The sequence below is a fragment of the Pseudoscardovia radai genome (assembly GCF_002259605.1).
Classification (GTDB): Bacteria; Actinomycetota; Actinomycetes; order Actinomycetales; family Bifidobacteriaceae; genus Pseudoscardovia; species Pseudoscardovia radai.
Window position 1 is genome coordinate 1 of sequence record NZ_MWWR01000018.1, and the last position, 104752, is coordinate 104752.

Genomic DNA, 104752 nt, shown 5'->3' on the forward strand with positions numbered 1-104752 from the left:
CTTTCCCGCCGCCTTCCCCGCGGCCTTGGCGGCGGGCCCTCCGGCCCCTCCCGTCCGCGCGGCGTCGGCCGCGCCGGCGCGCACGGCGCGCCCCGTCACGTCATCCATGGTCGGCTCCTCCAGTCCGCCGGGGTCCCGGCCCTCCAATCCTCTCACGGACCCCGCCGCCGGCGCCACCGGCACGCCGCCCGCCGCGGGAACCCGCCGCGACGGATCCGCACGGTCCACCCACTTGCGCAGCGTCCCGGGAGACGGATACCCCAGGCACCGGCACGTGCGCTGCACGCACCGGCCATGCGTCAGGAAATGCTCCACCGCCGCGCGCCTGAGCCCCTCGGGATACCCGCCCGCCGGCGCCGGCACCCTCGCGGGCGCGACCCTGCCCGGCACGCCCCCGTACCTCTCCGACGCGTACCGGCGGTACCACGCGCGCACCGAATGCCGGCTCGCCGGATACCCCAGCTCCCGCACCACGGCCGTCGCGCTCCGGTCCAGCCGCTCATACAACTCACACGCCCTGAGCCTCTGCTCCCGCGTATAACTAGCCATGACGCCCTCCAGTCAAAAGTCCAAGAAAACGTCACCACCTCGGTATCAAGGACACGATGAGTATCTCCAATGGGGAGGGGTCGGACATCATGACGACCCGAGAGACTATCGGCAATTCGGAAATCTGCGATTCGCTGGACTCTTTCAACCACGCCCTGAGCGACAAAAAGAACAAATACGAATACCAGACGGGCAAATACATCGAGTTTCTCAGAACCGTGAAATCAAGCAGTGATGAGCTGGATTCCGAACTGCGAGATGGAATAGAGCAGGCTCTGAACCCCTAGCCTCCCTCCACCTCCTTCTTGTGTTTCTGGATAGATTGCGTCGATTGGCCGGAGAACGGTCGAGATTGGAGTCCTGACGCCGCGTTCTCGGGACGTCTGCGCCGGTTTTGCCGGAGTCGAATCCCAGAGTGCCGTGGATCCGGGATTCGCAGAGTCTATAATTCTCCTTGCCCCGTGTGCTCGATGATGGAGATCCGCCGCGGTGGCGAAGAATATGAATCCGTTCTCGTGAGGTGGCAGGCGAAGATGATCTACACATTCAGGGACTGGGCTTCTTGCAAGTACGTGGGGAATCTGAAGAGGACGGTGCCTGTGTTCTGGGATCCCCGGCGTGGGATGTACGTCAAGGCGGTTCCTTATCCGCCGGGCACCGTCGATGCCGAGGGGAAGGTGGTGCCCCTCGCCACCGTGGATGACGAGAGGCACGGACGGATTTCGTCCCTGACGGCCTATCACAATGCGGAGCACAGGGAACAGCGCAGGAGTGTGCGCGCCCTTCGTGGCGCGCTCCTTTATTGTCTCCTGCTTTTTATCATAGTGGTGAGCTTCAAGGGGTCGCTGTTGCTGGTAGAGGTGATTGCTGGCATCGTCATAGGCATTGCCCTTGGTGTGTATTGCGGCTGGTGGTGGACCCGCGGATATCTCATCAAAGACAGCTATGTTTTCCCGGCCAGTGACAGGGAGGTTACGCTTGCCCTGATCGGCAGCAGGGATAAGTACCGTTTCGGTTCGTCGGCCCTGTACTGGTGCGGTCCGGTCATGTTGTTGTGTTGGCTCCTGCTCCTTGGCTTCGTTTTCTTTAACGGCAATAGTTCTTCTTTTAGCCCCGGGTTGGGGAAAATCTTGGCTGCCATCGGCATCACTATCTTTGTGTTGACGGTAATCTATCTGGTCTACGCCCTCACCTACCAAGCGCACGCCTGATAGGAGCGGATCATGGGATGTCTGTTCATTACCCTTGTATTTTTCCTGTTCTCTTTCCCTTGGTCGGTGATGACGTTCTTCCAGAATCATTATCTTTATCACCGGCGCGTGGATAGGCAGGTCATGCCGTATCTCGATACTCTTGTGAGTCATGACCCGCTTTTGCGAAGGGGTGACGTCGGTCTTGATTCGCTTGACGGCTACAATCCCTATGATCCGGACTATGCCTATCTGAAGACGGATCCCTCCGGGACGGATTCCTCCGTGCCGACGCCGCCGGCATCGGTGCCTGCGGCGGGACCGGTCGCACTGCCCGGGGGCGGAGACGGGCGGGATGTGCCGGGTGGCACGTCCGCGGACGGTGCCGCATGATTTTCGACCTAATCCAGACGTCGAAGTTTCTTTACGGGGGCGCGTTCGCCATCGTCGGCAAGGAGGGCGTGGTCGGTGACGCGAAGATGAAGTCGCCGATCACCGGTCTGCGGGCGGGCGATTCGGTGGATCTGCCGGAATGGTCGATCGGCTTCCGGCGCCACGCCATACGCATGGCCCCCACGCACGCCCATGACTACGAGCGCAACGACGCGGAGATGCCGACGGATGTCTGCGCGGTGCAGGTGGACGGCGCCGCGAAGGGCGAGGTTTATCTCGCGCGCGTCCGCGAGCACCAGAAGAAGGCATTGCTGAATCTCATTCCGACCAGGTACCGGATTGCGCGCATGCGTTGCGCCGGGGTCACGTACAGTGTGTATCCCGCCGCGCCGCCGGAGCTTCCCCAGGGGTGGTGCGTTGCCTACTGCGTGTATGTGGGCGACATCCAGGTGGCGGAGGTGCGTGTGCCGAGTTATGTTCTCAACAACCTGTACAGGTACCGGATTTTCATCGGTGACGCCCCGGGTACGGTCGATGGCGACGATCTTGCGGTGGCTGCCGTCGTCATTGGCTGTTATCTGCATCTGATGGATTACCGAGGCGAGGTCGTGACGGATGCGTCGTATGCCTTGGAAAGGCCGCGGATCACCGATAAGAGGCTGTTGTCGCGCTTCGACCCGGAGTTCGCGCCGCGCATCGCCCCATGAGTCCCGCTGCACCGCGGTCGAAGGTGTGATTCCGTGCGCCTTCGGCGGGGTTGGCTCGCCCGATCTCGGTCTTTCCTTACCTAATCGGGGTCGAGGGTGCACGATTTTGCACCCTCAGCGGCGGTTACCTTGCTCAATTGTGGCTTTTCCCTACCTAATCCGCACCGAGGGTGCACGATGTTGCACCCTCGGCGGCGGAAAGGGTGGGTGCGGGGCTGTTTTGAGTGGGTAATCGCCTTCGAGGGTGCATGATTTTGCACCCTCGACCGCCAATAGGGCAGAGGGAGCCGTCGGCGGATGAGGCAATCCGCACCGAGGGTGCACAATCATGTACCCTCGGCCGCAATTGGCGGCGTCATGTATGTCGTGCACCTCTGTACGTCGTGGCCTCGCTCATCCGCCTCGCTCATCCGATCAATGCTCGGAATACTCTGTCGGAAGGGTGCTGGAGTAGCGAAGGTTCTCGAGGTCGTATTTCCACAGGCGTTCCTCGGCGCGAAGATCACGTAGGGTCATGGAGGTGGTGCACTGGTCCGTGTCCATCGTATGCCGTGCTTCTCGCCTTCGACCTGCTTGGCATGCAAGCGGAGCAGTATGCGAGGCACGCCACGCAATGCCTGCGTGACATGCGCGGCGGAACATCCGGAACATCCGATGCCGAGGAGGAGCAATGAACGATATCACTTTTCTCCAAACCGTGACGACCGGATCCGATGAGCTGGACAACCAGCTTGCACAGGCCTTGAATGAGTGAAGTCGCAACGGCCGCTGCGCGCATGGGGCATGGCTGCACGGCGATTATTCATTAACCGCGGAAAGAAGGAAACGCTGGAGATGCGAATCCCTGGGCGGTTTTCTGTGGGGGGGGGGTATCGTATCTGGCGAGTGGATCCGTTTCGGATCGTGCTGTCTCATGCGCAACATCGCGGGAGTGTAGGGGATGCCGAGCGTGGCTCCGGTGGGTGTTCGCAGGGATGTGTGCGACGGCATGCAGGGCATGCGCGCGTCGGGCATCGTTCCGCTGCAGGATGCGGCGGAGGCGGTGCCCGTTTTCGTTACGCCTGGCTTCCGGTTTGGCCCACCCCTGGCCTCGGCTTGGTATCGAGCGGAGCCGGGGCGGATCTTCCCCGATAATGGCCGCCGTGAGCCTTCCCGGCACCAAGGACTGTAAGATGGAACGCAGCGATGCACAATCGCCCGGTCTTCTGCGTCGTTCCGGCGCAAGGCGGGACGGATGCGCGTGGTGAGCGTTTCGACAATGGGGAGGAGCGAGGGCTCCGAAAAGGAAGGACAGTCATGACTCAGGTGACCCCGAGGATGCCATTCGTGAATGCGGCACAGCCGAAGCTGGTGCTTCGTTTTTCCAACGGACGCGTCGCTTCGTTCGCGGGGCGCAACGTCGTCGGCCGTGTGAAGCCCGAGAAGGGAGCCGACTACACCGGGCATATCGTGCTTCGTGACGACTCGCACGAGATTTCCCGCCAGCATTTCGAATTCGGCACGACCAGCAAGAACCGCGCATGGGTCATGGACCTGGGCTCTTCCAACGGCACATGGTTGATTCACAGGGGTATGAGCATCGAGCTCAAGCCGAACGTCAAGGTGGTGGTTATCCCCGGCGATTCGATTCGCCTCGGGGCTTTCCATGCCGATGTCAGCATCGCGTAACCGGTCGCAGTCCTAGGAGCCCTAGGCGCCGCGCGTGCCTTCCCGGTGGTGCCCTCCCGGTGGCCTGCGCGTCTGAGGCGGTGGGCTTCCCGCCGCCTCAGACCGTTCGGGCGGTGCCCGGCTCTACCAGATTCTCACGCGGCGGTCGGGGTCGAGCCACATGGCGTCGCCCGGCGCGGTGCCGAAGGCCTCATGGAAGAGGTCCACGTTGCGCACGATTCCGTTGACGCGGAACTCGGCGGGGGAATGCGGGTCGATCTGGAGGAACTGCTCGGCCAGCTCGTTGCGGATCTTGGTGCGCCAGATCTGCGCGTAGCTCAGGAAGAAACGCTGCAGGCCCGTGAACCCGTCCATCACCGGGGCGTGGGAGAGGGCCGCGCGCACGGAATCCAGGCCGCCGTCCGCCGCGCCGAGCGACAGCGCATACGCCTTGAGCGCGATGTTCACGCCGCCCAGGTCACCGATGTTCTCGCCGATCGTCAACGCGCCGTTCACATGCGGCGCATCGTCGGGCCTGCCCTCCTCCTCGTATTTCTCGCGCAGCTGCAGCGGAACGAACGAATCGTATTGCTCGATCAGCGTATGCGTGCGCTGATCGAAATTCGCGCGGTCCTGCGCCGTCCACCAATCGTGCAGGCGTCCGTCGCCGTCGTATTTGCTGCCCTGGTCGTCGAAGCCGTGGCCGATCTCGTGGCCGATCACCGCGCCGATGCCGCCGTAGTTCGCGGCGTCCTCGGCCTCGGGGTCGAAGAACGGCGGCTGCAGGATGGCCGCGGGGAACACGATGACGTTCAGAGTCGGCTCGTAGTACGCGTTGACGGTCTGCGGCGTCATAAGCCACTCGTCCTTGTCGACGGGCGTGCCGGCCTTGCTCAGCTCGTAGCCGTTCTCGTAGCGGTTCGCGGCGCGCATGATGTCGACGAGCGAATCGCCGTCGGCGACGCCGAAGGCCGAATAGTCGCGCCAATGGTTCGTGTACCCGATCTTCGGCTCGAATTTGTCGAGCTTCTCCAGCGCCTTGCCCTTCGTCTCCTCGCCCAGCCAGTCGCTGGCCTGGATCGAGGCGCGGTAGGCGTCGATGAGGTTGGCCACGAGCCGCTCGACGCGCTTCTTCGATGATGCGGGGAAGTGGCGGCGCACGTACTCGCGTCCCACGTCCTCTCCGCACACGCCGTCGACGAGGCCCACGGCGCGGCGCCAGCGCTCGCGCTGCTCCGTGGTACCGTGCAGGGTTTTGCCGTAGAAGTCGAAATGCGCCTGGTCGAAGGCCTTGTTCAGGTACGTGGACCACCCGATGAGCTCGTGGACGCGGGCCCACAGCTTGAGGTCGTCGAGCGTGGCCTCGCGCCAGAACGCGGCGATGCCGGTGATGAAGCTCGGCTGGTGCACGATGGTGTGGGAGAGCACGGCGCGCAGGTCCAGCGGCATGGCGCTCGCGGCGGCGGAGGCATCGTAGGCCTTCTGCCAGGCGTCGAGCCACGGGTCGATGTCGAAGCCGTCGAGTTCGGAGAGCAGCCTGTCGGCGTCATAGGGGTTGTACGTCTTGTCTTCGTCGCGGGAGCTGACGTTGTCCCAGTGGTTCGCGGCGATGCGGGTCTCGACGGCGAGGAAGCGCCTGGCGTCGTCCATGGCCTCGGCGGGGCTGGGTGCGTAGCCGGCGAGATGCAGCATCTGCGCCACCATCGACACGTAGCTGGAGCGCACCGGGGCGAAGCGCTCCTCGCGGTAGTAGCCTTCGTCCGGCAGGCCGAGGCCCCCCTGGAACAGATGCACCACGTTCGTGCCCGCGTTGCCCGGGTCGGAGTAGATGGCGACGCCGATCATGCCGGGGCCGCCGGAAACGGACAGACCGCCGAGCACCGCGTGCAGCGCGGCCTTGCTCGGCGCGTTGTCGATGGCGTGCAGGTCGTCGACGATGGGTGAGATGCCTGCCTCTTCGAGCGCGGCGGTGTCGAGGAAGGCGTCGTAGACGGTGCGGGACAGCGTGCACGGCGCGTCGGGGTCCTCGAGGATCTCGCGCAGCTGCGCCTCGGCGTCCTCGCTGAGCTTGTTGAACGATCCGTAGCGTGCGTGGTCGGCGGGAAGCGCGTAGGCGTCGATCCACGGGCCGTTGACGTAGCGGTAGAAATCGGAGGTCGGCGCGATAACCGATGAGAAAGCGCTGGCATCGATGCCGGAGGTCTGTGCTGCGCTCTCCCCGGAACCGGGAGTGCGCGAGGGGGTCATGGCTGATGTTGTCATGACACCAGCCTAGCCCGTGGCCCGTTCATTCGCCGTCGTTTTCGTCCCATACGGCAGTGATTGCGCCGAGCGCGAAGGACGGCGCCGTGCGGGCTGTTTCGCGGCTGCGGGGCGGTCGGGAGTTCGCGGGGCGCGGGTATTGTGGTATGGCCGCGGTTCGCGTGCGGGATGGCCGTGGCCTGATTCCGCCGGGGCATCGCGGGCGCAATCGTGAAAACCACAATCGTGGAGACAACAACGCAGAAGCGGACGGAGGAGGACGATGGAAGGTTTGCTCAGTGCTTATGTGTGGCTGCTGGCGCTGTCGGTGTCGATGGACACCTTCGCCATGTCGATGTCGCTGGGCCTGCGCGCGGGGCATGTTCCCGAGCGGGGCTACGTGCGCACGGCCGCGGCGTTCGCCGGCATGCAGACGCTGTTCCTGTGGCTCGGTTCGCTGATCGGTGACGCGGCGGCGCCCTTCGTCGGCGGCACGTCCTGGGTGGTGTGCGTGCTTCTGGCGGGAATCGGCGCGTGGATGATTCATGAGGCCCTCGAGGACGAGGACGAGGATGAGGTGGACGAGCGCGCGGAATCCGAGCAGACTCAGCTCGAATCCGAGGACCTCGACCGCAAACTCGCCGCCGAGATGCGCGAATACGCGGACAGGAAGACGGGGAACGCCGCCGACGCGGCCGCCGACGAGCGCATCGTGGAGCAGCTCAGCGGGGAGCGGGAGGCCGCATCGCTGCGCGTGCGCTCCACCTTCGCGTGGAAGGTGCTTCTCACGCTCGCCGTGGCCGAGAGCATCGACTCCCTCGGCATCGGTGCGACGCTCGGCCTCGGGCGCACGCCGATGGCATCGTATGTCATCGCCATCTTTGCCATGACCGCGCTGTCATGCGTCCTCGGCCTGCTGTTGGGTGGCAAGCTGGGGGAGAAGTGGAAGAAAGGCGCCGGCGTTCTCGGAGGCATCATCCTCATTCTTCTGGGCATCCGACAGGTTATCGCGTAGAGCGCCGTGCCCGCCGCGCAGGCCGCGGTGGGCGTTATGCGCCGCAACGGCCGCCGGCGCGGTATCCTTGGCCTATGAGCGGCGCACCGGTCAGCATGGGGCGCCGCAGAAGCCTTGGAGCGGGGCCCGGCGCCGGACGGTCGAACGTACCCGGCGCCGCGCGGCCACCGCGAATCCGAAAGGAAGAAGAAAACAGTGATCGAGCTGAAGACCCAGGAAGAGATCAAGCAGATGCGTCCCGCGGGGAAGTTCGTCGGTGACATCCTGTCGCACCTGCGCGAGAGCACGAAGGTCGGCACGAATCTGCTGGAGATTGACGAATACGTGCACCAGCGCATCGCGGACCGCCAGGGGGCGGAATCGTGCTACGTCGACTACGCGCCCGACTTCGGCACGGGTCCGTTCAAGCATTGGATCTGCGTGTCGGTGAACGACGCGGTGCTGCACGGCGTTCCCTACGATTACGACCTCAAGGACGGCGACCTCGTCTCGCTCGACCTTGCGGTGAGCGTCGACGGCTGGGTGGGCGACTCCGCCATCAGCTTCGTGGTCGGCAAGGCCGATCCCGAGGACGAGCGCATCATCAAGACCACCGAGGAATGCCTCAAGGCCGGCATCGGCCAGGCGTATGCGGGCAACCGCATCGGCGACATCTCCGCCGCCATCGGCGAGGTGGCGCACGAGAACGGCTACAGCGTGAACATGGAGTTCGGCGGCCACGGCGTGGGCCACCTCATGCACGGCGACCCGTTCGTGGTCAACGATGGCCGCGCCCATCACGGCTACAAGCTGCGCCCGGGCCTCGTCATCGCCATCGAGCCGTGGCTTATGCGCGGAACCGACGAGATCTACCAGGATCCGAAGGACGGCTGGACCCTGCGCTCCGCAGACGGTTCGCGCGGCGCCCACACCGAGCACACGATCGCCATCACCGACGGCGATCCGATCATTCTGACGAGGCGCGAGGGATTCGACCCGGCGCTGCCCGAGGCGCTGCGCAAGTAGGGCGGGGGCGACGGCGGTGTGGACCCGTCGTGGGCCCATGACGTGAGCCCACGTTGAGGGTCCATGTTGTGAGTCCATGTTGCGAGTCCATCGTGGGTCCATGTTGCGGGCCCATCGCAGCCATCGTGAGCCATTCGTAAGCCTTGCGGCCGTCGCCATCGTATATTTAAGGGACACAACGCATAGCGAAGCGCAGGCGGGCGCTTCGCCGAAGGAGGAATCATGGCGGAAGCCAAACTCGAGATCGACTCCGAGAAGTACACGCTGCCGCTTGTCGAGGCAACGAGCGGTGCCAACGGCATCGTCGTCTCCAGCTTGCGCAACGACAAATGGGTGACCCTCGACCCGGGGTTCCTGACCACCGCGCAGTGCGAGTCGAAGATCACCTTCATCGACGGCGCGAACTCCATCCTGCGCTACCGGGGATACCCGATCGAGCAGCTGTGCGAGCATTCGAACTTCCTCGAGGTCGCGTACCTGCTGCGCTCCGGCGAGCTGCCGACGCAGGAGCAGTACGACGCCTTCCGGTCGTCCATCCTGCGCCGCACGATCATCGGCGAGGAATTCCGCACCTTCATCGGATCCTTCCCGCGCAACGCGCATCCCATGAGCGTCCTTGCCTCCGCGGTCAACGCGCTTGCCGCGTATTACCCGGACACCACCGACATCAACGATCCCGACCAGCTCGACGAGGCGTCGGCCATCATCATGGCCAAGACGCGCACCATCGTCTCGCTGATCCTGCGCCGCCGTCGCGACCAGCCGCTGCTGTACGCGGATGTCTCGCAGGGCTACGTCGACGACTTCCTGCGCATGTGCTTCTCGATGCCGTACCAGAAGTTCGAATCCGACCCGCTGTACGTGGACGCGCTCGACAAGCTGTTCATCATCCACGCGGACCACGAGCAGAACTGCTCCACGTCCGTCGTGCGCATCGCCGGGTCGGCGCACGCCAACCTGTACGCGGCCGTCGCCGCCGGCATCAATGCGCTGTCCGGGCCGCTGCACGGTGGGGCGAACGAGGCCGTGCTGCGCCAGCTCGCCGAGATTCGCGACTCGGGCAAGACCGTGCGCCGCTTCGTCGATGATGCCAAGGCCGAGAAGCGCCGCATTTCCGGGCTCGGGCACCGCGTGTACAAGTCGTACGACCCGCGCGCGGCCATTGCGAAGAGCTACCTCGAGAAGATCATGAACCGGCCGGGTGCTTCGCATACCGGCGGCGTGGACGAGCAGCTGTTCGACATCGCGCTCGAGCTGGAGGATATTGCGCTCAACGACGAGTACTTCGTCTCGAGGCACCTGTACCCGAACGTGGATTTCTACACGGGCCTCATCTACCGCGCCATCGGGTTCGATCCCTCGATGTTCACCACGCTGTTCGCGCTCGGGCGCATCCCGGGCTGGATTGCGCAGTACCGCGAGATGCTCAACGACCCGATGACCAAGATCGGCCGTCCGCGCCAGGTCTACACCGGCGTTCCCGTGCGCGACTACGTTCCCATCTCCGAACGCGCGTAGCTGCGGGGTTCGCGTGGGCGCCTTAGGTGTGTGCGACAGCGCACGCCTAAGGCGTTTTTCGTGGGTTGGGTTCGGTTGGGTGGCCGGAATGGCGTTCGGCGGGTGTGGTGGCACCCGTTTAAGGCGGTTTTGGGTTAGTTATTGACGATTTTCCTGCTGAGATGCTGTTAGGCGGGTGTGGTGGCACCCGTTTAAGGCGGTTTGTCCCGGGCGGAGACGGTGGGGAGGGGATTGCGAGCCGGGTGCCCTGCCCATTCACGAACAATGTGATGGGTTGCGGACATTTTCGGGGGATTTTGCGCCTTTGCGGGTCCGTTTTTGTCCGTAAGGCATCACATTGTTATTGGGGGAGGGGGCGCGTGATTGGAGCCGGCCACGGAGCGGGCCGCGGTGCTCGATTGAGCGCGGTGTCCGGCATGTGGAACGATGCGCGGAGTGGTGCGCGCTGCTTCAATCGTGGGGGAATCGTATGCCAAAGTTTTCGCACGCCTTTCCGACACCCTTCCATCGTTTTTTCATTCGGCCTTCCGAACCGCCTCACGCACCGCCTTCCGCCTCGCCTCGCGTCGCTGCACGGTGCAACGGATTCTCCCACATGCCCCGGCGCGAATGTTACGGGTATGTTCCGCGCGCGTAATCGGCGCATGAATGGAGCGCAACCACACGAAATCTTTCGCTTTTATAACAAAAGACAGATTTCACAGGTCCTTCACCGGTCCACAAGACCGCATCGGATACGCGGAGTCTGAACGTACATCCAGGACGTGCGACGCCCCGGGGAATGTACGGAATCGGCAGGTCGGATGCCCGCGCGCCACTCCCATCAGGCGCTCGGGCGGCAGTCGTCGCATGGGCTCGGGAAGCAGGAAGCCAGGAAGTGGTGGCTTCGTGCGTTCCGGGTTTCCACGATTTCCCCGACGATCACGGCATGTGACGCCACGCCACATACGTGGCACCGTCATGTGCAGCCACGCGCACCGCGACACGCGCTGCACCCGCGCATCGCGCAGCCGCGCGCACGCGCGCCACCCGCCGCCCCATCGTTCCCTTCGCACGCGACGGCAACAGAAAGAGGTTCGTATGAGATTCGCAGTCAACGAGGCCGCGGCGCAGGACGGCTGTCCCGCCGGCGCCGGCCGACGAAACGCCGGCTCCGTCAGGGAGGCGACACGATGAAGTTCAACCCCGACCACATCATCATCACCATCGGATGCGAATACGGCGCCGGCGGCCCGCAGATCGGCAAGATGCTCGCGGATGCGCTCGGCATCGAATACTACGACCGCGACCTCGTCGACAAGGTCGTCAACCAGCTGGGCGTCAGCCGCGGCCTCGTCGAACAGGCGGATCAGAAGACGAACGTCCAGTACGCGTTCGAGACATCGCTCGGCCCGCGCTACGCGAACCTCAGCAACCGCGTCATCTTCACCCAATCCGAGGTCATCAACGACCTTGCCGAGAAATCGTCGTGCGTTATCATCGGCCGCTCCGCCAACTACCTGCTGCGCGGCCGCGACGATGTTCTCGACGTGTTCCTCTACGCGCCGAAGGACGTGCGCATCGAATCCATCATGGAGCAGGACCACGTCGACGCGAAGAAGGCCAAGGAAATCGTGGAGTACAACGACGAGCTCAACCACTCGCGCCACAAGTACATCACGGGAACCCACCGCGGCGACCGCTCACAGCGCGACCTGCTGCTCGACACCAGCCTGCTGGGGTGGGACAAGACGGCGAAATATCTGCTGACGCTCGTCGAGATGCTGGGCGAATGACGGAAGGGGAGTGAGAACATGACTGACAAAAAGGAATCGGACTTCGACAAGGTCTTTAACGTCTGGGATATCCTCGTCATCGCCTTCGGCGCCATGATCGGATGGGCCTGGGTGGTCTCGAGCGGCGACTGGATCGACCGCGGCGGCGTGATCGGCGCCATGCTCGGCTTCGGCCTGGGCGGCATCATGATCTTCTTCATCGGCCTGACCTACGCGGAGCTCACGCCCGCCATGCCGGACTGCGGCGGCGAGCACGTGTTCAGCTACCGCGCCATGGGCCCGACCGGATCGTTCGTGTGCACGTGGGCCATCATCCTCGGCTACGTGAGCGTCGTGTGCTTCGAGGCGTGCGCCCTGCCGACGATCGTCACCTACCTGTTCCCGAGCTTCCTGCAGGGCTACCTGTATACGGTCGCGGGCTTCGACATCTACGCGTCGTGGCTCGCCGTGGCCATCATCATGGCCATCTTCATCACGTATATCAACATCCGTGGCGCCAAGACGGCGGCCATCGTGCAGACCGTGCTCACCTGCATCATCGGCGGCGCGGGCATCCTGCTCGTCGTCGGCTCGGTGATCAGCGGCAGCCCGTCCAACCTCGATGGCCAGGTCTTCGTGGGCGACAACACGGGCAGCGTGCTCGGCAACATCCTGCGCGTGGCCATGATGACCCCGTTCTACTTCATCGGCTTCGACGTGATCCCGCAGGCGGCCGAGGAGATCAACGTGCCGCTGAAGAAGATCGCGAAGATGCTCCTTCTGTCGATCCTCCTCGCCGTGGCGTTCTACGTGCTCATCATCTTCGCCGTCGGCTACGTGCTCAGCCCCGACGCCATCGCGCAGTCCGAGAGCTCCGGCAGCGGCCTCGTGACCGCCGACGCCATGGCCCGCGCGTTCCACACCGACGTCATGGCGAAGGTGCTGATCATCGGCGGCCTGTGCGGCGTCCTGACATCGTGGAACTCCTTCATGATCGGCGGCAGCCGCGCCATGTACTCCATGGCCGAGTCCTACATGATCCCGCCGGTGTTCGGCAAGCTCTCCGCCAAGTACAAGACCCCGTGGGTGTCCATCGGCCTCATCGGCCTGCTCAGCTGCCTCGCGCCGCTGCTCGGCCGCAAGATGCTCGTGTGGATCGTCGACGCCGGCAACCTCGCCTGCTGCGTGGCCTACTGCATGGTGGCGATCTCCTTCGTGATCCTGCGCAGGAAGGCGCCGGACATGCCGCGTCCGTACAAGGTCAAGCACTACAAGTTCGTGGGCTTCATGGCCATCGCCATGTCCGGCTTCATGGTGATCATGTACTGCATCCCCGGCAGCGCGGCGGCCCTGGTGCCGACCGAGTGGGCGTTCGTCGGCGGTTGGGCGCTGCTCGGCGTGATCTTCTACTTCGCGTGCAAGGCGCGCTATGGCAAGAAGTTCGGCACGCTCGTCGAGGTTGCGAACGACGAGCTTGACAAGGACTACGCCCGTGAGCGCTCCGCCGCCGCATCCATCGCGGCGGGCGAAGCCGCGAAGGGCGCTGGTGCTGGTGCTGCGGCTGCGGCTGCAGCCAAGGCCAAGGGCAAGGTTTCCACGATTGACCAGGCCGAGGTCAGCGCCGCGGTGTCGGCCGTCACATCGGCCGCCGCCACCGCCGGCGAGCCCGTGGCCCGCACGTTCAGCTACTATGCGCCGGTCAACCTCACCTTCGGCGCCGGCACGCTGGCGAAAACCGGCGAGCTGGCCAAGCCGCTCGGGTCCAAGGCGCTTATCGTGACCGGCCATTCCAGCGCCAAGAAAACCGGCGTGTATGACAAGGTCAACGATTCGCTCAAGGCCGCGGGCATCGCGACCGGCCTGTTCGACAAGGCGTCGGCCAACCCGCTGACGACGACGGTCGAGGAGGGCGCCCGCGTTGCGAAGGACGGCGGCTATGACATGGTCGTCGGCCTGGGCGGCGGCTCGGTGATGGACTGCGCCAAGGGCATCGCGTTCATGGCGAAGAACGATGGCGACGTCAACGATTACATCTACGGGCGCAAGTCCAGCGATGTGGCGCTGCCGCTTGTGCTCATCCCCACCACCTGCGGCTCCGGCTCCGAGGCCAACGGCTTCGCGGTGCTCACGAATCCGGAGAACGGCGACAAGAAGTCGCTCAGGTGCCCGGCCATCATGGCCAAGCGCTCCATCGTGGACCCCGAGGCCATGATGACCATGCCCAAGGGCCAGCTTGCGGCGGTCGGCTTCGACGCCTTCTGCCACTGCTTCGAGGCCTACACGGCCAAGAACGCGCAGCCGTTCACCGATGCGCTCGCCCTGTACGCCATCCCGCTTATCCTCGACAGCCTGCCGCGCCTCGTCGCCGGCACGGGCACTCTCAAGGACTGGGAGAACATGTCGCAGGCGGCCACGATCGGCGGCCTTGTGATCGGCACGGCCGGCATCACCCTGACGCACGCCATGGAGCACCCGGTTTCCGGACTCAAGAACGTGACGCACGGCAGGGGCCTGGCGGCCATCGCGCCGACCGTGGTGGAGGCCACGTGGCAGGGCGACCGCTTCAAGTTCGGCAGGCTGGCGCGCCTCATGGGCGGTTACACCGCGGAGGACTGCGCCGAGAAGATCCGTGGCTTCGAGCGCAAGATCGGGCTCGAGGTGACGCTCAGCGAGCTGGGCATCAGCGAGTCGGACATCCCGTGGCTCACGGAGAACGCCATGAAGGTCTCCCAGGCCAATATCGACAACACGCGCACCGAGATCGGCGCGGAGGATATCTCCGAGCTGTACCGCAAGGCGCTGTGAGCGGTTGACCGGTGGCTGCGGGTTGTGGCCGTGGCTGCGGCTGCGGTGACCGGTTGACCGAATGAGGCGGCGGCCGTCGCGCGACGATGCATCTGCGTTCGTCGTGTGGCGGTCGCCGCTTTGTGCGCGGTGGCATCGTGACGGTGGCATCGTGACGGTGGCGAAATCGTATTTCTTCGGAACAAAGGAGAACCGAATGCGTATCAAAGCAGCGGAACCGAACGATTTTCCCGAGGCGCTGCGCTTCATCCGCGCGCTGTGGGACTACAACGACTACGAGGCCGGCCCCACGCGCGAGGTGTATGACCGCGTGCTCGCCGACGGGGAGAGCTTTGCGTTCTTTCTGCTCGACGATGGCGGGCGTTATGTGGGCATGTGCCACGGCGACTATTTCCAGACCTTCTGGATGTGCGGCCTGACGTGCTACGTCTCGAGCCTGATTGTGGATGAGCGCGAGCGCGGCAAAGGCTACGGCACCATGATGCTCGACCATGCCCTCGAGCTGGCGCGGGCCCGCGGATGCCGCGCCGTGACCCTCGACTCCGGCCTGCCGCGCACCGCCGCGCATCGCTTCTACGAAGGCTACGGTTTCGAGAAAAGCTGCTACGGCTTCGAGCTGAAGCTGTAGGCGGTGTGGGGCGGGGCTGGCGTGTGGCGCCGGTTACCTCTCCGGATCCCGGCCTGGATGCCCCTAACCGCTGTCGAGGGTGCACGGGATTGCACCCTCGGCGGGGATTACCCTCCTCAAACCCGCTCTCACTCCGCCTAACCGCGGTCGAGGGTGCACGATTGCGCACCCTCGGCGGGGATTACCCTCCTCAAACCCGCTCCACTCGCTCCTAACTACGGTTGAGGGTGCACAATTCTGCTCCCTCGGCGGGGATTGGGGGGCGGGAAGCGGGGTGTTGGGGGAGGCTATCTGCGCTTGAGGGTGCACGGGATTGTGCCCTCGGTGGCGGATGGGTTGCCTGGGTGTGGCTTTGGGCGGGGTAATTGCGGTTGAGGGTGCGTGATTCTGCTCCCTCGGTGGCGGTTAGACGCGGGAAGCGCCTGTGCATTGACCGCCACCATCAGGAAATCGTCGAACTCCGCTGGAAAACAGCGCCGCATACGAACATCGCAGAATCGTGTATCCGCGGCGGCGTTCACACAGCGGACGCCCGGCACCCGGCGCGAACCGCGCGCACGCGGGGGAGAACGGGAAAATCGTATGCCTTCCGCGCAGCCGCCGGTACAGCGGAAAGCCTTGCGAACAGGCGCCTTCCGGGGGTCCTTCGAAGCCGCCGCCGCGCGCACGCCTCCGCGCCGTTACGACACAAATGTTTCGGGTAATTCACGCCTGTTTCGGCAAGGAAACGACACCGTTTCGGGGAGGCGCAGGGAGGGCAATGCGCGGGTGGTAACAATGTGCTTGTCAGAAAAACGGCGACGAAATCCGAAGGATCGCGCCACCGTGGTTGCGAAATCACAAATCAAGGAGATACAGCGATGACATTGGCTGAAGAGATGCCTCAGATTATCACTGAAAGCGTTCCGGGACCCAAGACCCAGGAGTTCCTGAAGAAGCGCAACGAGAATGTGCCCGCCGGCCTGTGCTCTTCGACGTATCCGATCTGCATCAAGCGTGGCGAGGGCGCCATGTTCGAGGACATCGACGGCAACAAGTTCCTTGATTGGGTCGGCGGCGTCGGCGTGCTCAACATCGGCTACTCCCGCCCGGAGCTCGTCAAGGCCGTGCAGGACCAGGCGACCAAGTACTTCCACACCATCTTCAACGTAATCGGCCATGAGGGTTACGTGGAGCTGGCCGAGGGTCTGAACGAGACGATTCCGTGTCGCGGCGAGCACAAGAAGACCTACTTCGCCAACTCCGGCGCCGAGTGCGATGAGAACGCCATCAAGATCGCCAAGGCCTACACCGGTCGCCAGGGTGTCATCTGCTTCTCCGGTGCATTCCACGGCCGCACCAACCTCACCATGGCCCTCACCGCAAAGAAGGCCTACTCCCGCGGCATGGGCCCGTTCCCGGCCGACATCGCCCGCGCGCCGTATCCGTATCTGTACCGCGCTCCGAAGGGTTACTCCGAGGAGGAGGCCATCCAGTACTTCGTCGACGGCCTGAACAAGGTGTTCGACCAGGGCATCCCGGCGAAGGAAGTCGCCTGCCTGCTCGTCGAGCCGCTGCAGGGCGAGGGCGGCTTCATCCCCGCGCCGATCGAATGGGTCAAGGCCGTGCGCAAGATCTGCGACGAGAACGGCATCCTGCTCATCGCAGATGAGGTTCAGTGCGGCAACTGCCGCACCGGCAAGTACTTCGCATCCGAGTACTGGGCCGAGGCGGGCGCCGCTCCGGATATCGTGACCACCGCGAAGTCGCTGGCCGGCGGCATGCCGATCTCCGCCATCACGGGTCGCGACGAGGTCATGGACGCCGCGCCGGCCGGCACGATCGGCGGCACCTTCTGCGGCAACCCGCTGTCCTGCGCATCCGGCATCGCCGCGATGAAGATCTACAAGGAAGAGGACTTCCCGGCCAAGGCCCGCCACATCGGCGAGATGGTGACCGAGGGCTTCCAGACCATGGCGAAGAAGTACTCCGTCATCGGCGATATTCGTGGCCTCGGCGCCATGATCGGCGTGGAGTTCGTCAAGGACCGCGAGACCAAGGAGCCGGCGACCGAGCTCGTCGCGCGCCTCATCCAGGAGGCGCTGCAGCGCGGCCTGCTCATGGAGTCCGCGGGCACCGCAAGCAACGTCGTGCGCTTCCTCGCGCCGCTCGTCATGACCGACGAGCAGACCAAGCGTGGCCTCGAGATCTTCGAGGAGTCGCTCAAGGCGGCGCTCGCCGAGTAAGGCGCGGGTGCTGGGGCGGCGGCTGACATTACGATTTTCCCGCCGCACACGGCATCGCTGACCTGAACCGGCGTCGGCGGTCCATCACGATGATGGGCCCCGGCGCCGGTTTCCGCGTTTGGGGGAGGCGATCGATTCTCCGGTGCGCCTGGCGGGTCGGGGCGAACGGTCGAGGGTGCACGGGACTGCACCTTCGGTGGCGGTTAGGGCTATGGGGGGCGCCTGGCGGTGGGGTAATTGGGGTTGAGGGTGCGCGGGACTGCACCTTCGGTGGCGGTTAAGGCTCCGGGTGGCGCCTGGCGGTTATGTCACCGGGTGGGAGTGCGGCGGCCGGCGGGGCGGGATGACAGCGGGAGAATCGTGGAAAAGAAAAACGGTGCGTGCGGTATTCACTCAGGTACCGCACGCACCGTCAGTGCCGCGACCGCTGTCTGAACGGCAGCCCCAGCCCAAACCCAGGCCCAGACTCCAGCTCAAACCCGGCCCGAGCCTCGCAGCCTAGTTCTTATGCAGGTTCTCGTTCAGCTCGATGCCGGTCTTGCGATAGCGCGCCTCGATGCGGCCAGACACGGAGTTGCGGATGAAGAGGATGTTGTCCTTGCCGCTCAGATCCGCGCCCTTGACCACCTCGAGCGGCTCGCCGGCCGCGGCCTTCGCCTTGTCCCAGATCGTCACCTTCGTGCCGGCGGTCACGTACAGGCCGGCCTCGACCACGCAGTTGTTGCCCAGCGAGATGCCGATGCCCGCGTTCGCGCCGAGCAGCGAATGCTCGCCGATCGAGTTGCGCAGCTTGCCGCCGCCCGACAGCGTGCCCATGATCGACGCGCCGCCGCCGATGTCGGAGCCGTTGCCGACCACGACGCCCTGCGAGATGCGGCCCTCGACCATCGACACGCCGAGCGTGCCGGCGTTGAAGTTGACGAAGCCCTCGTGCATGACGGTCGTGCCCTCCGACAGATACGCGCCGAGACGCACGCGGTCGGCGTTGCCGATGCGCACGCCGGTGGGGACCACGTAGTCGACCATGCGCGGCATTTTGTCGACGAGCATGACCTCCACGTTCGGCGCCGGCGCGCCCGCGAAGGCCTTGCCCGCGGCGGCCTGCACGTCGATCTTGCGCAGTGCGAAGTCCTCGATGGCGAACGGGCCGTAGTCGGTCCACACCACGTTGGTGAGCACGCCGAAGATGCCCTCGAGGTTCAGCGTGTTCGGCTTGGCCATGCGCATGCTCAGCAGGTGCAGGCGCAGGTAGGCGTCGGCGGCGTCGGCCGGGGCGGCGTCGAGGTCGCTCACCGTGAACACCGGCACGCGACGCACCCCGCGCGCGTCGGCCTCTTCATGCACCAGCGCGCCGAAGTTGTGGTTCGGGCGGTCGGCTTCGGACGGCGCCGCGCCCAGGGTGAGCTCTGGGTACCACACGTCGAGCGTCTTGCCCGCCGCGTCGATGCTGGCGAGGCCCCATCCCCATGCGATGCGTTCATCTGCCATAATGTCTCCTTTTCTGTGCCGTTTTTCTGTGCCGTTGGTATTAGTTCTGCGCCGTTGGTGGCGTAGGCGTCGGCGGCTCTGCGCCGTCGGCGTTAGTTCTGCGCCGTCGGCGTCGGTTCTGCCGGCGTCGCACCGCGGCTTGTTCGCTTAATCGTGAGTATATTACGGGCGTTGTTTCGCGGCCGCGACCGTCCGCGCGCGGATGATGGCGTTTCTGTTTGTCGGCTTTCTGTACTTGTGCTGAGTTTCCCGTCCTTCGACGGTCGAGGGTGCACGATTGTGCTCCCTCGGTGCAGGTTACCCTTCTTGAACCCGGTCTTGCCCCGCCTAACTCTGGTCGAGGGTGCACGGTTGTGCACCCTCGGTGGGAGTTAGGGCGATGGAAGGCGCTGGTGGGGAGGTTAATCGGGGTTGAGGGTGCACGATGGTGCGCCTTCGGTGGCGGATAGGTGGGTGGAAGAGACTCTGGGATGGGGTGATTGGTGTTGAGGGTGCACGATGGTGCGCCTTCGGTGGCGGTTAGTGTGCCGGGAGGCGCCGATGGTGGGGGTAATCGGGGTTGAGGGTGCGCGATGGTGCGCCTTCGGTGGGGGGTTGGGGTGCCGATTGGGGTTTGGCGGTGGGGTAATCGGGGTCGAGGGTGCAGTGTTGTGCGCCTTCGGTGGCGGTTAGGTCGATGGGAGGCGCCGACGAGACCGGCCGACGGCGGGCGAGGTGGGGAAATCGTGATGGAACCCCGCTCCGCGTGCATGGTAGGCGGTTCCCTGTATGGTATAGAGACGTGGCAGACTATGACTTTACTCAGGATTTGAACGAGACCAAGGCGAAATTCGACATGATCGCCAAGGCCGTCGACATGGACGCACTGGCCAAGTCCGTCAAGGCCCTCGCGGCGGAGGCGAGCGCGCCGGGGCTGTGGGATGACCAGGAGAACGCCCAGCGCGTGACGAGCCGGTTCTCCGCGGCGGAATCCCAGCTCAAGCGCCTCACCAACGCGCAGCGCAGGATCGAGGACGTCGAGACGCTGTACGAGCTCGGCTCCGAGGAAGACGACAAGGACACCTGCAACGAGGCCATCGAATCGCTCAAGCAGCTCAACAAGGACCTCGCCGACATGGAGATCCAGACGCTGATGGACGGCGAATACGATGAACGCGCCGCCGTCGTCACGATCCGCTCCGGCGCCGGCGGCGTCGACGCGGCCGACTGGGCGCAGATGCTCCTGCGCATGTACCTGCGCTGGGCCGAGCGCCACGGCTACAAGACCAAGATCCTCGACACCTCCTACGCCGAGGAGGCGGGCATCAAGTCCGCCACGTTCCAGGTCGACGAGCCGTACGCCTACGGCCGCCTGTCGGTCGAGGGCGGCACCCACCGCCTCGTGCGCATCTCGCCGTTCGACAACCAGGGCCGCCGCCAGACGAGCTTCGCCGCCGTCGAGGTGCTCCCGCTCGTCGCCGCGACCGACCACATCGACATCCCCGACTCCGACATCCGCGTCGACACCTTCCAGGCGCACGGCCCCGGCGGCCAGGGCGTGAACACCACGTATTCCGCGGTGCGCATCACCCACCTTCCCACTGGCCTCGTCGTGTCGATGCAGGACGAACGCAGCCAGATCCAGAACCGCGCCGCCGCCATGGCCGTCCTCCAGTCGCGCCTTCTCGTCCTCAAGCATGAGGAGGAGGCCAAGCGCAAGAAGGAGCTCGCCGGCGACATCAAGGCCAGCTGGGGCGACCAGATGCGCTCCTACGTGCTGCACCCCTACCAGATGGTCAAGGACCTGCGCACGGGCTACGAGACGTCCGACACCCAGGGCGTTTTCGACGGCGACATCGACGCGTTCATCGACGCCGGCATCCGCTGGCGCCACCAGGAACGCCGCAAGGCGAAGGAGGAGGCCGCGCAGGCCGAGTAGGCCGCGTGGCGTGAAGGCGGGCGGGGCGCCGGGAAGGCATACGATGGCCCCGTCGGTTTTCGACGATTTCCCGTTCGACGATTTCCGATAATTCATCCCCGGTTCGCCGGGACCGATAACCGGCCCGGCGACACCTCCGGCCCATCCGGCACACCCCGGCCCCTCCGGCACAGGCATCCACGCCAGGAATCAGAAAGAGCGTAACCATGGCATTGATCAGCCTCGAGCATGTGACGAAAAGATACAAGGGCTCGCCCCGCCCGGCCCTTGACGACGTGACGGTCTCCATCGACCGCGGCGACTTCGTGTTCCTCGTGGGCGCGTCCGGCGCGGGCAAGTCCACGTTCCTCAGCCTGCTCCTGCGCGAGGAGTCGGCCACGTCCGGCGAGATTCGCGTGGCGGGCCACGACCTGCGCCGCCTCCCGAACCGCAGGGTGCCGGAGTACCGCCGCGAGATCGGCTTCGTGTTCCAGGACTACAAGCTGCTCATGAACAAGACGGTGCGCGAGAACGTGGCCTTCGCCCTCGAGGTCATCGGCATGCGGCGCTCGCAGATCGGCCCGCGCGTGGACCGCGCGCTGAAGGACGTGGGCCTCGAGTCGAAGGCCGACAAACGCCCGAACGAGCTGTCCGGCGGCGAGATGCAGCGCGTCTCCATCGCCCGCGCCTACGTGAACCAGCCGAAGATCATCCTCGCCGACGAGCCCACCGGCAACCTCGACCCGACCACGTCGGTTGGCATCATGCGCGTGTTCAACGCCATCAACCTGACGGGCACCACGGTGGTCATGGCCACGCATAACGAGGAAATCGTGAACTCGATGGGCCGCCGCGTGCTCGAGCTCAACGAAGGCCGCCTCGTGCGCGACGAGCTCAACGGCAAATACGATTCCGCCCGCTACTTCCCGGATGCGCAGGCCGAGCGCGACGCCGCCCTCGACGATGGCGCCGGCACGCCCGCATCCGAGGACTCCAAGGCCTCGAGGCGCGCCGAGCGCGAGACCGTTCGCCTGACGGATCCGAAATCCGCCGCCGACCGCGACATCGAGACGCTCGAGCAGACCATCCATTCGGGCAGCACCGGCGTGTACGGCAAGGCCTTCGAGAACATCGAAGACACACTGACATGGGGCAAGGGCCTGCCGCTCGAAGAGCTGCGCAAGCACGAGCTTGTCGATGATTTCGACGCGCCGCAGGGCGCGGATAAGGGCGCCCAGAGCCCGGCCGCCGCGAAGGCAGCCGACGGTGACGCCGCGGATGCGAAGTTCCGTCCGAGCTCCGCCGATACGCGCTCCGCCGATACGATGGCCATCGCGCGGGATGAGCAGGCGGCCGGAACGCAGACGGAGGAATTGTCTGCCGCTGCCGCACAAACCGCCGCCGCAACCGCTGCAACCGCATCCGCCGTCGCGCCGCCCGCGCCGTCGGAGCCGACCGACGCCTCGCATGTCGACTCGCTGGCCGAGCTCGTGCGCGGCACCGCCAAGGAAACCGCCCGCACCGCCGGGCTCCCCGTCCCGCCGCCGCCCGCGCCGCCGGCTCCGCCGGCCGCCCGTACCGCCGACCCGCGCGCCACCGATCCTCGTACCACCGACCCCCGCTCCGAAGAAGGGACGAACTGACATGCATTTCCGTTTCGTGATGTCCGAGACCTGGGCAGGTCTCAAGCGCAACGGCACGATGATCGTCTCCGTGCTGCTTGTGACCTTCATCTCCTTCCTTTTCATCGGCGCATCCTCGCTGCTCCAGCAGCAGGTGTCGAAGGCGAAGGGCGATTGGTATGACAAGGTCGAGGTGGTCGTGTGGCTGTGCCCTGACGGCACGAGCCAGTCGGCGAACTGCTCCGCCGGAACCGCTGCCACCACCCAGCAGATCAACGACCTGCAGCAGGTGATTCAGAACGAGCTGGCGGACCAGGTCTCGCAGGTCACGTTCATGAGCAAGGAGCAGTTCTACCAGGACCAGTTCCTCAAGCAGTACCCCAACGGCGTGTACCAGGGCCGCACGCTGACCGCCGACGACATGCAGGACTCCCTGTGGCTCAAGCTCTCCGACCCGTCGAAGTACGAGGTCGTCTCCGAAGTGCTCTCGGGCCGCGAAGGCGTGGAGGAGGTGGTCGACGAGCGGCAGATCTTCGAGCCCGTGTTCTCGGTGCTCAACCGTCTGACCGCCGTGTCTCTGGCGCTGGCCGTGGTCATGGTGGTGGTCGCCGTCATGCTGACGGCTATGACGATTCGCATGTCCGCGGAGTCGCGCAAGGAGGAGGTCGAGATCATGCGCCTGGTGGGCGCGTCGAACTGGACCATACGATTGCCGTTCGTGCTCGAGGGAGTGTTCGCCTCGCTGCTGGGATCGGTGCTGTCGTGCGTGGCGCTCGGCGCCATCGTGCATACCTTCGTGACGAACTGGCTCGCGAACTCGATCACGTGGATGCCGTTCATCACGGTGCGCGACGTGCTGGTGCTCTCGCCGTTCCTCATCATCGGCTCGGTGGTGCTGTCGGCGCTGTCGTCGTCGATTTCGCTGCGCCGCTACCTGAAGGTGTGATGCCCGGCGAGCCCCGCTCCCAGAGACATCTGCTATGGTGTGATGTACCAAACGAGCCGTCGGCGCAGACGTGTGCCGACGGGACAGGAAGGACAATACATGAGGAAAGCACGACACCTGCGTATCGTGACGTCCATGGCTGTTGCCGCGGCGCTGTGCGTTCCGATGGGCATGATGATGCCCGCGCCGGCCGCCCAGGCGGTCGACAAAAGCCAGATCGCCCAGGCCCAGGCCGACGCTACGTCGAGCCAGCAGCGCGAAGCCGAGCTGAGGGCTCAGCTGGCCGGCGTCCAGCAGGATCTCGCCGACAAAATCGTGGCGCTGGACAGCCTGACGAACGATCAGATCCCCGCCGCGCAAGCCAAGGTGACGCAGGCCAACACCGACGCCGCCACCGCGCAGCAGGAGGCCGACAGCGCGCAGAGCCGCCTCGAAGCCGCCCAGAAGGACGCAGCCGACCTGCAGCAGCAGATCGAACAGACCGGCGCCGATTATGACGACGCCCGCGCCGCCGTGGCGCAGACCGCCCGCGAATCCATGCACGGATCATCGAGTTCCGCCATCATGGGCGTGGTGACGAACTCCACATCCACCTCCGACTTCATCAGCTCCATGCAGTCTCAGGATGCGCTGAGCCGTACCGAGGCCAACGCCGCGTCCGACGCCGCCAACAGCCTGAGCACGTCGCAGAACCGCTCCGAGCGTCTCGCCGCCATCGAGCAGGAGGTCGAGCAGCTCAAGGTGGAGGCCGACCAGAAGGCACAGGCCGCGCAGCAGGCCGCCACCGAGGCCCAGGCCGAGCGTGATGCGCTTGACGCGCTGCGCCAGCAGGGCGAGGAAGAGCGCGCGTCGCTCGAGTCGCAGGTCTCCTCGCTGCAGACCCAGGCCGCGCAGCAGGCCGCCCAGACCGTGCTGCTCGAGTCCCAGATCGATTCGTTCAACCGTCAGTACGCCGCGCAGCAGGCCGCCGCCGCCTCGCAGGTATCGGGCGGCCCGCAGGGCTCCACGACGCCGTCCGGCAGCAATGCGTCGTCGAACTCCGGTGCCTCGAATTCCAACCCCGGCCGCAACACGAACTCCGGGTCGTCGAACCCCGCCCCGTCGAACCCTGCCCCGTCGAACCCCGGCCCTTCCAATTCGGGCAGCTCCAACTCCGGCGGTTCCAGCGGCGGCCAGGGCACGAGCAACGGCGACGTGGGCAACCGCTACGCCGCGGGCCAGTGCACGTGGTATGCCTACGAGCGCCGCAGGCAGATGGGCATCGGCACGCCGAGCTTCCTCGGCAACGGCGGCCAATGGTGGCAGACCGCGCCGCGTTACGGTCTACGCGTCGACCACACGCCGCAGGTGGGCGCCGCCATCTCGTTCCTGCCCGGACAGGCCGGTGCCGACGGCACCTATGGCCATGTAGGTGTGGTCGAGGCCGTGTACTCCGGCTCCATCCTCATTTCGGAAAGCAACTGGCTTGGCGTTCTCTATGCCGCGCATTACCGCACGCTGAGCAACCCGGGACAGTACTGGTACGTGCATTGATCCCGGTCACCGGACCGATTATCCGGTGCAGGACCTGCAGATTCGGCCTTCCGCGTCCGCGGTCCATGAACGCCGCCCCCGTCCGGGGCGGCGTTTTGCTATTGTGGCAAGGTGCTGCGCCGGGATCCGCCCGGCGTATCGTATGGTTCCGCGTCGCGTGGCGTTGCCCGCGCTTCGGAATCGTATGAAACCCAACCACCGAGGAGGTGAACGCAATGGCATCACAGAAGAAAAACGAGGCGAATATCGTCACCAACCGTCGCGCGCGCCACGATTACGAGATCGAGGACACCTACGAGGCGGGCCTGGCGCTGACCGGAACCGAGGTCAAGAGCCTGAGGGAAGGCCGCGCATCGCTCGCGGAGGCGTTCGTCTCCATTGATCGCCGCGGCGAGGTGTGGCTCGAGAACGCCAACATCCCCGAATACCTCAACGGCACGTGGACGAACCACGCGCCCAAGCGCAAGCGCAAGCTCCTGCTGCACGCGCAGCAGATAGCCAAGCTTTCGCGCCAGATCGAAGCCAAGGGCTACACCATCGTTCCGCTCGACCTGCATTTCAACGAGGACGGCCGCGTCAAGGCCACGATCGCCCTCGCCCGCGGCAAGAAGGAATACGACAAGCGCCAGAGTCTGCGCGAGGCGCAGGACAAGCGCGACGCCCTGCGCGCCATGCGCGCCCGTAACCTGAGGGGCATACGCTGAGGCGGTCGGCCTCGCATAGAAGAAGCCGCGCGGCGACGCATGGCGCATTCAGCGCCGTGCCGCACCACGCGGCATGAGAAGGAGTGACATGCGCGCAAAACCTGCCAAGCGCGTCGCCGCGGCCGTTCTTGCCGCGGCACTGGCCCTGTTCGGCTGCGCCGCGTGCGGAACGTCGGACGGTCTGGACGACCAGGCGAAATCGATCGACCTGTCGAATGTGACGAAGAACGATGAGATCGCCGCTTTGCTTCCCGAATCCGTCGCTGGCGACGGGGTGCTGACGATCGGAAGCGAGACGACGTTCCCGCCCGCCGAGTTCCTCACCGAAGACAACAAGACGGCCATCGGGTACGAGATGGACCTCGCGAAGGCCCTGGGCGCCGTGCTTGGGCTCGAGGTGGAGGTGCAGTCGTCGTCGTTCGATTCGATCATCCCCGCCGTGGGAAGCAAATACGACATCGGCATGTCGGGATTCACCATCACCGCCGAACGTGAGAAAAGCGTCAACTTCGTGAGCATCTACACGGCCGGCATGGTCTACGTGGTGCAGAAGGGCAACCCCACGGGCATCGATCCCACGGCGCAGTACGGCCTGTGCGGACGCAAGGTGGCCGTGCAGACGGCCACGGCCGAGGAGGACGAGGTCACCGAGATCAACGAGGAATGCGTGGCGGCGGGCCAGCCGTCCATCGACATCCAGCCGTACGCGGGGCAGACCTCCGTGGCAACGGCCGTGGTCTCCGGCAAAGCCGACGTGATGGACGTGGATTCTACGGTCGGCGACTACGCGGTGCGTCAGACGGGCGACAAGCTCGAGACGATCGGCGGTATGCACGGTGTGGCGCCGCAGGGCATCGTGGTGGCGAAGGATGACACGGCCACGGCCGAGGCTCTCCGCCAGGCCATGCAGCAGCTTATAGACGACGGCACGTATATGAGGATCCTCGAGGCATGGGGCGTGGAGTCCGGCGCCATCGAGACATCCGAGATCAACCCCGAGGTGGAATAGAATGAAGAAGAGCAAGCAACAGGAACCCGATATCCCCAACAAGATCGACGCCTTGCCACAGCGCCGCCCGGGGCCCATCGTGGCGGCCGTCATCGTCGCGATCCTCGCGGCGCAGTTCATCCACATGCTCGTCACGAACGAGAACTTCGAGTGGAACGTCGTGTGGACGTATCTGTTCAACGAGCATGTGCTCAGCGGCGTGGGCTGGACGCTGATCCTCACGGTGGCGTCGATGGTCATCGCCATCGTGCTCGCCGTGGCGCTCGCCATCATGCGCAAATCGTCGAACCCCGTGCTGCGCGGCGTCAGCTGGTTCTACATCTGGTTCTTCCGCGGAACCCCTGTGTACACGCAGCTCGTGTTCTGGGGCCTGATCTCCGTGCTCATGCCGAAGCTGAGCCTCGGCATCCCGTTCGGCCCCGAGTTCTGGAGCTGGAACACGGCCGACGTGTTCACGGCCAGCCGCGCGGCCATCATCGGCCTGGCGCTTAACGAGGCCGCGTATCTGGCGGAAATCGTGCGCGCGGGCCTCGAGGCCGTCGACCCCGGCCAGCGCGAGGCGGCAGAGGCCCTCGGCATGAAGCCGAGCCTCATCATGCGCCGCATCATCCTGCCGCAGGCCATGCGCATCATCATCCCGCCCACCGGCAACGAGGTCATCGGCATGCTCAAGACCACCTCGCTTGTGCTGGCCGTGCCGTTCACGCTGGAGCTGCAGTACGTCACGACCACGCTCGCGAACCGCGTGTACAAGCCGATCCCGCTGCTGCTTGTGGCGGCCATCTGGTACCTCGTCATCACGTCCATCCTCATGGTGGTGCAGTCCAAGCTCGAGAAGCATTTCGGCAAGGGCTTTGACATCCGCGGCGGCGTGGAGCAGTTCGACCCGGCCGACGCCACCGAGACGAAGCGCACCAAGGCCAGTGCCGAGGACCGCCAGGACGTGCAGATGATCGGCCTCAACGCGTAGGGGGAGGACAGACGAATGACTGAGAAGACTGAGACAATCGCGAAGAACGCTAAGACCAACGATGCCGCCCGTCCGGCCATCGACATCCGCGAGGTGCACAAGGCCTTCGGCTCGCTGCATGTGCTCAAGGGCGTGAGCCTGACCGTGATGCCCGGCACCGTCACCGTGATCCTCGGGCCCTCCGGCTCGGGCAAGTCCACGCTGCTGCGCATGATCAACCAGCTCGAGACCGTCTCCGGCGGCGAGATCTACGTGGACGGCCAGCTCCAGGGCTACAAGCACGAGATGCACCGCGGGCAGGACCGCCTGCGCCGCATGAGCGACCACGAGATCGCCGAGCAGCGCTCCCGCATCGGCATGGTGTTCCAGCGCTTCAACCTGTTCCCGCACAAAACCGTGCTCGAGAACGTCATGGAGGCGCCCGTGCACGTCAAGGGCATGTCTAAGGCCGACGCCAAGGCCGAGGCGGTCAAGGACCTCACGCGCGTGGGCATGCAGAACCGCCTGGGGCATTACCCGTCGGAGCTCTCCGGCGGCCAGCAACAGCGCGTGGCCATCGCCCGCGCCATCGCCATGCACCCCGACATCATGCTGTTCGACGAGCCGACCTCGGCCCTCGACCCCGAGCTCGTGGGCGAGGTGCTCAATGTCATCCGCGGCCTGGCGGACGATGGCATGACGATGGTCGTGGTGACCCATGAGATCGCCTTCGCGCGCGAGGTAGCCGACCAGGTGGTGTTTATGGACGGCGGCGTGGTGGTCGAGAAGGGCGGCCCGGAGATCATCGACAATCCGGAAAGCCCGCGCTTCCGGTCCTTCCTCGCGTCCGTGCTTTAAGAGAGGGCGCGTTCTGGCCGGGCGCGACGCCTTTGCGAATGCCGTCGGTTCCGTTGTGGAACCGGCGGCATCGTGTTTTCCGGCGGGGAAATCGTGTTTCTGGGCGGGCGTTCCTGTGCAGGCAGGGAAAATCGTGTTTCCCCAAGCCCCGGACCCGCTGCCGACACGCGCGGGGCGTGGAGGTTCGGCGCGTTCACGGCACCGATCGCGCCGTGTCGCCACGGATGTCCTATACAATCGCAAGCATGTGCGGAATCGTAGGATACGCGGGACCCGCTCCCGCCAATGCAAAGCCTTTGGAAGTGTGCCTGCAGGGCCTCAAGCGTCTGGAATACCGCGGATACGATTCCGCCGGCGTCGCGCTTGCCGCGCCCGGCATGGACACCGTGGTCTTCAGGAAGAAGGCGGGGCGCCTCGACAACCTCGTCAAGGAGACGCAGCGCAGCCCCATGCCCGACGCGACCGTCGGCATCGGCCACACGCGCTGGGCCACGAACGGCGCGCCGAGCGACGTCAACGCACACCCGCATATCTCGCAGGACGGCAAGATCGCGCTGATCCACAACGGCATCATCGAGAACGCCGCGCAGCTCAAGTTCGAGCTGCAGGCCGAGGGCTACTCCTTCAGCTCCGGCACCGACACCGAGGTCGCCGCCAAGCTGCTCGGGAAAATCGCCAACCAGGTCATCGACGAAACCGGCACGCCCGACCTCTTCGAGGCGCTGCGCCGCGTCTCGCGCATGTTGTCCGGCGCCTTCACGCTGCTTGCGGTTGACGTGCGCCAGCCCGATATCGTGGTCGGTTCGCGCCACGATTCGCCGCTCGTCGTGGGCCTCGGCGACGGCGAGAACTTCCTGGGCTCCGACGTCGCCGCGTTCGTGGCCTACACCAAGAACGCGCTCGAGCTCGGCCAGGACGAGGCCGTGTGCATCAGCGCCGGCAGCGTGACCGTCACCGATTTCGACGGCAACCCCGTCGAGGCCAAGCCGTTCACCGTGGACTGGGACGCCTCCGCCTCCGAGAAGGGCGGCTGGGATTCGTTCATGGACAAGGAGATCCACGAGGACCCGGAGGCCGTGCGCAACACGCTGCTCGGGCGCGTGGACCTCGACGGGCGGCTCAACCTCGACGAGCTGCATATCGACGAGAACGCGTTCAAGTCCATCGACAAAATCATCGTGGTGGCCTGCGGAACCGCATCGTACGCGGGAATCGTGGCCAAATACGCGATCGAGCACTGGGTGCGCATCCCGGTCGAGGTGGAACTCGCCAGCGAATTCCGCTACCGCGACCCGATCCTCACGCCGCGCACGCTCGTCGTCGCCATCTCGCAGTCCGGCGAGACCATGGATACGCTGATGGCGCTGCGCCACGCGCGCGAGCAGGGCTCGAAGGTGCTCGCCATCTGCAACACGCAGGGCAGCTCCATCCCGCGCGAATCCGACGCCGTGCTGTACACGCACGCCGGCCCGGAGATCGCCGTCGCCTCTACGAAGGCCTTCCTTGCGCAGATCACCGCCGCCTACCTGCTCGGCCTGTACCTGGCGCAGACCAAAGGCACCATGTACCGCGACGAGATCGGCAACACGCTTGAGGCGCTGTCGCAGATGCCCGAGAAGATCCAGTGGGTGCTCGACACGCAGCCGCAGACGATCCACGACACCGCGCGGCGCATGGTCGACGCCCATTCCTTCCTCTTCCTGGGCCGGCACGTGGGGTACCCGATTGCGCTCGAGGGCGCGCTCAAGCTCAAGGAGATCGCGTACACCTTTACCGAGGGATTCGCCGCGGGCGAGCTCAAGCACGGGCCGATTGCGCTGGTGGACGAGGGCGAGCCGGTGGTGGTGATCGTGCCGCCGGCGCGCGGGCGCAACATTCTGCACGCAAAGGTGATGAGCGCCATCGAGGAGGTGCAGGCGCGCGGTGCCTTCACGATTGCCGTGGCCGAGGAGGGCGACGAGGACGTGGCGCAGAAGGCCGACGTGGTGTTCTGGCGTCCCGAGTGCCCGACGCTGATGAGCCCGCTCGTGGATGTGGTGCCGCTGCAGCTGTTCGCCATGGACATGGCGATGCTCAAGCATTACGACGTCGACAAGCCGCGCAATCTCGCCAAATCGGTGACCGTGGAGTAGTCGAGAGGGGCTGGGGCGCGCTGGCGCGACGGCGGGGCGGCGCGACGGCCTGGCCTAATCGGGGTCGAGGGTGCACGGAATTGCACCCTCGACCCCAATTACTCTGCACAATCCCGGCTTTTCCCTGCCTAATCGGGGTCGAAGGTGCACGATGTTGCGCCTTCGGTGCGGGTTAGCCCATCTTTCCTTGGTCGATTCCTCCCTATCCCCGGTCGAGGGTGCACGATTTTGCACCCTCGGCGTGGGTTGGGTGGGGAGAAGGGGTGGCGGGGAAGGGTTATTGCGGTCGAGGGTGCGGGAATTGCTCCTTCGGTGGCGGTTAGAGGAGGAAAAGGGCTGTCAAGGCGAGGTATTTGGGGTCGAGGGTGCACAATCTTGCACCCTCGGTGCTGATTGCCTCACATTTCCTCAGCTTTTTTGCGCTAACGGTGGTCGAGGGTGCACGGAATTGCACCCTGGGTGCCGGTTACCCCGCTTAATTCCGGCTTTCCCCACCTATTCCCGTTCGAGGGTGTACGATTTTGCACCTTCGACGCGGGTTATCCCGTCTTTCTCTGGCCGATACCGCCCTAATCGGGGTCGAGGGTGCATGATTGTGCTCCCTAGCGCGGGTTGAGTAGGGAAGAGGGCTGTTGGGGTGGGGTATCTGGGGTCGAGGGTGCAGGGAATTGCTCCTTCGGTGGCGGTTAGAGGAGGAAAAGGGCTGTCAAGGCGGGGTATTTGGGGTTGAGGGTGCACGATGTTGCACCTTGGGTGCCGGTTACCTTGCCCGATCCCGGCTTTTCCTGGCCTAATTGGGGTCGAGGGTGCACGGAATTGCACCCTCGGCGTGGGTTGGGTGGGGAGAAGGGGTGGTGGGGAAGGGTAATCGTGGTTGAGGGTGCACGATTGTGCTCCCTCGGCGTGGGTTGGGCGGGGAAAAAGGGTGGTGGGGAAGGGTTATTGCGGTCGAGGGTACATGATGTTGCACCTTGGGTGGCGGGTACCTTGCCCGATCCCGGCTTTTCCTGACCTAATCGGGGTCGAGGGTGCACGATGTTGCGCCTTCGGTGGCGGGTAGGAGAGGACAGGGGATTGGGAAGGGTCGCAGAATGGGAAACGGCCCACATAGTGAACTTGGCGCGTCGCCCCGGCGATCCCATACGATGAATAGCGCGCTTCGGGAGTACGGCGGGCGGACGGAAGGGTGGTGTCGCACACCACGGTGTGAATTTGAGATGAACGCGTCATCTTCTTGACGTGGAGAGGGGGTAGGGTAGGAAACAGATTCCTAAACTGTATGCATGTATGCGCATAAGCGCTGCACCAATGAATGGAGAGGGAGAGACAGTTTATGCAGTGGGATTTGCAATGTGCTGGAACAGTTCTCCACGTCCCGGGACTGAAGGATTCCAAGTACACGCGTGGCGTGGTTGCTTTCGTCACGGGATCGGAGCGATACCCGGGTGCCGCGCTGCTCGGCGTGTCGGCCGCCACTCAGACGGGCGCCGGCTACGTGCGCTACGTGGGTCCGCGCCGCTGCGAGGACGCGATCCTTGCCGCGCATCCCGAGGTCGTGTTCGGCGAGGGAACGGCGAACGCCTGGGTCGTGGGCTCGGGCATGGACAGCGCCATCGCCGAATCGGGCCGCCGCACGCTTATCCTGTCGCTGCTGCCCGGCTCCCTCGTCACCAAGGACCGCGGCCGTGACGGCGCCATGCCGTTCATCGTCATGGACGCCGGCGCCCTCGGTGCGTTCTACACCGCCGCGAAGTCCGCGCCGGATTCGCCGGTTATCGCGCGCACCGTCATCACGCCGCATTCCGGCGAGGCCGCCGCGCTCGCACGCGCACTGGGCTACGACGTGCACCACGGCGAGGTCGAATCGTCTCCCCGCATCTGGGCGCAGATCCTTGCCGACCGCCTCGGCTGCGTATGCGTGCTCAAGGGCTCCGACACCGTCATCGCCACCGCCAACCGCCCGGGCGACCTGCTCGAATACACGCAGGGCACGCATTGGCTCGCCACCGCCGGCACGGGCGACGTGCTCGCCGGCGTCATCGGCACCATCGTGGCGCAGAACGCCGCACGCATCGACGCGGGTGAGCTCACCCTCGCGCAGGCCGCGGCGACGGGCGTCGCGCTGCATGGCCTCGCGGGCGCGCTCGCGGCACACGATGCCATGGCCGTGTGCGCCATGGGACTCCTCCCGTTCATGGTCACCACCAACGGCGGTCCGATCAACGCCTCCGACGTCGTCTCCTGCCTGCCGCTTGCATACGAGACGATTGCCAACCCCAACGAGGGAACGTACGCGCGCATCCGCGCCATCATCGATCCGACCGGCGAGATCGAGCGCAAGTACCGCGCGCTGTTCGCGCCTGCGGAGCCCGAACCCGCCGCCGGCCAGTTCGGTAAGCCCGGCCAGGGCGGTGCGCCCGCCGGCTGGCCCGCCGCACCGCAGGACGGCGGCGCCGCAAACCCTCCGTCTGACGGTCGCGTGGTCCCGGACTTCGGTACGCCCGCCCGCCCGACCGTCGTCGCGTGGGCCGGATCCGGCCGCATCGTGATCCCCGGCTCGCAGGCGCGTCCTGCGTCCGCGCTCGAGGAAACCGCCGCTCCCTCCGCCTCCGCCGTGGCATCCGGCTCCGGCCGCATCGCGGTGCCCGGCTCGCAGGCCCCGAAGGCCGCGAAGGGCGGTTCCGGCCGCATTGCAGTTCCGGGTTCCCAGGCGCCGAAGGGTGGTTCTGGCCGCATTGCCGTTCCTGGCTCGCAGGCTCCCAAGGGTGGCTCGGGCCGCATTGCCGTTCCTGGCTCGCAGGCTCCCAAGGGCGGCTCCGGTCGCATCGCCGTTCCGGGCGCGCAGGCCGCGAAGGCGGCCAAGGGCGGTTCGGGCCGCATCGCGGTGCCCGGCGCCCAGGCCCCGAAGGCCGCGCCCGCTCCCGCCAAGCCGGCGGCGCCCGCCGTGCGCAAGGGTGGTTCGGGCCGCGTGTCCGTGCCCGGTTCGCAGGTGGTGGATGTGTTCTCGTCCACGATTCGCACGCTGCCCGGCAAGGGCGGCTCCGGCCGCGTGTCCATCCCCGGCTCCCAGATCCGCACGTTCACGCACGAGCGCTATGTGATCCCCGCCCCGGGTGCCGGCGCTCCGTATGCCGCCTCGCAGGACGGCGCCCCGTTCGGTGCGGCCGAGCGCTTCGTGCCCGGTTCCTTCGCCCCGGATGCCGCGCAGTTTGGCACGTCTGATGCCGCGGGCGCCGTCGCGCAGCCCCAGGCGCAGCAGCCTGCGCCCGAACCCGCTCCGGCCCCGGTTCCGCCCAAGCCGCTTCCAAACGTCGTGACGGAGGAACAGCAGGACGACGGCACCGTCGACATCGTGGTGCCCATCCGCTCCGCCGCCGATCCCGCCGCGGCCCCCGTCAGCGTCTCGCGTTCGCGCTCGCGCGTGTACGATCCGAACGGAGACGCGCTGCGCCCGCTCACCCCGCCGGCCATGAAGAAGCCCGGCGCCGATCCCAAGGCTGCCGACGCGGCCGCCGGCGAGGCCGAAGGCAAGTGACCTCCGGCCATCACCGCTGGGTGGTGAGCGAACCTGACGTTCCCGACGATATCGGCATTCTCTATGAGGATGCCGATATCGTCGTTCTGGACAAGCCTCACCTGCTGCCCACCATGCCGCGCGGCATGTGGTACCGCCACACCGCGCTGATGCGCCTGCGCGAGATGTACGGCGACGATGCCATCGTGCCCGCGCACCGCCTCGACCGCGCCACGGCGGGCGTTGTGGTTTTCGTGCGCACGCCTGCGCTGCGCGGCGCGTTCCAGACGCTGTTCCAGGAGCGCCGCGTGCGCAAGGTGTACGAGTGCATCGCGCCCTGCGCGCCCGTGCGCCTGCAGCGGCGCGGCGCGGTCGGCGGCGTGCGCGAGGCGGCGGAAAGCGAAGGGTCCACGATGGCGTCGCCGAGACGAGGAAGATCACCGCACGAGCCGGTTCTTCCGCCTGTGCGCGACATCGTGGCGCAGGCGCGGCGCGTGCCGTCGATCGCCGACATCCCCGGCGTGCGCCTCGGGCCTGTGGGAATCGTGACGCCGCTTGACCCGCCGCGCGCGTTCCCGTTGATGCGTCGCTCGCATATCACGAAGCTGCGCGGTGTGCTCCAGGCCTTCGAGGAGCCGGGCGAGACGAATGCGGTGAGCGTCATCGGTCTGTGCGACGACCAGACCGCCGTGCGTCGGCGTGACGAGACAGGGGAGCGGGTGGCGCTCGCGCCCCTGGGATTGCGGGCGTATCGCTTGGAGCCGCGGACCGGGAAAACGCACCAGTTGCGCGTGCACATGGCCGCGCTGGGGCTGCCGATTCTCGGCGACGATATGTATCCGCGCGTGCTGGATCCTGGTCGGGGAGACCTTGACGATTCCGCCGCGCCGCCCCTTCAGCTCGTTGCGCGCGAGCTGCGCTTCTCCGACCCGCGCGACGGAACGCCCCGGGTTTTCCGCAGCCGCATTCCCCTCGCGGTGTGAGGTGTTGCGATGCGGCGGGGCCGGCGTCGCGCCATCGTCGCTTTCCTTCGCTCGCCGCCGCAACATCGTCGCATTCGCCTACACTGAGCGTATGCCGACCGGGCAGCGTATGCGCGCTCGAGCCGGGCCCGCACCAGCCGCGTCGCACGGAGCGCGCCAGTCGCGCAGCCGCGCCGCCTCGCGCCGCAGTCGCAACCGCCGTAGTTGCAGCATCCGAAGCAGGGAGGACACATGATCGTCGCAGTGGACATCGGCAATACGAATATCGTCCTGGGATTCATCGAGGATGACGAAATCGTCGCCACCTACCGCATCTCCACCCAGTCCACGCACACGGCCGACGAATACGGCCTCATGCTTGTGCAGTTCCTCGCCATGAGTGGGTACAAGACCAAGGACGTCGACGGCGTCATCATCTGCTCCGTCGTGCCGCAGGTCATGCACTCGTTCCGCGCGAGCATCGTGAACTTCTTCGGCATCGACCCGATGATCGTAGGGCCGGGCGTCAAAACCGGCGTGAACCTGCGCATCGACGACCCCAAGACCATGGGGACCGACTGCATCGTCAACTGCGTGGCGTCGTATTACCTTTACGATGGCGCGAGCCTCGTCATCGATATGGGCACGGCGACCACCTTCAACTACATCGACGCCGACGCCAACATCCGCATGTGCGTCATCGCGCCGGGCATGCAGACCTCCGCGCATGCGCTTGCGGGCGACACGGCGCAGTTGCCGAACGTGGAGATTGCGCGCCCCGCGTGCGGCATCATGGCCACGAACACGGTGGCGTCGATCCAGTCGGGGCTGTATTACGCGGCGCTCGGCGGGCTGGAGAAAACCGTGGAGGTGTGCCACGAGCAGATCGGCGCGCCGTTCACCGTGGTGGCGACCGGCGGATTCTCCAACCTGTTCAAAGGGCAGACCGACGCGATTGACGTTTTCGACCCGGACCTCATCTTCCGTGGGATGAACCTCATCTACAAGCGCCAGAAGCAGCGTCCCCGCCGCCGCGAGTAGCGCGGTGTCGAGGGTGCGCTCCTTCGGTGGCGGTTGCTTCTGGGGCGGTTACCTGTCCGGTTTCCCTATTCTGATGCCCTATTCCCGGTCGAGGGTGCACGGTTGTGCGCCTTCGGTGGCGGTTACTTGTCCGATTCCCCCAATCCGCAGCCCTAATCCCGGTCGAGGGTGCACGGTTGTGCTTCTTTGATGGCGGTTAGGCGCGGTGTCGGCGGCTGTGTGGGTTGTAGTTGGGGTCGAGGGTGCACAAAAGTGCTCCCTCGGTGGCGGTTGCATGTCCGGTTTCCCCGATTTGGTGCCTTAACCCGGGTCGAGGGTGCATGATGGTGCTCCCTCGGTGGCGGTTATGGCGGTGTGGGGCTGTGTTGGTGGAGGTAATTGGGGTTGAGGGTGCAGGGTTGTGCTCCCTCGGTGGCGGTTGCCTGTCCGATTGGCTCTTTCCTAGGCCCTAACTCCGGTCGAGGGTGCACGGGAGTGCTCCTTCGGTGGCGGTTGCCTATCCGATTTCCTCTTTTCCGGGCTCTAATCCCGGTCGAGGGTGCACGGTTGTGCTCCTTCGGTGGCGGTTACCTGTCCGATTTCCCCAATCCGCAGCCCTAATCCCGGTCGAGGGTGCACGGTTGTGCTCCTTCGGTGGCAGTTAGGGTGGCGTGAGGCCGTGTTGGTTGGGGTAGTTGGGGTCGAGGGTGCAAGGTTGTGCGCCTTCGATGGCGGTTAGGGCAGCGGAGGGGCGTTTTCGTTGGGGTAATTGGGGTCGAGGGTGCACGGGAGTGCTCCTTCGGTGGCGGTTGCCTGTCCGATTTCCCCAATCCGCAGCCCTAATCCCGGTCGAGGGTGCACGGGAGTGCTCCTTCGGTGGCGGTTACCTATCCGATTTCCCCAATCCGCAGCCCTAATCCCGGTCGAGGGTGCACGGTTGTGCTCCCTCGGTGGCAGTTAGAGTGGTGGAGGGGTGTTTTGGCTGGGGTAATTGGGGTTGAGGGTGCACGATGGTGCGCCCTCGGTGGCGGTTACTTGTCCGGTTGGCTCTTTCCTGGGCCCTAACTCCGGTTGAGGGTGCAGGGTTGTGCTCCCTCGGTGGTGGTTAGGGCAGCGGAGGGGTGTGTTGGCTGAGGTAATCGTGGTCGAGGGTGCACGATGATGCGCTCTGGATGCGGAGTGGGCGTCGGGAGGCGTTCATCCGGTCGGAAGCGTATAGTGTGGCTCGTCCTGACTGACAGCGCGGCGACGCCTGTGAACAAGAACCGGACGAGACTGCATACAGCTTGTATCGGTGTTCACGCAGAAGGCGCGGCGACGCATAAGGATCGGCGCATGCGCCGGGAATAGAGAGAATATGAGCACAGACAACAAGTCGGAATCGTCGGCCACCCCATCGACCGCAGAATCATCGACCGCAGAATCATCAGACACCGCATCGTCGGCGACCGCGCAGAAGCAGGGCGGCACGCAGACACCCGCGGCATCGTCGAAACCCGCCACCGGCTCGCTCGACGCAAGCCTCAGCGCGAAGGCCAAGAAGACCAAGAAACCCGCCGGCGCCGGCACCGCCGGCGCATCCGCAACCTCCGCAACCACCACCGCCTCCGTCACCCGCCGCAACCGCATCATCGCCATCGTGGCGCTGGTGGTCGTCATCGCGGTCGTGGCGGTGTTCCTCATCGCGCGCCGAGGCACCAACGTCAACTCCGGCACCAACCCCAACGCCAACGCAGCCGCCACCGTCCCCGTCGACGACGCCGAGATCACCATCGGCATGGTCCTGTCGCCGACGAACCTCGACATCCGCACGCAGTCGGGCTCGTCGCTCGACCAGCTGCTCATCGGCAACGTGTACGAACCACTCGTCTCGCGCGACGAGAACAACGCGGTACAGCCCGGCCTCGCCTCGAGCTGGGACGTCTCCGACGACGGCACGGTCTACACCTTCCACCTCAACTCCGGCATCACCTTCTCGAACGGCGACGCCCTGGACGCCGATGACGTGGCATGGTCCATCAGCGAGCTCGAAAACAACCAGTACAAGGACTACGACGCCATCGCCAACTACGAGTCCGTCGAGGCCGTGGACTCCGACACCGTGCGCCTGACGCTGTCGGCCCCGTATTCGCAGCTGCTGTGGAACCTCACTGGCCGCGCCGGCCTCGTGTTCGACCAGGACGCCAGCTATGACGCCAAGACGCAGGCCATCGGCTCCGGCCCGTACCTGCTCGAGAAGTTCACCGCCAACGATTCCGCGCAGCTGACCGCCAACAAGGACTACTGGGGCGCGAACAAGGCGCAGATCGGCACAGTCACCATCAAGTACTACAGCGACGCGAACGCCGCCATCAACGCCATCCGCTCCGGCGACATCCAGACCCTCTCCGGCTTCGACTACACGCAGGTCTCCCCGCTCAAGGACGAGGGCTTCAACGTCGAGGCCGGCGACGACACCGACAAGATGGTGCTCGCCTTCAACAACGCGCGCTCGCCGCTTAACGACATCCGCGTGCGCCAGGCCATCCGCTACGCCATCGACGAGGACGACATCATCGCCGCGCGCGGTGGCGTGGACACGGCGCTCGGCGGCCCGATCCCGAGCCTCGACCCCGGCTACGAGGACCTCGCCGACCTGTACCCGCATGACGTCGACAAGGCCAAGGAGCTCCTGTCCGAAGCCGGCTACGGCGCCGACAACCCGCTCAAGATCACGCTGACCTACGCGAACATCTACTCCAGCGAGATCGGCGACGCGCTGACGAGCCAGCTCGCCGACGCGGGCATCGAGCTCACCGTCAACCAGGTGGAGTTCAGCACGTGGCTGTCGGACGTGTACACGAACCACGATTACGACCTGTCGCTCGTCGACCATAACGAAAGCCACGACTTCGGCCAGTGGGCGAATCCCGACTACTACTACGGCTACGACAACGCGCAGGTGCAGGAGGACTACACGAAGGCGCTCGCGTCCACCGACGAGAGCGAAACCGACAGCCTGCTCGCCCAAGCCGCGCGCCAGGTCTCCGAGGACGCCGCCGCCGACTGGCTGTTCAACTTCCGCGTGGTGAGCGTGTGGAGCGGCAAGGTGCAGGGCTTCCCGGTAAACATGAACCAGGCGTACCTGCCGCTGTGGCAGATCTCGCTGCTGCAGGGCTAAGGTCCGGCGCATAGGGCAGGGGCAGCCGCGTGAGGCTGTGCCGCGCGGGGTTGTGCAAACAGCGCCGCGCGGGGCAGGGTAGCCGCGGCATACGATATTCCCGGCGCCGCACCGCGCCCGGAAGGAGCACCATGACATTCGTCCTCAAACGATGCGCGGCCTTCGTCGTCGCGCTCATCGTGCAATCCGCGGCGATCTTCGTCTGCCTGCGGATCCTTCCGGGCGACCTCGCGATGGTCGTCGGCGGCACGAGCTCCACGCCCGAACAGGTGGCGCGCATCCGCCAGCAGCTCGGGCTCGACCAACCGTATCCGGTCCAGTACTGGAACTGGCTCAGCGGCATCCTGCACGGAGACCTTGGCACCGCACAGCTCAGCGGCGCCTCGGTGGCCGGCGAGATAGCCGACCGGCTCCAGGTCACGCTGCCGCTGGCCCTGATGGGGCTCGCCGTGGCGCTTGCCATCGGTCTGCCGCTCGGTGTGCTGTCGGTGACGTCCCGTTCCGCGCGCGTGCGGCGCGGCCTGCAGATCGCGGCCATCGTGGCAGGGTCCATTCCCGCGCTGTGGGGCGGACTCCTGCTCATCATGCTTCTCGGGCGCGGCGTCGGGCTTCTTGGTGTGCTGCCGTCGCAGGGCTTCCCGGTGCGCGGCTGGCACGCCTTCGGGCGCGCGCTGTCGTCGCTTGCGCTGCCCGCGTTGTCGGTGGGCATCATCGCGGGCGCCGAATTCATGCGCTACACGCGCTCGGCGTTGCTCGAGGTGCGCGACTCCGACTACCTCGCGCAGGCCATGGCGTGCGGCATGACGCGCGCGCAGGCCGTGCGCACGGTGGGGCTGCGTCTGGCCGCGCCGCAGATCGTGTCGGTCGCCGGCCTCACCTTCGCCGGCATGCTGACCGGCGTCATCGTGGTGGAGAACCTCTTCGCGCTGCCGGGCCTCGCGACGCTGCTCATGGACGACCTGGGCAACCGCGACCTGCTTGCCGTGCAGTCGGAGCTCCTCGTCCTCACCGCGTTCTTCCTGTTCATGGGTCTTGTGGTCGACCTCGTGCACCACGCGCTTGACCCGCGTCTCAAGGCCGCGGCGTCCGGCGGCGCGGATGGCGCGGATGGCGTTGCCGATGGTACGGATGGTGCTCGGAAGGAGGGAACACGATGACAGGGAACACGACATCCCCTTCGAACCGCGGCTTCGCGCCCCGCGCCCCGCGCGGACGCCTCCGCGGCGCACGCATCGTGCTGTCGTCGCTATGGCATCGCGCGGACGGCGCCTATGCGCTTGTCGTGATCGGACTGTGGCTTGCGGTCAGCCTCGTGTCGCTTGTCTGGACGCCGCATCCGCTGCTCGAAGCCAGCGGACGCAACGCGTGGGCGGCGCCGAGCGCAGCGCACCCGATGGGCACCGATGGTGCCGGGCATGATTTGCTCAGCTGGCTGATGCGCGGCTCGCTCACCGAACTCGAGGTGGTCGTGCTTGTGGTGCTGTGCACGGCCGTGTTCGGGCTCCTGGGCATCTGGGCCTCCGTCGGACGCCGCGCGGGCGCGGGGCGCGGGTCGCGCGCCTGGATGGTGTGCGTCGACACTCTGATCGCCGTGCCCACCGTGCTCGTCGCCATGCTTGTGTCGGTGCCGCTGGGGACGTCGATCGCCGTCATCGTGGTGGCCTGCACCTTCGCGTATTCGCTGAGCATCGTGCGCGTCACCCGGCCCGTCGCCCAGCTCGCGGCCACGTCGCAGTACGTCGAGGCGGCGCGCAGTTATGGCGTGGGGGAGGCGCGCGTGTTCTTCGGACACGTGGTGCCCGCCATCGCGCCGACCATGGCTGTGCAGCTGAGCCTGTCGGCCGGAACCGCGATTCTTGCGGAATCCGGCCTGACATACCTCGGCATCGGCATTCCCGCCGGCGTGCCATCTTGGGGGCGCAGCCTCGCCAATTGCGCAAAGCTCATCAGCGTGTATCCGCTCACCGTCATCTGGCCGGGACTGATCATCACGATGGTCGTGGTGGCGCTCAACCTCCTGGGCGACGCGCTGCGCGACTGCGCCGACCCCGTTGTCAACGCCGATCTGCGGCGCGATGGCGCGGCGGACGATGACCGGTCCGCATCCGACATGGCCGCCGCCGAATCATCCACAAGGGAGCAGGAGCTCACAGGGGAGCGGATGCCTGCACAGGAAGGGGAATCCCATGAGCCTCATCGTGCATGACCTGACCGTCGATGTCGCGGCACGCGGCCGGCGCGCGCCTGCACGGCCCATCGTACGCGGCGTCGATCTGCGCGTCGACGATGGCGAGCGCGTCGGCCTCGTCGGGCCGTCGGGCTCGGGCAAATCCATGGTGTCGCGCGCCATCCTCGGAATCCTGCCGCCGCATCTGACGGCCGGCGGGTCCGTTCTGCTTGGCGACACGCAGATGATCGGCGCCGATGAGAACATCGCTGCGTCGATGCGTGGAAGCTATACGGGCGCCGTGTTCCAGAACCCCGCCGCCGCGTTGAACCCCGTGCGCACCGTGGGGCAGTCCATTGCGCTGCCGCTGCGTTTGCACTACGAGTTGGATCGCGACGAGATCCGCGAACGTGTGCTGCGTCAGATGCGCGCGGTGGAGCTGCCGGAGCGCCTGGAATCGGCGTACCCGCACGAGCTGTCGGGCGGACAGCGCCAGCGCGTTGCCATCGCGGCCGCGCTCGTCACGTCGCCGCGCCTCATCATCGCGGACGAGCCGACCACGGCGCTCGACGCCGTCGTGCAGCGTCGCATCGTGGACCTGCTGGTATCGCTTGTCGATGACCTCGGTTCGTCGCTTCTGTTCATCACCCACGATTTCGCGGTTCTCAAGCGCGCCACCACGCGCTGCTACGTGATGGAGGCCGGGCGGATCGTGGAGGAGGGCGCCACGGAGGCTCTGCTGCATGATGCGCGGCATGCCGTGACGCAGTCGCTTGTCGAGGCGGCGACCGCGCTGTCGCTGCGCGGGGGAGAGGAGGCCTGATGGGATCGGTGCATGAGGATGCGGCATCGCATGGCGTCGGCGTGCCGGTGCTCGAGGTGCGGCATGTCGTGAAGACTTTCTCCGGTGGGCGTGGCGTCGGGCATGCCACGTCGCACGATGCGCCGCGCGCCGTGGACGATGTGAGCTTCGCGGTGGCGGCCGGCGAGTCGCTTGCCGTCATCGGCGAATCCGGTTCAGGAAAAACAACCGTCACCCGTATCGCCTTCGGCCTTCTGTCGCCGGACTCGGGCGACGTGCTGTTCCGCGGCGAATCCGTGGATGCGACCCGGCGCCATCGTGGTGTGCCGCGGCCTGGTACGCTGCGGCACGGCGTGCCGCGGCGAGATGTCGCAACCGCCGATGCGCGACGGGAACTGCGCCTTGGCAGCGGCATCGTGTTCCAGGACCCCTTCGCCTCCCTCGACCCGCGCTGGCGCATCCGGCGCAGCGTCGCCGAACCCCTGACGGCGCGCGGCATCGGGCGCACCGATGCCTTGGCGCGCGCGGACGGGGCGTTGCGCTCCGTGGGGCTCGACCCCACGCTGTTCGGCGAACGGTACCCGCAGGATCTTTCCGGCGGTCAGGCGCAGCGCGCGGCGATCGCCCGGGCGCTGGTCACGAGGCCGCGCATCCTGCTCGCCGATGAGCCGATGAGCGCCATCGACGTGACCTCGCGCATCCAGATATTGGATACCTTCCGTGCCATCCGTGCCGCGGATCCGTCGATGGCCATGGTCGTGGTGCTGCACGATCTGGGAATCGTGCGCATGATCGCCGACCGCGTGCTCGTGATGCACGATGGGCGCATCGTGGAATCCGGAACGGTGGACGCCGTGCTCACCGCGCCGCGCGACCCCTACACCCGCACCCTCGTCGCCGCCGCCACGATGTAGCGGTCCACCTCTTTCCGCGCGATTCTCTCCGGATCGATAGCCTTGGTTTCGGATATGTTAACGGGGGCGGGAATCATGTGGTATAGTCGCAATTATGAAGTTCAATTTCTCGTGTTGTTGTCGCTAACGACGCCAGCCGGTGGCTGTGCGTCGCGTGACGCATACCAGAATTGAACGATGTCTTACCCGATCGGGTTTCATCTCCTGACAGCGAATCCGCACCCATCCGAGGCGGAATTCGGAATTCAGGCACTCTTATATGCGCGGCGACTGCCAGCCTTACACGCACGGCGAACGGACTCCATCATCGTCGGGCCTTGGGGACCGCCGATGGGCGCGGATCGCGGATTGCATGTCGCGCTTCGCACCACCCGTCACAGACCATAAACTTGAACCAGGAAAACAGGTAAGGCACATATCATGAAGATCGCACAGAAGGTCACGGATCTCATCGGCAACACCCCGCTCGTCGAGCTGCACAAGGTCACGGAGGGCATCGATGCCCGCATCGTGGTGAAGGTGGAGTACTTCAACCCCGGCGGCTCGAGCAAGGACCGCATCGCGGAGCGCATCATCGACGCGGCGGAGCGCGAGGGCAAGCTTCAACCCGGCGGTACCATCGTGGAACCCACGAGCGGCAACACGGGCGTCGGCCTCGCGCTCGTCGCCCAGCAGCGCGGATACCATGCGGTATTCGTGGTGCCCGAGAAGGTGAACGAAGACAAGCGCGCGGTGCTGCGCTCCTACGGCGCCACCGTGGTGGTGACCCCGAACGTCGAGCCCGACGACCCGCGTTCCTACTACAACGTTTCCGACCGCCTCGCCGAACTCATCCCCGGCGGCTTCAAGCCCAACCAGTACTTCAACTCCAACGGCCCCGAAAGCCACTATCGCACCACCGGCCCGGAGATCTGGCGCGACACCGACGGCAAGGTCACGCATTTCGTGGCAGGCATGGGCACCTGCGGCACGATGATGGGCACGAGCAAATACCTCAAGGAGGTGTCGAACGGCGCGGTACGCGCCATCGGCGCCGATCCGGACGGCTCGATCTTCTCGAATCCGCAGGATGTGCACGGCTACAAGGTGGAGGGCGTCGGCGAGGACTTCTACCCGGGCATCTATGACCCCTCGCTCGTCGACGGCTTCTACCATGTCTCCGACCTCGAGGCCTTCGCCATGTCCCGCCGCCTGTCGCGCGAGGAGGGCCTGCTCGTGGGCGGCTCCAGCGGCATGGCCGTGGCCGGCGCACTGAAGATGGCGAAGGCGGAGAAGCTGACGAAGGACGACCTCGTGGTCGTGCTCCTTCCTGATTCCGGCCGCAGCTACATGTCGACGATTTTCAACGACCAGTGGCTGGAGGCCAACGGCTTCGGCAAGATCCTCAACGACGAGAAGGCCGCGCTCGGCGACGACGACTCGCAGCGGACCATCGACAACACGATCGCTCAGGTGCTGGCGGACGCGAACGCCCGGGCGGCGGCGAAGTGACGGCTCGCACGCCATCGCATCGTATTCCATAGCGCAACCCCCATAGCGCGACAACCATCGCAGACGTACAACAACACACGTAAGGACAGACCATGACCACCGATTTCTCCCAGGACGCCATCGCAACCCGCGCCATCCACGCCGGCCAGGAGCCGGATCCCACGACGGGCGCCGTCGTGCCGCCGATCTACATGACGAGCACCTTCAAGCAGCCGCATGTGGGCCAGCCGGTCAACGGCTATGACTACAGCCGCTCCATCAACCCCACGCGCAACGTGTTCGACGAGCAGCTCGCCGCCATCGAGGGTGCGAAGCACGCGCTCGCGTTCTCCTCGGGCCTGGCCGCCATCGATGTGCTGCTGCGCTCCGTGCTCAGGCCGGGAGACCGCGTCATGCTGGGCAACGATGTGTACGGCGGCACCTACCGCCTCCTCTCGAAGGTGTTCGTTCCGTGGGGCGTGAACATCACCACCGTCGACGTGTCCGACCTCGCCGCCGTGAACAAGGCGCTGAACTCCGAAAGCTTCGCCCTGATCTGGATCGAGACGCCGTCCAACCCGCTGCTTGCCGTCACCGACATCGCGGCGACCGCGGCCATCGCCCACGAGCACGGCATGACCGTCGTGGTCGACAACACCTTCGCCTCGCCCGCCCTGCAGCATCCGCTCGAGCTGGGCGCCGACGTGGTGGCGTACTCCACCACCAAGTACATCGGCGGCCACTCCGACGTGGTGGGCGGCGCTCTGGTGCTCAACGATGACGAACTGGCCGAGAAGTTCGCGTTCCTGCAGAACTCCGCCGGCGCCGTGCCGTCCCCGTTCGACTCCTGGATCCAGATCCGCGGCCTGAAGACCCTGCCGCTGCGCATGCAGCGTCACTCCGAGAACGCCCTGGCCATCGCCCGGCACCTCGAGGAGCTCAAGAACAAGGGCGAGGGCATCGAGCAGGTGTGGTACCCGGGTCTCGAATCGCATCCGGGCCATGACATCGCGGCACGCCAGATGCACGGCGGCTTCGGCGGTATGATTTCCGTGCAGCTGAGCGGCGGCAAGGCGGCGGCGCTGAAATTCGCCGAGTCCACGCGCCTGTTCACGCTGGCCGAGTCGCTGGGCGGCGTCGAATCCCTGATCGAGCATCCGGCCGCCATGACGCACGCCTCCGTGTCCGGCACGAGCAACGAGGTGCCCGACAACCTCGTGCGCATCTCCGTGGGCATCGAGGACGTCAACGACCTCATCGCAGACCTCGACCAGGCCCTCGCCGCCGCAACGAAGTAAGGCGCCGCGCCGTATGCCGGCGACGGCCGTGCGCCGATGACGGAAGGGACGTGCATGGACGGGCAGACCACACCGCAGGCCGGGAACGCGCGGCAGACCGCGGCGCCGCCGCGCGAAAGCCGGGTCGGCGGCATCGACAAGGCCCGGCGCGTGCTCAAGCGCGTCTACGGCTACGATTCCTTCCGCTCCGGCCAGGAGGACGTCATCTCCTCGATCCTCGGACGCCATGACACCGTGGCCATCATGCCGACCGGCGCCGGAAAATCCCTGTGCTACCAGATCCCGGCGCTGATGCTCGCCGGGGTCATGGGCGGCCCCGGCATCGGCATGAGCATCGTTATCTCGCCGCTGAAATCGTTGATGAGAGACCAGGTCTCGGCGCTCCAGGCCGTCGGCGTCAGCGCCAGCTACCTCAATTCCTCCCTCGCCCCCGAGGACGAGGCGCGCGTCATGGCCGACATCGCGCATCACCGCGTCACCCTGCTCTACTGCGCGCCCGAGCGCCTCGTGCGCCGCGACTTCCGCGAACTCATCGCCGCCACGCCCGTGGCCTTGGTCGCCGTCGACGAGGCGCATTGCGTCAGCCAGTGGGGCCACGATTTCCGCCCCGAGTACCGGCAGATCCGCGACTTCCTCGAGACCTGCACGCCCCGCGCCGTCGTCGCGGCCTTCACGGCCACCGCCACCGAGCATGTGCGCGAGGATATCGTCAGCGCCCTCGGTCTGCGCGACCCCGCGCAGTTCAAGACCTCCTTCGACCGTCCGAACCTGTGGTTCGGCACGAAGAAGCTGCCCCGCCGCGCCAAGGACGACTGGATCGTCTCCTTCGCCCGTGACCACGCCGACCAGTCGGGAATCGTGTACTGCGCCTCGCGCCGTGAAACCGAGGAACTCGCCGACGCCCTCGCGCAGGCCGGCATCAATGCGGCCGCCTACCACGCGGGTCTTCCCGACGAGCGCCGCAGCGCCGTGCAGGACGCCTTCATCGACGACGACATCCGCGTCATCGTGGCGACGAACGCCTTCGGCATGGGCATCGACAAGCCCGACGTGCGCTACGTGCTGCACCACAACATGCCTTCGAGCATCGAGGAATACTACCAGGAGGCGGGCCGCGCCGGCCGCGACGGCGACCCCGGACGCTGCATGCTGCTATGGAACGACGGAGATGTGTCGTTCCGCACGCGCCAGATCGACAACACCGACCGCGAGGGTGACATGCCCGACGCCGACCGCCAGATGCTGCGCACGTCACGGCACGACCTGCTCAACGCCATGATCGGCTACTGCGGCACCACCGGCTGCCTGCGCGCCTCGCTGCTCGGGTATTTCGGCGAGACGGCGCCGCGCGAATGCGGCAACTGCTCGAACTGCGACGGCGAATTCGAATCGGTCGACGTGACGCGCGAGGCGGTGCAGGTCATGCGGTGCGTGCAGGACCTGGGCCAGCGGGTGGGCAAGGGCACGGTGGCGTCGGTGTTGCACGGCGCGCAGTCCGAGGCCGTGGCGAAGCGCGGCTACGACCGGGCGCCGTCCTACGGGGCGCTGCGGTCGAGCTCGCTGCCTTTCGTCAAGGACGTGATCGCGCAGATGGTGGCCGACGGGTATCTGGCGGTGCATATGAGCAACGGCGCGTATCCCGTGCTCGTGTTCGGGCCGCGCGCGGACGATGCGGCGCGCGGGGACTTCCACTACGAGATCAAGCGCGAGGCCGCGCATACCGGCTCCGGCGGCTCCGGACGCGGTTCGGGCTCCGGCTGGCGCGACGGCGGGATGTACGGCGCCTCCTCGCGCGTCGAGACTGCGAAACTCAGCGACCCGGAGCTGTTCGACCGGTTGCGCGAGCTGCGCTCCGCCATCGCGAAGGAAAGCGGCAAGCCGCCGTATATGGTGTTCAACGACCGCTCCCTGCGCGAGATGGCCGAGCTCAAGCCGACCGACGCCGACGCGTTCCTCGCCATCAACGGCGTGGGCGAACGCAAGCTCGAGGCCTACGGCGAGCGCTTCATGGAGGCCATTCGCGGCTACATGGCCGACAAAGGCTGACGATGGTGCGGGGCTGACGATGGCGCGGGCGGCGGCACCGCGAGGAGCCGGCGGCACGGGGCTGATGGCGGCGCGGGGCAGCGGCACGGGTTATAGCGATTCCCGATAGCCTTCCGGCGTGGCAGGCCGCGCCGGGCGGAATAATGGACACAGAAACGATTCCACCGAATTCATGCGGGCGGCATGCGGCCGCCCGGAAAGGAGAACACATGGCCCAGGGCACGGATACCGCGCAGACGAACCAGGCCGATAACAAGCCGGTTCCCGAGAGCTTCACCCTCGACCACACCACGGTCAAGGCGCCGTACGTGCGCCTCATCGACGTGGAGCAGGGGCCGAAGGGCGACGAGATCTCGAACTTCGACCTGCGCCTCGTGCAGCCGAACGAGAACGCCATCCCCACCGGCGGCCTGCATACGATCGAGCACACGATCGCCGTGACGCTGCGCGAACGCATCCCCGGCTACATCGACTGCTCCCCGTTCGGCTGCCGCACGGGCTTCCACCTGCTGGCATGGGGCCGTCCCACGCCGCACGACGTGGCCGTCGCGCTCAAGGAGTCGCTCGAGTTCATTGCGTACAAGGCCACGTGGGACGATGTCCCGGCGCATGACATCAAGAGCTGCGGCAACTACCGCGACCATTCGTTGTTCACGGCCAAGGAGTGGGCCAAGAAGATCCTTGACGAGGGCATCAGCGCCGACGCCTGGGACCGTTCGCAGGTCGTCTGACGCGTTCGGCGTGTCCGGAACGCATGCGATGCGTCCGGTGCGCGCGAGCGCCCGGTGTGTCCGGTGCGTCCGACATGTGGCCGGGAAGGTCCGGCATATGGTCTGCGCGGCGGCGGGTTTCCCGCCGCCGTTTGTGCTTCCTGCGGCGGAACGCGGAGCTCGGCAGGGAGCCCGGCAAGGAGTTCAAAAGGGAAGTTCAACGATGGCTCTGCTGCGCAGTTCAATGGCAGACGATAGTTCAAAATCGGAGTTCAAAATCGTGATGTATTCGGGTTCAATTTCGACACGCCCGGCATCGGCTGTCAGGGAATCCGGAAAATTCCTTCGGGAAAAGTTCAAAATCGGGCGTGTTTCACATAAGCATCATGCACGGCGCGGCACAATAGAGACATGACTTTGAACGCGGCGCCGCAGTGGCGCATCTCTGGTGAGCAAGGACAACGGAATTACGAGCGCGCACTCAGGAGGTATCCGGCGCAGGCGATCGTCGACCTCAAGGCGTTGCGCGACAACATGGCGCATCTGGTCGATGTGGTCGGCGGCCCGAACTCCGGCACCGCCGTCATGGGCGTCGTCAAGGCGGACGCCTACGGTCACGGCCTGGTGCCCGCGGCGCTCGCGGCCCTCGCCGGCGGCGCCACATGGCTGGGAACGGCGCAGTCGCACGAGGCGCTCGTGCTGCGCAAGGCCGGCATCGGCCCGGACCGCGCGCATATCCTCACCTGGCTGTACAACGGCGCCGAGGCGCCTTTCGGCGAGCTCATCGAGAACGACATCGACATCTCCGTCGGCTCCCTCGACGGCATCGACGCCGTCGCCGCGGCGGCCCGCACCATCGGCCGTCCCGCGCGCGTGCACGTCAAGGTCGACTCCGGCTTCGGCCGCAACGGCTTCACGCCGCAGATCTTCGACGCCGCGCTCGCCAAGCTCACCCGTTACGCCTCCGAGGGCGTCCTTGACATCGTGGGGCAGTGGAGCCACCTCGCCGTGGCGGATATGCCGTCGAACGAGGAATTCGTCGCCGCCACCGACGCCCAGGTCGAGAACTTCAAGGCCTTCACCGCACGCATGGAGAAGGCCGGCATTCCGCCGCGCATCCGCCACCTCGCCAACACCGCCGCCACGTTGAACCGTCCGGAGATCCACTTCGAGCTCACCCGCCCCGGCGTGGGCCTGTACGGCTACGAGCCCGACCCCGACATGGGCGAGCCCTCCGACTGGGGCCTCACGCCTGCCATGACGCTGCAGGCGCAGCTGGGCACCGTCAAGGACGTCGAGGCCGGCCACGGCATCTCCTACGGTCGCACCTACCTCGCCGAGGAAGACACCTCCACCGCCGTCATGCCCGTGGGATACGCCGACGGCATCCATCGCTCGGCCTCCGGCTTCAACACCGCCGGTGCCAAGGGAATCGTGCATCTGGGCGGCCCCGTGCGCCTCATGACCGTCGACGGACCGCGCATCGTGCGTGTCTCGGGTCGCGTGTGCATGGACCAGTGCGTGCTCGACCTGCGCGGCAAGGCCAGCGAACTGGGCGTGCGCGAAGGCGACACCGTGGTGCTGTTCGGCCCCGGCCGCGGCGAGGTCTACGCCGAGCCGACCGCCGACGACTGGGCGCGCGCCGCCGACACCATCAGCTACGAGATCTTCACCTGCCTGCGCAACCGCATCCCGCGCCTGTATCTCAACGCCGACGTGCTGCCCGAGGCCGACCGCGCGATGCTCGACCCGGAGAGCGTCCTGTGACCGCGGGCGGTGCGCCCATGCACGCGTCGGCGTTCACCGACGCGTTCGAAGGCATGATCGGACGCGACGGCGAGGTGATCCCCGCCGGCCGCGGCTATGCCATCGACGACATGGAGCGATGGGTTCCCGAATCGAGGAAATCCCAGCAGCGCACCGCCTTTCAGCGCGACCGGGCGCGCCTGACGCATTCCAGCGCCCTGCGCCGCCTCGGCGCCAAAACGCAGGTTCTGGTGGCCGGAACCGACGATTTCGCCCGCACGCGCCTGACCCATACCCTCGAGGTGGCGCAGATCGGCCGGCAGATCGCCACCGTGCTGGGCTGCGACCCCGACGTGGTCGACTGCGCCTGCCTCGCGCATGACCTCGGCCACCCGCCGTTCGGGCACAATGGCGAGGCCGAGCTGGCCCGCATCGCCGACCCGATCGGCGGATTCGAGGGCAACGCGCAGACCCTGCGCCTGCTCACGCGACTGGAACCCAAGGTGTTCCGCGCCGACGGGCGCTCGGCCGGCCTCAACCTCACTCGCGCCTGCCTTGACGCCGCCGTCAAGTACCCGTGGGACCTCGCACGGGCCCGCGAGCGCGGCACGCGCAAGTTCTGCGTCTACCCCGAGGAGCGCGAGGTCTTCGCCTGGCTGCGCCGCGGGGCGCCCGGCGAACGGCTGTCGGTCGAGGCGCAGGTCATGGATCTGTCGGACGACATCGCCTATTCCGTCCACGATGTGGAGGATGCCATCGTCATCGGCGCCTTCGAGCCCGCGTCCATGGCCGATCCGCGCATCGTGGAGGCCGTCATCGACGAGACGCGGGCATGGTACGGGCCGGCCTGGGACCCTGGCCTGCTCGAGGACGCCGTGGGGCGCCTGCGCGACGACGGCGTGTTCGCCGGCGGTTTCGACGGCTCGCGCCGCAGTCTCGCGCGGCTGAAGAACCTGACGTCCGACCTCATCGGGCGTTTCGCCGGCGCCGTCGAACGTGCCACGCGCGATACGCACGGACCCGGTCCGCTGACGCGCTACGGCGCCTCGCTCGTCATTCCGGAGGGCACCGCGTACGAGATCATGGCGCTCAAGGGCGTGGCCGTGCATTTCGTGATGGCGCCGCGCGCCGCCGAGCCGCTGCATGAACGCCAGCGGCGTATCATCGCCGACCTCGTCGACGTGTTCATGGAGCGTTCGCCCCAGCCGCATCCCGCGCTCGCCCCCGTTTTCCTCGACGATTGGCGCCGCGCCGGAGATGACGGCGCGCGTCTGCGTGTGGCCGTGGATCAGGTGGCGAGTCTGACCGACATCCGCGCTGTGGATCTGCACGACACGCTGTGCGGGTAGGGCGCGGCACGGGTCGCGCGGCGCGGGTCAAGCGCGTGGTCGCGCGGCGTTCGCCTGCTGCGAGAGAGTCCCGCCTCGCCGCGCCTGTGGGTAAGCTATCCGTACGGGATGGCTTGCGCGGCGGCGCCATCGTGTATTTTCCCTGACGCGCGCCGCACCGCACGCCGACATAAGAAGGAGGACGCATGGCCGGGTTCGTGGTCAAGGAGGATATCGAGAAGGTCCGCGACATGGCGAACCTGTATGACATCGTCTCCGACGACGTGACGCTGAAATCCAGCGGTTCGCAGTACACGGGCCTGTGCCCGTTCCACGACGAGAAGACACCGAGCTTCTTCGTCAACCCCTCGAACGGCTTCTGGCACTGCTTCGGCTGCGGCAAGAGCGGCGACGTCTTCGACTACGTGCAGGAGAGGGAGGGCGTCGACTTCCGCGAGGCCCTCGAAATCGTGGCGGACCGCTACCACTACGAACTGCATTACGAGGACCGCTCCACCGGCAAGCGCAAGCCGAACGCGGGCGTTACGCGCAGCCGGCTGCTCGAGGCATGCGCCGAGGCGCAGAAATTCTTCGTCTCCCAGCTCACCAGCAAGGACGCGCTCAAGGCGCGCCAGCTGCTCGACGGGCGCAAGTTCCAGCGCGCCGACTGCGAGCGCTTCGGCTGCGGATACGCGCCGCGCGGCGGGTCCGAGCTCGTGCGGTACCTGTCGTCGAAAGGCTTCACGATCGACGAGATGGTCGGCGCGGGGCTGGCGCGCATGGGCACGAACGGGCCCTACGACTACTTCCGCGGCCGCGTGACCTGGCCGATCCGAGACACGACGGGGCGCACGCTTGGCTTCGGCGCGCGCAAGCTGTTCGACGACGACCGCATCGGCGCCAAGTACATCAACACGCCGGACACGAAGCTGTACCACAAGAACCAGGTGCTGTACGGCATCGACATGGCCAAGGAGTCCATCCGCAAGACGCACCAGATCGTGATCGTGGAAGGCTACACCGATGTCATGGCGTGCCATCTGTCGGGCGTGACCACGGCCGTGGCGACCTGCGGCACCGCGTTCGGCGAGGAGCATGCGAAGATCGCGCGCCGCCTCATCGCCGACGAGAAGCTCGGCGGGCTGCATCTGGTGGGGCCCATGCGCCGCTCGCGCATTGTGTTCACCTTCGACGGCGATTCGGCGGGGCAGAAGGCCGCGCTGCACGCCTTCGGCCTCGACGGGCAGTTCCTCACGCAGGCCTTCGTCGCCGTGGCGCATGACGGGCTCGACCCGTGCGACCTGCGCATCCAGGACGGGGAGGACGCCGTGCGCAGCCTGATCGCCGACGCGCGTCCGCTCTACGATTTCGTGATCGACACGGTGGTGGACCGCTTCGACACGCAGTACGCCGCCGGCAAGGTGGGCGCCGAGCGGGCCGTGGCGCCGATCATCGCGCAGATTCGCGACGTTTCGCTGCAACACCAGTACACGCGTCAGACCGCGGGGCATATCGGCGTGCCCATTGATGACCTCAACGCCGCCGTGATCCGCGAGCGGGCGCGTCTGGGCGTGCGCGACGAGGACATCTACGCGCAGCCGCCGCAGCGGCAGCCGATGTCGCAGCGCCAGGCTCAGCTCGATGCCGCGCAGCGGTACGCCGTGGCGCGCTCCAACGCCGAGAACCAGCACTACTGGCGTGTGGACGACACCGTGTTCATGACCGAGCAGCAGTTCATGGGCGTGGTGGTGCAGATTCCGCGCGCGTTCGACCCCACGCAGTTCGGCAACATCACCGAGCGATGCTTCCTCACCCCCGTGTTTCGCAGCCTGTTCCAGGCGCTTGAGGTGGCGGGCGGGCTGCCGGCGCCCGACGCGCAGATGACCCAGAGCGCGTGGGTCGGCTCCCTCGTGCAGGCGGCCGGGCCCGAGCTCGCGCCGGTGGTGCAGGAGCTGGCGGCCATGCCGCTGCCGCTGTCGGTGGATCCGCAGGCGGCCGACGCCGCGCAGGAGGGCGTGGCTCCGCTGCGGTCGCCCAGCCAGCAGGAGGCCAGCTACGCCAGGCAGCTGCTGGTCAACCTTCTCGACGCCGACTGCATGCGCCGCATCGCCCAGATCCGCTCGCGCATGAAGATGCTCCCCGAAGGTGACGAGAAGTTCCGGCTCCTGGGCGAGATCTCCCGCATTGAGCAGAACCGCAAGCAGATCCAGGACTTCGTCTTCAACTCCAGCGTCCGGTGACGCGGGGGCGGTGAGCGGCGCGGGCGGCGCTGCGCGGGCGCGAGTGACTTCGTGGTGAGGATTCTTCGCCATGAAGGGTTGGTTTTGGTGTGGGTGGGTGGTTTTGCGTCGGGAATGGCGGTTCGTGGCGAGGATTGTTCGCCATGAAAGATGATTTTTCGTCTCGGCGGGTGTTTTGGCGCTCGGCGGGCGGTTCGTGGCGAGGATTCTTCGCCACGAGGGTTGGTTTTGGTTCGGGCTGGCTGGTTTGTGTCGGAATTGTTGGTTCGTGGCGAGGATTGTTCGCCATGAGAGGTGATTTTTTGTCTCGGCGGGTGTTTTGGCGCTTGGCGGGTGGTTCGTGGCGAGGATTGTTTGCCATGAAGGTTTGGTTTGGCCTGGAGTGCCGGTTTTCTCCTACGATTGGGCGCTCGTGGCGAGGATTCTTCGCCATGAAAGGGCAATCGCAAGAATGGGGCGATGGGCGGGATGACGTGCGCAGAGTCCGGTTCGCTTTCGGAGACGGGAACATCGTGGATATTCATGAACCGAACAGAAGAGCTACTGGAATTATCCACAAGTTGCGCGAGTGCGGCGTGTTGTTGCGACGGTTGTCCACAATGGGCGGAGGCGCGGAGTGTCGGATTCGCGATTCCATATCGTGACCGTATGACAGAACTCATTCAATCTCGATTGCTCAGGAAATCGCAACATTATACGTTCGAGACCGACGAGGTCCGTCTCATCAAAGTCCGTGGCGAAACCCTCGCGCGTTGCAAGGAGTTGCAGCAGCATGTGGCGAAGCCCCTGGTGTTCGCGTTGGACACTGCGCTGAAACTCCAATGCATCGATGTACCGAGTTCCTTTGATTCGCAGGATCTCTCTGTTGTGGCCACGTCCCGGTCGGAACGCCGGCGAATCAACGGGGTCAGGTGCACCGAGTGGTCATATGCCTTGCAGACGGTGACGCGAGACGGCGTCGAATGCGTGGCGCCGGGCACCACCTGGCTGATGGCGGCTCGTTTCCTCGATCTGCATGACCTTGTGCTGCTTGGAGATGCCATGATGCGTCGCAGTGACCAGATTCGCGTGTTGCAACCCAGCATTTTCAGGACATTGTGCGATGACATCGAAGCCGAACTCGCTACGCGGAAAAGGCGGGCTCCCGTGGGATTCCGTAATTGCCGGCGCGCCTTGTGGCTGATGCGGGCGAATACGGATTCCTTCATGGAGTCGCAATTGCGCTTGGCGCTGGTCAGTCATGGATTGCCGTGTCCGGAAGTGAACCATCAGGTGACGTGTACCGGGGCGGACGGGAAGCAGCGCTGTTTCTATCTGGATCTCGCCTATCCGGAGGTCAAGGTAGCGGTTGAATACGACGGAAGACAGCATGCGGACAATTGGGAGTATGACCAGGCGCGTATCCGTGCGCTTGACAATGCTCAATGGCTTCGACTCGGTGTTTTCCGACCGGATTTGGCGAATGATGCGAGGAGAATGGAGATTGCCAAGGCCGTTGCCGAGCGGATGGAGCGGCGTTGCCGGACGAAGGTTCCGGTGCGCGATCCGTTGCCGCTGCATCGGATAGCCGACCGGTGGCGGCGAAAGGCGGAAGCGGCGAAGGCGCCGGAACGCTGATGATTTTGTGGCGTTGCCGGGGCCGAGTGTGTTTTGGCGCTCGGTGGGCGGCTCGTGGTGAGGATCCTTCGCCATGAAGGGTTGGTTTTGGTTCGGGCTGGCTGGTTTGTGTCGGAATTGTTGGTTCGTGGTGAGGATTCTTCGCCATGAAGGCTTGGTTTGGCTTGGAGTGCCGGTTTTCTCCTACGATTAGGCGTTCGTGGTGAGGATTGTTCGCCATGAGGGGTGGTTTTCCGTTCCGGTGGGTGCTTTGGCGCTCGGCGGGCGGTTCGTGGTGAGGATTGTTCGCCATGAAGGCTTGGTTTGGTTCGGAGTGCCGGTTTTCTCCTACGATTGGGCGTTCGTGGTGAGGATTGTTCGCCGTAAACCGCCCGCCGGCGCGAGGGCGTGGGCGGGCGGGGGAGTCGGGTGCCCCAGGCCGGATTCGAACCGGCGACCTCCGACTTAGAAGGACGTTGCTCTATCCAACTGAGCTACTGGGGCGGCGGAGCGGTCATCGCTCCACATGGCATTGTACTCACAGCACGCGGATTCGTCATCGTGCGCCCCGTCGTCGCGCGTCGCCGCCGTCATCCAACCCGGCACCGACGTCGAAGCCGCCGCTCCCCGCAATCCCACCCGTCGCGTAGACTGGGAAAGTCGTGACCCGCAAAGGATGCGGGACCGGCGATGGAGGAAAAATGCCTGAGAACAAGCCGCTTGTTGCCGTCGTCATGGGCTCGTCGAGCGATTGGGAGACCATGAAGCACGCCTGCGAGATTCTCGATCGTTTCGAGGTGCCGTATATGAAGCAGGTGATCTCCGCCCACCGCACGCCCGAACTCATGGCCGACTTCGCCCATGGCGCGCGCAGCAATGGACTGCATGTCATCATCGCCGGCGCGGGTGGCGCCGCGCATCTGCCGGGCATGATCGCCGCGCAGACCACGCTTCCGGTTATCGGCGTCCCCGTGCGCTCCCACGCGCTGTCCGGCTGGGATTCGCTTCTGTCCATCGTGCAGATGCCCGGCGGCATCCCCGTCGCCACCACCGCGGTCGGCAACTCCGGCGCCACGAACGCGGGTCTGCTCGCGGTCCAGATTCTGTCGACCACCGACGAGCGCCTTGCTCAGGCCCTTGCTGATTACCGCAACGAGCTCAAGGAGAAGGTCGCGAAGTCGAACGAGGAGCTCGTCTGAAATCTGGCGCGAAAGGCGTCGGAAGGCCGCGCTTGGGTTTCCGGCGTCGTGCCCTGCGCGCCGCGAGGGCATACGATGCCTCCGCTCCGCTTTTTGCGGCGGAAAGGCATACGATGGCGCCGCCGCAATGTGGTCCGACCCCATTCGCCATCCGTCGCCGGAAGTGTCGTCTTGCTCACAGAGGCGCGTTCACCGCGGCGCGGTGGGTAAGATAGGTGCGCGACAGCGGACGCCGTTCCCGGTGCCGCATGCCGCAAGACACTGCAGGGCCCAGACACAGGCCCCGGACACAGGGGCCCAGACCCCGCAAGACACAAGACCCGATACCGACCTCAGACAGACCGGCTCGCCCGCGCGGGCCGGGCGAGCCGACAAAGGAAGCGCGATGAGCAAGCTGAAGATGCTGCAACCCGGATCCACCATCGGAATCGTGGGAGGAGGGCAGCTCGGCCAGATGATGGCCCTGTCCGCGAAATACATGGGCTTCCGCATCGGCGTGCTCGACCCGACGCCCGACTGCCCGGCCGCGCAGGTGGGAGACTGGCAGATCGTGGCGGATTACGACGATGACGCGGCCATCCGCCGCCTCGCCGAACGCAGCGACGCGCTGACCTACGAATTCGAGAACGTGGACGCCGACGCGCTCGACACCGTGCGCGACATCACCGAGATCCCGCAGGGAACCGACCTCCTGCGCGTGACGCAGGACCGCATCCAGGAGAAAACCTTCATCAACAGTCACGGCATCGGCACCGCTCCGTGGCGCCCGGTCAACAGCATCGACGACCTGCGCGCGGCGGTCGCCGAGCTCGGCCTGCCCGCCGTGCTCAAGACGACGCGCGGCGGATACGATGGCCACGGCCAGTTCGTGCTGCGCACGCCCGAGGACATCGACATCGTGGCGACGACGAGGCCGTGGGGCCCCGCGCCAGCGGCTGACTCCGCCGAAACCGCCGCCAACACCGCCGCCACCCAGGCCTTCGCCCCGTCGATCCTCGAGGGCTTCGTCGACTTCGCCTACGAGGCTTCCATTCTCGTGAGCGGCAATGGCGAGCAGTTCGTCACCTTCCCGGTGGTGCGCAACGTGCACCGCAACAACATCCTGCATATGACGATCGCCCCGGCCGAACACGCCGTGGACCCGGACTCCCGGCTCTCCCGCGAGGCACGCGACCTTGCGCTGCGCCTGGCCGAGGGCTTCGGCCTCGCCGGAACGCTCGCCATCGAGCTGTTCGTGCTCAAGGACGGAGGCGTGCTCGTCAACGAGCTCGCACCGCGCCCGCATAACTCCGGGCATTACACCATCGAGGCGTGCTCCATCGACCAGTTCGAGGCGCATATCCGCGGCATCGCCGGATGGCCGCTGCCCGAGCCGCGCCTGCTGAGCCCCGCCGTCATGGTGAACGTGCTCGGCCAGCATGTGGCGCCGACGCGCGCGCTCATCGGCTCGCATCCCGAGTGGTTCACGCATGATTACGGCAAGTCCGAGGTGCGCCATGACCGCAAGATGGGCCATATCACGGTTCTGACCGACGATACGGCGGCGACGGCGGCCGCGCTCGAGGCCACGGGCTGCTGGGACGACCTGCGCGCGTAACGATGTGCCGGGCTCGTCCGTTCGACGAGGGGACGGGCGCGCCGGCCGATACGCGCCGATCGAAGACGCCAACCGGCGACAGGCGAGCGCAGACACGCCACCGACGAGAAAGCGAGGGAGGATATGGCTGCGGGGAAAAGCCGCCACACCGAGCAGAAGGACGCCATCATCCAGGCGATGCGCGAGGCGAACGATTTCGTCTCGGCCTCCGACCTGTATGCGCTGCTGCGCGAGAAGGGCCGGCCGATTGGCCTGGCCACGGTCTACCGCCAGCTCAACTCCCTGGCGCAGTCCGGCTCCGCCGACACCATCTCCATGGGCGGGCGCCAGATGTACCGCCTGTGCGACGAAACGCCGAAGCACCACCATCACCTCGTGTGCGAAGGCTGCGGGAAAACGGTGGAGATAGAGCCGCCCGACGGCGAGTGGATGCGTTCGATTGCCAAGGAGAACGGCTTCACGATCTCCCGCCATGTGCTCGAGGTCTTCGGCCTGTGCTCCGACTGCCAGGCGCGGCGCGGGGATCTGCGCCGCGAGGCGCTCGCCGAGGCCAAGGAGAAGGCGAGGCCGCAGAGGAAAGCGGAGACAAAGGACCGCGGCGAGTAAAACGATTGCAAAAACAACGATGGCGCCGGCCCTCCCGAACGGGGAAGCCGGCGCCATCGTATGCGCATATGCCGTGGCGCGGCGGCGCCATCGTGTTGCCATGCCGCGCGGCGCAGAGCGCTTGGCGCGGCAGGCGGCCGTTACTCGCTCGCGCTTGCAGAGGCGCTCGCGCTGGAGCTCGACGGAATCGTCATCATCAGCGACGCGGCGAGCATATTGATCCAGTCGAGCACATTCGACACCTCGGAGGGCATCGATTCGGTCACGTGGAAGATGCTGATCTTCGAATTCTGGCCCGCGGAATCGAGATTCGTCGCGATGTCGCTTGTCTCGGAATCGTTGACCACCAGCACGTCCACCTGCTTGTTCTGCACGATCTGCGTCATCTCGTCGATGTCCTGCGCGGAGGGCTCGCTTTCATTGGCCGTGGCGTTCTTGAAGCCCTCGGGCGTCTTGTCGATCATGCCGAGGTCGTCGAGCAGATACTGCGCCACGCTTTCGGTGGCGACGTAGGTGCGGCCGTTCGTCTCCTGCTTGACGATGTCGAGGGATTGCTTGAGCGAATCGTAGGCCTTCGTCCATGCGGCGTAGTTCGTGTCATAGTCGGAGGAATGCGCGGAATCGCTGGCCTTCAGCGCGTCGAGCACGGCGGAGGCGGTTTTGTCGATGGCGTCGACGGAGAACCACAGATGCGGGTTCGCTCCCTCCTGCACGTTCATGAGGTCGGCCACGTTGATCACCGTGGTGTCGGTGTCGTCGGCCAGGGCGTTGACGGCCCACGAATCGTAGCCGGCGCCGTTCACGATGGCGATGTCGGCGCCCGTCAGGTTCGCCACGTCCTGGGTGGTGGGCTCGTATTCGTGCGAGGTGGTGCCGCTGGAACTGGTCACGACGGATGTGACGGACACATCGTCCCCGCCGATCTTGGCGGCCACGGAGCCCCACTGCGAGATGCTGGCGACGACGCTGACCTTGGAGCCATCGGATGACGAAGCGTCGCCGGACGACGATGACGACGAGCCGCATCCGGCGAGGGGGACGGCGATGACCGCACCGGCCGTGAGGGCCGCGATGATCCTGTGACGACGAAGCATAGGTCTCCTTGTCTGCGCGGCCTGTGGCCCGCGCTGAAAATTCCTGCGAATCCGAAACGTAAAGTGAGAAACGTTCTCAATAATGGTTAGTGTACACGATGGGGCGAACAGCGCAAGCGTGGCGGAAGTTCGCAGAGGGACAGGCACCCCGGAACGCGCACCCCGGAATGACAAAGGGCGGCGGCCCCATCGTGGTGCCGCCGCCCCATGCTGCGGGATGGCGTTCGGTTGCCGTCAGGCGGTGGTCCGGGCCGTCTGTGCAGCCGCCTCCGCCGCGGCGCGCTCGGCAGGAAGGCCCTTGGCGCCGATATCGTGGCGGTAGAAGTAGCCGGTGGTCTGCGCGGCGTCCATGATCTTGTAGACCTTCTTCTGCGCATCCGCGATGGAATCGCCCACGGTCTCGACAAGCAGCACGCGGCCGCCGTCGGACACCAGACCGTCCTCGGTGCTCGCGACGCCCGCGTAATACACATGCGCGTCCGGGTCGCCCGACAGGTCGAACCTCGGCACCGCGAAGCCGGTCTGCGGCTTGACGGGGTAGCCGTTCGACGCAAGCACGACGCCGAGCGTGGTGCGGTGCTCGTCCCACGTGAAGGTCGGCGTGCCGCCGTCGAGAATCACCTTGATGGCCTCGCCCAGGTCGCTCGTGAGCTTGGGGAGCACGACCTCGGTCTCGGGGTCGCCGAATCGTGCGTTGAACTCGATCACCTTCGGGCCGTCGGCCGTGGCGATGAGGCCCGCGTACAGGATGCCCGTGAACGGATAGCCCTCATCCACCATGGCCTGGGTGACGGGGCGCACGATGGTCTCGATGGCCTCGTCCACCACGGACTGCGGAATCTGCGGGACGGGGGAGTAGGCGCCCATGCCGCCCGTGTTCGGGCCCTTGTCGCCGTCGTAGGCGCGCTTGTGGTCCTGCGAGATCGGCATGGCCCAGAACTCGTTGCCGCGCACGAAGCTCATCAGCGAGAACTCCTGGCCCTCCAGGAACTGCTCGATGACGACGGAGGAGCCGGCGGCGCCGAAGCGGTGGCCGACGAAGATATCGTCGAGGGCCTGGTAGGCGGTGTCGAGGTCCATCGCGACGGTCACGCCCTTGCCGGCGGCCAGGCCGTCGGCCTTGACTACGATCGGCGCACCCTGCTCGGCCACATAGGCTTTGGCTTCCTCGAGCGAGGAGAAGGAGCGGTAGGTGGCGGTCGGCACGTTGTGGCGCGCCATGAGCTCCTTCGCGAAGGTCTTGGAACCCTCGATCTGGGCGGCGGCCTTGGACGGGCCGAAGGCCTTGATGCCCGCAGCCTCGAAGGCATCCACGATTCCGTCGATCAGCGGGGCCTCGGGGCCGACGAAGACAAAGTCGACGCCGTTCTGCTTCGCGAAATCGATAAGAGCGGCCTGATTCTGCTGCGACAGACGGACCGTGGTGATGCCGTCCGCGGCCATGCCGGGGTTGCCCGGCGCGACGAACACCTCGTCGACGCTCGCGCCCTTGAGGAACGTGTGGGCGATGACGTGCTCGCGCGCACCGGAACCGATGACCAGAACCTTGAGACCCATTTTGTGCCTTTCCCGGGGCCCCGAACGGTTCGGCCGACCCCGACATCCGTATGCCGCCGGTCGGTGTCATGGCCGCCGCGGCATGTGCTGTGACGGTTTACTTGGTGGTGAAGACGACCCTGTCGTCGCCTGCCTGCTTGACGATCGAGCCGATGACGTAGGCCTTCTCGTCGTGCTCGGAGAGCAGGGACATCGTTTCGTCGAGACGGGCGGGGTCGATGGCGAGAACCATGCCGATGCCCATGTTGAAGATGTTGTACATCTCCATGTGGTCGACGGAGCCGGCCTTCTCGATGACGTCGAAGATCGGCAGGACGGGCCACGCGCCCAGTGTGATGGACGCGGCCAGGCCCTCGGGAATCATGCGAGGGATGTTCTCGATGAAGCCGCCGCCCGTGATATGCGCCACGCCCTTGACAACGCCCGCCTTGAACAGAGGCTTCAGGGTCTTGACGTAGATCTTCGTAGGCTCCAGAAGCGTCTCGCCGAGCGTCTTGTCGCCCAGCTCGGGGAGTTTGGCGTTGATCGCATAGCCGGCCTGCTCGAACAGGGCCTTGCGCACGAGGGAGAAGCCGTTGGAGTGGACGCCGGTCGACGGCAGGCCGACGAGCACGTCGCCTTCCTTGATGCCCGAGCCGTCCACGATCTTGCCTTTCTCCACGACGCCCACCGTGAAGCCGGCGAGGTCGTATTCGTCGGGATCGTACATGCCCGGCATCTCGGCCGTCTCGCCGCCCACGAGCGCGGCGTCGGACTGCACGCAGCCGTCGGCCACGCCGGAGACGACCTGCTCGAGCAGGGCCGGGTCGTTCTTGCCGCAGGCGATGTAGTCGAGGAAGAACAGGGGCTCGGCGCCGCACGCGGCGATGTCGTTGACGCACATGGCCACGCAGTCGATGCCGATCGTGTCATGCTTGCCGACCATCTTCGCGACCATGAGCTTGGTGCCCACGCCGTCCGTGCCGGAAATCAGCACCGGCTCCTTGTAGCCGAGCGAGGCGAGGTCGAAAAGGCCGCCGAAGCCGCCGATTCCTCCCATGACGCCCGGACGGTTCGTGCGGGCGACATGGGACTTGATGCGCTTGACGACCTCGTATCCGGCCTCGACGCTCACGCCGGCGTTCTCATATGCTGTGGGCATTGCTTCTCCTGTTGTTCCTTCCGCGGCTGTGCGCGGCTGTAACGGAAACCTTGCGTTTCCCTAGTCTACTTGTCTATGGGGCTGTGCTGTGGGGGCCGTGTTTACGGGCGGCCCCTCGCCGCGCCTACCAGCGCCTACTCGGCGACCGAGATCCTCGAGTCGGTGTGGGTGCCCTCCTCAGCGTCCTGCAGCGCGTGCTGCGCGGTGGTGAACGCGGTGGTGCTGTACTCGTTGCCGACGTAGTGGCTGTCTTCGCGGGCGAAGCGCGTCAGGCGGGCGCGGTCTTCGGCGGAGATCGAGGCGAGGAATTCCTGCTCGTAATCGTCGAGGCTCGTGGGGTAGTCGCCGTTGAAATACGCGACGCACAGGCCGCCGTAGGGCGCGTCGGCCTTCATGCCGATCGTTTCCACCAGGCCTTCGAGTGAGAGGAACGCCAGCGAATCGGCGCCGATGTACTCGCGGATCTCCTCGACCGACTTATGCGCGGCGATGAGCTCGGAGGTGCGCGAGATGTCGATGCCGTAGTAGCACGGGTAGCGCAGCGGCGGGGAGGCGATGCGCATATGCACCTCGGAGGCGCCGGCCTCGCGCAGAAGCTGCACGATGCGGCGCGACGTGGTGCCGCGCACGATGGAATCGTCGATCACGATGACGCGCTTGCCCTTGACGACGCCGCGCACGGCCGACAGCTTCATGCGCACGCCCTGCTCGCGCAGCTCCTGCGTGGGCTGGATGAACGTGCGGGCCACGTACTGGTTCTTGACCAGGCCCATCTCGTTGGGAATGCCGCTGGCCTCGGAGTAGCCGGAGGCGGCCGAGAGCGAGGAGTTCGGCACGGCCACCACCATGTCGGCGTCGACAGGCGCCTCCTGGGCGAGGCGGGCGCCGGCGCGCTTGCGGGTGGAATGCACGTTGATGCCGTCGATGTTGGAATCGGGGCGGGCGAAGTAGATGAACTCCATCGAGCAGACGGCCTTCTGCGTGTGCTCGGTGTATTTCTCGATGCGGTAGCCCGAATCGTCGACGATGACGATCTCGCCGGGCTCGACGTCGCGGATGAACTCGGCGCCGACCGTGTCGAGCGCGCAGGTCTCGGAAGCGAGGACGTAGGCGCCGTTCTTCATGCGGCCGATGGACAGCGGGCGGAAGCCGTTGGGGTCGAGCGCGCCGATCATCGCGTCGTCGGTGAGCAGGAGGTAGGCGAAGCCGCCATGCACGATGTTGAGGGATTCCTTGAGCTTCTCGATGAAGGTGGGCTTCTTGGAGCGGCGGATGAGGTGCATAAGCACCTCGGTGTCGGAGTTGGAGTGGAAGATCGCGCCGTCGTCCTCGAGCTTGCGGCGCAGGCTGGGGCAGTTCGTGAGGTTGCCGTTGTGGCACAGGGCCACGTCGCCGTCATGGAAGCGGAAGATGAAGGGCTGGATGTTGCTCAGGGAGCCGGAGCCGCTTGTAGCGTAGCGCACATGGCCGATGGCCTTGTCTCCGGTCAGGCGCTCGAGCTGGCGCTCGTCCTCGAAGACCTGGCTGAGCAGGCCCAGGCCACGGTATCCGGTCAGGTGGTGGTCGCCGCTCGACACGATGCCGGCGCCCTCCTGGCCACGGTGCTGAAGCGCATGCAGGCCGAAATACGTCAGGCGCGCGGCGTCGGGATGCCCCCATACGCCGAAAACGCCACATTCCTCATGCAGACCCTCGAGCTCAGCAGACATCCACGCACTCCTTCACGTTGTTGGTGTCGTCCAATTGGTATCGCTTGTCCATCGCTTGTCAATCGCTGTTGATGCGTGACGTGGTTCGTCATCGCCTCGCCGCGTCGGGCGGAGCGCCGTGCTGGGCGGTTCCGTGCGGGCGGGCTCGGTGACCGGTCACCTAGATACCTTAGCAATCGCCGGATACATCGAGGGCGGGGCGTGTGGGGAGGTCGGCGGCGCTGCTCGGGCGGGACGCGGCGGCGCGGGACACGCCGCGGCACGCCGGAAAGCATGCGGAGGGCGGGGAATCGTCGCACGATGTTCGCTCCGGGCATAGGAGATCCCGCGCGCTTCCGATAGACTGGTGGCATTCGAAGGCCGCGCCGCATGGGCGCGGAGGGGATTGCCGGACCCGGCGCGCGAGGGCGCGATGCCGACGGGAAGGGTGTACAAGCGACGTGGGACTCCACGGAATGACGCGGTAGGCAGGCACGCACGGAAGGAGCCTGGCATGGCCGGGTCATTCCGCGGGGTCGCGTCGCATCCCGCCATCGCATCATGTCCGACGCAGCGTCCGTCCATCGTGCCGGGCGCAACAGTGCCGGGCGCGCCGCCGCATAACCCGTTCGCGTCCGCGGTCGCCGGGCGCTACCGGCTGCTTGACGTCGTGGGGCGTGGTGGCATGTCGCTTGTCTGGGTGGCCGCCGACCTGACGCTGAACAAACTGTGGGCGGTCAAACAGATCCGTGCGGAGGCCGTCTACGACGCGCGGATCCGCGAGAGCTTCCTCACCGAGGCGGAGCTCATGAAACGCTTCGACCACCCGGGCATTCCGCGCATCGTGGACCTTGTTCACGAGGAATCGCGTCTCTATGTGGTTATGGACTACGTGGAGGGGCGCACGCTGCGCGACATCCTGCGGGACGAGGGGCCGCGGCCGCCCGAGCGGGTGGTGGACTGGGGCCTGCAGCTGTGCGACGTCATCGGGTATCTGCACGGGCGCGCGCCGGCCGTGGTGTACCGCGACGTCAAGCCGGGCAATATCATGCTCACACCCGAAGGGAGGATCCGTCTCGTCGATTTCGGCATTGCCATGGTGACGGGCGGCTCGGGTGGCGAAGGCGGCGGTGACGGCGGTGCGGGCGATGGCGCGGGTGGCGCTCGCGGCGTGGGAACGCCGGGGTTCAGCGCGCCCGAGCAGTTCGATGCGCCCGCCGATGTGGATGAGCGGGCTGATATCTACGGAATCGGCGCGACGATGTACGCGCTGCTCAGCGGACGGCATCCCGGGCGCGGCCGGCAGGCGTTCCCCTGGTCATGCCCGCCGCGTCTGCGGGAGACGATCCGCCGCTGCATGAGCAGGGATCCGTCGCATCGCTACGCCTCATGCGCCGACCTCGCGTATGCGCTCGATCACGTCGGTGACGATGACGGGCGGCGCAGGGTTTTGGTGCGTCGGCGCCGGTTGTTCCGGTCGGTGGCGGCTTTCTCGGCGCTGTCGCTCGGGGCGTCGCCGTGCTGCGCGGCGATGGCGGACCGTACCCGCGAGCGAGACTGGGGCCGGTGGATGGCCAGCGCGGAACGCAGCACCGACATCGCGGAGGCGCAGAACTGCTATCTGCGTGCCATCGCCCTGCGCCCGGACAGGGTCGAACCCTACGAGGGTCTGATCCGTCTGGCGAAAACGGACGGCGTGCTCGACTCGGTCGAGGAAGCCATGCTCGCGCTGTATGTGATCGAGAACGGCGAGGCGCTGCGCTCGAATGAGTCCTGGCCACGCCTGTGCTATGACATCGGCATCCTGTACTGGCATTACTACGATTCCGTTGCCGGTGATTCCGCTGCCGAAGATGGTGCGGGAGGCGCGTGGGACGGCTCGGCGGGTTCCGCCGCAGGCGGCATACGCCACGATGCGATCGCCGCAGCCGCGCCGTGGATGCGCGAGGCCGCGGGCTACGCGTCCTTCCCGGATGCGCCCTGCGCCCGTGTCTATGCGGATATCGCCGATTTCGTCACCACCATCGTCCCGCGCATCAACGAGGGAACAGACGGCGGGCTCTACGGCGAGTTCTTCGCCGACCTCGAGGAGCTTGTCGATATCGCGGGCGGCGAGGCGGGCAATGACGTCATCGCGCTCGAGGCATCCGACCTCGCCCTGTCCTCGCTGTGCATCTATCCGAGGCATTTCCGGCGTGACGGCATCGGCTTCGAACGCATGGAGTCCCTGGCGCGGCGTGCCGAAGATGTGGCGCGCCGCGTGGAACCCATCACCACGGAGCGCGGGGCGCGGCGGCAGACGATTCTCGATCGTGGCGACGAGGCGCTCGCCGCCGCACAGGAGGCCTTTGACGATCCTGCGGGATATGGCGTGGCCGCAGACCAAGTCGCAGGGAATGCAGGTGCTGGGAACGCACGCGGAGGTGCGTCATGAACGCCATGCAATGGGATATCGCCGCCTGGGTGGCGGCCGGACTCGGGGTCTGCGCGGCGATTGGCGCGGCTGTGATTTTCGTGCGATGGGATATGCCCCGCGTCGGTGCGATTCTGTCCGGGCGCGCCGCCCGTCGCGAAATGGAGGGCTTCCGTCTGGCCCATAGGGAGAACGCTGCCCATCGGGAGAACCTGGCCTATGGGGAGAACCTTGTCGGGCGAATGCGGGGCGACGCCGTCGATGTCGCGAGGGATGCCCCTGCCATTGCGGAGCCGGATTGCACTGCGGAGCTGGCTTGCACTGCGGAGCCGGACCCCACCGTCTTGTCGGATAGCACTGTCATAGCGGATCGCATCGTTGCACCGGATAACGCGGTTGTGTCTGACCGGACGCTGGTGTCTGATCAGACGCTGATTTCGGACAGGACGCTGATCTCAGATGGAACGCTGATGTCGCCTGCCCGGGATCCGCCCGGCATATCGTTCGCGGTTCCTGCCTCGAATCAGGCATCTGCGCAGCCACATTCGCTGACAGCCACAAGACATGCATAACCACATTCGCTCATAACCGCATCTCACGCAAAGGAGAAAGACCATGAAGTACCTGAGACACACGAGTCGTCGAAGCGCACGGCGCCCTTCGGGCGGCGACACCCCGCCGCCGCGGCGGACGGATCCAGGCGGCCGCATCGTCGCGCGGATCCGACGGCCACGCCATGCTTCGGCCGATGCTGCGGCAGCGCACCGCAGACTGCTCGCGGCGGCGCTCGCTCTCGTCGCAGCGGGTGCCTGCCTACTGCTCACCGGGCTGTTCCTGCCCGGTTCGCATGCGGATGATGGCGAGGCATCTTCCCATGCCACGCCGACCGAGATGGCTCCGGCGCCATCCGGAACACCGTCGGATACTGACGGCTTGGCGAACGGTCCGGCCGACGCCTCGAAAGGGATGGCGTGCGGTGCTGCGCCCCATCCGATGCTGACGTATGCCCGAATCGACGGCGGGGGAGCGTCACGGGGAGTGACGGAATACGGCGGTCGTCGTCTGGCGATGTGGAGTATGGCGGATGCCAAGGCGTATTTTGCCATCTCTCTGGGAGTCGCGCCGCTTGATGCCGGCGCGTCGGCTTCCTGCGTCACAGAAAAAGATGAGACTACGGGAGAAGACGATGACGACACCGCGGAGAGTGACGTGGCGGAGAGCGGCGCGCCACAGACCGAAGTCGAGCTGATGGTTCCCGCACCGGTGGATCTCGACGGTGCCGTTCTCGGCGAAGCACAGACGCTGCGGGCGACCCCCGACGTGTCGGGCGCCGTCCGGTTCGTCATCGATGGGGAAGGCCTGTACACATTCGCCGATATCCGCATCCGCATGCAGGCGGGAGCGGATGATGTCGCAGCGCACTCCATAACGCTGCCCGAGGCTCTGGCGACGGCGCCGCGCACGCCGGGAATCGAATCGGGCGGAGACGCCGCACCGGACCAGAACGACATACTTGGTCAGAACAACACCGTGGAATACGACACCGCGGACTACGACGCCGTTGTGGTGGATAACCACACCACACCAGGGCGTGGACTGAGCGTCGGACTGGGAACGGAGGACGCGGGCGGCGGCATGGGCGCGTCGTCGGATCCGGCGTATTACATTCCGGGCGCTCCCTGTCTGATGCTGACCGTCACCGACCGGTGGTTTCCGCTCGCTCGGCATATCGCCGGCGAATCCGTCGTCATCGGCGGCGGGAGCATTACGTCGGTTTCGGAGTCGGACGCCTTGGACTTCGGCTTGCCGGGGGCAGGGGAGTCCGGCGCCGGAGCACAGGCACCGGAAGCACAGGCACCGCTGGATTGGACGCGCCGCGGCGATTCATGGAGCGCCGCATGGCGCATCCTGCCCCGAGCCCCTCTCGGACCGCACGCCTCCGATCCGCTGACCTCGGCGCTCGCGGTTCCCGGATTGCGCGCGGTGGAAGGCGTCTACCGGTATGACGCGTCATACTCCGGTCTGGCCGAGCCGGAACAGGCCGTGCACGCATGCCATGCGGCGTCGCCGGGGCATGCCCCGTGCGAGTTCCTGGCGGATTGGACGGCGCCGGCCGTCGGCGAGGTCGTCGTCATCGGTGACGCGAGACCGCTCGGCGCATGGCTTGTGGCCCGCCCCGGCGTGGGCATCGGCGTGAGCGGCATCACGGACTCGGGAAGCGGCATCGATCCTTCCGCGGCCGTGCTTGACACCGCGGCCGCATCGTCCGAAGGGCTTGACGTGGGTCTGCGCGATGGCCATGCGTGTGGACACGCGGCAGGTGAGTGCCTCCTTGCCACGGTCACGGCATCCTCCGCGCGGTACGATCCCGCCGAATTCTCACTCACCGTACGCGACCGGGCTGGGAACGCGGCCGTGATTCCGTCCCTCGGCGACGCCAACGGGGCCTTGGAACGCGTCGAGGGCCTCGCCGTCGACGAGGGGAAGCCATCGGTCCGCTTCGAAAACGCGGGATGTGAACTTGTGGACGGACTCTACTGCGCATCGTCCCGTGAGATCCGCGTGATTGTCTCCGACCCTTTCCTCGATGTCATCCGCAGCCAAGATCCGGGGCGGGTCATCGTCGACATCGATGCGATTGGGGCGACCGGGCGGGAAAGGATCTCCCTCGCCGCATCCGATGCCAGACCGTGCTCGGCAGAGGGGAACCTGACGGGAACGGATCGCCCTGCCGGCGGCCCCGATATCGGTCGGGCGCCGACGGATTCTGGCGGTTCCCCGTCCGTATCCTGCGCACCGGGCGAGAATATCGTGTCGGCGACGGCACGGGAGGATGGCGAATGGAGCGTTTCGGCACGGATGGGAGACCCGTTCCATGGCGAGGTCACGGCCGCCGACCGCTTCATTGTGGATACCACGGCGCCCGTGTTCACCGTGGATGCCGGGGACGTGCCCGCGGTGAACGGACGGTACTATGCCTCCGCACGTACCCTCGCCATCCGCTGCGTGGAGCGCAACACCACGCCGGGGGTGGGACGCATCACCATTACCCGGGACGGAAAGCCGGTCGAGCAGGCGAGTCTGTGGTGCGCCGACGGATCCCGGCCCGACGCATGGGATGCCCTCGTCCGGTTGGATCAGGACGGCACCTATACGGTGCGTGTGGATGGTACGGATGCAGCGGGCCACGCCGCTGACAGCCTGGACCTTGGTGAATTCGTCATCGATACCACGCCGCCGGATGTGAGCGTGACCGGCGTGGACGACGGCCATGCCTACGCCGGCGATGTGGCGCCCGGCATCGATATGCATGATGCGAATCCCGATGGCGGCATCGAGTGGACGCTCACGGGCACACGGTGCGGCCTGGTGGCTTCGCGCCCCTCGGACGGCGCAAGCGTGCGCATGGACGGGTTCGCGCATATTCCGGCGAGCGACGATGTCTATGACCTCGATGTCACGGCGCGTGACATGGCGGGACACGTCGCCACCCGGCGCGTGACATTCTCCGTCAACCGCTTCGGATCCACCTACGCCTTCGACGACGGGACGCGCGACATGCGCGGCGGGTACCTGCGCGAGGCAGGGCCCGTGACGGTGCATGAGATCAATGTCTCGGGACTTGTGGGCGCATCGTCCGTCGCCGTGGCCCATGACACCGCGGTGCGTACCCTGGGCGGCGGCGACTACGAGACGCAGACACAACAGGAGCGGGGATGGAGTCGCACCACATACACGATTCCGCGAGAGGTCTTCGCCGCGGACGGGTACTACCGCGTCATGGTGTCATCCATCGACGCGGCCGGGAACCATTCCACGAATCTCATGGACGGATCCTCCGTCGACCGCAACGGTGGCGCGGATCTCCAGTTCGCCATCGACTCCACGGCTCCGCGCCTTCGCCTCACGGGTCTTGGCGGTGCGGGATACGATTCCCTCGCCGGCGTGGCCGGTGACGGACCGGAGCACGGCATCATCCATGTAAGGGACAATATGGAGCTCGACTCTACAAGTCTCACCATCGATGGAGTGGCGGCCGGCCAGTGGAACGGCGCGTCCGCTGACGGACAGGCCATCGAAGTGCCCGATGATGGCGCCGGGCACGATGTGATCGTCGAATCACGGGACAGGGCGGGGAATATGACGCGTATCGTCATCCCCGGCGCGCGTCTGTCACGCCCCGCGCCGGGGCCCGCGGTCGGTGGCGCGACGAGCGGATCCTTGCGATGGCTTGTGCCGTGGAGCTTTGCCGCCGCGAGCGTCATCGCCTGCGCTGTGGTCGCCGTCATCACCTCACGAAAACACCGGGAAGACGAGGAGGATGACGATGACCGGTAGATGAAGACTATGCCATGCGGATGGCGGTGGGATGTGCGAGCGATAGCGTTGGGTGAAAAATCGTGGCATTCCGGTTGTTTCCAGACTGCATGCTATACGCTGTAACGCAGGAGGAACCATGCCGACTGAGAATGACGATGAGTTCGAGACAACGCGTGTCTACCGGGCGCGGGCCGCGGCCGTGTACGCCACGCTCGTCGCAATGCTGCGCAATAACGGATACTTCCGTCTCCTGGCCACCGATGACACGACGATGACCGTGCGATGCCGCGCGAATAACGGCGGCGCGGAATTCGACGCCGCCGTCTCCGACCGAGGGGTGCGCGGGACGTCGGTGCATATCACGCCGGTGCCGGGAACGGGATCTGGTGCGCCTGACGACGGGACGCGCGACATAGAAGCGCTGTTCGCAGGGCTGCTTGCGGTTCTGCGCGAGGCCCATGTGATCGAATCGGCCCGGCCGTCCCACGCCGCCATCGTCGACGGGCTGGCATCGGATGCGTTGGAATCCGCGGCTGCCGTGCGTTCCGCCGCCGCGTCCCAGGCCACGGTGGACCTGCCGCCGTCCCTGGAACCGCGCAAGAAGCATATTCGCCCGGTTCCGGTCGGTGCTGCCGGCACCGGCCGGGGAGAGCGGCCGGATGGAACGTCCGTGCGCGAAGAAGGCTATGGGGAGCCGGCGGGCGCTGATCGGAACGACCGCGAATCGTCCGGACGCGCATCGGGTGGCGTGGGGCCACGCACCCTGGGACTGTTGAAACGCCGTTTTGCGAACCGGCGGTCGGCATCGAAGGACGCCGACCATGCTCGCGGACGTCGCATTGTGTCGGGTGCCGATGAGAAAGCCGACCATATACCCACCGAGCCCCTTGTCTCCGGCGCATCCGCCGAGGAAGGCGCCGTGGTCGGCTCTACATCGGTTCTTCCGCATGGGAGCGGCGCCGCCCGACCGGTTGTGCGGACGACTCCGCTGCCGACGGATGAGCCGATGGGCCAACCGGTGGATGAGCCGACGGATGGCGCATCCTCGGCCGGTCCCACCGTGCCTCCGCCCGTGCCTTCGTCCTCGCTGTCGCCTTCGTCGGATGGGGCACAGACCGAGACACTGGCCGAGGCGCGGATGGCGGAGCCCCGTCCCGCCACACAGGTACCGGAGCCCCGTTCCGCCGGATCGGGTGCCGTGCCAGCCTGGTCCGATGTCATCGGTCCTGGCGGAGGCCCGGCACCGGCATCACGGGATGTCTCCGGTTCCGAACCGGATGATGGCATCGGGTCGGATGCCGGCATGGACTCGGCTGCGGATACCGGGGCCGGCACCGAGGCGGATACCTCATCCCGCTCGCCGTGGACGCGCCTGACCGGGTATTTCGATGCCATGGATTCGCCGCTGCCCGAGCGCAACGGCGCGGCCCGCACCGTGAACCGCTGGATGGATTCGCTCGGCATCGCGCTGGGCGCCACGCCGCGCGGCGCCCTGGCCTTTGCATGCGGCGCCATCGTGCTGCTCGTCTACCTTGTTATCGCCATCGCCACCCATTCGATGCCTGGCGTCGTCGCCGTCCTGCTCAGCCTTCCTCCCGTTGCGGGCACGGCGCTCGCCGGCGCCCTCGCCATCCACGACCTGCATCGCGAGGAATCACGCCCCGAGCTCATCACGGGCATCGTGCTGACGGTGGCGCTGATCGTCGCCATCGTGTTCCTCGCCTTGTAGGAAGCAAGGAGGCGCGGCGCCGGGAGGTGTGGAAGCGTCGGAGGGCGCGGCACCCGACGGTAGACTGGGACACGATGGCGCCGGCGGCGCCGGAGGGCGCGGCATTCGGGAGAGAGCCGCGACGCATCGCATGCGCCGAAACCGCAGGCGCCGGCAAAGTGAAGAAAGGACAGAACATGGCCGTTCGCTCCGACAAGAACCGTGGCGACGCACAGCAGGCCCGTGCAACCAAGGAATCCGGGAAATCCGTGGCATCCAAGGACTCCGGAAAAGGCTCCGGAAAAGGCTCCGGGGCCAACGGCGCGAAGGAGCGGACGCCGCGTCGCATCGTGCTTGCCGAAGCCGCGGGCGTCGCCATCGCCCTGCTGATCGTCGCCGCCATCATCGCCGCCATCGTCATCGTCGGACGCAAACCGACGTCGACGCCGATGACCTCCACCGGCTGGGTGACGCCGAGCGACGCAGCCTCCTCCGCCACCGACGCCGCCCGCACGCGCGTGGAGGCGACGCATACCCTCGACGCCAGCGGCATGGGCGGCACCGCCGACTTCGGCTCGGGCCAGAGCATCACATGGACTCTGTCCGATTCCGACGCAGGCCCCGACGTGCAATACACGAATGCGATGGGCGGCACCGTCATCGGCTTCGACGCGTCGTACTCGCTGAAAAGCACGGCCACTGCCGATGACGTGCGCGCGATCCTGTCCTCACTGCCCGGAGGTTTCACCGCCAGCATCGCCGACGACGAATTGACGGGGTGGACCGTCGAATGCTCCACCAGCCATGACGCCGACGACGGCGCGTCCCTCGCGACCGGCGTCTGCTCGCTCGGCGGGCATACGCTGACGTCCACCGCCGACATGCAGCTGTACGAACCCGCGCAGATCACGGCCTTCGTCGTCGACGACGGCGTGCAGCGCATCGACCGCTTCGTCTACGATTTCGTCAGCGACTCGGCGCAGCAGATCGACCAGTACACGATGGGCGGTTGGCCGGACGACGACCTGTCGGCGCAGATTCCCGAGCCCGGGGACGGCATGCGCTACTACGGTCTGACGGAGACGGCGAATTCGCTGCAGTTCACGATCATGGCACCGTCGCGCGCCACCTACGATTCCTACATCGCGCAATGCACGGACGCCGGGTGGACGGCGCAGGCGACCCTGGACGCGGCGACGTCCTTCGCCGACCGCAACGGATACACGCTGACCGTCGAATACGTGGAGAGCTCCAACGCCGTTCTCGTCTCCCTCGGCGTTATCTCCGCGGACTCCGCAAGCGCCACCGACTCCGCAAGCGCCACGAACTAATAGACCTGTCCCGGGAGCGCTGCGGGCAACCCCGCCAACAACCCCCACCACCAATCCCGAATAACGAAGGGGCGGACGCCACGCGGCGCCCGCCCCTTGTTTCATGCCCTGACGCGCCTGACGCGCTTACGCGGTGAAGTACTCCACGCCGCCTTCGAACAGCGGCTGGAACTTATTGCCCGGCACGTTCGCGTACACGTCGCGGCCGATGCGCTCGGAGTGACCCATCTTGCCCAGCACGCGGCCGTCGGGGCTCGTGATGCCCTCGATGGAGAGCAGCGAGCCGTTCGGGTTCACGTCGAGGTCCATGCTCGGCACGCCGTCCTCGCCCACGTACTGCGTGGCGATCTGCCCGTTCGCCTTGAGCGAGGCGAGCACGTCGTCGGAGGCCACGAAGCGGCCCTCGCCGTGCGAGATGGCGATCGTATGCACGTCGCCCACGGAGGTCTTCGCCAGCCACGGCGACTTCACCGAGCTCACGCGCGTACGCACGAGGCGGCTCTGGTGGCGGCCGATGGTGTTGAAGGTCAGCGTCGGGCAGGCGTCGGTCATCGGCACGATGTCGCCGAACGGCACGAGGCCGAGCTTGATCAGCGCCTGGAAGCCGTTGCAGATGCCCAGCATGAGGCCGTCGCGGTTCTTCAGCAGGTCGCGCACCGCGTCGGTGACGGCGGGGGAACGGAAGAAGGCCGTGATGAACTTCGCGGAGCCGTCCGGCTCGTCGCCGCCGGAGAAGCCGCCGGGGATCATGACGATCTGGCTGCGGCGGATCTCGTCGACGAGCTGCTGCGTGGATTCGGCGACGGCCTGCGGCGTGAGGTTGTTGACGATAAGCGTCGTCACGTCGGCGCCGGCGCGGCGGAAGGCGCGCGCGGAATCGTATTCGCAGTTGTTGCCCGGGAACACGGGGATCACCACATGCGGCTTGGCGCCCTGCGCGAGGGCCGGGGCCGTGCGGCGGGTGGTGGGGGCGTCGGAGGAGACGGTCTCCACGGCCTCGCCCTTGGCACGGTACGGGAACACGGACTCGATGCCGCCTTCCCAGGCCTCCTGCACGTCGGCCAGGTCGAGCGTCTCGCCGGCGGCCTGGAACTCATAGGCCTCGGTGGTCTCGCCGATCACGGAGCAGAACATGTCCATCGTCGGCTTCGGCAGCTCGGCATCATCCGCCAGCTCCACGAAGAAGGTGCCGTACAGCGGCGCGAACAGGGCGTCGACGCTCACCTCGGGCTGCAGCTTCAGGCCAATGGCGTTGCCGAGCGTCATCTTGAACAGCGCCTCGGCCGCGCAGCCGTAGCCCGGCGTGGAGATGGCGAGCGCGGAGCCGTCGGCCACGAGCTTCTCGACCGCGGCCATGGCCTGCTTGAGGCCGTCGGCGGTCGGCGTGAGCTTGTCGTCCTTGTACATCGGCGTGATGCAGGCGATGCGATGGCCGGCGCCCTTGAACTCGGGCGAGACGGCGCGCGAGGCGGGGCCCACGGCCACGGCGAAGGCGATGAGGGACGGCGGCACGTCGAGGTTCTCGAAGGAGCCCGACATGGAGTCCTTGCCGCCGATCGCACCGACGCCCAGGTCGATCTGCGCCATGAGGGCGCCGAGCACGGCCGCGGTGGGCTTGCCCCAGCGCTCCGGCACGTCGCGCAGCTTCTCGAAGTACTCCTGGAGCGACAGATAGGCGTCCTCGCGGCGGAAACCGGCGGCGACGAGCTTGCTGACGGCCTCGACGATCGACAGGTAGGCGCCCGTGAACTGGTTCTTCTCCATGATGTACGGGTTGAAGCCCCACGCCATGGCGGAGGCGGTGGTCGTCTCGCCGTCGACGGGGAACTTCGCGACCATGGCCATGGACGGCGTCAGCTGGCGCCTGCCGCCGAAGGGCATAAGCACCGTGGCGGCGCCGATGGTGGAGTCGAAGCGCTCCGACAGGCCCTTGTTCGAGCACACATTGAGGTCGGTGACAAGGCTGTGCATGCGCTCGGCGAGTGTGCCGGAGGTCCACGGCGTGGCGTAGGCCTGCGCGGCCTCGACGTGCACGCTCTGGTGCTTCGGCGCGCCGTTGGAGGCGAGGAAGGCGCGGGAAAGATCCACGATGTCGTCGCCGTCCCACACCATGCGCACGCGTTTCTCCTCGGTCACCGTCGCGATCGGCGTGGCCTCGAGGTTCTCCTCGTGCGCGTAGCCGAGGAACTCGTCCACGTCGTCGGCGGCCACGGCCACGGCCATGCGCTCCTGCGATTCGGAGATCGCCAGCTCGGTGCCGTCGAGGCCCTCGTACTTCTTGGGAACCTTGTTGAGGTCCACGAACAGGCCGTCGGCCAGCTCGCCCACGGCCACGGACACGCCGCCGGCGCCGAAATCGTTGCAGCGCTTGATCAGGCGCGTCGCGTCGCCGCGGCGGAACAGACGCTGCAGCTTGCGTTCGACGGGCGCGTTGCCCTTCTGCACCTCGGCGCCGTCCTGTTCGAGGGACTCGACGTTATGCGACTTCGAGGCGCCGGTCGCGCCGCCGATGCCGTCACGGCCCGTGCGGCCGCCCAGCAGGATGATGACGTCGCCCGGCTGCGGCTCCTCGCGGCGCACGTGGTCCGCCGGCGTGGCGCCCACCACGGCGCCCACCTCCATGCGCTTGGCCACGTAGCCCGGATGGTAGATCTCGTTGACCTGGCCGGTTGCCAGGCCGATCTGGTTGCCGTAGGAGCTGTAGCCCGCGGCGGCCTTCGTCACGATGCGGCGCTGGGGCAGCTTGCCCTCGAGCGTCTGCGAGATCGGCGTGCGCGGGTCGGCCGCGCCGGTCACGCGCATGGCCTGGTACACGTAGCTGCGGCCCGACAGCGGGTCGCGGATGCAGCCGCCGATGCAGGTGGCGGCGCCGCCGAAGGGCTCGATCTCGGTGGGGTGGTTATGCGTCTCGTTCTTGAACAGGAACAGCCAGTCCTGGTCCTCGCCGTCCACATCCACCGTGACCTTGACGGTGCAGGCGTTGATCTCCTCGGATTCGTCGAGGTTCTTCAGGATGCCCTTGGCCTTGAGGTACTTCGCGCCGATGGTGCCCATGTCCATGAGGCACACGGGCTTGGCATCGCGGCCCAGCTCGTGGCGGATCTCGAGGTATTTGTCGAACGCGGCCTTCACCACGGCGTCGTCGATGTCGACGCTGTCGAGGCGCGTGCCGAAGGTGGTGTGGCGGCAGTGGTCGGACCAATAGGTGTCGATCACCTTGATCTCGGTGATGGTGGGGTCGCGGTGCTCCTCGTCGCGGAAATACGCGCGGCAGAACTGCGCGTCCGCGAGGTCCATGGCCAGGCCGCGGTCGTCGATGAACTCCTGGAGCTGCTCGTCGGTGTAGTCGCGGAAGCCGTCGATCGTCTCGACCTTGCCCGGCTGCGGCACGTTCTGGCGCAGCGTCGTGCGCGGTTCGAGGCTCGCCTCGCGCGCCTCGACGGGGTTGATGACATACGATTTGATAGCCTGGATGTCGGCGTCGGACAGCGTGCCCTCGAGTACGTAGACGATGGCGGAGCGCACGGCCGGGCGCTCGCCCTGGCTGATGAGCTGGATGCATTCGCTCGCGGAGTCGGCGCGCTGGTCGAACTGGCCGGGCAGGTACTCGGTGGCGAACACGGTGGCGCCGTCGGCGACGGCAGGCATGTCGTCGGTCGCGATATCGGTCTGCGGCTCGCTGAAGACGGTGGGCACGCAGGAGCGGAACAGCTCCTCGGAGATGCCCTCGACGTCATAGCGATTGATAAGCCTCAGGTCGGTCAGGCCGTCGATGCCGAGGATCGTGCGCAGCTCGGTGGCGAGCTGCTGCGCCTGGACGTCGAAGCCGTGCTTCTTTTCCACATAGACGCGAAAAACCACGGGATTCCTTTCTCACATATGGGGTTCTCAAATGGTGGGGTGGTGTTGGGTGGCGGGAAACGATTGCCGGATTGCGCTCACGCCGCGCCGGCACAGCGGGCGGCGAAAATGAAAGCGGCGCAATGGTGCGTGCGAGCCGTACCATTGCGCCGGGATGCCCATCGGTCAGTCGATGCCCTTGGACTTGGCGAGGTCCTCGAGGCGGCCGCAGATATCCTCGTAGGCCGGGATGATGTTGCCCAGGTCGCGGCGGAAGAGGTCCTTGTCGAGGTGCTCGATGCTGCCGTCGGCATTGGCGTTCCACAGGCGGCAGGTGTCGGGCGTGATCTCGTCGGCCAGCAGAATCGTGCCGTCGCTCGTGGTGCCCATCTCGATCTTGAAGTCGATGAGGTGCACGCCGATGGCCTTGAAGATGTCGATGAGGGCGAGGTTGATCTCGCGCGTCTTGGCGGAGATGAGCTCGAGCTGCTCGCGCGTGGCGAGGCCCAGGGCCAGGATGTCGTCATCGTTCACGAAGGGGTCGCCCAGCTCGTCGCTCTTGTAGCAGAACTCGAGGATCGGCTGCTTGAGCTCGGAACCCTCCGCCACGCCGTAGCGCTTGGAGAAGGAGCCGGCGGCCACGTTGCGCATGATGATCTCGAGGGGGAACATCGTCATCTTGCGCACGAGCTGCTCGTTGTCGGAGATCTGCTTGATGAAGTGGCTGGGGATGCCGCGCTTGTCGAGGAGCTTGAAGATCAGGGTGGTGATGCGGTTGTTGAGCTCGCCCTTGCCCTGGATCTGCGCCTTCTTCGCGCCGTTTCCGGCCGTGGCCTGGTTCATGTATTCGACCCACAGCACGTCGGGGTCGTTCGTTGCGTACAGCTTCTTAGCCTTGCCCTCGTAGAGCTTGCCCAGTTTCTCCATCATTGCCTTTCGTAGGGGATGAAAGTTGTGAATGCAAAGGAGCAGGAGTTCCTCGAACGGTTCACAATATACCAAGACGCGGCTACAACGGGCCGCGTGTCCGCGCGCCCGCCGGGGCCCGTGCGAAGGCCGGGGCGGGCGCGGGAATGCGGGGTGCCGGAACGTCGGATGCGGCGCCCGGGAATGTTCCCTCCCGGTGCCGTCAGTCCCGGTGCCGTCAGTCCGCGTCGGTCACCGTGACGCCCAGCGTGTCGAGCGTGGCCCGGGTGCGGGTGCGAGCATCGTCCACATCCGAGCCGGTCGCGAGCACCACGCCCATGCGGCGGTGGCCGCCCGTGACGCCGGGCTTGCCGAACAGGCGCAGGTCGGTGCCGGGCTGGGCGAGGGCGGCCGGAAGGTGGCTGAACTCCACCTGGCCCGTTCCGGACACCACGATGGCGCGGCTGGCGCACACGCCGTCGTGCGAGAGCGCCACGCTGCCGTCGGTGACCGGGATGCCCAGCACCGCGCGTGCGTGAAGCGCGAATTCACTGAGATACTGCGAGGCCATCGTGACCATGCCTGTGTCATGCGGGCGGGGGGAGACCTCATTGAACAACACGCGGCCGTCGGTCAGCACGAAGATCTCGACGCCGAACACGCCCCAGCCTCGTTCGCCGTGGTCGTGGGCGATGTCGGTCAGGCCGCCGACGATGCGGCGGGCGATGTTCTGCGCCTGGGCGAGGATGTCGTCGGGGACGCGCGCCGGCTGCCAGGACTCGCGGTAATCGCCGTCCACCTGCACGTGGCCGATCGGGCGGCAGGTCACGATTCCGGCGCTGGAGCTCACGGTGAGCACGGTCAGCTCGTAGTCGAGCGGTGCGAGGGCCTCGACGATGACGCGCGACACCTGGTCCTCGTGGCCGGCGGCGGCGCGACGGCCGACCTGCGCCTCATGCCACGCGGCCTCGATGGCGGCGGGGTCGCGCACCACGGACTGGCCGTGGCCGGAGGAGCTCATGATGGGCTTGACGACGCACGGGTATCCCAGGGCCTCGGCGCCGGCCTTGAGTTCGTCGAGGGAATCGGCGAAACGGTACGGCGTGGTGGGCAGGCCGAGCGTCTCGTGGGCGAGCACGCGCAGGCTCTCGCGGTTCATGCAGATGGCGGCGATCTGGCAGCTGGGCACCACGTCGATGCCGGCGTCGACGGCTTTCTCCAGCTCCTGGGTGGCGATGGCCTCCACCTCGGGCACGATGATGTCGGGGCGAATCTCGGCGATGGTCGCGTCGAGGCTCGCCGGGTCGGTCATGTCGAAGACGCGGCAGTCGTGCGCCACCTGCATGGCCGGTGCGCCCGGATACGAATCCGCGGCGCACACGTAGGCGCCGAGGCGCATGAGCTCGATCGCGATTTCCTTGCCGAGTTCGCCGGACCCCAGCAGCAGTACGCGCGTGGGGTGCGCTCCCAGCGGGGTGCCGAGGGTGAAGTCCGCCGGACGCGCGGCGGAGGCGGTCGCCGTGCTGTCGGACGCGGCGGATGGACGATTCCCTGATTCAATAGGCATGCCCTCATTGTGTCATCGGCGGCCGACGCGCCCGGGCCGTGTCGCCGTCCTCCCGCGGGCGGCGCCATCGTCTGCCTACAATGGCGCCGTGATGACCTCCATGAAGACATCCCAGACACCAGGCGCCCCGTCCGACGGCGGGAATCCACGATTCGTCCGGCCGGCCACAGGCGGCGGGGAGCCGCTTACCGTCGTGCTCGTCGTGGATTCCGCAGGCAACGAAGGCAATGGCACCTCCAACTCCGCCCTGCAGTTCGCACGCGAGCTGCGCGCCCTGGGCCACGTCGCGCGCATCGTGGGCGTCGGCGGCGAATGGCCGGCCCGCGCCGCCTCCATACCCATCGTCACGCCTATCGCCGCGCGCCAGCAGATGAGCTTCGGCGTGCCCGACGACGCGCTGTTCGCCAGCGCCTTCCGCGGCGCGGACATCGTGCATCTGTATCTTCCGTTCCCCTTCGAACGCGCCGCCCTGCGCGTGGCGCGGCGCATGCGCATCCCCGTCAGCTGCGCCTTCCACCTGCAGCCCGAGAACGTGCTGTACTCGGCGGGTCCGCTGCGGTACGTGCCCGGCGCCGACGCGCTGCTGTACCGGCTGTTCCGCCGCTGGATGTACCGCGACGTGCGGCATGTGCACGTGCCCACGCGCATGACCGCTGACCTGCTGCGCGCGCACGGGTACCGCAACGACCTTCATGTGATCTCCAACGGATATGATCCCGCGTTCGCGCCGCGTCTCGGTGAGGCGAGCGCCCGGCCGTGGCAGCCGGGGGAGGGGCGGCCGTTCCGCGTCCTGGCCTCGGGGCGCCTCGCCAGCGAGAAGGACCATGCCACGCTGATCCGTGCGCTCGGCCTGTGCCGCCACCGCGCCGACGTCGAGCTCGTCATCGCCGGCACCGGGCCGCTTGATCGCAGCCTGCGCCGCGAGGCCGCGCGCTGCCTCGCCCGACCCGCCGACATCGGGTTCCACCGGCATGAAGACATGCCCGGGCTGCTGCGCTCCGCCGACCTGCTCGTGCATCCGTCCATCGCCGACCTCGAAGGTGTCAGCGTGCTCGAGGCGCTTGCCTGCGGGCTTGTGCCCGTTATCGCCGACTCGCCGCTGTCCGCCGCCAAGGATTTCGCGCTCGACGGCCGCTCGCTGTTCCCCGTCGGCGACGAGCGGGCGCTCGCGGACCGCATCGACTGGTGGATCGACCATCCGCAGGAGCGTTCCCGCATGGGCGGTGAGTACGCGCGATATGTGGCGCGCACGCATTCGCTGCGTTCGTCGGTGGCGGCGTTCGTGGACATGGAGCGCGAGGCGATCGCCGATGACCGCGCCTGGTACGCGGGGCACCCGCGTCCCGCGCGCCTCGAGATCGTCGGTCCGGGGACCGGGAAGCCTGCGGTTCCGGGGATTTCGCGGTGATGGTCGGGGTGTTTTGGGTGTGCGCCGGGCAATCCTGGCGAATTCGCGACACGCGGAACACGGAAGCGGAAAATCGTGTATAGTTTCCTCTGTTGCGCGATTGACCTTCACAGTCACAGCGCGATGGATGCCAGCATCAGGCCGCTGTTACAAGCTGTCGGATGAGGCGATGGTGGGCGTAGCTCAGTTGGTAGAGCCCCTGATTGTGGTTCAGGAGGTCGCGCGTTCGAGCCGCGTCGCCCACCCCGGCAAGGTCCGGACCTTTTGGTCCGGGCCTTTTCCGTTTTTTCTACCTTCCTTTTTCTTTTCTCTCTCTCTTCTCTCGCAACCGTGGTGCGGCTTGCGGACATTTTCCGACGATTTTGGGGCTTGGAGCCTCTGTTTTCTCCGAAACCCGTACCGCTGTTCCAGAGGCGTGCCGGGGGAGACGGCGGGCGTTGTCACGATTGGGCCACGGTCTCCATCGAGGGTGCACGGGATTGCACCCTCGGCATCTTTTATCCCTGTTCTGCACTGTCTTTGGCCCCCTAACCTCGGTCGAGGGTGCGCGATTGTGCTCCTTCGGTGCCGGTTACCGTGCTTCCTGGCTGCTTTCGGCGGGGTAATCCCGGTCGAGGGTGCACGGGATTGCACCCTCGGCATCGGTTAGGTGGGGTTTGGGTGGTGTTGAGAGGTGTAATCCCGGTCGAGGGCGCACGATTGTGCACCCTCGGCATCCGGAGACCCACCCTGACGCGGGATGCCCGGGATGCGCGGGGAGCGAACGGGGCGGGCGGGGGATAGGCCGGCCACGATAGAGTGGAACGGTGTTTTACCAACTGCTGCTCGTCGCCCTCGTGTTCCTCATGGCCATCTCGACGCTGAACAACGTCAACGATGCCGAGGGCGAAACCGCGCGCACTGCACGGCGGGTGCTGTCCGTCATCGCGGTCGCCGTCCTGGTCGCCTTCCTGGTGTTCCACAGGCTCGCCCTGCGCGAGGGCATGATCGGTACGACGGTCGTGGGCTTCGTCGCGCTTGCGGCGATCGGCGCCTACCATCTGCGCGCGCAAGGCCGCCGCACGGTGCATACCGTGGGCGTCTATCTTGGTTCGAACGCGGTGGAGGGGCGCAGCGCCAAGGACTCCGCGGGTCGCGAGCTGCCGTTGTACGAACCCGTTTTCGAATACGAGTACCGCGGTGAGATGTACTGCACGCCCGCGCGCGACCTCTACTTCTCGCGCACGCTGTACCGCCTGTTTCATCGCGGACGCCGGTACCACCTGTGGCTCGATGCGTCGAATCCCTGGGACTACCAGTGCGGGCCGCGGTCGCGCTATGCGTGGGAGTGCTTCGTGCTCGCGGCCGTTTTCCTCGCCATCGTCGCGATGATGTTCGCCAGCGTCCCGACGCAGCCGGCGATGGCGCCCGACAGCCTGCAGACCGCGTCGGCGGTGGCCGCGCTTCTGGGCTGACGATTCACCGGCGCCATACCGCCACAAGAGGTCGCCGACCCGGATGCCGGTCGAATCCGTATGGAGCACATCACATACGCCACGGAGCAGAGCAAGCAAGGAGATACACGATGAGCATGGCGGGAATCGCCAAATACGAGCGCGCCGCAGGGTTGTTCCGCTGTCCGGTCTGCGCCCGCCGCGCGCAGGCTGACGCCGCGCAGGCCGATGCCGCGATGGCTGACGGCGCACAGGCTGACACCTCGCAGTCCGACACTGCACAGCCCGGCACTGCGCTGGTCGTTGACGGATCGTGCCTGCGCTGCGCCGCCGGGCATACCTTCGATATCGCCCGCAGGGGACTCGTGAACTTCATCCCCGGCCAGAAGCCGCTCGCCGGCTATGACGCCGCGTTCTTCGCCAGCCGCCGCGAATTCCTGCAATGGGGCTACTACGCGCATGTGCGCCAGACCATCGTGGAGCGTCTCGAGGCGCTGCGCGCCGACGGCCTGCTGCCCGACGCGCCTGTGATTCTCGACGCCGGCTGCGGTGAGGGCTATTACGCGCGCGGCATCGGCGAGGCGCTTACGGGCGCGGGCGTCGACGCCACGATGATTGGCGCCGACATCGCCAAGGACGCGGTTCGCCTCGCCGCGACAGGCGGAGGCCCGCAGCTGTGGGCCGTCTGCGATGTGGCAAACCTTCCCATCGCCGACGCGGCGCTCGACTGCGTGCTCAATATCTTCACCCCCGCCAACTACGCGGAGTTCCGCCGCGTGCTGCGCCCCGGCGGCATCGTGATCAAGGCCATCCCCGGCCCCGACCATCTGCGCGAGCTGCGCGAACGCCTGGGTGAGGCCGACCATTCGGAAAGCGACGTGGTCTCCATCTTCCGCAGCCGCCTCGAACCCCTCGCGCGCATCCGCGCCACGCGCACGCTCGACGTGCCGTCCGACCGCATGCACACGCTGCTGGGCATGACCCCGCTCACCTTCGCGCTCGACGACGCACGGCTCGAGGGCCTCGAGGTGCCGCGCATCACGATCGACGCCGAGTTGCTTGTCGGCCGTAGCGTGTAGTTCGTGCCTGCAGCGTGCCTGCGGCAGCGTGCCGGCGAATGGATGCCGCAGGCCACACGCCACGGTGCCGCGCCCGCCGCGACACTCCCTCATTCGTGCATCGCGTGCCGTAGAATCGAAAGGGCAGTAGCCGCAACGGAAAGAGGCACACCATGCCGCAGATACAGGATTCCGATTATCCCGCCGATCCGTCGGACGAGGCCGACGAGACCGAGAAGGGGCGCGTCCTTCGCCACGATGAGCGCGACGACGATGAGCGCGACGATCGCGATGACGAGGATAGCGGCCATGTGGCCGGCTCCTTCGTCGACGACGACATCGACTACGACGACGATGACGCCGACGATTTCGACGATGGTGCCGTGCAGGGGGACGATGGCGCGGACGACGATGCCGATGATGATGACATCGATGCCGATGATGATTCAGACGATGATGATTCCGACATCGACGAGGACCTCGAGAGACTGCGCGAGGAGCTGCCCGGGATCGACGAGCTGCTCGATGCGCTGAGCGACGCCGAATCCGCGTTCGTTCACACCGGCGGCTCCCATGGCGCCGGCGGCAATCTCAACGATTCCGCCGCCGACGACTATGACCTTCTGAACGACGGCGAGGAGGCGTTCGACGCCACCTACGAAGGCGCGCGCCCGTTGCTCGAGGTCATCGCCGGCTCGCTCGACGAGGACGGCTGCCTTCCGCTCGACTTCACCCTGCCGCGCTCCCCGGAGGAGATCGAGGCACTCGGCCAGGAGGCCGACCTTCCCGACGGCACGCGCGACGCGCTGATGCTGTACCAGTTCGGATTCCCGAAAACCAGCGACAACGCGACGCGCCTGGTCCGCCGCATGCTGCGCCAGGCCTCCGACCGCGACTTCGACAAAGCCATCGTCTCGCTGAACGACGCCCTGGGCGAATCGGTGTCCATCATGCTCTCCGACACCATCGCCGACACCCTCGCGGAATTCGGCGACGCCGGAGTCAATCTGCGCAACGTCTTCGAGTTCGCGCTCGTCCTGCTGTGCTATTCGAGCGATGTCGAGACGGTGAAGATCGGCCTGATCATCCTTCAGAGCTTCGATCTGAGCGACGTCGTGCGCGACCTTCTGTGCATGTTCGCCCTGAGCGACGAGTTCACGCTGTTCGTGCTGCCATCCATGACGTACTGGGAGGACGCGAACGAGGATATCTTCGCCCTCGCGCAGCGCGTCAACGGCTGGGGCCGCATCCATTGCGTGAACGTCATGCATCCCGACACGCAGGAGATCCGCGACTGGCTTCTTGAGGAAGGCTGGCGCAACACCGTCATGGCCGCGTATTCGGCGCCGCAGTGCTTCGAACGCAGCGGCGCCATCGACATGCTGCGCATCGGGCAGATGAGCGATGAGCAGTTCGAGGACATCAGCCAGCTGCTTATCGTGCTTATTGACGAGGACGGCGAGCCTGTTCCCGGCATGTCCGCGCTTCCCGACCAGGAGGGCATTATCGACGATTTCCTGCGCGTGGCGTCCGAAAGGCTGAACGACGGCGGCCTGACCGACGACGAGCGCGAGGCCGTGCGCTATGCCAGGGCGTGGCGCGACGGCGAGGACCTCGACAGCCTGCGCGACGACGATTACGGTGAGGAAACCGGCGAATTCGAGGTCTACGACGATGACGACGCCGATGACGTCGACGATGTTGGCGACGTCGATGATACGGACGACGCGGATATCGAATCCACCGTCGACGATGCCGACACCACCGGGGAGGATGGTGCGGATGAATGATGCGCAGGCGTCAGACAACGCCATCGTGGCGCGCGCCATCGACCTCGTCAAGACCTACGGCGACGTGGCCTCCGGCTCGCAGGTCGTGGCGCTTGACCATGTGTCGGTGGATTTCCAGCGCGGGCGCATGACCGCGATCATGGGGCCGTCGGGCTCCGGCAAATCCACGCTGATGCACTGCATGGCCGGCCTTGACAAACCCACATCCGGACGGGTTTTCGTGGAAGGGCTCGAGGTCAGCGCCATGAACCAGCGCGAGCTGACCGAACTGAGGCGCACGCGCATCGGCTTCATCTTCCAGTCCTTCAACCTCGTGCCCACGCTGTCGGCCGAGGAGAACATCCTGCTGCCGCTCGAGATCTCCAAGCGCCCCATCGACCGCGAGTGGTTCGACGAGGTGGTGGACGTGGTGGGGCTGCGCAACCGCCTCGACCATCGTCCCAGCCAGCTGTCGGGCGGCCAGCAACAGCGCGTCGCCTGCGCCCGCGCCATCATGGCCCGTCCCTCGGTTATCTTCGCCGATGAGCCCACCGGCAACCTCGACTCCAAGTCCAGCGCGCAGGTGCTCGGCTTCCTGCGCGACTCCGTGCACGACCACGGCCAGACCATCGTCATGGTCACGCACGACCCGCGCGCCGCCAGCTACGCCGACCGCGTGCTGGTGCTCGCCGACGGCTCCATCGTGCGCGACATGGACCATCCGGGCTACGACGAGATCCTCGACGTGTTCTCGGACGAGGGGGAGAAGGACTCCGGCGCCGCCGCAGACGACAGCGAGGCCCGCGCATGAGCCCTGTCGTCACCATCGGCGTGCGCGACGCCAGGGCGCACGCCTCGCGCTTCGTCATGTCCATCGTCGCCATCGCCCTCGGCGTGGCCTTCGTGCTCGGCTCCTTCTGCTTCCGCGGTCTGCTCGACGGACAGGTGCGCAAGATGACCTCCACGAACGCCGACGGCGACGTCTACGTGCAGGGCCTGGTGACCGAGGATTCCGACGATTCCTCCGCCTCCGCGGAGCCGGCGGCATCGTCTTCGTCCTCGTCATCCGACGACGATACGGACAGCCGCAACAACATCGATGTCTCCCTTGTCAGCACGATTTCCGCTGTCGATGGTGTGCAGACGGCCGTGCCCGCCCGGTCCCTCGACGGCGTCGTGCTCGTCAACTCCGACGGCGTGGCCGCCAGCTCCATGACCGGAACATCCGCCAACGCCATGTCCGAGGAGTACCGGTGGCGCTCCGCCCATTTCGTGCAGGGCGGCTACCCGCACGGCGAGCACGAGGTCGCCCTCTCCAGCGACACCGCCAGCTCCGCGGGCCTGGCCTACGGAAGCCAGGCGAAAATCGTGTACCCCTCCGCCGGCGTGCAGGACGTGACCGTCACCGGCATCTTCGACCTCGACGATTCCCAGGCCGGCGCCCTCGTCCTCGGCCTCGATCCCGACGTCGTCATCTCCGAACTGCAGGCGCAGGGAACCTCCACCGACACCATCCCGCGCATCAAGGTCTACGGCAGCGCCAACGGAGGCGCCGCCCTCACCGAGAAACAGCAGCAGGACCTCGCGGACGCCATCAACGCCGCGCTTCCCGCCGACTCGCAGGCCACAGCCGTCACCGGTCAGAGCCACCGCGACGAGCTCAACAAGTCATACAGCAAACAGCTTGGCTTCATCCAGCCGCTGATCCTCATCTTCGCGGTGCTCGCGCTGTTCGTCGGATCGTTCATCATCGCCAACACCTTCACCATGATCGTGCGCGACTCCATGCGCGGATACGCGCTGCTGCGATCCATCGGCGTCTCGCCGGGGCAGGTCTTCGCCACCGTCATCATCCAGGCGCTGCTGCTCGGCCTCGTCGGATCGGGCATCGGCGTGGTGCTCGGCTGGGGCATCGTCGAGGCCATCGTGGCCATACTCGCCGCGCAGGGCACGCCGTTCACCGCCTCCGCCGCGCCCACCGTGCCCATCATCCTGCTCGCCTTCGCCGTCGGCATCGCCGTCTCGCTGCTCGGCGCCACGCTTCCCGCGCGCCGCGCCGCCCTCGCCCCGCCGATTCAGGCCATGAACGAGACCACGAACCCGGAGCCTCCCGTCACACGGCGCGCCATCGGCGGCATCGTGCTTGCGCTGCTCGGCGGCCTGTGCTGGTGGTTCGCGCTCGCCATCGCCCATACCTCCGACACCGCCGCAGGTCCCACGCCCTGGCCGGCACTCAACGGCATCGGCGTCGGCTGGCCGCTGGGAGTGGGCGCCGGGCTGCTCGTGGTCGGCGTCATCATGCTCGCGCCCGCCCTTGTACGGCCCTTCGGCGCCGTACTCGGATGGCTTCCCGCGCATGCCTTCCGCGTCACCGGCCGCCTGGCGGTGCGCAATCTCTCGCGCCAGAGGCGCCGCACCGCGAACACGGCGGCCGCGCTGTTCGTGGCGCTCGCAATCGTGGGCTGCATCGGCGTCGTCACATCGTCGGTCAAGGCGTCGGTCAGCGATATCGTCGACAACAACCTCCAGGCCGACTACGTGCTTGTGGCGAACAGCACGCGTATTCCCGAACCGGCGCTCGAGCAGATCCGGCAGCTCGACGATGTGGCCGACGTCGAGACCACCAGCGTCGCCATGGGCGTGAAGGTGAGCGGCGTGCCCGACCCCATGCCGGTGTTCGTCACCGACCGCGGCTTCGCCGACACCGTTATCGCGCCCGACAGCTGGGAGGGCGATTTCTATGGCACGCTCGACGATTCCACCCGCGTGGTGGTGGGCGAGACCACCGCGTCGAAATACGGCTGGCATGTGGGTGACACAATCGAGCTGACCTCCGATGGCGTGACGATGGCCGCCGCCGCGCAACAGGCGCAACAGCAGGCACAGGAGGCGCAACAGCAGGCACAGGAGGCACAGCAGGCGGCGCGGCAATCGTCGAGAACCGCCACCTACACCATCGACGCCATTGCCAAAGGCGTGCCGTGGAGCTCGAATATCTGGATCGACGCCACGCAGGCGGACGAGCTGGGGCTCAGCGACGCCCTGATCAAGCCGAGCGCCTTCGTCACTTTCCGCGACGGAACGGATACCGCCGCCGCGCGGGGCGAACTCGAGAGTATCGCGCGGCCCTACTACACGATTTCCGTCATGTCCCACGACGAATACAAATCCGCCACCTCCTCGATGGTCGACCAGGTCATGCTCGGCATGTACGCGCTGCTCGCGCTGTCCCTCGTCATCGCGATCTTCGGCATCGTCAATACGCTGATGCTTTCGATCAGCGAACGCACCCGCGAGATCGGCGTGCTGCGCGCCATCGGCACCAGCGACAGGCAGGTGCGTGGCATGATCGCCATCGAATCGACGCTGATCTCCATCATGGGCACGGTGCTCGGCCTGGTGGCGGGCGTTGCGGCGGGCGCCGAGATCCGCGGCTGTTATTCGGCGATGGGCCTGTCGGTGCTGTCTATTCCGTGGCTGCAGCTGGCGCTGTTCCTCGTGTGCTCGATTGCGGTCGGCATTCTCGCCAGCCTGGCTCCGGCCCGGCGTGCGCTCGAGGTTCCCGTGCTCGACGCCGTGGCGTCGGAGTAGGGACGGGGCGGAACGGGGTGCCGGGCCACTGGGCGTGCCCGCGACTTTGAGTCAGGCCGCGCGGCGAATTATCGCCCGGCGTGTTGCCTGTCCGCCCCTGTGATATAATTTCTCTTCGTGTGTGCCGTTAACGGTCCCTATGTTATGGGGGCGTTCGAGCGGGACATCCCGTGATGCGTGGAATCCCGGCAGCAATGCCGCGGACGAGGATCGCGGGCCATCGGGCCGGTGGACCAGGGCTATCCGATATCGGGTGTTAAACAACCGTGCGGTAGCCGCAGTGTGGCGGCCCCCACGTGAAGACCATCGATTTGATATCGGAGATAGTAAGTTGCCTACCATTGAACAGCTCGTCCGCAAGGGACGTAAGCCGAAGCCGAAGAAGTCCAAGACTTTGGCTCTCAAGGGCTCTCCGCTGCGTCGCGGCGTGTGCACCCGTGTTTACACCACCACCCCGAAGAAGCCGAACTCGGCTCTGCGTAAGGTCGCTCGTGTGCGCCTGAGCTCCGGTGTGGAAGTCACCGCCTACATTCCGGGCGAGGGCCACAACCTCCAGGAGCACTCCATCGTGCTGGTGCGCGGTGGCCGTGTGAAGGATCTCCCGGGCGTGCGCTACCACATCGTGCGTGGCGCTCTCGATACCCAGGGCGTTAAGGACCGTAAGCAGGGTCGTTCCCTGTATGGCGCAAAGAAGGCGAAGTAAGCAAAATGTCACGTAAGGGACCCGCAAAGAAGCACGAGCTCCAGCCCGATCCGATCTACGGTTCGACGGTTGTCGCACAGCTCATCAACAAGATCCTGCTCGACGGCAAGAAGAGCAAGGCCGAGGCCATTGTGTACTCCGCGCTTGATATCGTGAAGGAGAAGACCGACCAGGAGCCGGTCGCCGTCCTCAAGCGTGCTCTCGACAACATTCGTCCGTCCCTCGAGGTGCGTTCCCGCCGTGTCGGCGGCGCCACCTACCAGGTGCCGGTCGAGGTGAAGCCGAACCGCGCCAACACCCTGTCGCTGCGTTGGCTCACTGATTTCTCCCGCGCCCGTCGCGAGAAGACGATGGCCGAGCGCCTCGCCAATGAGATTCTTGATGCCTCCAACGGCCTGGGTGCTTCCGTGAAGCGTCGCGAGGACACCCACAAGATGGCCGAGGCCAACAAGGCCTTCGCCCACTACCGTTGGTAAATTCCACATTCGTTGAACGAAAGCTAAGGAATAGAAATGGCTGAAGACCTCAGCAAGATCCGTAATATCGGCATCATGGCCCACATCGATGCCGGTAAGACCACCACCACCGAGCGCATCCTGTACTACACCGGCAAGAACTACAAGATCGGTGAGACGCACGATGGCGCTTCCACGATGGATTGGATGGCGCAGGAGAAGGAACGCGGCATCACGATTACGTCCGCGGCCACCACCTGCTACTGGAGCCGCCAGTCGCATGACCCGGACGATAAGTTCAAGATCAACATCATCGATACCCCGGGCCACGTGGACTTCACCGCCGAGGTCGAGCGCTCCCTGCGCGTCCTCGACGGCGCCGTGACGGTGTTCGACGCGAAGGAAGGCGTGGAGCCGCAGTCCGAGACGGTGTGGCGTCAGGCCGATAAGTACAACGTGCCGCGTATCTGCTTCGTCAACAAGATGGATAAGCTCGGCGCGAACTTCTTCTACTCGGTCGACACAATCAAGCAGAAGCTCGGCGCCAAGCCGATCGTTATGCAGATCCCGATCGGTGCCGAGAACGACTTCACCGGCGTGGTGGATCTCGTCCGCATGGTTGCCTACGTGTGGCACGACACCCAGGATCTGGGCGCCCACTACGACACCACCGAGATTCCGGAGGATCTCAAGGAGACCGCCGACAAGTACCGCGACGAGCTCCTCGAGACCGTGGCCGAGACCGACGACGCGCTGATGGAGAAGTACTTCGGCGGCGAGGAGATCACCGAGGACGAGATCCGCAAGGCCGTCCGCAAGCTGACCATCGCCTCCGAGGCCTACCCGGTGTTCTGCGGCTCCGCGTTCAAGGACAAGGGCGTTCAGCCCATGCTCGACGCCGTCGTGGACTACCTGCCGTCCCCGGTGGACGTTCCGGCCATCGTCGGCTACGACCCCAAGGACGAGTCCGTCGAGATCGATCGCAAGCCGAGCGAGGACGAGCACTTCTCCGCGCTGGCCTTCAAGATCGCGGCTCACCCGTTCTACGGCAAGCTCGTGTACGTGCGCGTGTACTCCGGCAAGTGCAAGCCCGGCGACACCGTGCTCGACTCCACCAAGGGCAAGAAGGAGCGCATCGGCAAGCTCTTCGAGATGAACGCCGATAAGGAGCTCCCGGTCGACCAGGCTCTCGCCGGCAACATCTACGCCTTCATCGGCCTCAAGAACGTCACCACCGGCGACACGCTGTGCGACGAAAGCGCCCCGATCGCGCTCGAGTCTCTGACGTTCCCGGACCCGGTTATCCAGGTGGCCGTGGAGCCGAAGACGAAGAACGACCAGGAGAAGATGGGCAACGCGCTTGCCCGCCTCTCCGACGAGGATCCGACCTTCCAGGTGACGACGGACGAGGAGTCCGGCCAGACCCTGATCGCCGGCATGGGCGAGCTCCAGCTCGACATCATCGTCGACCGTATGCGCCGCGAGTTCCACGTCGAGTGCAACGTGGGCAAGCCGCAGGTCGCTTACCGCGAGACCATCCGCAAGGCCGTCATGAACGAGGGCTACACGCACAAGAAGCAGACCGGTGGTTCCGGCCAGTTCGCAAAGGTCCTCATGAACTTCATGCCGATCGACCCGAACAACGAGGAGGAGGCCGGCAAGGACCTCGTCTTCGTCGACAAGGTCACCGGCGGCCACATCTCCCAGGAGTTCATCCCGTCGGTCCAGGCCGGCGTGGAGGAGGCCATGCAGTCCGGCGTCCTCGCCGGCTTCCCGGTGGTCGGCGTCAAGGCCGAGCTCACCGATGGCCAGATGCACCCCGTCGACTCTTCGGAAATGGCGTTCAAGATCGCCGGCTCCATGTGCTTCAAGGAAGCCGCCGTCAAGGCGAAGCCGGTTATCCTCGAGCCGATCATGGCCGTCGAGGTCCGTACGCCGGAAGAGTACATGGGCGACGTCATGGGCGACCTGAACTCTCGTCGTGGCTCCATCCAGTCCATGACCGACGCCACCGGCGTCAAGGTCATCGACGCCAAGGTGCCGCTGTCCGAGATGTTCGGTTACATCGGCGACCTGCGTGGCAAGACGCAGGGCCGCGCCATGTTCACCATGCAGATGGATTCCTACGCCGAGGTCCCGAAGGCCGTCGCCGACGAGATCATCAAGGCCCAGCGCGGCGAGTAGCCGACGGCTGTCGGGTGGGCGGGGCCGCGTCGCTCCGCCCACCCGACACCACCGGCGCATCACGCCCAGCGCGAAACGCCGCCTCTGTGTCCCACGTTTCCTATACCATCGTGTTCGATAGGTTTGGGGCGGGACACGAAGTGGCGCAAAACCCCAAAAACAAGTAATATGTAGCGGGTGCCTGTCATTTTCGGAGACTCCTTCGGAATCAGGGGCTAACTACTACACGTCCAGGAGGACATAAATATGGCAAAGGCCAAGTACGAGCGCACCAAGCCGCACGTTAACATCGGTACGATCGGTCACGTCGATCACGGCAAGACGACCCTGACCGCCGCTATCTCCAAGGTTCTGCATGAGGAGTACCCCGACCTCAACCCGGAGTACGACTTCGACCAGATCGATTCCGCTCCTGAAGAGAAGGACCGCGGTATCACCATCAACATCGCCCACATCGAGTACCAGACCGCCAAGCGTCATTACGCTCACGTGGACTGCCCTGGCCACGCCGACTTCGTGAAGAACATGATCACCGGCGCTGCTCAGATGGATGGCGCCATTCTCGTTGTCGCCGCCACCGATGGCCCGATGGCTCAGACCCGCGAGCACGTGCTGCTCGCTCGCCAGGTGGGCGTGCCGCGCATCCTGGTCGCTCTGAACAAGTGCGATATGGTCGACGATGAGGAGCTCATCGAGCTCGTCGAGGAAGAGGTCCGCGACCTCCTCGAGGAGAACGGCTTCGATCGCGATTGCCCGGTCATCCGTACCTCCGCTTACGGCGCTCTCCATGACGATGCTCCGGATCACGAGAAGTGGGTCCAGACCGTCAAGGACCTCATGGATGCCGTCGACGAGTACATCCCGACCCCGGTTCACGACCTCGACAAGCCGTTCCTGATGCCGATCGAGGACGTCTTCACGATTTCCGGCCGTGGCACCGTCGTGACCGGCCGTGTCGAGCGTGGCCAGCTGCCCGTCAACAGCGAAGTCGAGATCGTCGGCCTCCGTCCGACCCAGAAGACCACCGTGACCTCCATCGAGACCTTCCACAAGACGATGGATAGCGCTGAGGCTGGCGACAACACCGGTCTGCTGCTCCGTGGCATCAACCGCGACCAGGTCGAGCGTGGCCAGGTCGTTGCCAAGCCCGGCTCCGTGACCCCTCACCACAAGTTCGAGGCTGAGGTCTACGTCCTCACCAAGGACGAGGGTGGCCGTCACTCGCCGTTCTTCTCCAACTACCGTCCGCAGTTCTACTTCCGCACCACCGACGTCACCGGCGTCATCACGCTGCCGGAAGGCGTCGAGATGGTCCAGCCTGGCGATCACGCCACGTTCTCCGTCGAGCTGATCCAGCCCGTCGCCATGGAGAACGGCCTGACCTTCGCTGTCCGCGAGGGTGGCCACACGGTCGGCTCCGGCCGTGTCACCAAGGTCATCGAGTAGTTCGTCCCTGACGACTGCTTGCAGATCTCGTAGCTAGCGGAAAGGCCCGGTGCGAAAGCACCGGGCCTTTTGCATACCCTTTCATGAATACTGTGATGGGTCTCGGACAAGAATCGGCGATTATGGGGTGGGGAAGGCCGGATTCTGCTCGCAAGCCATCACCTTGGTATTGAGATGACGGATGATGACGGGTACGGGGTCACCTTTTAGCCGAGGAGATAGTGCTCGTCGGCGGGCTCTCCGTTCTCGAAGGCGGTAAGCAGCGAGTTCGCGATGTATTCGCTGACGGCGCGGCGCCTTGCCCACGGCGTGTCGAATCCAGCTGCCGGATCCGTATTCGCGTCACCGATGCTCTGGGAGAGGTCGGAGCCGGTCAGGGTAAGGGTTCCGTCGGCACCGGTGGCGGTATTATCGTCGGACTGCGTTCCGAACGCCGACAGTTCCTCGACCGCCGCGTCATAGGCCAGCACCACCGTCGTCGGCAGCTCGGCGCCGGTGATCGGGTCGGTGGTGGTGTCGCCGAGCGTGCGCACGGCCTGGGAATCGTAGACCCCGGCGCGCGGATCCGTGCCGTTCATGGCCTTCGCCATCGCCGCGAAATTCGATGACAGCGAGCGGTGCTGCGCGCTGACCTGCTGCCACGCGGTGTTTTGCGTGCGTGCGTAGAGCGCGGTCGCCACGTAGGTGACGCGGTCCTCGGCTACCGCCAGGCCGCCGAATTCGCTGGCGGTGAGGCCTGTGACATCGCGGGAGTCCGCGGAGCAGATGCCGTTCGACGATTGCGAAGCGGTTGACGATGACGAGGACGGCGATGCATCGCTGCCGTCGGCGGAGAACGCAAGATCCGACTGGTATCCGCAGGCTTCGCGCACAGCAGCCAGCAGCGGGCTCAGATCGTCGACATACGTGGGAAGCATGTCGGCCAGGCCCACCTCGTCGGCGAGGTCGCGCGCGGTTTTCGCGGCGAGGGCCGACTTCGCCGTCGCCTCGGGGAATACCGCGGCGGGGCAGAGGGCCGCCGCCTGCGTCCAGAACTTCTGCGCGCCCACGGCCGCAAGGAAGCGTTGGCGGGCGCTGGGAACCCACGAAATCTGCCCGTACATCGACGATGCGATCTCATAGCTGCCCGCGCACGTCGTGGCGTCGGAATAGGAGGCGTCGGTTTCCTCGGCGGCTGCCGACGTCGGGGCCATCGTGGAGAAGGAGAATGCCATAAGCGCCGCCGCTGCCGCCGCCGGAACCCTGCGCCGCCACGATGCGCGCGTGGCGGATGATGCGTCCACATGCGCCTTGCGCGCCGCCTCCGATTCGGACGGACCGGCGGAGAAGGAAGCAGAGCGGAAGGAACGGGAAGCGATGCGGAACCCCTGGGCATTCGAATTCATGCGTTCAGTGTATAGCGGCCGCCCGATGACGCGTGGCGGGACCTGCATGGCGAGACCGCATGCCGCGTCGCGAGACCGCACGCCGCGAGACCGCACCCCGTCATTTCGCGCGCTCTGCTCGCATACTGCGAAATCCCGGCAATTGGCCAGCGAGTGTTTGCATTGCGCCGATATGCTCACGTATGATATTCACGCGAAGATGGGAAGCGCAGTGCATCCCGTCGAATAACTGCATATGGAGGTCTTAAGGCATGGAACTCGACTTGGCTGGAATGCATAGGCTTGCGGCGGAGCAAGGAATTGATGCCGAAACTCTCGACGCCGCCCTCGCGGAGGCTTTCCGACTCGCGTATCTCAAGACGCCGCACGCCGCCAAGCATGCGCGCGTCGATATCGACGATCGTGCCGGCACCGTGACGATTTGGGCGCAGGACGAGATTCCGCGCGAGCCCACCGAGGACGACCCCTATCCGGAGCCGGAGCTGGGCGAGGAATACGACGATACCCCGACCGATTTCGGCCGCCTCGCCGCCGCCACCGCGCGCCAGACGATCTCCCAGCTCTTCCGCCAGGCCGCCGATAACAAGGTGTTCGGCGCCTTCGCCGGCCAGAAGGGCAAGCTCATCACCGGCACTGTGCAGCAGGATGCCAAGGACCCCAACAATGTGCATATCGCCATCGGCGACGTCGAGGCGCTTCTGCCGCGTCGCGAGCAGGTTCCTGGCGAGCGCTACCGCCACGGCGAGCGTCTGCGCGTGTATGTGGTGAACGTCTCGCGCGGCGTGCGCGGGCCCGAGATCATCGTGTCTCGTTCGCATCCGGAGCTGGTGCGCCGTCTGTTCGAGCGCGAGGTGCCGGAGCTCGTGTCGGGCGCGGTGTCGATCATGGCGATTGCGCGCGAGGCCGGCGCCCGCACGAAGATCGCCGTGCGCGCGAACACGCCGGGCGTGAACCCGAAGGGCGCCCTTATCGGCCCCGGTGGCTCCCGTGTGCGCGCCGTTATGGAGAATCTCGGCAACGAGAAGATCGATATCGTCGATTGGTCCGATGACCCGGCCAAGTTCGTCGCCGCCGCGCTGTCGCCGGCGCATGCCGTGGGCGTGCAGGTGGTCAGCGAGAAGAACCAGACCGCCATCGCCTTCATCCACGATGACCAGCTGAGCCTCGCCATCGGCAAGGAAGGCCAGAACGCCCGTCTTGCCGCGAAGCTCACCGGCTGGAAGATCGGCATCGAATCCGAGGAGAAGCACCAGGCCATGCTCAAGGCCCAGGAGCAGCTCGCCGATCAGTCCGCCGATGCGCAGGGCTCCGACGCGGGTACTGCTGCGGATGCAGGTGCGGGTGCTGCGGACGCCGAGTAGGCGAGTGCTTCCGCGCGAACGCTGCGCATGAATGCTGAGCGCAAGAACGCTGGGCGCAAGACATGCGAGTTGGCGCAAGACATACGATGAACGGCCGTCGTTTCCCACGACGGCCGTTTCGCATGCCTCGGTCTTTTCCCTTGCGTCACCGTGGGCCGCCTTCGGTGAATGTTCCGCTAACGGTGGCTCTCACTGGCAGTGGGGCGACCAGTGAGGGTGACTGTTGTCGGGGAAATCGTGTGTTTTCAACGATTGATTCGTTAACGGTTGGTCTCATTGGCAGTGGGGCGACCAGTGAGGGCGACTGTTGGGAGAGAAGGCCAGCATTTCCAACAATCGATTCGTTAACGGTTGGTCTCACTGGCAGTGGGGTGACCAGTGAGGGCGACTGTTGGGAGAGAAGGCCAGCATTTCCAACAATCGATTCGTTAACGGTTGGTCTCGCTGGCACAGGGGCAACCAGTGAGGGGCACCGTTGCCGGGGAAATCGTGTGTTCGCACCGATATCGAGCGTTCGCACCGCTGCCTTGGCGGCGCCACATTCGCGCGCCGCCGCCGCGCGCCACACCCATGCTCCCCGCCGCGCTGCCGAGGTCAAAAGGAGCGTTGGAAAATCAACGATGACGCCGCCCTCGTCTCACAGCGAAGAAGGCCGTGTCTCATCCATGGCATCATGTATTCTTTTGAACTGATGTGTGGGCTGGGCGCATTGGGCCCCGCCCCGACTGAGACGAGGTAACACAATCATGGTCGCACGATGAGACAGGATATGTTCGCCCTCATCAGATAGCGTTGCGCGCCGACGGGCACGCGGCGCAGTTAGGAGTAATTGGTGCCTAAAGCACGCGTGTACGAGTTGGCAAAGCAATTCGGCGTGGACAGCAAAACCGTTCTTGAGAAGCTCAAGGACATGGGAGAATTCGTCAAGTCCTCGTCATCGACGGTGGAAGCGCCGGTCGTGAGGAAGCTCAAGGCGGCATTCGCCGCGAGCGACGAGAACAGGAGCAAGAAGGAATCGACGTCGGCCAAGCCCGCCGCGCCGAAGTCCTCCGCACCGGGCAAGCCCAAGCCGGCAGCCCCGAAGCCGGGCGCATCGGCCCATCAGGCTCCGAAGCCCGGGCAGAACCGTCGTAAGGGAGCCCCGGCCGGGCGTTCCGACGCACGATCCGATTCCCGTTCTGAAAATCGCGAGAATCGTGAGAACCGCGCGACCCCGCGCACCGAGGCCCTCAGCAAGCAGGAGGAGGCCATCCGCCAGGGCCTGCAGAGCAAGGACCCGCGTATCCAGGACGCCGCGCGCCGTATGCAGCGCGAGCTGGAGGAGAAGGAGAGGAAGTCCCAGGAGCAGCGCGAGCATCGTGAATCGCGCGAACGCCACGGCGGTCCGCGCGACGCGCACGAGCAGCGCGGCGGTTCCTCCCGTCCCACCCCGCGCAGCGCACAGCGCGGCAACGGCCCCGCCGCCAATGGCGGCGCCGCGCCGAAGCCGGGCGCCGCGCCGCGTCCGCGCCAGGGAGCGTCGTCCGAGAAGACGCCGCGTCCGGGCAACAACCCCTTCATGAGCAAACAGGGCATGCATGTGCCGACGCCGGGCGACATCCCGCGTCCGCATCCGATGGCCCGTCCGACCGTGAACAACGGCCGCAACCGCAACGGCCGCCCGGGCGCGAACCGCGGCGGACGCGGAGCCGGCCAGGGCGCAGGGCGCTGGGGACACAACCGTCCGCAGGGCGCCGGTGCGCAGCATACCGGCGGTCGTTTCGGCGGCGGCACCTCGGCCCCGCAGCATGACAACGGCCCGCAGAACCGCGGCCACGCCACTGGGCGTCCGGGGCGCGGCCGCGGCGGCGCGGCGGGTGCTTTCGGACATCAGGGAGGCCGCTCCTCGAGGGCGCGCAAGAACGCGCGCCGTGCCAAGCAGCACGAATACGAGGAGATGAAGGCACCGGTTATCGGAGGCGTGCGCATTCCGTCCGGACACGGCCAGACGATTCGCCTGCGCCAGGGCGCGTCTCTGTCCGACCTTGCCGAGAAGATCAACGTCAGCCCGGCGTCGCTTGTCACCGTCCTGTTCCATCTGGGCGAGATGGCCACGGCCACGCAGTCGCTGAACGAGGACACCTTCCAGATTCTCGGCGAGGAAATCGGCTGGAACATCAAGATCGTGTCCGCCGAAGAGGAAGACAAGGAGCTGCTCCAGCAGTTCGACATCGACCTCGACGACGAGAAGAACATGGACGACGACGAGCTCGTGCCGCGTCCGCCGGTCGTGACCGTCATGGGCCACGTCGACCACGGCAAGACCCGCCTGCTCGACACCATCCGCAAGACGAACGTCTCCCTCAAGGAGGCCGGCGGTATCACGCAGCGCATCGGCGCCTACCAGGTGTCGGTGAAGCTCAACGACGAAGAGCGCAAGATCACGTTCCTCGATACCCCGGGTCACGAGGCCTTCACGGCCATGCGTGCCCGCGGCGCCGAACTGACGGATGTCGCGATCCTCGTGGTGGCCGCGGATGACGGCGTCATGCCGCAGACCGTCGAGGCGATCAACCACGCCCAGGCCGCGAACGTGCCGATCGTGGTGGCCGTCAACAAGATCGATGTGCCTGGCGCGAACCCCGAGAAGGTGCGTGGCCAGCTCACCGAGTTCGGCCTCGTGCCGGAGGAGTACGGCGGCGACACGATGTTCGTGGACATCTCCGCGAAGAAGAACATCAACATCGACAAGCTCCTCGAAGCCGTGCTGCTCACGGCCGACGCCACGCTCGACCTGCGCGCGAACCCGAATATGCCGGCCCGCGGCGCCACCGTCGAGGCCCGCCTTGACAAGGGTCGCGGCGCCGTCGCCACCGTGCTCGTCCAGCAGGGCACCCTGCATGTGGGCGACGCCATCGTGGCGGGCACCAGCTACGGCCGCGTGCGCGCCATGCTCGACGAGAACGGCAACTCGCTCACCGAGGCCCTGCCGTCCCGTCCGGTGTCCGTGCTCGGCCTGACCTCCGTCCCGACCGCCGGCGACCTCTTCCTCGTCGCGCCCGACGACCGCGCCGCCCGCCAGATCGCGGAGAAGCGCGCCGCCTCCGAGCGCGCGGCCCAGCTGGCCAAGCGCCGCAAGGTCGTCTCCCTCGAGGAGTTCAAGGAGCAGTTCGCCAAGTCCGAGATCGACATGCTCAACGTGGTCATCAAGGGCGACTCGTCCGGTTCGGTCGAGGCCCTCGAGGATTCGCTTATGAAGATCGAGGTCTCCGACGAGGTCGGCATCCAGGTGATCCACCGCGGCGTCGGTGCCATCACGCAGAACGACGTCAACCTCGCGAGCGTCGACAAGGCCGTTATCATCGGCTTCAACGTGCGCCCGAACCGCCAGGTGGCGGACCTCGCGGAGCGCGAAGGCGTCGAGATCAAGTACTACTCGGTTATCTACAAGGCGATCGAGGATGTCGAGGCCGCCCTCAAGGGTATGCTCAAGCCGGAGTACGAGGAGGTCGTCACCTCCCACTCGGAGATCCGCGAGATCTTCCGCTCGTCCAAGTTCGGCAACATCGCCGGCGTCATGGTGCAGGACGGTGTCGTCAAGCGCGGCACCAAGTGCCGCATCATGCGCGACGGCGTCGTCACCATCAACGACCTCGAGATCTCCTCGCTGCGTCGTTTCAAGGACGACGTCACGCAGGTCGAGGAAGGCTACGAGTGCGGCATCAACCTGGGTGACTTCAACGACATCCAGATCGGCGACGTCATCGAGACCTTCGAGATGCAGGAAGTCGAGCGTAAGTAACCCATGGCAGGAACGAACCCCCGCGCCGTGCGCGTGGCAGGCCTCATCCAGCGCGTGGTCGCGACGGCCCTCCAGAGGGACCTGCGCGACCCGCGCCTTGCGCACGTCACGATCACCGAGGTGCGCGTGACGAACGATCTGCAGATCGCCCGCATCTACTGGACGTATCTGGGCGACGACGGGCATGAGCGCGGCCAGCGCAAGCGCGCCAAGCAGGCGCTGCAGCAGTCCGCCGGGCGTCTGCGTTCGATGGTGGGCCGCAAGGCCGGCCTGAGGCTGACGCCCCAGCTCCAGTTCATCTACGACGAGGTGCCCGCCGAGGCCACCGAGGTGGAGGATGTGCTGACGGTCGCCCTCAAGCGCGACCAGGAGCTGGCGAAGCTGCGCGAGAACGCCACGTACGCCGGAGACGCCGATCCGTATCGTCACGATGACGAGCGGAAGGGCGCGGATTCCGCGGATTCCGACGATTCCGAGGGCGTGGATGGCGCTTATGGCGCTGGCTACGGCGACTACGATGACGACGGCGAGTACGACGATTCCGACGTCGATTTCCCTGACGATGATGAGGATATCGACGATGACGATGACACCGCCGATGACGCGTCCGCCGGGGACGGCGACTCCGCGCGATGAGCGGGGAGGTCTCCGGGCTTCTCGTCATCGACAAGCCCCAGGGCGTCACGAGCCATGACCTTGTGGCCGCGGTCCGTGCCGCCCTCCATATGAAGCGCGTCGGCCACGCCGGCACCCTCGACCCCATGGCCACGGGCGTGCTCGTCATCGGCTTCGGCTGCGTCACGCGCCTGCTCAGCTACATCGTGGGCCATGACAAAACATACGAAACCACGATTCTCCTGGGCCAGGGTACGACCACCGACGACGCCGACGGCGACCCGCTGCCGCGTACCGCAGACGAGGCGCAGGCCGTGGCGGAGCGGATCCATCGTCTGACCGACGATGACATCCGCGCCGCCGCCGCGCGCCTGACCGGCGACATCCGCCAGGTGCCCAGCGCCTTCTCGGCCAAGAAAATCCACGGGCAGAAGGCCTACGACCTCGCCCGCAACGGCGACGTCGTCAAGCTCGAGGCGCAGTCCGTCACCGTCTCCGCCTTCGATATCCTCGACATCCGCCGCACCGAGGCCCCGACAATCGCCGTCGACGCGCGCGTCACCTGCTCGACGGGAACATATATCCGCGCGCTCGGACGCGACATGGGCGCCGACCTCGGAGTCGGTGGGCATCTGACGCGTCTGCGCCGCACGCGCGTCGGCAGCTTCCGCGTGGACGACCCGGCCGTCGTCACCGCGCATGTGGAGGACCACACCTTCGTCAACCGCGACGGGCAGACCGTCACGCGCCCGCGCGCCGTGCTCGACATCACCGACCGCGACGCGCTTCTGGCGCGAGCCCTGACACCCGCCGACGCCGCGCGCCGCGGCATGCCCAGTATCGAGGTCACCCATGCGCAGGCCGGCTACCTCGAGCACGGCCGCCTGATCGACGGCGTGGTGGACGGGCCGACCGCCGCCATCTGCGCCGATCCGAGCAGCCCCGGCGGGGAGCGTCTTGTGGCGCTCGTGGAACGGCGGACGCGCACACAGCTCAAGCCGTCCGTCGTCTTTCACTGACATCGCCGGATGCGGCAATCGTACAATCGTCAAATCCACAGCATGCACCGCGCCGACCGCGCGGCCGAACGGAGGAAACCGATGACCATCGACTGGCTCATTCCTGACACCAAGGGCGCGGTGCAGTGGCCCGCGCTGCCCGACGGCAAGAAGGGCGTGCTCACCATCGGTGCGTTCGACGGCATGCATCGCGGCCACCAGGCCGTGCTTGAGCGCGCCGTCGAGAAGGCGCACGAGCTGGGTGCCATCAGCGTGGCCATTCTGCTCGATCCGCGCCCCGCCGCGGCGCACGCCTACGCGCAGCAGCACGACGGCGCCGACACGCCCGACGACTTCCACGACCCCGACGCGCTGATGCCCGTCGACCGTCGTCTCGAGCTCATCGAGCGCACCGGCATCGACCGCGTTTTCGTGGTGCGCTACACGATGGCCTTCGCGGCCGTTTCCTACATCTCCTTCCTGGGGCAGATGGTCGGCAAGGTGGGCATGCGCACGCTGGTGCTCGGCTCCGACGCGCGTATGGGCGCGAAGCAGGCCGGCGACCTCAAGGCGATTCGCAACCTTGCGCTCGCCACGGGCGTTTTCGAACTCGATGTGGTGGACAACGCCGGCCCCGGAGCCACGCGACTGCCGTTCCAGTGGACGCCGCAGGCACCGACCGAGGCGGGCGAGCCGCACGATCCGCTCGAGGGCATGAACAAGGCGGAGCGCCGCACGTGGAGCAAGCGCCATCATGCGCGCGAGGCGCGGGTGTGGAGCTCGTCGAATGTGCGGTATCTGCTGGGCAACGGCCGTGTGCACGATGCGGCCGAGGTGCTCGGGCGTCCGCATGCCGTGGAGGGCACGGTGGTGCATGGCGAGCAGCGCGGGCGTACGCTCGGGTTCCCGACCGCGAATCTGGGCAATCCGGTGGACGGGTATGTGCCGGTTGACGGCGTGTACGCCGGGTGGCTTGTTGACTTTGGAGAGGCGGGGCAGGCCGAGGCTGAGGCCGGCGCTGGCGCTGATGGCGCTGGTGCTGCTGCCGCCCACGCCGACGGTGTGACGCCGCGCCAGGAGATCCGCCGCTGGCCGGCCGCGATTTCCATCGGCACGAAGGAGACCTTCGACCGCGATGGTGCGCCCGCCGATCGTGTGGTGGAGGCCTACGCCTGCACCGACGAGGAGCTCGATCTGTACGGCCACCGGATGTGTGTGGAATTCTGCGGATTCCTGCGCCCGCAGCAGCGTTTCGACAGCGCCGCCGCGCTCGCCGCCCAGCTTGCCACCGATGCGCGCTCGGCCGCTGCCCTCGCCGACGGACAGGAATCCGCCGAGTAGGGGAGCAGGCTTTGGCCGCGCGGGGCAGGGTTGCGCGACGGTAAGAAAATGGCGTTAGGTGGGTGTGGTGGCACCCGCCTAACGCCATTTTGGGTTGGTTTTGACGATTGTCCTGCCCGTTTTGGGCTTCGGCGGGTGTGGTGGCACCCGCCTAACGCCATTTTGGGTTGGTTTTGACGATTGTCCTGCCCGTTTTGGGCTTGGGCGGGTGTGGTGGCACCCGCCGAACGTGATTTTGGGCTGGTTCGGGTGGTTTTGTGGGGTGTTTTGGGCTTGGGCGGGTGTGGTGGCACCCGCCGAACGTGATTTTGGGCTCGTTCGGGTGGTTTTGTGGGGTGTTTTGGGCTTGGGCGGGTGTGGTGGCACCCGCCGAACGTGATTTTGGGCTNGCGCGGCTGACAACCGCCCGACGTCTGCCCGCATGCAAAAGGGGTTCCGGATGCGGGAGCATCCGAAACCCCTGTGGTTA

At 66.3% G+C, this 104752-nt stretch carries 71 protein-coding genes, 2 tRNA genes and 1 pseudogene; 62 read left to right on the forward strand and 12 right to left on the reverse strand.

What is annotated here, in order from left to right; translation table 11 throughout:
- Positions 1 to 549 (reverse strand): annotated as a pseudogene (locus tag PSRA_RS07770) (hypothetical protein); the annotation flags it as partial.
- 56 nt (positions 550 to 605) lie between these two features.
- Between PSRA_RS07770 and PSRA_RS07775 the strand changes: the two are divergent.
- From PSRA_RS07775 to PSRA_RS07795, 5 genes are all read left to right on the forward strand, one after another.
- Positions 606 to 836: a hypothetical protein gene (locus PSRA_RS07775; protein ID WP_094661334.1), complete on the forward strand. Its 231-nt coding sequence runs from the start codon at positions 606 to 608 to the stop codon at positions 834 to 836.
- Between the two features lie 246 nt (positions 837 to 1082).
- Entirely contained in the window at positions 1083 to 1760 is a 678-nt protein-coding gene (locus tag PSRA_RS07780; protein ID WP_143516420.1) for a hypothetical protein, read from the forward strand.
- Between the two features lie 12 nt (positions 1761 to 1772).
- Positions 1773 to 2132 (forward strand): hypothetical protein, encoded by a 360-nt coding sequence (locus tag PSRA_RS07785; protein ID WP_094661336.1) that lies wholly within the window; start codon positions 1773 to 1775, stop codon positions 2130 to 2132.
- Positions 2129 to 2839 (forward strand): hypothetical protein, encoded by a 711-nt coding sequence (locus PSRA_RS07790; RefSeq protein WP_094661337.1) that lies wholly within the window; start codon positions 2129 to 2131, stop codon positions 2837 to 2839. The genes PSRA_RS07785 and PSRA_RS07790 overlap by 4 nt, the downstream gene beginning before the upstream one ends.
- A 1296-nt stretch (positions 2840 to 4135) precedes the next feature.
- Positions 4136 to 4507: an FHA domain-containing protein gene (locus PSRA_RS07795; protein WP_158216370.1), complete on the forward strand. Its 372-nt coding sequence runs from the start codon at positions 4136 to 4138 to the stop codon at positions 4505 to 4507.
- Positions 4508 to 4630: 123 nt separating this feature from the next.
- On the opposite strand, the gene PSRA_RS07800 is transcribed toward PSRA_RS07795, so the two are convergent.
- Positions 4631 to 6748: a M13 family metallopeptidase gene (locus PSRA_RS07800; protein ID WP_412154697.1), complete on the reverse strand. Its 2118-nt coding sequence runs from the start codon at positions 6746 to 6748 to the stop codon at positions 4631 to 4633.
- Positions 6749 to 7010: 262 nt separating this feature from the next.
- Here PSRA_RS07800 and PSRA_RS07805 point away from each other — a divergent pair, with 262 nt between their 5' ends.
- The 7 genes from PSRA_RS07805 to PSRA_RS07835 all read left to right on the forward strand — a co-directional run bounded on the left by PSRA_RS07805 (position 7011) and on the right by PSRA_RS07835 (position 17677).
- On the forward strand, positions 7011 to 7742 hold the full coding sequence (locus PSRA_RS07805) for a manganese efflux pump MntP (protein WP_094661340.1): 732 nt from the start codon (positions 7011 to 7013) through the stop codon (positions 7740 to 7742).
- Between the two features lie 195 nt (positions 7743 to 7937).
- On the forward strand, positions 7938 to 8747 hold the full coding sequence (map, locus tag PSRA_RS07810) for a type I methionyl aminopeptidase (RefSeq protein ID WP_094661341.1): 810 nt from the start codon (positions 7938 to 7940) through the stop codon (positions 8745 to 8747).
- A 222-nt stretch (positions 8748 to 8969) separates the two neighbouring features.
- Positions 8970 to 10265: a citrate synthase gene (locus PSRA_RS07815; RefSeq protein ID WP_094661342.1), complete on the forward strand. Its 1296-nt coding sequence runs from the start codon at positions 8970 to 8972 to the stop codon at positions 10263 to 10265.
- A gap of 1172 nt (positions 10266 to 11437) precedes the next feature.
- Positions 11438 to 12040: a cytidylate kinase-like family protein gene (locus PSRA_RS07820; RefSeq protein WP_094661343.1), complete on the forward strand. Its 603-nt coding sequence runs from the start codon at positions 11438 to 11440 to the stop codon at positions 12038 to 12040.
- Between the two features lie 18 nt (positions 12041 to 12058).
- On the forward strand, positions 12059 to 14824 hold the full coding sequence (locus tag PSRA_RS07825) for a bifunctional amino acid transporter/iron-containing alcohol dehydrogenase (RefSeq protein ID WP_094661344.1): 2766 nt from the start codon (positions 12059 to 12061) through the stop codon (positions 14822 to 14824).
- 196 nt (positions 14825 to 15020) lie between these two features.
- A complete protein-coding gene (locus tag PSRA_RS07830) occupies positions 15021 to 15452 on the forward strand; it encodes a GNAT family N-acetyltransferase (RefSeq protein WP_094661345.1) in 432 nt (143 codons plus the stop codon).
- Positions 15453 to 16312: 860 nt separating this feature from the next.
- Positions 16313 to 17677, forward strand: coding sequence for an aspartate aminotransferase family protein (locus tag PSRA_RS07835; protein ID WP_094661346.1), 1365 nt, complete (start codon positions 16313 to 16315; stop codon positions 17675 to 17677).
- A gap of 498 nt (positions 17678 to 18175) precedes the next feature.
- Here PSRA_RS07835 and dapD read toward each other — a convergent pair whose 3' ends face one another.
- Positions 18176 to 19165 (reverse strand): 2,3,4,5-tetrahydropyridine-2,6-dicarboxylate N-succinyltransferase, encoded by a 990-nt coding sequence (gene dapD, locus PSRA_RS07840; RefSeq protein WP_094661347.1) that lies wholly within the window; start codon positions 19163 to 19165, stop codon positions 18176 to 18178.
- Positions 19166 to 19946: 781 nt separating this feature from the next.
- Between dapD and prfB the strand changes: the two genes are divergently transcribed.
- The 26 genes from prfB to PSRA_RS07965 all read left to right on the forward strand — a co-directional run bounded on the left by prfB (position 19947) and on the right by PSRA_RS07965 (position 55809).
- A complete protein-coding gene (gene prfB / locus PSRA_RS07845; protein WP_094661348.1) occupies positions 19947 to 21083 on the forward strand; it encodes a peptide chain release factor 2 in 1137 nt (378 codons plus the stop codon).
- A 206-nt stretch (positions 21084 to 21289) separates the two neighbouring features.
- Positions 21290 to 22705, forward strand: coding sequence for a cell division ATP-binding protein FtsE (ftsE, locus tag PSRA_RS07850; RefSeq protein WP_094661349.1), 1416 nt, complete (start codon positions 21290 to 21292; stop codon positions 22703 to 22705).
- A 1-nt stretch (position 22706) separates the two neighbouring features.
- Positions 22707 to 23630 (forward strand): permease-like cell division protein FtsX, encoded by a 924-nt coding sequence (gene ftsX / locus PSRA_RS07855; RefSeq protein WP_094661350.1) that lies wholly within the window; start codon positions 22707 to 22709, stop codon positions 23628 to 23630.
- A 99-nt stretch (positions 23631 to 23729) separates the two neighbouring features.
- Positions 23730 to 25163 carry a CHAP domain-containing protein gene (locus PSRA_RS07860; protein ID WP_094661351.1) on the forward strand — a complete coding sequence of 478 codons (1434 nt, stop codon included), beginning with the start codon at positions 23730 to 23732 and terminating at the stop codon, positions 25161 to 25163.
- 215 nt (positions 25164 to 25378) lie between these two features.
- Positions 25379 to 25867: an SsrA-binding protein SmpB gene (gene smpB, locus PSRA_RS07865; protein ID WP_094661352.1), complete on the forward strand. Its 489-nt coding sequence runs from the start codon at positions 25379 to 25381 to the stop codon at positions 25865 to 25867.
- Positions 25868 to 25955: 88 nt separating this feature from the next.
- On the forward strand, positions 25956 to 26876 hold the full coding sequence (locus PSRA_RS07870) for an ABC transporter substrate-binding protein (protein WP_169712492.1): 921 nt from the start codon (positions 25956 to 25958) through the stop codon (positions 26874 to 26876).
- A 1-nt stretch (position 26877) separates the two neighbouring features.
- Positions 26878 to 27846, forward strand: coding sequence for an amino acid ABC transporter permease (locus PSRA_RS07875; RefSeq protein WP_094661354.1), 969 nt, complete (start codon positions 26878 to 26880; stop codon positions 27844 to 27846).
- Between the two features lie 15 nt (positions 27847 to 27861).
- Complete coding sequence (locus PSRA_RS07880; protein ID WP_094661355.1) at positions 27862 to 28683, forward strand: amino acid ABC transporter ATP-binding protein; 822 nt, start codon at positions 27862 to 27864, stop codon at positions 28681 to 28683.
- 245 nt (positions 28684 to 28928) lie between these two features.
- The gene (gene glmS, locus PSRA_RS07885) at positions 28929 to 30815 is read left to right on the forward strand and encodes a glutamine--fructose-6-phosphate transaminase (isomerizing) (protein WP_094661399.1); all 1887 of its coding nucleotides are present in this window, start codon (positions 28929 to 28931) and stop codon (positions 30813 to 30815) included.
- A gap of 1408 nt (positions 30816 to 32223) precedes the next feature.
- Positions 32224 to 34350: an ADP-dependent NAD(P)H-hydrate dehydratase gene (locus PSRA_RS07890; RefSeq protein WP_158216371.1), complete on the forward strand. Its 2127-nt coding sequence runs from the start codon at positions 32224 to 32226 to the stop codon at positions 34348 to 34350.
- A gap of 20 nt (positions 34351 to 34370) precedes the next feature.
- Positions 34371 to 35312 carry a pseudouridine synthase gene (locus tag PSRA_RS09820; RefSeq protein WP_420820566.1) on the forward strand — a complete coding sequence of 314 codons (942 nt, stop codon included), beginning with the start codon at positions 34371 to 34373 and terminating at the stop codon, positions 35310 to 35312.
- A gap of 231 nt (positions 35313 to 35543) precedes the next feature.
- A complete protein-coding gene (locus PSRA_RS07900; RefSeq protein WP_094661358.1) occupies positions 35544 to 36332 on the forward strand; it encodes a type III pantothenate kinase in 789 nt (262 codons plus the stop codon).
- Between the two features lie 1336 nt (positions 36333 to 37668).
- Positions 37669 to 39471 (forward strand): ABC transporter substrate-binding protein, encoded by a 1803-nt coding sequence (locus PSRA_RS07905; RefSeq protein WP_094661359.1) that lies wholly within the window; start codon positions 37669 to 37671, stop codon positions 39469 to 39471.
- 131 nt (positions 39472 to 39602) lie between these two features.
- Entirely contained in the window at positions 39603 to 40628 is a 1026-nt protein-coding gene (locus PSRA_RS07910) for an ABC transporter permease (RefSeq protein WP_094661360.1), read from the forward strand.
- Positions 40625 to 41677 (forward strand): ABC transporter permease, encoded by a 1053-nt coding sequence (locus tag PSRA_RS07915; RefSeq protein WP_094661361.1) that lies wholly within the window; start codon positions 40625 to 40627, stop codon positions 41675 to 41677. Before PSRA_RS07910 ends, PSRA_RS07915 begins: the two co-directional genes overlap by 4 nt.
- The gene (locus PSRA_RS07920) at positions 41658 to 42461 is read left to right on the forward strand and encodes an ABC transporter ATP-binding protein (protein ID WP_094661362.1); all 804 of its coding nucleotides are present in this window, start codon (positions 41658 to 41660) and stop codon (positions 42459 to 42461) included. Before PSRA_RS07915 ends, PSRA_RS07920 begins: the two co-directional genes overlap by 20 nt.
- Positions 42461 to 43354 (forward strand): ABC transporter ATP-binding protein, encoded by an 894-nt coding sequence (locus PSRA_RS07925; protein WP_094661363.1) that lies wholly within the window; start codon positions 42461 to 42463, stop codon positions 43352 to 43354. Before PSRA_RS07920 ends, PSRA_RS07925 begins: the two co-directional genes overlap by 1 nt.
- Positions 43355 to 43774: 420 nt before the next feature.
- Complete coding sequence (locus PSRA_RS07930; protein WP_094661364.1) at positions 43775 to 44845, forward strand: PLP-dependent cysteine synthase family protein; 1071 nt, start codon at positions 43775 to 43777, stop codon at positions 44843 to 44845.
- Between the two features lie 92 nt (positions 44846 to 44937).
- Complete coding sequence (locus tag PSRA_RS07935) at positions 44938 to 46122, forward strand: cystathionine gamma-synthase (protein ID WP_094661365.1); 1185 nt, start codon at positions 44938 to 44940, stop codon at positions 46120 to 46122.
- Positions 46123 to 46176: 54 nt separating this feature from the next.
- Positions 46177 to 48168 (forward strand): DNA helicase RecQ, encoded by a 1992-nt coding sequence (gene recQ, locus PSRA_RS07940; protein ID WP_094661366.1) that lies wholly within the window; start codon positions 46177 to 46179, stop codon positions 48166 to 48168.
- A gap of 209 nt (positions 48169 to 48377) precedes the next feature.
- Complete coding sequence (locus tag PSRA_RS07945; RefSeq protein ID WP_094661367.1) at positions 48378 to 48899, forward strand: S-ribosylhomocysteine lyase; 522 nt, start codon at positions 48378 to 48380, stop codon at positions 48897 to 48899.
- A 390-nt stretch (positions 48900 to 49289) separates the two neighbouring features.
- Complete coding sequence (gene alr / locus PSRA_RS07950; protein ID WP_094661368.1) at positions 49290 to 50645, forward strand: alanine racemase; 1356 nt, start codon at positions 49290 to 49292, stop codon at positions 50643 to 50645.
- A gap of 53 nt (positions 50646 to 50698) precedes the next feature.
- Entirely contained in the window at positions 50699 to 51973 is a 1275-nt protein-coding gene (locus PSRA_RS07955) for a deoxyguanosinetriphosphate triphosphohydrolase (protein ID WP_094661400.1), read from the forward strand.
- Positions 51974 to 52158: 185 nt separating this feature from the next.
- Positions 52159 to 54192 carry a DNA primase gene (dnaG, locus tag PSRA_RS07960; protein WP_094661369.1) on the forward strand — a complete coding sequence of 678 codons (2034 nt, stop codon included), beginning with the start codon at positions 52159 to 52161 and terminating at the stop codon, positions 54190 to 54192.
- Positions 54193 to 54335: 143 nt separating this feature from the next.
- Entirely contained in the window at positions 54336 to 54836 is a 501-nt protein-coding gene (locus PSRA_RS09255; RefSeq protein ID WP_143516424.1) for a hypothetical protein, read from the forward strand.
- Positions 54837 to 54840: 4 nt separating this feature from the next.
- Positions 54841 to 55809, forward strand: coding sequence for a hypothetical protein (locus PSRA_RS07965; RefSeq protein WP_094661370.1), 969 nt, complete (start codon positions 54841 to 54843; stop codon positions 55807 to 55809).
- A 409-nt stretch (positions 55810 to 56218) separates the two neighbouring features.
- On the opposite strand, the gene PSRA_RS07970 is transcribed toward PSRA_RS07965, so the two are convergent.
- A tRNA-Arg gene (locus PSRA_RS07970) sits at positions 56219 to 56292 on the reverse strand.
- A 197-nt stretch (positions 56293 to 56489) separates the two neighbouring features.
- Between PSRA_RS07970 and purE the strand changes: the two genes are divergently transcribed.
- The 3 genes from purE to PSRA_RS07985 all read left to right on the forward strand — a co-directional run bounded on the left by purE (position 56490) and on the right by PSRA_RS07985 (position 59190).
- Positions 56490 to 56987 carry a 5-(carboxyamino)imidazole ribonucleotide mutase gene (gene purE / locus PSRA_RS07975; RefSeq protein WP_094661371.1) on the forward strand — a complete coding sequence of 166 codons (498 nt, stop codon included), beginning with the start codon at positions 56490 to 56492 and terminating at the stop codon, positions 56985 to 56987.
- A 400-nt stretch (positions 56988 to 57387) separates the two neighbouring features.
- Complete coding sequence (gene purK, locus PSRA_RS07980; RefSeq protein ID WP_094661401.1) at positions 57388 to 58584, forward strand: 5-(carboxyamino)imidazole ribonucleotide synthase; 1197 nt, start codon at positions 57388 to 57390, stop codon at positions 58582 to 58584.
- A 123-nt stretch (positions 58585 to 58707) separates the two neighbouring features.
- Complete coding sequence (locus PSRA_RS07985; RefSeq protein WP_094661372.1) at positions 58708 to 59190, forward strand: Fur family transcriptional regulator; 483 nt, start codon at positions 58708 to 58710, stop codon at positions 59188 to 59190.
- A 140-nt stretch (positions 59191 to 59330) separates the two neighbouring features.
- Here PSRA_RS07985 and PSRA_RS07990 read toward each other — a convergent pair whose 3' ends face one another.
- From PSRA_RS07990 to purF, 4 genes are all read right to left on the reverse strand, one after another.
- The gene (locus PSRA_RS07990) at positions 59331 to 60284 is read right to left on the reverse strand and encodes a metal ABC transporter solute-binding protein, Zn/Mn family (protein WP_094661373.1); all 954 of its coding nucleotides are present in this window, start codon (positions 60282 to 60284) and stop codon (positions 59331 to 59333) included.
- 234 nt (positions 60285 to 60518) lie between these two features.
- On the reverse strand, positions 60519 to 61841 hold the full coding sequence (gene purD, locus PSRA_RS07995) for a phosphoribosylamine--glycine ligase (RefSeq protein WP_094661374.1): 1323 nt from the start codon (positions 61839 to 61841) through the stop codon (positions 60519 to 60521).
- Positions 61842 to 61938: 97 nt separating this feature from the next.
- The gene (gene purM, locus PSRA_RS08000; RefSeq protein WP_094661375.1) at positions 61939 to 62982 is read right to left on the reverse strand and encodes a phosphoribosylformylglycinamidine cyclo-ligase; all 1044 of its coding nucleotides are present in this window, start codon (positions 62980 to 62982) and stop codon (positions 61939 to 61941) included.
- Between the two features lie 134 nt (positions 62983 to 63116).
- Positions 63117 to 64691, reverse strand: coding sequence for an amidophosphoribosyltransferase (purF, locus tag PSRA_RS08005; protein ID WP_094661376.1), 1575 nt, complete (start codon positions 64689 to 64691; stop codon positions 63117 to 63119).
- Positions 64692 to 65184: 493 nt separating this feature from the next.
- Here purF and PSRA_RS08010 point away from each other — a divergent pair, with 493 nt between their 5' ends.
- From PSRA_RS08010 to PSRA_RS08030, 5 genes are all read left to right on the forward strand, one after another.
- On the forward strand, positions 65185 to 67104 hold the full coding sequence (locus PSRA_RS08010) for a serine/threonine-protein kinase (protein ID WP_158216372.1): 1920 nt from the start codon (positions 65185 to 65187) through the stop codon (positions 67102 to 67104).
- A complete protein-coding gene (locus tag PSRA_RS08015) occupies positions 67101 to 67655 on the forward strand; it encodes a hypothetical protein (protein WP_094661378.1) in 555 nt (184 codons plus the stop codon). The genes PSRA_RS08010 and PSRA_RS08015 overlap by 4 nt, the downstream gene beginning before the upstream one ends.
- A gap of 43 nt (positions 67656 to 67698) precedes the next feature.
- Positions 67699 to 71421 (forward strand): hypothetical protein, encoded by a 3723-nt coding sequence (locus PSRA_RS08020; protein ID WP_143516427.1) that lies wholly within the window; start codon positions 67699 to 67701, stop codon positions 71419 to 71421.
- A 118-nt stretch (positions 71422 to 71539) separates the two neighbouring features.
- The gene (locus PSRA_RS08025) at positions 71540 to 73132 is read left to right on the forward strand and encodes a hypothetical protein (RefSeq protein ID WP_094661380.1); all 1593 of its coding nucleotides are present in this window, start codon (positions 71540 to 71542) and stop codon (positions 73130 to 73132) included.
- Between the two features lie 176 nt (positions 73133 to 73308).
- Entirely contained in the window at positions 73309 to 74442 is a 1134-nt protein-coding gene (locus PSRA_RS08030) for a DUF6591 domain-containing protein (protein WP_094661381.1), read from the forward strand.
- 126 nt (positions 74443 to 74568) lie between these two features.
- Here the strand turns inward: PSRA_RS08030 and PSRA_RS08035 are convergent, their stop codons facing one another.
- The 3 genes from PSRA_RS08035 to purT all read right to left on the reverse strand — a co-directional run bounded on the left by PSRA_RS08035 (position 74569) and on the right by purT (position 80755).
- Positions 74569 to 78303 (reverse strand): phosphoribosylformylglycinamidine synthase, encoded by a 3735-nt coding sequence (locus tag PSRA_RS08035; protein ID WP_094661382.1) that lies wholly within the window; start codon positions 78301 to 78303, stop codon positions 74569 to 74571.
- Between the two features lie 165 nt (positions 78304 to 78468).
- A complete protein-coding gene (purC, locus tag PSRA_RS08040) occupies positions 78469 to 79209 on the reverse strand; it encodes a phosphoribosylaminoimidazolesuccinocarboxamide synthase (protein ID WP_094661402.1) in 741 nt (246 codons plus the stop codon).
- Positions 79210 to 79426: 217 nt separating this feature from the next.
- Positions 79427 to 80755, reverse strand: a complete 1329-nt coding sequence (gene purT / locus PSRA_RS08045) for a formate-dependent phosphoribosylglycinamide formyltransferase (protein ID WP_094661383.1) — start codon at positions 80753 to 80755, stop codon at positions 79427 to 79429.
- A 91-nt stretch (positions 80756 to 80846) separates the two neighbouring features.
- On the opposite strand from purT, the gene PSRA_RS08050 reads away from it, so the two are divergent.
- From PSRA_RS08050 to tuf, 11 genes are all read left to right on the forward strand, one after another.
- Entirely contained in the window at positions 80847 to 82163 is a 1317-nt protein-coding gene (locus tag PSRA_RS08050; protein ID WP_245834955.1) for a glycosyltransferase, read from the forward strand.
- A 172-nt stretch (positions 82164 to 82335) separates the two neighbouring features.
- Positions 82336 to 82408: transfer RNA gene (locus tag PSRA_RS08055), tRNA-His, on the forward strand.
- 561 nt (positions 82409 to 82969) lie between these two features.
- The gene (locus PSRA_RS08060) at positions 82970 to 83617 is read left to right on the forward strand and encodes a hypothetical protein (protein WP_094661384.1); all 648 of its coding nucleotides are present in this window, start codon (positions 82970 to 82972) and stop codon (positions 83615 to 83617) included.
- Positions 83618 to 83727: 110 nt separating this feature from the next.
- Complete coding sequence (locus PSRA_RS08065; RefSeq protein WP_094661385.1) at positions 83728 to 84675, forward strand: methyltransferase domain-containing protein; 948 nt, start codon at positions 83728 to 83730, stop codon at positions 84673 to 84675.
- 152 nt (positions 84676 to 84827) lie between these two features.
- A complete protein-coding gene (locus tag PSRA_RS08070) occupies positions 84828 to 86444 on the forward strand; it encodes a hypothetical protein (protein WP_094661386.1) in 1617 nt (538 codons plus the stop codon).
- Positions 86437 to 87234 (forward strand): ABC transporter ATP-binding protein, encoded by a 798-nt coding sequence (locus tag PSRA_RS08075; protein WP_338053285.1) that lies wholly within the window; start codon positions 86437 to 86439, stop codon positions 87232 to 87234. The genes PSRA_RS08070 and PSRA_RS08075 overlap by 8 nt, the downstream gene beginning before the upstream one ends.
- Entirely contained in the window at positions 87231 to 90014 is a 2784-nt protein-coding gene (locus PSRA_RS08080; protein ID WP_094661388.1) for an ABC transporter permease, read from the forward strand. The genes PSRA_RS08075 and PSRA_RS08080 overlap by 4 nt, the downstream gene beginning before the upstream one ends.
- A 331-nt stretch (positions 90015 to 90345) precedes the next feature.
- Entirely contained in the window at positions 90346 to 90717 is a 372-nt protein-coding gene (gene rpsL, locus PSRA_RS08085) for a 30S ribosomal protein S12 (RefSeq protein WP_094661389.1), read from the forward strand.
- A gap of 5 nt (positions 90718 to 90722) precedes the next feature.
- Entirely contained in the window at positions 90723 to 91193 is a 471-nt protein-coding gene (rpsG, locus tag PSRA_RS08090) for a 30S ribosomal protein S7 (RefSeq protein ID WP_094661390.1), read from the forward strand.
- A 36-nt stretch (positions 91194 to 91229) separates the two neighbouring features.
- A complete protein-coding gene (gene fusA / locus PSRA_RS08095; protein WP_094661391.1) occupies positions 91230 to 93356 on the forward strand; it encodes an elongation factor G in 2127 nt (708 codons plus the stop codon).
- Between the two features lie 246 nt (positions 93357 to 93602).
- The gene (tuf, locus tag PSRA_RS08100) at positions 93603 to 94802 is read left to right on the forward strand and encodes an elongation factor Tu (RefSeq protein WP_094661392.1); all 1200 of its coding nucleotides are present in this window, start codon (positions 93603 to 93605) and stop codon (positions 94800 to 94802) included.
- Positions 94803 to 95008: 206 nt separating this feature from the next.
- Here tuf and PSRA_RS08105 read toward each other — a convergent pair whose 3' ends face one another.
- Positions 95009 to 96187: a hypothetical protein gene (locus PSRA_RS08105; RefSeq protein WP_094661393.1), complete on the reverse strand. Its 1179-nt coding sequence runs from the start codon at positions 96185 to 96187 to the stop codon at positions 95009 to 95011.
- Positions 96188 to 96438: 251 nt separating this feature from the next.
- On the opposite strand from PSRA_RS08105, the gene nusA reads away from it, so the two are divergent.
- From nusA to PSRA_RS08130, 5 genes are all read left to right on the forward strand, one after another.
- Complete coding sequence (gene nusA / locus PSRA_RS08110; protein WP_094661394.1) at positions 96439 to 97548, forward strand: transcription termination factor NusA; 1110 nt, start codon at positions 96439 to 96441, stop codon at positions 97546 to 97548.
- A gap of 832 nt (positions 97549 to 98380) precedes the next feature.
- On the forward strand, positions 98381 to 101329 hold the full coding sequence (infB, locus tag PSRA_RS08115) for a translation initiation factor IF-2 (RefSeq protein WP_094661395.1): 2949 nt from the start codon (positions 98381 to 98383) through the stop codon (positions 101327 to 101329).
- A gap of 3 nt (positions 101330 to 101332) precedes the next feature.
- Positions 101333 to 101965, forward strand: a complete 633-nt coding sequence (gene rbfA / locus PSRA_RS08120) for a 30S ribosome-binding factor RbfA (protein WP_094661396.1) — start codon at positions 101333 to 101335, stop codon at positions 101963 to 101965.
- The gene (truB, locus tag PSRA_RS08125) at positions 101962 to 102963 is read left to right on the forward strand and encodes a tRNA pseudouridine(55) synthase TruB (protein ID WP_094661397.1); all 1002 of its coding nucleotides are present in this window, start codon (positions 101962 to 101964) and stop codon (positions 102961 to 102963) included. Before rbfA ends, truB begins: the two co-directional genes overlap by 4 nt.
- 81 nt (positions 102964 to 103044) lie before the next feature.
- Entirely contained in the window at positions 103045 to 104283 is a 1239-nt protein-coding gene (locus PSRA_RS08130; RefSeq protein ID WP_094661398.1) for a riboflavin kinase, read from the forward strand.
- The last annotated feature ends 469 nt before the right edge of the window (positions 104284 to 104752 follow it).

Excerpts from the sequence above, each read along its gene's own strand:
- rbfA (WP_094661396.1), top strand. The coding sequence starts at position 101,333 with ATGGCAGGAACGAACCCCCGCGCCGTGCGCGTGGCAGGCCTCATCCAG.
- PSRA_RS07985 (WP_094661372.1), top strand. The coding sequence starts at position 58,708 with ATGGCTGCGGGGAAAAGCCGCCACACCGAGCAGAAGGACGCCATCATC.
- PSRA_RS07925 (WP_094661363.1), top strand. The coding sequence starts at position 42,461 with ATGGGATCGGTGCATGAGGATGCGGCATCGCATGGCGTCGGCGTGCCG.
- PSRA_RS08015 (WP_094661378.1), top strand. The coding sequence starts at position 67,101 with ATGAACGCCATGCAATGGGATATCGCCGCCTGGGTGGCGGCCGGACTC.
- PSRA_RS07875 (WP_094661354.1), top strand. The coding sequence starts at position 26,878 with ATGAAGAAGAGCAAGCAACAGGAACCCGATATCCCCAACAAGATCGAC.
- PSRA_RS07955 (WP_094661400.1), top strand. The coding sequence starts at position 50,699 with ATGATCGGACGCGACGGCGAGGTGATCCCCGCCGGCCGCGGCTATGCC.
- ftsX (WP_094661350.1), top strand. The coding sequence starts at position 22,707 with ATGCATTTCCGTTTCGTGATGTCCGAGACCTGGGCAGGTCTCAAGCGC.
- PSRA_RS07920 (WP_094661362.1), top strand. The coding sequence starts at position 41,658 with ATGAGCCTCATCGTGCATGACCTGACCGTCGATGTCGCGGCACGCGGC.
- PSRA_RS07785 (WP_094661336.1), top strand. The coding sequence starts at position 1,773 with ATGGGATGTCTGTTCATTACCCTTGTATTTTTCCTGTTCTCTTTCCCT.
- PSRA_RS07905 (WP_094661359.1), top strand. The coding sequence starts at position 37,669 with ATGAGCACAGACAACAAGTCGGAATCGTCGGCCACCCCATCGACCGCA.
- alr (WP_094661368.1), top strand. The coding sequence starts at position 49,290 with ATGACTTTGAACGCGGCGCCGCAGTGGCGCATCTCTGGTGAGCAAGGA.
- purT (WP_094661383.1), bottom strand. The coding sequence starts at position 80,755 with ATGCCTATTGAATCAGGGAATCGTCCATCCGCCGCGTCCGACAGCACG.
- smpB (WP_094661352.1), top strand. The coding sequence starts at position 25,379 with ATGGCATCACAGAAGAAAAACGAGGCGAATATCGTCACCAACCGTCGC.
- PSRA_RS08010 (WP_158216372.1), top strand. The coding sequence starts at position 65,185 with ATGGCCGGGTCATTCCGCGGGGTCGCGTCGCATCCCGCCATCGCATCA.
- PSRA_RS07820 (WP_094661343.1), top strand. The coding sequence starts at position 11,438 with ATGAAGTTCAACCCCGACCACATCATCATCACCATCGGATGCGAATAC.
- PSRA_RS07790 (WP_094661337.1), top strand. The coding sequence starts at position 2,129 with ATGATTTTCGACCTAATCCAGACGTCGAAGTTTCTTTACGGGGGCGCG.
- PSRA_RS07935 (WP_094661365.1), top strand. The coding sequence starts at position 44,938 with ATGACCACCGATTTCTCCCAGGACGCCATCGCAACCCGCGCCATCCAC.
- PSRA_RS08025 (WP_094661380.1), top strand. The coding sequence starts at position 71,540 with ATGCCGACTGAGAATGACGATGAGTTCGAGACAACGCGTGTCTACCGG.
- PSRA_RS07900 (WP_094661358.1), top strand. The coding sequence starts at position 35,544 with ATGATCGTCGCAGTGGACATCGGCAATACGAATATCGTCCTGGGATTC.
- PSRA_RS07815 (WP_094661342.1), top strand. The coding sequence starts at position 8,970 with ATGGCGGAAGCCAAACTCGAGATCGACTCCGAGAAGTACACGCTGCCG.
- PSRA_RS08030 (WP_094661381.1), top strand. The coding sequence starts at position 73,309 with ATGGCCGTTCGCTCCGACAAGAACCGTGGCGACGCACAGCAGGCCCGT.
- PSRA_RS07930 (WP_094661364.1), top strand. The coding sequence starts at position 43,775 with ATGAAGATCGCACAGAAGGTCACGGATCTCATCGGCAACACCCCGCTC.
- nusA (WP_094661394.1), top strand. The coding sequence starts at position 96,439 with ATGGAACTCGACTTGGCTGGAATGCATAGGCTTGCGGCGGAGCAAGGA.
- PSRA_RS07795 (WP_158216370.1), top strand. The coding sequence starts at position 4,136 with ATGACTCAGGTGACCCCGAGGATGCCATTCGTGAATGCGGCACAGCCG.
- fusA (WP_094661391.1), top strand. The coding sequence starts at position 91,230 with ATGGCTGAAGACCTCAGCAAGATCCGTAATATCGGCATCATGGCCCAC.
- PSRA_RS07990 (WP_094661373.1), bottom strand. The coding sequence starts at position 60,284 with ATGCTTCGTCGTCACAGGATCATCGCGGCCCTCACGGCCGGTGCGGTC.
- PSRA_RS07910 (WP_094661360.1), top strand. The coding sequence starts at position 39,603 with ATGACATTCGTCCTCAAACGATGCGCGGCCTTCGTCGTCGCGCTCATC.
- ftsE (WP_094661349.1), top strand. The coding sequence starts at position 21,290 with ATGGCATTGATCAGCCTCGAGCATGTGACGAAAAGATACAAGGGCTCG.
- PSRA_RS08105 (WP_094661393.1), bottom strand. The coding sequence starts at position 96,187 with ATGAATTCGAATGCCCAGGGGTTCCGCATCGCTTCCCGTTCCTTCCGC.
- glmS (WP_094661399.1), top strand. The coding sequence starts at position 28,929 with ATGTGCGGAATCGTAGGATACGCGGGACCCGCTCCCGCCAATGCAAAG.
- PSRA_RS08050 (WP_245834955.1), top strand. The coding sequence starts at position 80,847 with ATGACCTCCATGAAGACATCCCAGACACCAGGCGCCCCGTCCGACGGC.
- purF (WP_094661376.1), bottom strand. The coding sequence starts at position 64,691 with ATGTCTGCTGAGCTCGAGGGTCTGCATGAGGAATGTGGCGTTTTCGGC.
- dapD (WP_094661347.1), bottom strand. The coding sequence starts at position 19,165 with ATGGCAGATGAACGCATCGCATGGGGATGGGGCCTCGCCAGCATCGAC.
- PSRA_RS08065 (WP_094661385.1), top strand. The coding sequence starts at position 83,728 with ATGAGCATGGCGGGAATCGCCAAATACGAGCGCGCCGCAGGGTTGTTC.
- purD (WP_094661374.1), bottom strand. The coding sequence starts at position 61,841 with ATGGGTCTCAAGGTTCTGGTCATCGGTTCCGGTGCGCGCGAGCACGTC.
- PSRA_RS09255 (WP_143516424.1), top strand. The coding sequence starts at position 54,336 with ATGAAAGATGATTTTTCGTCTCGGCGGGTGTTTTGGCGCTCGGCGGGC.
- PSRA_RS08020 (WP_143516427.1), top strand. The coding sequence starts at position 67,699 with ATGAAGTACCTGAGACACACGAGTCGTCGAAGCGCACGGCGCCCTTCG.
- PSRA_RS07945 (WP_094661367.1), top strand. The coding sequence starts at position 48,378 with ATGGCCCAGGGCACGGATACCGCGCAGACGAACCAGGCCGATAACAAG.
- PSRA_RS08130 (WP_094661398.1), top strand. The coding sequence starts at position 103,045 with ATGACCATCGACTGGCTCATTCCTGACACCAAGGGCGCGGTGCAGTGG.
- PSRA_RS07965 (WP_094661370.1), top strand. The coding sequence starts at position 54,841 with ATGACAGAACTCATTCAATCTCGATTGCTCAGGAAATCGCAACATTAT.
- PSRA_RS07870 (WP_169712492.1), top strand. The coding sequence starts at position 25,956 with ATGCGCGCAAAACCTGCCAAGCGCGTCGCCGCGGCCGTTCTTGCCGCG.
- PSRA_RS07800 (WP_412154697.1), bottom strand. The coding sequence starts at position 6,748 with ATGACAACATCAGCCATGACCCCCTCGCGCACTCCCGGTTCCGGGGAG.
- PSRA_RS07860 (WP_094661351.1), top strand. The coding sequence starts at position 23,730 with ATGAGGAAAGCACGACACCTGCGTATCGTGACGTCCATGGCTGTTGCC.
- PSRA_RS07830 (WP_094661345.1), top strand. The coding sequence starts at position 15,021 with ATGCGTATCAAAGCAGCGGAACCGAACGATTTTCCCGAGGCGCTGCGC.
- purE (WP_094661371.1), top strand. The coding sequence starts at position 56,490 with ATGCCTGAGAACAAGCCGCTTGTTGCCGTCGTCATGGGCTCGTCGAGC.
- PSRA_RS07805 (WP_094661340.1), top strand. The coding sequence starts at position 7,011 with ATGGAAGGTTTGCTCAGTGCTTATGTGTGGCTGCTGGCGCTGTCGGTG.
- PSRA_RS07880 (WP_094661355.1), top strand. The coding sequence starts at position 27,862 with ATGACTGAGAAGACTGAGACAATCGCGAAGAACGCTAAGACCAACGAT.
- recQ (WP_094661366.1), top strand. The coding sequence starts at position 46,177 with ATGGACGGGCAGACCACACCGCAGGCCGGGAACGCGCGGCAGACCGCG.
- PSRA_RS07825 (WP_094661344.1), top strand. The coding sequence starts at position 12,059 with ATGACTGACAAAAAGGAATCGGACTTCGACAAGGTCTTTAACGTCTGG.
- PSRA_RS08075 (WP_338053285.1), top strand. The coding sequence starts at position 86,437 with ATGAATGATGCGCAGGCGTCAGACAACGCCATCGTGGCGCGCGCCATC.
- PSRA_RS08080 (WP_094661388.1), top strand. The coding sequence starts at position 87,231 with ATGAGCCCTGTCGTCACCATCGGCGTGCGCGACGCCAGGGCGCACGCC.
- PSRA_RS08070 (WP_094661386.1), top strand. The coding sequence starts at position 84,828 with ATGCCGCAGATACAGGATTCCGATTATCCCGCCGATCCGTCGGACGAG.
- purC (WP_094661402.1), bottom strand. The coding sequence starts at position 79,209 with ATGGAGAAACTGGGCAAGCTCTACGAGGGCAAGGCTAAGAAGCTGTAC.
- purM (WP_094661375.1), bottom strand. The coding sequence starts at position 62,982 with ATGCCCACAGCATATGAGAACGCCGGCGTGAGCGTCGAGGCCGGATAC.
- dnaG (WP_094661369.1), top strand. The coding sequence starts at position 52,159 with ATGGCCGGGTTCGTGGTCAAGGAGGATATCGAGAAGGTCCGCGACATG.
- rpsG (WP_094661390.1), top strand. The coding sequence starts at position 90,723 with ATGTCACGTAAGGGACCCGCAAAGAAGCACGAGCTCCAGCCCGATCCG.
- purK (WP_094661401.1), top strand. The coding sequence starts at position 57,388 with ATGCTGCAACCCGGATCCACCATCGGAATCGTGGGAGGAGGGCAGCTC.
- tuf (WP_094661392.1), top strand. The coding sequence starts at position 93,603 with ATGGCAAAGGCCAAGTACGAGCGCACCAAGCCGCACGTTAACATCGGT.
- PSRA_RS07835 (WP_094661346.1), top strand. The coding sequence starts at position 16,313 with ATGACATTGGCTGAAGAGATGCCTCAGATTATCACTGAAAGCGTTCCG.
- PSRA_RS07775 (WP_094661334.1), top strand. The coding sequence starts at position 606 with ATGAGTATCTCCAATGGGGAGGGGTCGGACATCATGACGACCCGAGAG.
- PSRA_RS07915 (WP_094661361.1), top strand. The coding sequence starts at position 40,625 with ATGACAGGGAACACGACATCCCCTTCGAACCGCGGCTTCGCGCCCCGC.
- PSRA_RS07780 (WP_143516420.1), top strand. The coding sequence starts at position 1,083 with ATGATCTACACATTCAGGGACTGGGCTTCTTGCAAGTACGTGGGGAAT.
- truB (WP_094661397.1), top strand. The coding sequence starts at position 101,962 with ATGAGCGGGGAGGTCTCCGGGCTTCTCGTCATCGACAAGCCCCAGGGC.